Origin of the sequence: Ensifer sp. 22460 (genome assembly GCF_052044935.1) — a bacterium.
In the GTDB taxonomy this organism is placed as follows: Bacteria; Pseudomonadota; Alphaproteobacteria; order Rhizobiales; family Rhizobiaceae; genus Ensifer.
Map to the genome: position 1 here is coordinate 168352 of NZ_JBQENZ010000005.1, position 115104 is coordinate 283455.

A 115104-nucleotide genomic window follows, 5' to 3' on the forward strand; every position below is an offset into this window, starting at 1 on the left:
TGAACGGCAACGGCAACGGCAACCTGAACGGCAACGGCAACGCCAACCTGAACGGCAACGGCAACGCCAACCTGAACGGTAACGGCAACCTGAATGCCAACGGCAACCTGAATGCCAACTTCAACGAAAACAAGACCGACGTTGATGTCGACGTCGACAGCAAGACCAAAGTCGACGTGGATGTGGACATCGACCTCGACGGCTACAAGCCGTCGGACGACGACTTCAACGACATCGACCATTCCAAGATCGACGGCATGGCGAGCACGAGCTTCAAGGACATCTTGAACGACTCGCTCAACGGCAACAACAACATTGCCAATGTCTTCAGCCAGAACGCCATCATGTCGGACGACGACAAGGCTGAAAACATCCACAACAGCGGAACGCTGAACCAGAACGGCAGCGCCTGGGGTGGTATCGCCAAGTCGGGTGACGGCATCCAGTCCGGAGCAGACGGTGGCGAGGGCGGAAGCAAAGCTTATGCCGATGGTGGCGCCGGTGGTGACGGAGGTCACACGGTCGGCGGCTTTGCCGCTGGCGGTAAGGGTGAGGGCGGTGATTCCGACAACGACGGCGACGCAACTGGCGGGCACGGCCTTGGTGGTATTGCAGCCAGCGTTGGCGTCGGCGCCGATGGCACAAGCGGTGACGCGAACGGTGGTGCCGCCACAGGTGGTGCCGGTGGTCAGGGTGCTGCTGGTCTCGGCGTAGGTCTTGGCCTCGGTCTTGGCCTCGGTGTCGGCGCAGCAGGCGGCGGTGATGGTGGCGACAGCACAGCCGGCGCCGGCGGTCAGTCTGGCAACGTCCAAAGTGGGAATGGTGACGGCGGTGACGGCGGTGATGCTGGTGACGGCGGCGACGCTGGCGGCTTCATCCTGCCGATCCTGAACTTCGCTGGCGACGGCGGCGACGGCGGCGACGGCGGCGATGGCAACAGTGTTGCACTCGGCAGGACCGGCAGCGCTGACGGTGGCGAATCGGGCGATGCCGGCGACGGCGGCAATGCTTTCGGCGCAGGCCTCGGGGCTGGTGGCGGCTACGGCGCAGGCGTTGGCTACGGCGGTGACGGCGGTGCCGGCGGCGGTGCCAGCGCCAACGGTGGAGCCACGGGTGATGCCTATGGCGGTGACGGAACCGGTGGCGCGGCGGCCGGTGGCCATGGCCTCGGCGGTCTTGCTCTCACGGGCTCGTGGGCCAGTGGCGGTGAAGGCGGTGCTGCCTATGGCGGCGACGCCTGGGGCGGAGACGGTGGTGCCGGCGGCAACGGCGGCTTTGCCACGAATGGCGATGGTGGTGCAGGTGGCAATGCCGGCACTTGGGGCTCCTTCAATGGCGGCGACTCTGTGGTCGAGGGGCTCTCCCAGGCGACGGCAGATGCCGTGATCGACACCAACGCCTTCAACCAGCAGATCGTGCTCGGCGCGAACCTGCAGGGCAACACGATCGACATGACAGTCGTCGGTGGCGACTACCATGCCGACGTAATCGGTCACGACGACAACGCTTGATTGTAGTCGACGCGGCCGGTTGCGATCATTCGCAATCGGCTTCGAACAGGGCTGCGCGGGTCTCCCGCGCAGCCCGTCATGACCCGATGCGCTTAGGGGCACTACCGGCGGCAAAAAGGAGGCCCTGACCTTGTATTCCGCAAAAATCACCGAAACGATTGCCCATTTTATCGGTCTCTTCCAACTCTCGATCGAAGACGCCCGCATGCGCGAGGCACACGAGAAGTTCGACCCCGACCGAGAGGTTCACAAGGATCCGAAGGACCTTGAAACCGCGCCCGTCAAGGTGACGGCGCCCTACGACCTCGACGACTTCAATCCCGACGTTCCCTACCGGCCGCTCGATACGGACATTTATATGCCCGAGCCCTACGGATACGCTGGCTTGCCCTTCCCGGAGTACCCACCCTCTGAAGGGATGTACGGTCGTCCGGAAACCGATGGCGCCGTGCAGAACACGTCGTTCAAGTCGACCTACTTCAGTACCCCGCAAATTCAGCCGCCCGGCTCGGTCGTGGTCTACAGTCAGCAGACCGCCGAACTCTCGGACAACGACTATGTCAACATGGGCGGACACGGCCTGAAATCCGTCCTGCACATCGATAGCAGTGCGGTCATGGCCGAACTCATCGAAGGCTCGCTGCAGATTTCGCCGTTGGGCCTCGTGGATCCCGCAGGCTCTGCCGAAACCGTCGCCAGCCTGGTGACGACCACCGCTGCGACGCTCGATGCCTACTCTGCCGGCGGTGAAAGCCAGGTGGGCGGGCTGGCCGCCAGCACATTCGTCGCGAAGGCAGGAACGCTTGAAGGCGTTTATGTCAACGGCGAACTCGTGGAGACCGCACCCGTTCTCAAGGACCATTTGCCGAACCAGGACGAAACCGAGGAAACGCCGGAACCTAAACTGACGGAGGGCCCGAAGGAGGCGAGCGGTGCCGTTGCGCACGGCGAAGGCGCCGTTCCGATCTCAACCTCGGTCGAACTGGAGGCCGGCAGCAACACGCTGGTCAACGAGGTTGTCATCACAAACAATTGGCTGCAGTCGAACGTCCTCGCCGTTGCCGGCGACCATGTTCAGCTCAACGCCATCGTCCAGACCAATGCCTACTACGACAGCGATCTGGTAAGCTCCGCGCTTTGCGGCGGCAGCCTGGCGGCGGACAAGGCGACCGAAGCGCTCAACATCGCGTCATTCAAGCACGTCGCTTCCACGGGAACGACACATAACGAGTCGGGTGTTTTCCCAAAGGCATGGGCGATCACCGAGGTCAAGGGCGACCTGATGATGGTGAACTGGCTCCAGCAGTTCACGTTCATGTCCGACCACGACACCGCTATCCTGGCGGCCTCCGGCTCCAAGCTTTCGATCATCGCCGGCGACAACACGTCCGCCAATCAGGTGTCGCTGCTTGAACTGGGGTTCCGCTACGACCTGATATTTGTCGGCGGAAACGTCTTCGACGCCAACATCATCCACCAGACGAACATCCTGCTCGACAACGATTTTATCGGCGCCGTCGGCGGATTCCAGATGAGTGGCAACGGATCCGTTTCGACCGGCGGAAACCTGTTGTGGAACCATGCCAATATCGTCGAGGCCGGTGGCGCCAGCGCCGTCAATCCGATGTCGGAAGGATATCTCTCGGCCCTGCAAGACTTTGCGGAAGGCAAGGACCCTTCGTTGAAGGACTTCATGCACGACGCCGCATTTGCCGGACTGCTGGGGCTGCGTGTGCTCTATATTTCCGGCGATCTGCTCAGTCTCAACTACATTTCGCAGACCAACATCCTCGGCGACAGCGACCAGGTGACGCTGGCAATGAACGCGCTGGCGGCGCGTCCGGATGCGGATTGGACCATTTCGACCGGATCGAACGCTCTCTTGAATTATGCCGGGATCGTCGATGTCGATACCGGCAATACGATCTATGCGGGCGGTGGCATCTATTCGGATGAGGTTCTCATCCAGGCCGAATTGGTCAAGAGCGACCCCTTCCTCGGCGGGCAGGATCCGAATGCGCTCGCGAGCGAAGCGGTGGTCTTCCTCGGCGACGGCATGCTCACCGCGGACACCGGTGATCAGGCGCAGGACCACGGGTCGCCGAACCCGACATCACACACGATAGAGACGGCGAGCTGCGATCCCATGCATAGCATGGTCGCCTGATCGGGGCGCGGGGGATAGTCATGACCGACCGCATCAATCCCGTCCGGCTGGTACGAACCGACGCCGACGACAAATTTTCTCCGAATGACGACGAAGCGGGCCGGCAGCCGGAGACGCCGGATGCGGACGCTGCGCGGCAGCAGTTCCTCCGCAGACTTGACCAACAGGAATACATTCTGGATCGCGCTGTTAAGGAGATCGACGGGGTGGCGGACCAACTGCGAAGAGCGGCGGCAAACGGCGCCAATGAAAACGAGAACTGGGCCAATAAGGCAGCAGTCCCGGTTCTGGGACCGGGCGCCAGGGTCGCGAGCGTCACGCCCGCGCCCATCGACACTACCCCCCCGCCGACAAACATCGCACCCGCGACAGTGAAATCCCCGCCTGCATCAACAGCTACTGAGGCAGCCAGCGTCACATCGCGGGCCTGGCCTCCAAGAGCCGAGCCCAATTCCCGGGTCGAGACGCCTCCGAAGAACGAGACACCGGCCAAGACGGAACCCCTGTTTGCACTGCGCGATCGGATATCGGTGGAACGGCAACCGTCTCAGGGCGAGCAAAAGCCGGAGCGACGCGCTGAGCGGCCGGTTATCTGGCCGACGGCCGAGATGAAGGAGAAGAGCTCGCCGTCGGGCATGGTCGTGATCGATGGCGATCGCGGTCCCATCAAGGCCGACCAGCGGTCCCCCGGCAATGGCGGCGGCTCGTCGAGCGGCAATGGCGGAGGCGGAGGCGGAGGGGGCGTCTTCCACAAACGCCTCGGACCGGTCGATTTTTCCGCAAGCCTCAGGGCCGGCGTCAAGGCGATCCGGCAGAACCTGATGATCGTGATGATCTTCACGATCGTAACCAACATCCTCGTACTCGCCATCCCGGTGTATCTGTTCCAGATTTCGGACAGGGTGCTCACCAGCCGCTCGCTCGACACGCTGGTGATGCTGACCGCCCTGATCGTCGGTGCGGTGTTGCTGCAGGCGATTTTCGACGGCATTCGCCGCATGATCCTGATGCGGACCGCGGTTGAGGTCGCTGCCCAGCTCGGGGCTCCGATCCTCAGCGCGGCAGCCAGGGCAGCACTCCACAGCAATGGGCGGGAGTATCAGACGCTGGGCGATCTGCAGCAGCTCCGCTCCTTCCTGGTGTCAGGCACGCTGCTTTCCTTTCTCGATGCCCCGATGGCGCCGCTCTTTGTCGTTGCGGTGTTTCTGATTCACCCGCATCTCGGCGCCATCGTCATCACATCGGCATTTCTGCTTCTGATCGTCACGCTGTTGAACCAGAGAGCGACGGCCGCCGCCTTCGGCGAAGCCACCACTTTCCAGACGAAGGCGAACCTTCATCTTGATTCGATGTCCCGCAACTCGCAGATCATCAATGCGCTGGCAATGATCCCGGAAGCCGTCCACCTCTGGGGTAAGGACATGGCCGGCTCGCTGAAAGCGCAGGTTCTGGCGCAAGACCGCAACATCGCCTTTGCGTCACTCTCCAAGGCCGCGCGACTGCTCACCCAGGTGACGATGCTCGGTTGGGGCGCCAATCTTGCTCTCCACGGTCAACTGACGGGTGGCATGGTAATCTGCGCCTCGATCATTGCCGGCCGGGCGCTCGGCCCGATTGAAGGCGCGATCGAGGGGTGGAGCCAGGTTATCCAGTCGCGCGCCGCCTACGGGCGCATTGCCTCGCTCCTGCAGACGTCGCCGCTCAACTTCGAGCGGTTGAAACTGCCGCGTCCGGAAGGGCGCCTCGACGTCGAGCGGTTGCTCTTCGTCCCACAGGGCACCAAACGTGTGGTTCTCAACGGCATCACCTTTGCGCTCGAACCCGGTGACTCTCTTGCCGTGATAGGCAGTTCCGGTGCTGGCAAGACGACGCTTGGCAAGATGCTCGTTGGCTCCATTCTGCCGACCTCTGGCAACGTCCGGCTCGACCTCATGGACCTGAGGAACTGGGACCAGCGTCAGTTCGGCGAGAGCATCGGCTATCTGCCGCAGGATGTGCAGCTTTTCCCCGGAACGATCAAGGCCAACATCGCCCGCATGCGCGAGGATGCAACGGACGCGGAGATCTATGCCGCTGCCAAGCTCGCCGACGTGCACGACATGATCGCCATGCTGCCGCATGGATATGAGACCGTCGTTGCCGCTGACGGCTCGCCCCTGTCGGGTGGACAAAAGCAGCGCGTGGCGCTTGCCCGTGCCTTCTTCGGCAATCCGCGCATGGTGGTGCTGGATGAGCCGAATTCCAATCTGGACACGTCAGGCGAAGCGGCGCTGACCCGGGCGCTCGCGCATGCCAAACGCGAGAAGATCACGGTCATCACCATTACCCAGCGGCCCGCTCTTCTCAACAGCGTCGACAAGGTCCTGCTCCTGGTGAACGGCACGGTTGCCCTGTTCGGCCACCGACAGGACGTTCTCAAGGCGCTTGCTGCCCGCGGCGTGAATACTGAAGGCAACCCGATCGACCAACCCCAGCTTCCGTAGGCGATGATGACGGACATAGCCAAAGTACATGACCTGACTTGGTACGCAGAGGTGCCGCGCTCGATCTGGAGGCACACCATGATCGGCATGGTGTTGATGGTGGCTACGGTGGGCGGCTTCGGCCTGTGGGCCTTCACCGCCCCGCTGGCCGCAGCCATCATCGCGCAAGGCAGCTTCGTCGCCACCGGCCAGAACAAGGTGATCCAGCATTTCGAAGGCGGGATCATCAAGGACATCCTGGTCAGCGAGGGCGATCACGTGACTGTCGACCAACCGTTGGTGCTGCTGGACGAGACGGCGGCGCTCGCCAATGAGCGCCAGTTCTTTCTGCGGCGGGCAAGACTCGAGGCAATCGTCGCCCGCCTCAACGCGCAGACGCACGGTCTGAAAGCGATCGTTTTGCCCGAGATCCTGACCCCGCACCTTAAAAATGACCCGGAGATCGGCCCGATCGTGCTAAGCCAGCAACTCAGCTTCCAGACCTGGAGGAGCAAGCTGGAAAGCGATCTCGGTTTGCTGAGACGCAACATCGAGAGTCTGGAATTCCGGTCGCAAGGCTTCCAGGAGCAGCTGAAGTCGGTTCGGGAGCAGCGCCGGCTGCTGCAGGAGGAATATGAAGGCAAGAAGACGCTGCTTGCGAAGGACCTGATCCGCAAGACGGAGATCAAGACCATCCAGCGGGCAATCGCCGACGCTGAAGGTCAGATCGGCAGGCTGATGTCCGAAGTCTCCGAAACGGGCTCCCAAATCCTCAAGCAGGAACAGCAGGTCAACCAGACTGAACAGAGTTACCGCGAGGCGGCGCAGGACGACTTGCAGAAGGCAGAGGCTGAACTGGACACGGTGCGCGAACAGCTGCGCGGGGCCACCAATGTTCTTCGCCGTGCCACGATCAACGCACCGGTGACCGGTACAGTGATCAGGATGCACTACCACACGTCCGGCGGCGTTATCGAAAGCGGCAAACCGATCATGGAGATCCTGCCAGCTGACGTGCCGCTGATCATTGAGGCCCAGGTGCTGCGCACCGAGATCGACAACATCAAGGTCGGCGAGAAGGCAACCGTACGGTTGACGGCTCTCAACCAGCGCACGACACCAGTGCTGAACGGCCAGGTCTTCTATGTATCGGCCGATGCCCTGCCGGTGCAGACTCAGGAGGGGACGCGCGAGGTTTACGTCGCCCGCATCAGCCTACCGACAAGCGAGCTTGCAAGGGTGCATAACTTTGCCGTGACGCCGGGTATGCCGGCCGAAATCCTCATCCAGACCGCTGAACGGACCTTCTTCGACTATCTTACCAAGCCGATCCGCGACAGCATGGCCCGCGCCTTTATGGAAAACTGACCGAGGCCTTCGCGTTCTGCCTTGCCGACTGCCCGAGATTTGAAACGATCTTGGGAGGGAGGTTACATTGGTTCTCCCGCAAGGCTTCAGTTCGCGGCGAAGCAATAGAAGAGGCCTTCGCCGCCCGTACCCTTGAAGGCTTCGACGGTGCAGCCTCCCCGCGTCGTGTGTGACGAGTTCCAGGATTTGGCCTCGGCGGAATCGTTCAGGCCCGTACGGTCGCTGTGACCGACGATTGCCGCGCCGTCGGCGCCGCCCATCGTCCAGTTGCCACAGGTATCCGGCGCCGCAGTGCCATCGGCCTTCGAGCCGGTCAGGATGTCATGACGGTTGGGTGTGTCGCCACGCCCGTTGATGACCTCGCCTTTTTCATTGAGCGCGGTCTGTTTGGTGAGGTTGTTCTTGTCGCTATGGAGCGAGGCCACGTCGTCGGCGATCTTCTCGCCCTTGGCGTTGTACCATGGCCCCTTGCCGATCCGGTCATTGGCATTTTCGCCGTCGGTGGACAGATAGGCTTTCCACGTCTTGCCGGTCGAGCCGGCCGCCTTTGCCAGGGTGTCGCAATAGGCGTCAGCGCCCGTAAGCCCGCCAAGATCGCCACCCTTTCCGGGGTTCACGCTGGTGACGAAGAAACTCATGCTGGTGTCCTGGGCATGGGCCGCTCCGGAGCAGGCCAGGACGAATGCGAGAGCTGCAAGTCCGCTTTTCATTGGTCTCTCTCCCGTCAGGTTTACGAGAAGCCTATCGGTCGCGCCTGGCGGAGTAAAATCGAAATGGCGTGATGAACGAGGGGAAGTGTCCCTCTGAGACGCAGGCGCCAGGCATCGTGTTGCGCGCCGGGCGCATGGCTGGCTTGCGAAATCCCATCTACGATTTCGGCGCGGTCGCTGTATATTCAAATCATCGAAGCGATGCACCTCCTCCCGCAAAGCTTCGACAGGTAAACGACCTTCTCCTCCTCCCAAAGGTCGTTTGCGAGATCAGCGCCACTCCTCCTCCCAAGGTTGCTGATCGGTTTTCTAAGAGCCTGCCGCTCCTCCCGCGGCGGGCTCTTTTGTTTTCACCGGATGGGACGCCAGCTTGCGCACGTCGCTTTCTTCGGAAGCGGCAGCTACACCCGCTCGATCATGGATCGCGTTCTGCCGCTTGCATAGGCGCAGGGCTACGAAGCCGATAATCTGGTCTGTGCAGGCGACCGGCAGCACGGACGCCCCGACACCGATGAACATGTACAAATGCTTCCTCGACCTCGACCTCGACGTCCGGCCGGCGCAAGCGGTGGTCAAAGTCGACGATACCGGCGTCGGCATCGACGAGGGGCGCGAGGCTGGCTGCTGGACCGTCGGGCTCAGCCTGAGCGGCAAGGATGTCGAACACCGAAAAGAATGCGCTTCGGGAAAAGGCGTCGGCGGCGCTGAAGAGACACCGGCCGGATTACCTCATCGATACGGTCGCTGACCTCCTGCCAGTGCTCGAGGAAATCGAACAGCGGCTGGCGAAGGGAGAGGCCCCGGACGTGAGCGATGCTCGCGCCCTGGACGCGGCGCTCCCCGCAGCATGCCCAGAGCGAGCGCGCATGTGACACGTCCCAACTCTGCGGAACAAACCGCCGGCTAGATAGTTCAGCGTCCAGGAGGTTCCAATGTCTATCCGGCACTTGAAGTCCAGTGTGGAACAGAAATCACCGCGGTGGGCGTTCCACCATGGCGCGGGACGTCTCCGCCGGACGGAAGGTGACGGTGCACACAGCCGATCGGTCGCGGAAGGAAGCCGAACGCAGATCGTCGACGCGGGTGACGGCGGCCTGGTGGCGCCGGACCTCGAAGCCACCCCTGCACCCGATCGTAGCCGCCAACCGGCTCCTCACGATTACAGCCGTCCGGCGACGAAGATCGGCAAGCTGCTTTCCGTCGAGCCTATGCGCGATGAAGACTGTTCTGGCGGGCCGGTCTGGTTGGCTGTGCTCGGCGACAACACCAGTGAAGCCATGCGACAATTCATGGGACTGGTACTCGCCTTCATCTTCCTGTCGGCAGTCTTCTTCTGGTTTCTTACGTAGCGCGGCAACGTGTGTCGCATGACTGGAAGTCACCCTATCTCTGCAGCGCCGCCACTGTTGACGACCGACGGCCACACCCTAGATAACCCGCGACATCCCTCCTCCCAAGTCTAGTGAGCTTATCATGCACTATCGAACATTCGGCCGTAGCAGCCTTCGCATATCCGAGATCGGCTATGGCGCCTGGGGCATCGGCAAGAGCCAGTGGAAGGGAGCGAGTGATGACGAATCCGCTCGGGCCCTCAACCGGGCGGTCGATCTCGGCCTGAACTTCATCGATACCGCACTCGGCTACGGCCAGGGTCACAGCGAGAAGCTGATCGGGGCCTTGCTGCGCGAGCGGTCGGAGACGATCCATGTCGCCACCAAGATCCCGCCGAAGAACATGCAATGGCCTGCCCACGCCGGCACGCCGGCCGAGCAGACTTTTCCGGCCGATCATGTGATCGCCTGTACCGAGACGAGCCTGCGCAATCTTGGCGTCGAGACGATCGACGTGCAGCAGTTCCATGTCTGGTCGGATGAGTGGGTCGGTCGCGGCGACTGGTTGGAGGCGGTCGAGCGGCTGAAACGCGACGGCAAGATCCGTTTCTTCGGCGTCTCGATCAACGACTACGAGCCGGACAACGCACTGAGGCTGATCGAAAGCGGCGTGGTCGACAGCGTGCAGGTGATTTACAACATCTTCGAACAGGCGCCAGAGGAAAAGCTGCTGCCGGCCTGCCTCGAAAACAATGTCGGCGTCATCGTCCGCGTGGCGCTGGACGAAGGCGGCCTGACTGGCCAGATCCGGGCCGACACCGTCTTCCCCGAGGGCGATTTTCGCGAGACCTATTTCCGCGGCGAGCGCAAGCGCGAAGTCGCGGAGCGCACGCAGAAGATCGTCGAAGACCTGGAAATCGCGCCCGATGCGCTCGCCGAAACGGCGCTGCGTTTCGTGCTCAGCCATCCCGCGGTCTCAACGGCTATTCCCGGCATGCGCTCGGTTCGCAACGTCGAGCGCAACTGCGCCATCGGCGACGGCCTCGGCTTGCCGGACACTCAACGTGCAAAGCTGAGCGCCCACCAGTGGCGGCGCAACTTCTATCGGGATTGAACGGCCCGGCGGGCATTGGCTGCCTGGCTGCCGTTCAGACACTCACCCTAGAGATCATTGCCGACGGGCGCCTTCTCTTTCGGTGCCCCCGCGGGCCCGGATGTGCTATCCATATGGTTTCAGGAGTACGACGCTGCTCGCGCGATATGTTGAAGGCTTGCGAGGTTGCCGGAATGAGGCCCGGTGGCGCCGCACCGGCCGTGCTCAGCTGGAGAAAAGGCAATGTCGGAAACGGTCAACGTCCGCTACATGGTCGACAATGTCGAGGCGGCGATCGCCTGGTACACCACCCATCTCGGCTTTTCGCTGCTGTCGAGCTACGCGCCGGCCTTCGCGGATGTACAGCGAGGTGCACTGCGGCTGCTGCTCAGCGGGCCGACGAGCTCGGCGGGCAGGCCGATGGCGGATGGCGAGAAGCCGGGGCCCGGCGGCTGGAACCGCATTCACCTCATTGTCGATGACCTCAACGCCGAGGTAGAGCGGCTGCGCCGCGCCGGCGTCAGGTTTCGCAACGACATCGTCACAGGCCCCGGAGGGGCGCAGATCCTTTTGATCGACCCCTCCGGAAATGTCGTCGAACTGTTTCAGCCGGCGCGCCGGTAACTCTGGCGCCCTGGACACGTTCCTTGACGCCGCGCGTACCGTTGGAAATGCGAGAGGCGGATCTGGTCTAGGCGGCGCTGGTGTCGACCACTTCGAAATCGTGCGTGATCGTCGCGGTCTTGGCGAGCATGGCCGAGGCCGAGCAGTATTTTTCGATCGAGAGCGATATGGCGCGTTCGACTTTGTTGACCGCCAGCCCACGTCCCTTGACGATGAAATGCATGTGGATGCGGGTAAAGACGCGCGGTTCCGTCTCAGCGCGGTCCGCATCGAGTTCGACGATGCAATCCTCCACCGGCTCGCGACCCTTTTCCAGGATGTGAACGACATCGTAGGCCGAGCAGCCGCCGGTGCCGATCAGCACCAATTCCATCGGGCTCGGACCCGGCGTGCGCCCTTCCTCACCGAAGGCGCTTCCCAATACGACCTTGTGGCCGCTTCCGGACTCTCCGACGAAGGTCCGGTCTTCCACCCATTTGACGCGTGCTTTCATGTGTCTCGTCCTGTTGCAGCAATGTCCGGATCATTGACCCGCGCGGCCGATGACCTCCAGTTCACATACCGTTTCGAACGATTTTCGCAAATGCCTCGCTTCCGGTAAAATGCCAAGCCTGCGCCATGTGCGCGCGAAATAGGCGAGGATTGATCGGATGAACGAGACGACCGGAAATGCGCCCGACAGTTCCGGCGCGGTGGTGCACCCGCCGATCGCCTGGGTGCTGGCGGTGGGTGGCGGTCTCGTGCTCGACCGGCTTTACCCGTTGCCGTTCGTGCCGGAGATGGTGCCTGATGCTTTGGTTGGCGGCCTCGTGTTTCTGGCCGGTCTCGCGCTGCTCGTCTGGGCAGCGATGACCCTCGGCCGTGCAGGAACCGACATACCGGTCAACCGCCCGACGTCAACGATCGTCGAAGCGGGTCCCTACCGCTTCGCCCGCAATCCCATCTATACCGGCATGTTCCTCGGCCTGATCGGCTTTTCCATCGCCTTCGACAGCCTGTGGCTGCTGATCCTGCTGATCCCCTTCTACCTCGTCATCCGCTATGGCGTGGTGGCGCGCGAGGAGGCCTATCTCGAGCGCAAGTTCGGTGACGTCTATCGGGCCTACAAGACGCGCGTCAGGCGCTGGCTTTAGCGGCGCGGACGAAGGACGGAGAGCTTGAAACCGCCCGGAGCGCATCGGCCAGCCGCTCGACGTCGCGCGGCAGTAGACCGGCGATGTTGATGCGTCCGTTCGCCGTTCCGTAGACGCCAAAGTCCTCGCGCAGCCGGTTCATCTGGCGCTGGTCGAGTGGCAACAGCGAGAACATGCCTTTCTGGCGCCGCAGCGCCTGAAATTTATCCGGAGCGCCGCATCCGGCGAGCGCATCGGCGAGGGTGCAGCGGATTTCAGCGACGCGGCGGCGGCTCGCCTCCAGTTCGGCAAGCCACATCCCGGGGTTTTCGAAGAGGTGCGCGGCAATCGCGGCGCCGTGCTCCGGCGGCATGGAGTAGTTGGCTCGCGTGATCCGCTCCAGTGTCGCGCGAATGTTGGCGAGCGGGTCCCGGTCAGGCGCGATCACCATCGCCGCGCCGGTACGTTCGCAATAGAGACCCATGTTCTTGGAGCAGCTTGCCGCGACGAGCACCGTATCGAATTTTTGAGCGAAATGCCGCAGGCCCGCGGCGTCCTCTCCGATCCCGTCGCCGAAGCCCTGATAGGCCATGTCGATCAACGGTATCAGCCCCTTGTCTTTGCAGAGTTTGGCAAGGAGCCGCCACTGCTCCGGCGTCGGATCGATGCCGCTAGGATTGTGGCAGCAGCCGTGCAGGAGAACGACGTCTCCCTGGCGGGCCTCCCCAAGATCCGCGACGACGGCGTCGAGATCGAGGCCGGCCTCGTTCTCCTGCCAGCGGAACGCCCGCACGGCGAGGCCCGCGGCCGTCATGATCGGACGGTGGTTCACATAGCCGGGATTCGTGTTCCAGACCGTCGCGTGCGGCGAGACGAGTGCGATGAAATCCGCGAGGATCCGGAGCGCGCCAGTGCCGCCAACCGTCTGGATCGTACACTGGCGGTTGAGCGCCTCGGCGCCTTCACCGAGAAGGAGCCTGGACATCCCGTCGTTGAATACCGGGTTCCCGGACAGTGCCCTGTAGGACTTGGACGCGGCGGCGGCGGCGAGACTCGCTTCCGCATCCTGCACGGCCTGCATCACCGGTGTTTGGCCCGAAGCATCGCGATAGACGCCGACGACGAGGTCGATCTTGTCGGTGCGACGATCCTGCCGGAACGAGCTGATGAGTGCCCACAACGGATCGGGTTCGGCGATTGGCAGAGCGGCGAGCATACTGGGTTCCCTATCGTTCTTGAAACTAGTGGCGGTTTGCCAGGATCACGCCCGTGGTGATGACGAGGATGCCGATGGCGGTCGCGAAGGCGAGCGCCTCGCCAAGGATCGGAATGGCCATCAGGCTTGCGAGCGCCGGCGCGAGCGAGCCGATCGTCGCGCTCCTAGCAGCGCCGAGCCGCGAGATCGCGAAGGCGTAGCCGACGGTCGAGACGAGGCCGACACCGAGCCCCTGCACCAGAATGAAGGGCAACGCCTGGTGCCAGGAAAATTGCCCGATATGCGTGGTGACGGCGCCGGTCAGGAGCAGGGGGAGGAGGATGACGAGCGAGCCGATGGAGAGCAGCAGTCCATTACTGATCGCATCCACTCCGGTGCGGCGCAGGCCGATCGTATAGGCGCCCCAGATGAGGCTCGCCACAAGCAGCAGGCCGACGCCGCGGAGGGTTTCGGTGGTCACCGCATGCTGCTGCCCGGCGACAATGCCGATGACGCCGGCAAGGATCAGCGCGAGCGGCAGCCAGCGCTTCCTCGGCACGCCCTTTCGCTCAAGCAGAAGGACGAGCAAGGCAACGGATAGCGGCGTCGTTCCGGCAACGAGTGCGCCAACATAGGCCGCGGAGGTTGCTTTGGCACCTTCCGAGACGATGAAGAAGAACGGCACGCCGCCGAGCAAGACGAGGGCCGCATCCATTGGCCTGACCTTGCGAAGTGCGGAAAGGCGCTGGGGGATGGCCGGCAGTAAGGCGAGGATCGGGATCGCGAAACGAATGAGGGCGACGTCGGCGGTGGCAAGCGGCGAGGCCCCGATCGCCCGCATGGTCAGCGCGAAGCCCGCCCAGACCAGCACGACGATGGACAGCACGATGTAGCCGACTGTCGCCGGTGTCAGCCATCCGCTTCTCGATTGCTGAAAATCTGACGTCACGTCGGTCATGCGGGGCCTCATCGCTAGGATGGCTCACATGATATGCTTCTCGCGCAGTCGATATCTTGCTATTTCACTCGCCGTTTGCATAGAGTTTGGCAGAATCTGCCATCGGGGAGGGGCGAATGGACGAAAAGGACATGCAGATCATCTGGGCGCTGCAGAAGGACGGCCGCCTTTCCAATCAGGATCTCTCCGAGAAGGTCGCGCTGTCTCCGTCTCCGTGCCTCAGACGGCTGCGCCTGCTTGAGGAGGCGAAGATCATCAAGGGCTATACGGCGATCGTCGACGAGGAAGCCTATGGTCTGCCGATCACGGCTTTCGTCCGCATCCGGCTTGAGCGTCATTCCGAGGCTTCCGTCGCTGCCTTCGAGCGCAAGGTGAGAACGATCGACAACATCCAGGATTGTTACGTCATGACCGGCGAAGCCGACTACCTGCTGCGGGTCCTGGTGACGAGCCTCAAGGACTACGAGCAGTTCGTCCGCACGCAACTGCACAATATCGAGGGCATTGCTGCGATCGATACCAGCTTTGCCTATGGCACGGTCAAGCGCGCGACCGTCTTTCCGCGCCTGTGAGCGGCCAGCGAATGCCGCGCCTCGTCACTCCGCCCAACGTCGGAAGACAACGCTGGCATTGACGCCACCGAACCCGAAGCCGTTGGAGATGGCATAGTCGAGCGACAGCTTTCGTGCTGCGCCTGAGACAAAGTCGATACCGTCCGCAGCCGGATCCGGCGTTTCGAGATTGAGCGTCGGCGGCGCGATCTGGTCGCGCAGGGCGAGCACGGTAAAGATCGCCTCCAGACCGCCCGCTGCACCCAGCAAATGCCCGGTTGCGGATTTCGTCGCGCTGACGGCGATTTCGCCGTTGCGGCCAAAGACCGACTTGATCGCCTCGATTTCGCCCTTGTCGCCGACCGGCGTTGAGGTCGCATGAGCATTGAGATGGCGAATATCGCTTGGCCGAATGTCGGCCTGGGCGATGGCGATTTCCATCGCCCGCCGGGCGCCTGCACCATCCTCCGGGCCTGAGGTGATGTGGTGGGCATCGGCCGTGGTGCCATATCCGACGAGTTCGGCGATCGGTGTGGCGCCGCGCGCCAATGCATGCTCGAGCGCCTCGATCACGACGATGCCTGCGCCCTCCCCCATGACGAAGCCGTCACGATCGACATCGAAGGGCCGTGAAGCGCGATCGGGCGTCTCGTTGAAACCCGTCGACAGGGAACGGGCAGCGGCAAAACCGCCGAGGCTGATGGTGTTGATGCAGGCTTCCGCCCCGCCGCAGATCGCGATATCCGCCTCTTGCGCGCGGATCAGCCGGGCCGCGTCGCCGATCGCCTGGACGCCTGCGGCGCAAGCGGTCACCGGCGCGCCGATCGGCCCCTTGAAACCGTGACGGATCGAAACCTGGCCGGCGGCGAGGTTCACGAGAAACGATGGCACCGTGAAGGGCGAGAGCCGCCGTACGCCGCGCTGATCGACGGTGCGGACCGCCTCCGAGATTGCCGGGAAGCCGCCAATGCCGGACGCGATCACCGTGGCCGTGCGCTGCTGTTCGATCGCGGTCGCGGGCTTCCAACCCGCTTGCTCAATTGCCTCTTCCGCCGCGGCCAACGCCAACAGGATGAAGCGATCCATCTTGCGCTGGTCCTTCGGCGGGATGATCCGATCGGGATCGAAGCCAGCCGTTGCGTCGTCCGCAGGGGTAGGCACCGTCCCGCCGATCTTGCTGCCGAGTTCGGCGACGACCTCTTCCGGCAGACGACGAAGCCCCGAGTTTCCGGCAAGAAGCCGCGACCAGCTTGCCTCTACGCCCGCTGCCAAAGGGCTGATCGCCCCCATTCCCGTTACGACGATGCGACGCATCGGTTCTCCTGACCTGGGTTACGCAATCCGAACGGAAAGCCGCTCGTGTTGTTCCTGCCATTGCTCGCGGATCCGAGCCGCAAGGCGCGAACGGCCGCAGCACGGATGACCTCTCTCCTGTGCATGGTCCTCAGCGAGGACGCTCGATGGCGATCGCGGTCGCTTCGCCGCCGCCGATGCACAGGGCGGCGACGCCGCGCGAAAGACCCCGCCGCGCCAAGGCGTGAAGCAGGGTCACGATCAGCCGCGCGCCGGTGGCACCGATCGGATGGCCGAGCGCGCAGGCGCCACCGTTGACGTTCAGCCGGTCGCGGGCGATGCCAAGATCCTTGGCGGCGGCCATAGCCACCACGGCGAAGGCTTCGTTGATTTCGAAGAGATCAACGTCATCGACACTCCAGCCGGTCTTTTCCAGCAGCTTGCGGATCGCAGGAATAGGTGCTGTCGTGTACCAGGCGGGTTCCTGACTGTGCGTCGCATGCGCCTTGATTTCGGCGAGGATCGGCATGCCTTCGCGCTCGGCAATCGAGCGGCGGGTCAGGACGAGCGCCGCCGCACCATCCGCATTGGCCGACGCGCTAGCGGCCGTGATCGTGCCATTGGCGCGAAAGGCGGGCTTCAGGTTCGGGATCTTTTCGGGCGACACCTTCCGCGGGTGCTCGTCGGTATCGATGACCGTGTCTCCGCCCTTGGCCGCGACGGTGATCGGCGCGATCTCGTCGGCAAAGGCCCCAGTTTCGATCGCGGTGCGGGCGCGTGTCAGCGTTTCGACCGCATAGGAGTCCTGATCGGCACGGGTAAACCCATAGGCTTCGGCCGCTGCCTCGCCGAAATCGCCCATCGGTCGGCCGGGCTCATAGGCATCTTCCAACCCGTCGAGCATCATGTGGTCGAAGATCCGGTCATGCCCGGCGCGATAGCCGGCTCGTGCCTTGGGGAGCAGATAGGGCGCGTTCGACATCGACTCCATGCCGCCGGCGACCACGACATCGGTCGATCCGGCAAGAATGAGATCATGCGCCAGCATGGTCGCCTTCATGCCGGAACCGCAGACCTTGTTGATCGTGGTGGCGCCGACGGCATCGGGCAGACCCGCGCCGCGGGCTGCCTGCCGGGCCGGGGCCTGTCCCTGGCCAGCGGGAAGCACGCAGCCCATCAGCACCTCGTCCGGGCGATCGGGTGAGAGGTGTGCCCGTTCAAGTGCGGCACGGATGACGTGGGCGCCGAGCGCGCTCGCCTGGGCCGGCGCAAGATCGCCGAGGAAGCGGCCAAGCGGCGTGCGCACCGCCGATACGATGACGATGGGGTCGGATGTGCTGGACATGGTCCGGTCCTTTCCGGCTGGAGGGAAACCCTGAACGTTTCGTGGGGGATCTTTGCCTGCTACTGCAGTGGCGACGCCTGCGACGCCCCTTCGTCGGCAAGCAAGCTCTCGGCCGCCGCCTTCAGGAACCGGTTCGAGAGTTGCTCGTCATCGACTGCGCGCGAAAGCACCAGCGCACCGACCATGGTCGAGAGCGCGACGATCGATTGGTCACGCACTTCCTTGCCTGGTTCGGGTGGAACCACCCCATCGAGAATGTCGAGATGACTGTTGATGCCGGCCTCGAAAGCCTGGCGCAAAGCTGGGCTGCGGCGGGCGGCTTCCGGTGCGAGCGCGGCCAGCGCGCATCCGTCGGCCTTTTCGTGGCGATGCGCATCCGACAGGTAAAAGCGGAGCAGGGCGCGAAGCGGCTTACCGGCCGCCTTAGAGACCACCCTAGCCCAGTTCGCCACGCCGCTCTCCAGCGCCTTGGAAGAAGCCTGAGCGATGAGGTCGTCCTTGGATTCGAATTGCTTGTAGAAACCGCCTTGGGTCAGGCCGGCGCCCTTCATCAGGTCGTTCAGACCGATGCCGTCGAAGCCTCTCTCCCGAAAGAGGCGACTTGCGACGTCGATGACCGTTCGACGGTTTTCCTCCGCCTGTGCGCGGCTTACTCTCATTGTCTGCTCCCATCAGGCACATGCGACAAGGAGAATATATGTCGATCACCATCTATCCGTCAAGTATAGATGGTGATCGAAATCTTAATGGCGGGTTGAGCGGTTGCGACGAAGAGGCTCAGGCGCCCAGAGCATCCTGCTCTCAAGTGGAATCACTTGAGGCGGAAAGATGCTCTAGAATCAGAGTGCTAGAGCGTCCTTTGTGCGTTCAATTGAATGCACGGCGCTCTAGCCGAACGCCCGTCATCGCCTCGCTGATGGCCCAGAGCCGCTCGGCTGCCTCCTGATCGACGGCATAGGCCTCGACGCCAGAGACGCGCGCGGATGTCGTATGGCGCGCGATCGACCAGGGCGTGTCCGGGGGAAGCAGCGGCGCGATATCGGAGTCCAGGCAGAAGACCCCGCCCTTGCCGTCAAGCTGCGGACTGGTCGCGCACCAGACCTGAGTGGCCGCCCCTTGCTCGGGGGTTTTCAGGTCACGCGACGGGTCGAGGATCGGTTCGCCCTTATCGTCCAGCACGCCATGCGCCTCAAGGGCGCCGGCGGGGAGGTGTCGAGCGAGCCCGGTTGCGACGATGCCGCCCGGATGCAGCGAAAAGGCGCGGATGCCATCCTCCTTGCCGCGCGCGTCGAGCGCGGTGGCAAAGAGCACGTTCGCCGTCTTCGACTGGCCATAGGCCAGCCATGGATCGTAGGCGCGGCGCTCGAAATTGATGTCGTCGAACATCACCGGCGAAAATCGGTGGCCGGCCGAAGACACGGAAACGACGCGAGCGCCCCTCGCGCGCTTCAGCGCCGGCCAGAGCCGCGCGACCAGCCGGAAATGGCCGAGGTGGTTGGTGGAGAACTGCAGTTCGTTGCCGCGCGCGTCGCGTTTCAATTCTTCGACGGCCATGATGCCGGCGCTGTTGACGAGGATATGGAGTGGAAGTCCGGAGGCTAGGAAATCATCGGCGAAGGCGTCGATCGAAGCGGGATCGACAAGGTCCATTTTCCGGACTTCGATGCCTGCGGCCACCGCGTCGATGGTCTGGCGCGCGCGGTCGACATCGCGGGCCGGCACGATCACCTTGGCGCCGGCCTGCGCAAAGCTTCGTACGGTCTCGAGGCCGAGGCCGGAATAGCCGCCGGTGACGATGGCGATCTTGTCCTTGAGGTCGATGCCGCGGATAACATCTGCTGTGGTCGAGGCAGCGGTGAAGCCGGAGTTGATGGGCTGTTGCAAAGTGGACATGGTGGGGTCTCCAGTTGATGCCCCCTGGAGATATCCATCATCAACTGAATTATGAATGCTTGATAATCCGTAGTTCTTTCGTCATAGTTCAGAAATGGACCAAGATCCGCTTTCCTCCATCCTGTCGCTGATCGAAGCCCGCGCGGTTTATGCCGGCGGCTTCAGTGCCGGCGGCAATTGGGCAATCCGCTTTCCGCCGCCGGATAAGATCAAGTTCTTCGCCATTGCCCGAGGCGCCTGCCTGCTGGCTGTCGATGGCCTCGGCGATCCGTTGCAGCTTGATTGTGGCGATGTCGTGCTGCTGTCGGCGCCGGCTCCGTTCACGATCGCCAGCGCAGATGGAATTTCTCCCGTTGATGCCTATGAGCTCTATACCGAAGGCAAGCGCATGGCGTCCCTCGGGCAGGGGGACGACTTCCTGTCTATGGGTGGTCATATCGACCTCGGCACCGCAAGCAGCCGCCTGCTCATCGACAATCTGCCACCGGTCATTCACCTGCGCCGCGATGATGCTGGGGTGGACCAGTTGCAATGGCTCATCCGCGAGTTGGTGCAGGAAACCATGGCCGCAGCGCCCGGTGCAGATGCCGCGTGCTCGGGCCTTGCCCATCTGATGTTCCTGCAGATCCTCAGGGGCTATCTGTCACGGGAGCGTGGCGTCGATGTCGGCTGGCTGCGCGCCGCATGCGATCCGAAGCTGGCGCCGGCGCTCTCACTGATGCATGGCGACCCGACACGCAACTGGCATCTGCCGGAACTGGCCCGCGCCGCGGCCATGTCGCGCACTGCCTTTGCCACCTATTTCAAGGCCGTCGCCGGCATTGCTCCGCTCAGCTATCTCGCCGAATGGCGCATGCGGCTGGCGGAGCGAAAGCTGCAGGATGGTGGTCAGTCGGTGGCGATGGTCGCGCAATCCGTCGGCTACGCCTCCGAAGCCGCCTTCAGCACCGCGTTCAAGCGCATCATGGGCCGCTCGCCACGGCAGCGCGCGAACACTGGACGTCAGGTCTCGCCGGATCAGCTGTTGTCGGTCACGCTCTGACCCTTGGCCGGAGTGCCGTCAGGCATCCGGCAGGGTGAAGACGGTGCAGGGCGCTGCGATCCCGCGCAGCGTATGGTCGCCGAGCGGTAGGAGCAGCGTGGACGTCACGCTGGCGACGGCGCCTGAGATCAATACGGACCGGCCAAGCGGCCGACACAGGCCCTCCAAGCGGCTGACGAGGTTCACCGCCGCGCCGATGGCGGTAAAATCGAGCCGGTCGGCTGCGCCGATATTGCCCCAGAGAATGTCGCCGAGATGCAGCGCCACGCCGAAGGAGAGCGGCGGCAGACCCTCGGCCTGCCGTGCCGCATCGAGATGCGCCATGCCGGCGCGGGCGGCGGTCACCGCGCGCAAGGCCGCGTCGCAGGCCTCGGTCGGCGAACCGCTGACCGGAAAAATTGCCAGGACGCCGTCGCCGATGAATTTCAGCACCTCGCCGCCGAAGGCGTGGATCGCGCCGGCCACCCGATCGAACCAGGCGTCGAGGGCCGCAATCACCAAAGCGGGCTCCGTTGTTTCGGACAAACCCGTGAAATTGCGAAGATCGGCGTAGAACAATGCGGCGCGAATGGTCTCGCCGGTGCCGCGGGTCAGCTCCCCGGCTCGGACGCGGGCGGCACTGCGACGGCCGAGATAGGCTTCGAGCAGGGCAGCGAGCGCCGCCCGCTCGGCAAGCGCTGCCAAGGGCGCAGCCGCAAAGCGCGTGACCTGACGAAGCTTTGCGGTCTCGTCCAGGTCGAAAGGGCGGGTTCCAGCCCAGCCGAGCGTCGCTCGGTCCGTTCCCGAACCGGTTGATTGTTCCAACACCGGTCCAAGACCGGTCAGCCAGTCATGTCCTGCACGGCCGGAGGCCGCGCCCGCAAAGCCAAGGCTCTCGATCACGACGCCGGTCTCGGCCCGCCACAACCAGGTGCGGTGGGCGATGATCGGATGCGGCACGGCCAGAGTGAGCGCACCGCCGGCAAGCGGCAGGTCGTCGGCGACAAGCAGGCGCCCAAGCCCGGACAAGAACCGGTCCGGCTCGGGCGAGGCGCTCGCTTCATCCACGAGCCAGGCGAGGGGCGCAGACAAATCCATGGCGAAGAGGATAGCGCCGGGGCCCATTCCGGCAAGGGGCTGGCCTGCAAGGTGGCGCCAAAAGGCGCGCGGAGCTATGATCGCGGCAGCCCGGGTTCCGTGCTTCACCTCTCCTGAACCGGCGGGCAGGCCCAACAGCAAAGGGAAGACCGATGCAAGAAGCCCTCGTCGTCCGCCGCGAAACGCGTATCCAGGCGCCGCCCGCCGCGGTGTTCGCTCTCCTGACCGATCCGGAAAAGATCCTCCGCTGGATGGGAACGGAGGCCGACACCAAGGCGGAGCCCGGCGGTCTCTATCTCGTCAACGTAACCGGAGCGCGTTTCGCCCGTGGGTCTTTTCGTGAGGTGGTGCCGGTGCATCGGCTCGCCTACAGCTTCGGCTGGGAGGGCAGTGACATCGTCCCGCCCGGCTCCAGCCTGATCGAGATCGACCTGATCGAACAGCCGGATGGAACCTTGCTGCGTCTCACCCACACGGGATTGCCCAATTCCGAGCAATGCGCCGGCCATGCGGAAGGCTGGGCGCATTATCTGGAACGGTTGGGGCAAGTCGCGTCCGGGCGCGATCCCGGGCCCGATCCCTGGCTCGGCCGTGACGGCAGCAGCAGCTGACGACCTGTCCTGATTGCTTAGATCGGCAGGAGCGCATCCGGCTTCACGTCCCCGACCGACGCGTAGGTGTGCGTCTCTCTGACGCCGGGAAGCGGCAATATCACCCGTTCGAGAAAGTCCTGGAATAGCGACATTTCGCCAATCCGCGCCTTTACGAGGTAGTCGAAGCCGCCGATCACCATGTGGCATTCGAGAACCTCCGGTGCCTTTGCGATCGCCTCGGAGAACCGCTCGAAGATATGCGGCGCCGTGTGGTCGAGGCGCACCTGAATGAAGACGACGGTGCCCCGGCCGATCTTCTTCGGATCGAGGATTGCTCGCACCGCTTTCACATAACCCTCGCGGAAGAGGCGCTTGACGCGCTGGCTGGTGCCGGTCGGCGAGAGCCCCACCCGGTTCGCCAGTTCAAGCGTCGTGCGCCGGCCGTCTTCCTGCAGCAGCCTCAGCAGGTTGCAATCGATGGTGTCGAGACCTGCGATTTCCTGATTCACGCAAATTGATCCTCGATAGAGTGCATTTCGCTCAGATTTGGCGAAATCAGCATATTTAGCCACGTTCATTCGAGCAATAGCATGCGGCTTCCGCAGTCCGATAACCGTTTCTGGCCGGACCGATCTCGTCGTCATGGAGGCAAACGTGCGTGTTCTGTTGGTCGGGGAAGAGGCCGGAAGCAAGAGGTTAGCGATCCTGGCGGGCGTGGTCTTCGTTGCGATCACCACCATCCAGTTCGTCGCCGCTCGATTCAGCCTGCGCGAACATCTGACCGCCGCCGACATCGTCAGTTTGCGGTTTGCCGGCGCTGCTTTCGCCTTCCTGCCGGTGGTTTGGAAGACCGGGGCTGCAAGGTTGAAGGAGCTCGGCTGGCGGAAGGCTGGTTTGCTGGCCCTGCTGACGGGGCTACCCTATCCGCTGATCATCAATCAGGGGCTCACCCAGGCGCCGGCCGCCCATGCCGCGGCCCTCTCTCCCGCCTTTATCGTCTTCTTTTCGTTCCTGTTCTCGCGCATCGCGTTCAAGGACAGGGTTTCCGGCCAACGGGTGATCGGCATTGCCGTCATCATGGCGGGGCTCGCGCTGTTCGTCTTTCACGCAGGCATCGGTTCCGGCGACATCTTGCGCGGCGATCTTCTTTTTGCAGGTTCGGGCATCATGTTCGCGGTTTATGCGGTGCTGGTGAGGCTCTGGTCGGTCGACGCGGTCACGGCGACCATCGCCGTGGTCTTCTTTTCCTGTCTGCCGCTGCCGCTGCTGCACATCCTGGCGCCGAGCGGGCTCGGGGCCGCGTCGCTGGCAGAAATCGCAACGCAGCTGGTGATCCAGGGGTTCCTCGCCGGTGCCGCTGCCGTCGTCCTCTACACCTTCGTGGTGCGCCAGCTTGGGCCGCAGCCGGCTTCGCTGTTCATGCCGTTCATTCCGGTGACCACCGCCTTGGTCGGCATGGTGGCGCTCGGCGAAATACCGGCGCCTCTGCAATTTGCGGCAATCGCGGTCATCACGTTTGGAATGATCTTCCCGATCCTGATGCGAGCGTAGCGATCTTTTGGAAAGGATGCTCCGGGGTTGCCAGAGAACACCTACTTCTGTGCCTGCTCGGCGGGCATCGGCTTGACCGGCGCGCCGGGGAAAATCTTCTGCAGGTTTCCCGCGATCACCTGATCGCCCTCCGAAACGCCTGACGTCAGGCCGATGAGGTCGCCGCTTGTCGGGCCGAGGGTGACGAGCCGCTGCTCGACCGTGTCGCCCTTGCCGACGACATAGATGTATTTGCCGAGCTGGCTCGAGCCGAGCGCCGTTTCCGGCACCATCAGCACATTTGGTTCGTCGCGGACTTTCAGCCGCACGCGGACATATTGGCCGGGTAGCAGGGTCAGATCGGTATTGTCGATCGTCACGCGCGCGATGACCGTTCCGGTATTGCCCTCGACCGTATTGTTGATGAAGCTGAGGTCGCCGCGATAGCGCGGCTCCTCGTCGCCGGGAAGAAGCACTTCGGCCTCCACCTTGCCCTTTGCCCGAGCCTTCTGGATGTCTGCGAGTTCCGTTTCGCTCGGGTTGAACGAGACATAGATCGGCGAAAGCTGTACGAGGTTGTTGAGGGGCGTTCCGGTGGTATTGCTGACGAGCGTTCCCTCAGAAGCCTGGTTGCGGCCAAGCCGGCCGGCGAAGGGCGCTCGAATTTCGGTGTAGTCGAAGTTGATCTCGGCCGTGCGCACCGCTGCTCGCGACATCGCCAGCGCCGCCTCCGCCTGATGCACGGCGCTCTGGCGCTGGTCGAAACTGTCCTTGTCCAGATAGCCCGTGGTCGCGAGTTCGTTGCCGCGCGTGAGGTTGGACCGAAGATAGTCAAGCGATGCCTGGTCGCGCTCGACCTGGGCCTTCGCCTGATCGAGTTCTGCACGATAGTCGCGGGCGTCGATCCGGTAGAGAAGGTCGCCTTCCTTCACATCCGAACCGTCGGGAGCTGCCTGCGATTCGATGTAGCCGGTGACCTTGGCGCGAAGCGTGACGTTGCGGATCGCCTCGGTGCGCGCCGAATAGTCGAGATAGATCGGGATCGTCTTCTTGACCACCGCTGCGACCGGAACGGGCATCGCCTGCTGCGGCGGACCCACCGCCGCGCCGGCGTCGCCGCCTTTCAGCTCAAAGCCGCCGTTCTTGTAGTGATAGGCGGCAGCGAGGGCGGCGATCGCGACCGCTGCGGCAAGGACCAGTCTCGAACCACGCATGTCAGGCTCCAATTCCTATTCCGCCGCCTCCGGCTCGCGGCTCTGGCCGAACGGCTTCGAGGACGTACGCTCGCGCCATTGCTCGATGACCGCGTAGAACACCGGGACGAAGATGAGTGTGAGAATGGTTGCCGCCAACATGCCGCCGAAGACGGTGGTGCCGATCGACTGGCGGCTCGCCGCACCCGCGCCTCTGGCATACATCAGCGGCAGCACACCGAGGATGAAGGCAAAGGCCGTCATCAGGATCGGCCGCAGGCGCAGGCGCGCCGCTTCCGCTGCGGCCGCGACCACGTCGAGACCCTCCTCGCGTCGTCGTCTTGCGAACTCGACGATCAGGATGGCGTTCTTGGCGGCAAGTCCGACCAGCATCACGAAACCGATCTGCGAATAGACGTCGATCTGCAGTCCGCGCAGCCATAGCGCCGAAAGCGCCCCCAAAAGCGCGAGCGGCACCGAAAGCAGCACCATAAACGGCATCGACCAGCTTTCGTACTGGGCGGCCAGGATCAGGAAGCAGAAAACGAGCGCGAGCGCAAAGACGAGCGCGGCGATCGAGCCTGCGCGGATCTCCTGATAGGTGATGCCGGTCCACTCGAATGTGTAGTCCCGCGGCAGCGTCGTGCGGGCGACGCGCTCCATCGCCGCCACCGCCTGGCTCGAGCTGAAGCCGGGCGCTGCCGCGCCGTTGATCAGCGCCGACGGGTAATTGTTGTAGTGGGTGATGGTCTCGGGGCCGACCGTCGGCTTGAAGGTTCCGAGCGTGTTGAGCGGAACCATCTCGCCTTCGGTGTTGCGCACGTAGAGGCGGGAAAGATCCGTCGCCGACGCCCGCGCACCTTGGTCGGCCTGCAGCGTCACGCGGAAGGTGCGGCCGAAGATGTTGAAGTCGTTGACGTAGAGCGAGCCGAAATAGATCTGCAGCGTGCTGAAGATATCCGGCAGGCTCAAGCCCAGCAACTTCGCCTTGTCGCGGTCGAGGTCATAGTCGAATTGCGGGCTCGAGGTGCTGAAGGTGGTGAAGAGCTGGTAGGGATTGATCTCCGGCTGCTTGCGCGCTTCAGCGATCAGCGCCTGGGTCGCGTCGTTCAGTGCCTGGGCGCTGCGCCCGCCGAGATCCTCGACCTGGAATTCGAAGCCGCCGGTCGCGCCAAGCCCCTGGATCGACGGCGGATCGAAGGCAAGCACCAGCGCATCCGGGATCTGCAGCAGTTGCGGCATTACGGCCTCGCGCAGCGCCGACGCGCCCTGTTCGGGGGGACGTTCGTCCCATGGCTTCAAGACGGCGAACTGCACCGCGGAATTCGACTGGGCGGCGAAGGACAGGAAATTGAAGCCGACGACGGAGCCGACGAAATCGACGCCGGCGGTGCCGCGCAGGATCTCCTCCGATCGCCGCGCAACGGCCTCGGTTCTTTCAAGCGAGGCGCCGTCCGGCAGCTGGATGACGACGAAGAAATAGCCCTGGTCCTCGACCGGCAGGAAGGTCGACGGAATGCGCTGCCACAAGGCATAGGTGGACCCGATCGCGACGAGGAAAAGGGCAAACAGCGCCCAGCGCCAGCGCACGAGCCCCGCGACGCTGCGCGCATAACCGTGCGACAACGCATGGAAGCCCGAATTGAACCAGCGGAAGAGGGCGAAGCGCGGCTCGCCGCGATAGCGAAGGAACGCGGCGCTCAAGGCCGGGCTGAGCGTCAGCGAATTGAAGGCGGAAAAGGCGACGGAGATCGCAACCGTCAGGGCGAACTGGTTATAGAGGCTGCCGGCGACGCCCGGAATGAAGGCGACCGGGATGAACACGGCGAGCAGCACGGCTGTCGTGGCAATGATCGGGCCGGTCACCTCCTGCATGGCCTTTTTGGTGGCGGCAAGCGGCGGCAAGCCGGCCTCCAGCTGGCGTTCGACGTTCTCGACGACAACGATCGCGTCGTCGACCACCAGCCCGATGGCAAGCACCATGCCAAGCAGGCTCAGCATGTTGAGCGAGAAGCCGAAGAGATACATGACGACGAGCGTCGCGATCAGCGAGACCGGAATGGCGATCGTCGGAATAATGGTCGTACGCAGGTTCTGCAGGAAGATGAAGACGACGAAAACGACGAGGGCAAGCGCCTCGAGCAGGGTGAAGACCACATCCTTCATCGCCGCCGAGACGAAGCGCGTGGTGTCGTAGAACATGTGGTAGGCGATGCCGGCGGGGAAGCGCTGCGACAGCTCGTCCATTTTCGCCTGCACGCGGCTCTGCAGGTCGAGCGCGTTGGAGCCCGGCGCCTGGAAGACGGCAAGCACGACGCTCTCCTTGCCGTTGAAGGTGACCGATGACGAGTAGAGAAGGGCGCCGAGCTCGATGCGTGCGATGTCGCGCAATCTGGTTGTCGCGCCGGTCGTCTGGTCGGCCCGAAGCACGATGTCACCGAACTGCGAGGGATCGCTCAATCGCCCGAGTGCGTTGATCTGCATCTCGAAGGGCGTGCCTGCTGGCGCCGGCGACTGCCCGATCTTGCCGCCTGCGACCTGGATATTCTGCTCGGCGATGACGTTCTGGACGTCGACGGCGGTGATGCCGAGATTGGCCATGCGATCCGGATCGAGCCAGACGCGCATCGAATAGCGGCGCTCACCGAAAAGCTGCACGTCCCCGACGCCCGGCAGGCGCTTCAGCGGATCAAGGATCTGCAGGTAGGCGTAATTGCTGACCGAGGCGAAATCGACCGAATTGTCCGGCGAATCCAGGCTGACGAGCACGGTGAAATTGGGGATCTGCTTGGCGATGGTGACGCCGGTCTGGTTGACGAGCGCGGGCAGCGAGGAGGCCGCCTGCGACACGCGGTTCTGCACGTCGAGCGCCGCGACGTCGATCGGATAACCCACTTCGAAGGAAATGATGATGCGCGACGAGCCGTCGTTCGAACTCGTCGAGGTCATGTAGAGCATGCCCGGCACGCCGTTGATCTGCTGTTCGAGCGGCGTCGTCACCGTGTCGGCGACCACCTGAGCGCTGGCGCCCGGATAATTGGCGGCAACCACGATCTGCGGCGGCGTCACGTCGGGAAATTGCGAGATCGGCAGCAGGAAATAGCAGATGCCGCCGGCAAGCGTCATAATGATCGCGATGGCCGATGCGAAGATCGGCCGGTGGATGAAGAAGTCGATCATGGCAGGATCGATCCCTTGCGGGCGCCGCTTTCGGGGCGGGCGGCATAGCGGAGCATTTCGAAACCGGGCATGCGCACACTCGCCGCGCGGACCTTCCGGTCAGCGACGTTCTCCTCAGCTTTCGGCCCATCCAGCATGCGCATCGTAAGGCTCCAGCACGAGATCATGATGGGTCGGATCGACCCAAATCACGAGCGTTATCGAATCTTATAAGTCTCTGCGGTGTGCGCTCTGGCTAAAAGACGCCTGACGACCGCGCTCACCGACACTGCGCTAGAAATTTTCTGCGGTTACCGCCGTCTCCGGAAGGCCTTCGCGGCAAGCGGCTACTCCTCTGTGCCGCGCTGGCAAAAATGTTACTGGTCGGTAACAGCGTTGCATGTTATCGACCAATGACAGGGCGTCAAGGGCAACATTTTTCACGCCGACCACGCCGGGCCAATGCGATGACAACGGATTTCTGCAAGCCGTCACGTCGTTCGCCGCGCGATCGCATCGTCGAGGCTGCGCGAGACCTCTTTCGCCGGCACGGCATTCGCGGAACCGGCGTCGATGCGATCGCCGATGCCGCCGACAGCAACAAGATGACGCTCTACCGCCATTTCAATTCGAAGGATGAGCTGATCGTCGAATGCCTGCGGCGTGCGGGAATGGAGATGGACGGCTTCTGGCAAGAGCTGGAAGACGCGTACCCGGGCGACGGGCTAGGGCAGCTCAGGGCGTGGGTTCGGCGGATCGCCGACCATCTCGGTGACGACAAGTGCCAATGCGAAATGATGAGCGCCGCCGTGCAACTGACCGACGAGGATCATCCCGGGCGGTCGGTGATCCGCATGTTCAAGGATGCGCAACGCGACCGCGTCGTGGAACTCTGCCGCAGGGCCGGCGTCGCGGATGCGGAACTGCTTTGCGACACGTTGCTGCTGTTGATCGAGGGCGCGCGCGCCGCTCAGCAAAGCAGCGGTGCCGAAGGGCCGAGCGCCCGTTTTGCGGAGATCGCCGACGCGGCGATCCTGTCCTTTGCCGGCAGCGGTGACGCTTTCAAGTAGCCGTCGTTTGCCTATCGCTCGGCCGGCCAGTCTGGGTGATGGCTGTCGATCACAAACACATGGGTGTGCCGGTGACCGCTGCCGACGCGCGTGGCACCTGCAAGATGAGGGTGGCCGTCGGCAAGCTCGTGATGAACGTGCTCGATTTCGTCCGGATCCTGCGCCGGCCAGAGCCGGGCCGCCGCGACGATGGCGCCTGCAGCGATGAGGCCAAGCGCTGCAAAGGTTGGCGTGAGCCCGGCCGTCGCACCGAGCCAGCCGGCAAGCGGATAGGTGATCAGCCAGCAGGCATGCGAAAGGGCAAACTGCGCGGCAAAGAGCGCGGGCCTGTCTTCCGGTTGCGCCGAGCGGCGCAGCAGCCGGCCGGATGGTGTCTGTGCCAGCGAATAGCCGAGACCGATGGCGAGCCACAGCGGCAGCAGCGAAACGAAACTTGGGACAAGAGCGCCGATGAACAGGCCGGCGGTGAGGACCGCTGCACCCGAAAACATGGCGACGCGATCCGGTGTCCTGTCGAGCAGGCGGGGCAACAGCAGCGCCGCGATCATCGAGCCGCCGCCAAAGGCAGCGAGTGCGATGGCTGTGTCAGTCTGGGTGAGCCCGAATTTGGCCTGGACCAAGACCACCGTGTTGACGATGACCATCGATCCGGCAGCCGAGACCGCGAGGTTGAGCGCGAGCAGTCCCCTGAGCCGCGGCGTTGCCAGATAGATGCGCAAGCCCCGCGTCGTCCGGTCGTAGATGCCGCGCCGTTCCGTCGCCTTCGGACTTGGAAGCGCGACCGAGACGACGAGTGCAGCGGAGGCGAGGAAGCCAATGACCGTGCCGGCAAACAGGTTGTGGAAATTGACGACGGTGAGCAGCGCTGCGGCGAGCATCGGGCTTGCGACGCTCTCGAGGTCATAGGCAAGCCGCGAGAGCGACAGGGCGCGTGTGTATTCCCTTTCATCCGGCAGCACATCCGGAATCGTTGCCTGGAAGGTGGGGGTAAAGGCGGCCGACGCCGACTGCAGCACGAAGATCAGCACATAGACCTGCCAGATCTCGGTCACGAACGGCAGGAAGAGTGCGACGGCGGCGCGCACCAGATCGAGGCAGACGAGCATCGCGCGACGCGGAAGCCGCTCCGCAAAGGCGGCGGCGATCGGCGCCACGCCGACATAGGCGATCATCTTGATCGCGAGTGCCGTGCCCAGGACGACGCCCGCCTCGGCGCCTGCCAGATCATAGGCGAGAAGCCCGAGCGCAACGGTCGCAAGACCGGTTCCGACCAGCGCGATCACCTGCGCAAGGAACAGATGGCGGTACGTGCGGTTTGCGAGGATCTGCAGCATGATGTTTGGGCTCGCTCGTTCGGTGGCGGTTGCAGTCGGGGCGGGCGTGGTCGTTCAGAGATACTTTGTGATCGCCTTGAACTCGTCGATGGAGTGGCGCTGATCACGCGGAAGCGCACCGATCGTGTCTTCCAGGCAATGGTCCAGATGATCCTGGATCAGGGTTCGTTTCGCCTGGCTGATCGCCTTCTCCACCGCGTGGAGCTGCTGGGCGATGTCGAGGCAGGGGCGGCCGCCCTCGATCATGGCAATGACGCTCTTCAGGTGCCCTTCGGCGCGCTTTAGTCGCTTGACGATCTCGGAGTGGGTATCGTGTCTGTGTTCGCTCATGCTCGTAACCTATCCCCCTGGAGGGGATGTATCAAGGGATGCTTGCGGAGATAGCGCTGCCCCTCAGGTGCGGGTATCGCCTTGGCGCTATTCAACTCGCGCGAACGCAACGACAAGTGAAGTAGCTGTCTTCATATTGCATACAATTTGAATCCGGCAATCTTCGGAGATTTCAAGCGGAGAAGGCCACTTTGGCTGATCAATTCCCGCCGCCGCATCCACCCTTTGATCAGATGAGCCGAGAAGCGGGAGATTTCTTGCCAGCTTCGATGCGCCAGGACCTGGTGGCTTTTCACTCAAGGTTCAAAATGCCTACAATCTAAAATACGATATTGACGCAAGATTGCATACATGAGACAGTTCTTTTGTCTATACAAAACGGTGTGGAGGCCGCTTGTATTGACGGCGCGAGGAGCGCCCACAAGGAGGAGAAATTCATGTCAATGAAGAGACGTACGTTCCTGCAAGGGGCGGCCGGCGCTATCGGCTTGGCCATCGCACAGGGTGCCTTGTCGAAAATCGCCTATGCGCAGGGTGCAGCCGGCACGCTTCGGGTCGCCATCGCCAAGCCTGCCGGCAATCTGGATCCGCAAAGCCACTATGCGATCTGGGCGATCCAGGATCTGATGTTCGAACCGCTCGTGAAATACGGCAAGGGCGGCCAGATCGAACCCTGCCTGGCGACCGACTGGAAGATCGAGGACGGTGGAAAAACACTGCATCTGACGTTGCGCCAGGGCGTCACGTTTCAGGACGGCACCAAGTTCGATGCTGCCTCGTGCAAATGGAATCTCGAGCGCTGGATGGGGCTCGACCAGTTCAGCTGGATGAATTGCTCAAAACACTTCCAGTCGCTTGAGGTGGTCGACGACTACCACGTCACCCTGCATTTCAAGGAGCCGGTTCTCGCGCTGATGCAGGAGCTTTCCTACACCCGGCCGACGCGCTTTCTTTCGCCCAAATCGGTTGGCGCTGATGGCAAGTTCAAGGAGCCTGTGGGCACCGGGCCGTGGCGTCAGATCAGCGCCGACGATACGCAGAGCGTCTTCGAGCATCACGAAGGTTACTGGGGCGAGTTGCCATCCTATGAACGCCTTGAAGCCAAGGTCGTCCCCGATGCACGGTCGCGGGTTGCAGCGCTGCGTGCCGGCGAGCTTGACCTGATCGGCGGCTTCTGGATCGCGCCGCTCACTCCGGAAGAAGGCAAGCAGCTTGAGGCGGCCGGCTTCAATGTCGTCGTCGATCCGGGCAATGTCACGCTGGTGATGGCCTATAATCCGGACCGCGCCGAGGCGCTCAAGGATCCGGCGGTGCGAAGGGCCGTCAGCATCGGCATCGATCGCGCGGCGATCTCCAAGGTGCTCTACCACGGCTACGCCAAGCCCGCCGGCAATATGTTCTCCAGCGCTTTGCCCTATGCTGGAACGCAGAGTGATGCACCGGTTCGCGATGCGGCGGCCGCCTCGGCCCTGCTCGAAAAGGCCGGCTGGACGGGAAGCCCCATAAGGTCCAAGGACGGCAAGCCGCTGACGCTCGAACTGGTCGTCAGCCCGGACGCCGTGCCGGGATCGCGCGTCATTGCCGAAGTCATCCAGTCCGAGATGAAGGAGATCGGCATCGACCTGGTGATCCGTTCGGTCGACCATGCCTCCAAGCACACCGACATGCTGGAGCAGAAGTATGACCTCGGCTTCTTCCTGACCTACGGCGCGCCATACGATCCATTCGGCTCGATCGTGGGGCTGTGCCTGTCGACCTTCCACAATGACGTCGAGGGCAAGCTGGTCACCGATCCGGTTAATCTGGATCCATTGATCAACGCGGCGATGGCGGCAACGGGGGACCAGATTCAGCCGACTATCCAGAAGGTCTACGACTGGCTCAGGGACAACGACGCGATTGCGCCGCTGGTCTACGTGCCGAGCATCTGGGCGCATTCCAAGCGGGTCCACGGCTTTTCGAGCCCGGTCACCGAATACGACATGCCCTACGAAAACGTTCTGCTGGCCGAGTAAGAGGAGGGTACCTTGATCCACTTCATCAGCAAGCGGCTGAAGCATTCCCTGGTCCTTTTGTTCATGGCGTCCCTTGTTTGCTTCACCCTCGTGGTTTCGGCACCCGGTAATGTTGCAGTCTTGATTGCCGAGCTTCGCGGGGCGGTCGCAACACCGGGTTACGTCGAACAGGTTGCCGAAGAGATAGGACTGCATAAGCCATTGCTGATGCGCTACGTGGATTGGCTGGGCGATGCGGTTCGCGGAGATTTCGGCATCTCCTACAGAACGGGAACGAACGTCAGCGCGGACCTCGCGAACCGTATGTTCGTGACGGGAACGCTGATTGCGGGCTCGGCCGTGATCGCCACCCTCATCAGCCTGGCCTTGGGGTTCCTCGGTGCCTTCTGGCCCTACAAATTGCCGGATCGCGTTTCGCGCGGTCTGGCGCTCCTCGGCGCATCGACCCCGACGTTCTTCGTCGGCGCGCTGATGATCTACGCCTTCTCCGTCACCTTCCAGCTCCTGCCATCGTTCGGTTTCAATGGTCCGAAAAGCTGGATCCTGCCATGGCTCACCGTCGCCGTTCTGCCGGCTGCCGTTCTCAGTCGTGTCGTGCGGGTGGGTCTGGAAGAGGCGATGACGAGTCCCTTCGTTCTGACCGCGAAAAGCAAGGGCCTCGGCCGCACCGCCATCTTGTTCCGTGAGGCGTTGCCCAACATCACACCCCTCTTCATCAACGCGCTCGGCACCCAGGTCGGTTTGATGACCGCGACCGCCATCATCGTCGAACCGCTGTTCGCCTGGCAGGGCCTGGGAGATTATTTCCTCGCCGGCGTGCGCTTCCGCGATTTCATGGTGGTGCAGGCGTGCCTGCTCATCTTCCTCACTTTCTTCATCGTGGTGAACCTGATCGTCGATCTGGCAGTCCTGCTGACCGATCCGCGCATTCGTCGCCAATGGAGCTGACCATGAACATGCTCAATCCCATTTTTGCCCGATTGAACAAGATGCCGCGCGCGGCACTGATCACCATCGGCCTATTCGTTGCTCTCGGCACCTTCGCGCCCTGGCTTGCACCCCAGGATCCGAGCACCCAGAGCCTGCTCGATGCCGGACTTGGTCCGTCCGCCGCTCACTGGCTCGGAACCGACCACCTCGGACGCGATACCTTCAGCCGGTTGATCATCGCCGCAAACACTTCGCTCGTCAGCGTGGGCTCGGTTCTCGGCGTCGCGATGACCATCGGCATCCTGCTCGGAACGATCGCCGGCTATCATCGCGGCTGGGTCGATGACCTCTTGATGCGCGTCGTCGATGTCGGTCTCTCCATTCCGAGCCTGATCATCTCGCTCGCCGTCATCGGCATCGTCGGCCCCGGATACTGGACCATGGTGCTGGCACTGGCGCTTGCCTGGTGGCCGATGAGCGGCCGCATCAGCCGGGCGGTCGCCGTCAGCATCATGAGCAAGCCGCATATCGAGGCCTTGCGGGTGCTGGGCGCCAGCCCCTGGCGCATCTACTTCGGTCACCTTCTGCCAGGGACGATCGGTGCGGTGATGGTCTATGCGACGGCAGACGCCGGCACGGCTGCGCTCGCGGTCGCGACGCTGAGCTTCCTCGGCCTCGGCATCCAGCCGCCGACGCCGGAATGGGGGCAGATGCTCGTGGATGCGCTGCCCTATCTCGAATCCGACCCGCGCCAGGTGCTGCTGCCGGGCCTCGCCCTCACAGCCGCCGTCATCGGCTTCAACACGCTCGGGGAATCCATCGCGCTCAACCGCATTCCGAAACCGCTGACACGGCGCATGCTCGCAATCCGTCGGGCCGAGGTCGCAAGCTGGGGCAAGGAGAATTCCGATGCATGACGAACCGCTCCTTGAGGTCAGGAACCTGACGGTCAACCTGCTGACCGAGAAATCGGCAGTACGCCCGGTCGACGGCGTCAGCTATTCGGTCCGGCAAGGCGAATGTCTTGCCATCGTCGGCGAAAGCGGTAGCGGCAAGACGGTGATGAATTTCGCGCCGCTCGGGCTGATGCCAACAGGCGTGACGACGATGCTCTCCGGCTCCGTCAAGCTCGAGGGTCGCGAGCTGATCGGCCTGCCCGAGGCTGAGATCCAGAAACTGCGCGGCAAGTCCGTCGGTTTCATCTTTCAGGACCCGATGAGCGCGCTCAATCCGGTACGCCGGATCGGGCGGCAGATCGCCGAGATGGCCGAACTGCATCTCGACATGACGCCGAGGGCCGCGGAAGCGCGTGCGTTGGAACTTGTAAAACTCGTCGGCATCTCCGACCCGGTGGCACGGCTTCGGCAATATCCGCACGAGCTCTCCGGCGGCTTGCGGCAACGCATCGTCATTGCCATTGCGCTTGCCGGCGAGCCGAAGCTCCTGATTGCCGACGAGCCGACGACCGCACTCGACGTGACGGTTCAGGCGCAGATCCTGCGGCTGCTCAAGGACGTGCAGCGTCGGCTGAACATGGCGATGGTGCTGATTACCCACGACATGGGCGTGGTCGCGGGTGCAGCCGACAACATCGTCGTCATGTATGCGGCGCGCGCTGCCGAATGCGGTCCGGTGGACAAGGTGCTGGTGAGCCCGCGTCACCCCTACACGCAGGGCCTGATCAACGCGATACCGCGGCGAGAGGACCCAATCGGATCGGAGTTCCGGGGGCTTCCCGGCATTCCGCCGACGCTCGGTGCACCGATCAAAGGCTGCGCTCTTGCGCCGCGCTGCGAACTCGCCGTCCCTGCATGCAGCAACAGCCGCCCTCCGTTGGTCCGGTCGGACGACAGCGCGGTTCTCGTGGCTTGCCCTGTCGTCAATCAAGGAAAGGCTGCCGCATGACACAAGCACCTGTTCTTAAAGTTGAAAACCTGCAGACGCGCTTCAAGAGCGTTCAGCGGGGCAAATTTGTCCATGCCGTCGACGATGTCTCGATCGAACTCTATCCGGGCGAGATCGTCGGGTTGGTCGGCGAATCCGGCTGCGGCAAGTCGACCCTCGGGCGCACCATCGTCGGGCTCGAGAAGGCAAGCAGCGGCCGCGTGCTGCTCGACGGCGTCGATCTCAGCGCTCTCTCCGGGGCCGCCCTGCGCGACAGCCGCCGGGCGCTGCAATACGTCTTCCAGGATCCCTATTCGTCTCTGAACGATCGACAGACCGTGGGCGAGGCGATCGACGAAGCGCTGGTGATCGCCGGCACCCGATCGCCGGAGGAGCGGGATCGCCGCACCAAGGAGCTCCTGGATCAGGTGGGCCTCGCATCCGCGGTCAGGGACCGTCACACGCGCGAGCTCTCGGGCGGTCAGCGCCAGCGCGTGGCGATTGCCAGATCGCTTGCCGTGAACCCGCGCGTGTTGATCTGCGATGAACCGGTGAGCGCGCTCGATCTCTCGATCCGTGCACAGGTGATGAACCTCTTCCTGCGGCTGCAGAAGGATCTGGGCGTGGCATGCCTGTTCATTGCCCATGATCTTGCGCTGGTGCGGCAGGCGGCGTCGCGTGTCTACGTCATGTATCTCGGCAGGATCGTCGAGCATGGCTCGTCAAAGGAGCTTTATGACCGTCCGAGCCACCCCTATTCGCAGATGCTGCTGGCATCGGCGCCCGAGGTGGATCCGCGGATCGAGAAGCACCGCAGGGGACCGTTGATGATCGGCGAAGTTCCCAGTCCGACAAACCCGCCGTCGGGCTGCCGGTTCCGAACCCGTTGCCCTCTTGCCGTCGACGATTGCGCTAAGGCGCTGCCGCCATCCCGGGTGCTTGCGCCGGGGCATACGGCGGCCTGCACTTTCGCCGCGGACCTCCACCGCGGCAATCGAACGGCTCTCGTTCAACAGGAGATGTCGGCGCCATAGAGCCGGGAGCGGCTCGCCTCAGAGCCACCGGTCCGGACGTTGCCTGCTTCGAATCCCAAGTTCCCTCGCATCCTTTAAGCTGGGGATGCGCGCCTGCCCCGCCATCGAGCGGGGCCTTTTTTTGTTCGGATAGACGTGTGGACCGCACCGCGGTGTCGCGGACGCGATCAACATGGACGCACTAGCACTTTGATTCTAGAGGATCTTATCCGCGTTCTGTGCTTCCACTTGAAGGCGGGATGCTCTAGAGGCGGACAAGCATCTTGTCGGTGTAGCAGCGTCATGACCAAGGTTTTGCCACCGAACCGATTTTGACAATGAGCGCGGCAAGCGTCGCAACGAACAGCACGTAGGCGAGCGCCGCCTGCCAGGCCCCTGCGGGCAGACCAATCAGCAGCAGCGTGTCGTTCCCACCGGGAATGAGTAGTGCACCCAGTCCCATAAGGATGCCCGCAAGCGTTCTCTTGACTATGGTCTTCACTGTCGGCCGCTTCAGCATGAATCCATGCTTCCGAAGTCTTGCGGAAACGAGGCTGCCGCCGAACATGCAGACCGAAATCACGGCTCCCGCGACAGGTATCGAAGCGATCGCTCCGACCGATGCGGTGATTGAGAACCCGGGCGCAAGAAGCGTCAGGACCGTAGAGGTGATGCCGATCGCTCCCATCGCTATCGTCAGCCGCCGGAAGTTTGACTCGGATCTGCGTGAAACGCCGAGCCTCAGAGCCATGATCGCCAACAATGCAAGCGCGAGAAGCGCCGCCTCCAGCGGCGGGGGAGCACTTATCGGCGGCTGATCCGAAAGCAGATCAAACAAGGATTCAATGTAGAGGACCGCATAGATCCCGAGAAACGTGAATGCGAATCCGATTTCGCCATTTCCGATATGCCCAACGGACCCGAACACACAAGCGCCGTTCACATAGCTGCCGATCCCAAGCAAAATGGCTGCGAGAACGAGGTAGCCGAGTGGCGACCAGCCCTCCTGCATCATCGGTGCCGTTTCGAGGATTGCGTAGACGAGGGCCGCCCAGACGGCGCATTCGACCAGAGCGATGAAACGTGCCGGCCTCTTGTCCGATACCAACTCCTTCGTGGCGATGACGGTGCAGATCGATCCACGATTCATGGCGAAGCCGAGAACAAATCCGAGCGCCCCGATCAAGGCCATACTTACCCAGATCTCCAAGCTAGTGGCGACAGGGCCCGTGCCTGATATGTTAAGGAGAAATTCACTCATTTGGCAAACGGACTCGCGTCCTGCTCCAGTTTCGGACACATCCAGAGATTCATATTGATCGCCGTCGCTGACATTTCAGCGACCCCAACAGTGAGGTTCTCCCGCTCCGGCGGGCGCGCAATTGTGCCTCAAATCTTTTTGGGCGGACAGCACTTCGGTGGTTTCGATGCGAACGATCGCTTCGGAAGAGCGGGCGATCCCCCCGGGCGACTTCAAGCCAGACCATTGCCGTTTAGCCAGTTGCCTCCGCCCCGACCTTGGCGTCGCCCGGGCGGGCTGTGCTCTTCCTGTCTTTGGGAAAAGGTGTGCTCAAAATAGCGTTTAGACGCGGGCGAGGCGACGCACGAGACCGCGCCGGCCACGCTCCATGACCACCCCATGGTTCCAACGGAAGATGGGCTTCAGGATGAATGAGAGCGTGATCATCCAGGGCTTGGTGACCTGGACGATCCAGTCGTAGCGCACCCGGCAGCGGGGGCCTTCGCGCTCAAGCGTCCATCGGCCGATGCCGTCAAGCTCCCCTGAGGCCCTGCCTTCGATGAGCGACAGCGGCTCGACCCGCACCGTCTCCACGTTGAAGATCAGTTCATAGGGCAGGGCCGTCACCCATTCCAGCCGGCGAACCGCGCCCACGCCGTGTTCGTCTCCCTCGCGCAGCAGGGAAACCCGCTTGACCGATGACCACCATTCCGGCCAGGCCTCCGGGGTGCTCAGCTCCCGCCACACGTCTTCGACCGGAGCATCGATGGTCCATTGGGTGATGAGATGAAACTCGGTGAGAGACATCGCCGGTCCTCTTCATAGCCAGAGGACGCAGCACGCCGGCGGCGATGCCTGAGCAAAGCGCAGGGCCCGCCAGCGTACGCGATCCGGCCAAGCACTCAATAAGTCTCGATAGAAGAGACACTGCTCGGCTCGCTTGTGCAAGCTCTGCTTGATCGGCGAAAGGGGGATTTTGCGGCCCGCTGCAAATAGGTGTCTCGCAGGTCGGGTACGTTTGAGTTGATGGTGGCTGCGCACCTTGCCGAGCGGGCACTTGCGGGCCGTCGTAGCCCGCATGGTCAGTTTTTGGAGCGCTAGGCCGCGCGTGCCGCAGCCACGAGCGGCTCAAGGTCATCGACGACCTTGTCGCCGTTGTAGGCGGTCTCGTCGAGAATGCCCTCGCGCTTGGAGACGATCGTCGGCACCAGTGCCTGGCCGGCGACGTTGACCGCCGTGCGGCCCATGTCGAGGATCGGGTCGATGGCGAGCAGCAGGCCGACGCCTTCGAGCGGCAGACCGAGCGTCGAGAGCGTCAGCGTCAGCATGACGGTCGCGCCGGTGAGGCCGGCGGTGGCGGCGGAGCCGAGTACAGAGACGAAGACGATCAGCACATATTCCTGGATGCCGAGTGGCAGCCCGAAGAACTGCGCGATGAAGATCGCCGAGATGGCCGGGTAGATCGCGGCGCAGCCGTCCATTTTGGTGGTCGCGCCGAGCGGTACGGCGAAGGCGGCGTATTCGCGGGGAACGCCGAGGCTCTTTTCGGTCACCGTTTCGGTGACGGGCAGGGTGCCTACGGAAGAACGGGAGACGAAGGCGAGCTGGATCGCCGGCCAGGCGCCGGCAAAGAAGCGCGACGGCTTCAGGCCGTGGCCGATGAGCAGCGCCGGGTAGACGACGAAGAGCACGATCGCAAGGCCGATATAGACAGCCGCGGCATACCAGCCGAGTTGCGCCAGCGTTTCCCAGCCATATTGGGCGACGGCGCGGCCGAGCAGGCCGATCGTGCCGATCGGAGTCAGGCGGATGACCCACCAGAGGATCTTGCGGACGATGGCGAGCAGCGACTGGTTGAAGGCGAGGAACGGCTTGGCGGCATCACCGACCTTCAGCGCAGCGGCACCGACGGCGATCGAAACGACGAGGATCTGCAAGACGTTGAAATTGAGCGAGGTGGTAGCACCCGTGTCGGTGACCTTGGTGCTGGCTTCGAGGCCGAGCACGTTGGCGGGCACCAGGCCCTTCAGGAAATCAAGCCACGAGCCGGAGTAGGAGGGCGCCTTGGCGGCTTCCTGCGAAACGGCAGAGCCGACGCCCGGCTGAAGGATCAGTCCGAGGGCGATGCCGATGACGACGGCAATCAGCGATGTGATCGCGAACCAGAGCAGCGTCTGCCAGACGAGTTTCGCGGCATTCTGCAGCGTCGCCAGATTGGCGATCGAGGCGACGATGGCGGTGAAGACGAGCGGCGGCACGAGGGCGCGCAAAAGCTGGACGAAGATCGAACCGATCGTCTGCAGGGTTACCGTCAGCCAGTTGGCGTTGCCGCTGGCATCGACGCCCATGTTGCGGGCGACGAGGCCGAGCAGCAGGCCGATCACCATGGCCGCGAGGACTTGAAAGCCGAAGGAGGCGTAAATCGGTTTCGGGGGAGATTTGATGGTTGCTTGGGACACGTCTTCTACTCTCATTGGATGGCGGTGGCCGCATTTTTGGCAAAGGCCGCCGCAAGCGCCCAAAAAATAGTCGAGTGCCCGATTCAGGATAAGAAACCCTTTGGCTCGAAAACCACTCAGAGTAGAATAATTTCCCCGGTGCGATTGGCTGATTGTCCAGGCACCGCCCGGGTCTCGCGGAGCGACGGTATTTCGGCCGAAGCGGTATTCGCTGCGGCGATATCGCGCGTTCCAGGCTGTGGCCACAGCCGTGGAGAGTCCTCAGGATTGCTCGGCTCACCGCGCTCGCCTCGCAACAAGTCACGGCGCACCCAGCCTTTCTCTCCCAAGCTCTCAGTCCCCCGGTACACGGCGATTGATCTCGCTTTCTGCGCCTGTGTCGAAAATCTTTTCACTTGCCTCGGGCGCACGGGAAATACCCTTTCTCTATAAACATTATGGATAATGTAGCCTGTCTTTCTGGCAGCCAAGGTCGTGGGTCTGGTCGCAGACAGCCCTTCATCCGTGCCGCTGAGGCGCTTGACGCCCAAGAATTTGCAGCGAGAAGAGGAGAGGATTGAGATGACACGCAGGATCCGGCTTGGAGCATTTCTTCCCGGTGGCGGACAGCATATCGCCGCCTGGCGCCACCCCGACCAGCCGGCCGACGGGGCGACCAGTTTCGAATTTCACAAGCAACTGGCGCTGACGGCGGAACGCGGTCTGTTCGACGCCTATTTCCTGGCAGATGGGCTGGCGATCGGCTTCGGCGGGGCGCGCGAGGGCGGAAACGCCCGGGTGGCGGGCTTCGAGCCGGTGACCCTGTTTTCGGCGCTGGCGCCGCTCACCACCCATCTCGGCTTCATCGCGACCTCGTCGACGACCTATGAAGAGCCCTACACCACGGCACGCAAATTCGCTTCGCTCGATCTCATTTCCGGCGGCCGCGCCGGATGGAATGTGGTGACGACAACGGGCGATGCGACGGCGCAGAACTTCAACCGCGAGACGCAGCTTCCGCATGCCGAACGCTATCGGCGCGCGGCCGAGCATGTCGACGTGGTCACGAAGCTCTGGGACAGCTTCGAGGACGATGCGTTCATTCGCGACAAGCAAACGGGCATCTTCTACGACCCGGCGAAGCTGCACGATACCGACCATCGCGGCGAACATTTCAAGGTGCGCGGCCCGCTCAACATCTCGCGCTCTCCGCAAGGGCATCCTGTCATCGTCCAGGCGGGCCAGTCCGACGACGGTCGCGGGCTGGCGGCCGCGACGGCTGAGGTGATCTTCACTGCGCACCAGCACATTGAGACGGCGCAGGAATTTTATCGCGACATCAAGGCACGTGCGCGCGGTCTCGGCCGCAACCCGGACCACATTCTGGTCATGCCCGGGGTCTCCCCCTTCGTCGGCAGAACGGAGGCCGAAGCGCGCGAAAAGTACGATCGCCTGACCTCGCTCATCGTCGAGGAGGATGGCATCGGCCTGCTCAATGGCCTGACCGGCGGCACGCTCGATCTCCATGGCTACGATCTCGATGGGCCGCTGCCGCCGGCACCGCCAACCGAGGGCATGAAGAGCCGGCAGGCGCTGATCCGCCAGATCGCCGACGAAAACAACTTCAGCATTCGCCAGCTCTATCAATGGATTGCGTCAGCGCGCGGCCACTACACGATCGTCGGAACGGCAGAACAGATCGCCGACACCCTGCAGGAGTGGTTCGAAAACGAAGCGGCCGATGGCTTCAACATCCTGCCGCCCTGGTTTCCGACGGCGCTTGACGACTTTGTCGAGCTGGTGGTCCCGGAACTGCAGCGTCGCGGCCTTTTCCGCACGGCCTATGAGGGTCGGACGCTCCGGGAAAATCTCGGTCTGCCCATTCCCGTCAACCGCTGGGCCGACGTGCGATCGGCCGTTCAGGCAGCAGAGTGAGGTGCGATCATGTCCTACGAACACGTCAACACGTCGCTTGCAGCGAGCTTTGGTCTCGGCCGCGCTGACGGTCAGGTCTCTACAGCCGTCCCGGCCATCGTTTCCCGCTGGCGCGCCCTGCTTGGCTCGATCGTCGCACGCTATGGCGTCGTACTCGGGTTTCTCGCCTTCTGGCAACTTTCCAGCACGCTTGGCTGGGTCAATCCAGCGGTCTTTCCGCCTCTCGATGTGATCCTGTCCGCGCTGTGGGGCGGTCTTGCCAGCGGCGCGCTACTGGACGATATCGCCATCAGCCTGCAGCGATCGGGCATCGCCTTTGCGGCCGCTGTCGTAGTCGGCATCCCGCTCGGCCTGTTCATGGGCCAGGTACGGCTTGTCGAACAGGCGCTCGACCCGATCCTGCAGCTCTTTCGCCAGACCTCGGCCCTGGCGCTCTATCCGGTCTTCATCCTGCTGCTCGGCCTCGGCGAGACCTCAAAGGTTTTCGTGATCTTCTGGGCGACGCTGTTTCCGATCCTGCTTTCGACGATCGGCGGCGTCAAAGAGGTCGACAAGAAGCTGATCGAGATGGCCCGAACCTACGGTGCCGGACCGCTCACCGTGTTCCGCCGCGTGGTGCTGCCTGCCTCGGTGCCGGCGATTTTCGTAGGCCTGCGCCTCTCGGCCACCACGGCGCTTCTGCTGTTGATCGCCGCCGAGATGATCGGCGCCAACAAGGGCATCGGCTTCCAGGTCATGAACGCCCAATACAACTTTCAGATCCCGCTGATGTTCGCGGCGATCCTGTTGCTCGCCCTGCTCGGGCTCGCCGCCAACGCGCTGCTCGTTCTGCTCCAGCGCAACCTCTGCCGCTGGTCGCAACCCAACGCCTGATCGTTTCTTTGCCAGATTTCTCCTTCGAAAGGATATCGATATGACCTTCCATGCCCGCAACCTTCTTCTGTCTGCTGCAATCACCCTCGGCCTTGTCGCACCGGCGGCCGCGGCCGATGACGTGAAGCTGCGCTATCTCGCGAGCCAGGGTGGCCTGTCGGCGCACGAGCTTGCCCAGGAACTCGGATACTTCGAGGGCACCGGCATCACGATCGAGAGCGTCGGCTACGCCACGGGCGGCCCGGCCTCGCTGATCGCGCTGGCCTCGGGCGACGTCGAGATCGGCGGTGCCGCGACGTCCGCCGTCCTGAATTCGATCATCAGCGGCAACGACTTCGTCGCCGCCTATCCCTCGAACGGCATCAATGACGAGGTGCAGTCGATCTTCTACGTGCTCGAAGACAGCCCCATCAAGAGCATCAAGGACATCGCCGGCAAGAGCATTGCCGTCAACACGCTGGGCGCCCATCTCGACTATACGATCCGCGAAGCCCTGCATTCGGTCGGGTTGCCGACAGACGCCGCCAACCAGGTTGTCGTCCCCGGTCCGCAGCTGGAGCAGGTTCTGCGCTCCGGCCAGGTGGATATTTCCGCTTTCGGCTACTGGCAGACGACCTTCGAAGGGGCAGCCCGCAAGAAGGGTGGTCTGCGTGCGATCTTCGACGACACCGATGTGCTCGGCGAGATTGCCGGAGGCTTCGTCGTGCTGCGCCGGGATTTCATCAACGAACATCCGGAAGCCGCCAAGACCTTCGTCCTGCAGTCGGCCCGTGCGCTGGACTACGCGCGTGAGCATCCCGAGGAAACCAAGGAAATCCTCGCAAAGGCATTGCAAGCGCGTGGCGAAAATCCTGACATCGCCCAGTATTTCCGTGGCTACGGCGTGCGGGCGGGCGGCCTGCCCGTCGAGCGTGACCTTCAGTTCTGGATCGACGTTCTGGTGCGTGAAGGCAAGCTCAAGGAAGGCCAGCTGACGCCAAAGGACGTGCTCTTCGCCGTCGACGGCGCATCGGCCAGCAACTGAGGACCGGCCATGAGCGTTGCCCAGAACCTTCGTCGTGGAGAGGTGGCGATCCGCCATCTCTCCAAGTCCTACCGCCTGAACGGCGCGCCATTGCCCGTTCTCAGGGATATCAACCTCAACATCCGCTCAGGTGAGACGCTCGCGATCGTCGGCGCCAGCGGTTCCGGCAAGACGACCTTGCTGCGGGTTCTGGCAGGGCTCGAGGATCCGGATGCCGGAGAGGTGCTGATCGACGGCAAGCTGACGAAAGGCGTCGGCACCGACCGCGCGGTGATCTTCCAGGAGCCGAGGTTGCTGCCTTGGCTGACGGTGCTCGACAATGTCGGCTTCGGGCTGGAGACGCAGGGCCTCTCGCGCGGCGAGGCGAGGCACCGGGCACGACGCTATGTCCAGCTCGTCGGCCTGCAGCAGTTTGAAAGCGCCTATCCCCGGCAACTGTCCGGCGGCATGGCGCAGCGCGTCGGCATTGCTCGTGCGCTGGCGGTCCAGCCCGAAATCCTGCTTCTCGACGAGCCGCTCGGCGCGCTCGACGCCATGACAAAGATCAGCATGCAGCAGGAACTGGCACGGATCTGGCGGGATGAGGATGTGACGACCGTTCTCGTCACCCATGATCTCGAGGAGGCGATCTACCTCGCCGACCGTATCCTGATCCTGCCACGCGAGAAGGGTGGCGAACCAAGGCTGATCGAGATCGATCTGCCGCGACCCCGCGATCGCAGCGCGCCCGAATTTGTCCGCCACCGCGAAGAACTGCTCAATCTCTTCGGTCTGCATTGAGGCTGCGGCGGAACGGTTGCAGCGATCAGGCGTTTATCTCTCGGGCAGCATCCGACAGGAGGCGCAGCCTGCTGGGCCTCCTGCGCGGGGCCGGATGCGAAGCCGAGACAGGAGCAACGCTATGAGAGTTTCCAAGAGGATGTCATTCGCCGCAATCGTCTTTGCCTTGAGTGGGGCAGCTGGTCCGGTGCTGGCCAACGGCTTTTATACTGGTATCGATCCGCACAATCCGCCAGGCACCCAGAATAGGTTGATGTCGACGGGTCCGTATTATCTCGAGCCCGCACCTGGGCCTGTCTATGTGGAGCCGGCGCCAGGGGCGGTCTATGTCGATCCGATGCCAACAGGCAGTATCTATATGGATCCAGCGCCGGGCTACGTCTATCGCCCGCCGGCACGCACATTGGGCGACGCCCGCCAGCGCTACACGGGTGAGTATCAGAGCGGCGGCGAGGGCGACTATTATCTCGGCGTCGCGCATCCGCCACAGGTTCCTTAAGTCTGTTGCCGTGACCCCAGCGACGGTGCCCGTAGGTGACGCGTGAGATAGCGATCTCACGCGTCTGTCGGTCGGCGCGCCTGGCGAACGGGGCCGCCTATTCGGGCAGGTCCAGCAGGCGGTAGCCTTCCACGAAGTGCTGCCGCATCGTCTCGTCCCGGAACGGTTGCGATGCGGCCCATTGGCCGATCGTGAAGTTCGGATTGTTCATCAAAAACAATTGCGCTTCGGTCCGTGCCTCGTCCAGGCGACCGAGCCGCGCCAGACTGGCAGCAAGCAGGCGGCGCGATGTCGCCCGGTAGGTTTCCGGGTGGCGCAAGGTCTGGACCGCGGCCTCGTAGTCGCGAATGGCGTATTGCGCTTGCCCAAGCATCCAGTAGTACCAGCCCGGCGGATGCGGGTTGAGCCGGAGCGCTTTGTGAACGTGTTCGATCGCTTGTGCCGGTCGACCACAAAGGACGATAAGGTCGGAGCGCATCGCCCAGGCGTCGGCATGGTTCGGATCAAGCGTCAGCGCCAGGTCGAATTCGGCGTCGGATTCCTCCCAGCGGCACTCGTGACCGAGAATGATGCCCAGGACCCAGCGGTTCCCGGCGTCGTTGGGGTCGAGCGCTACCGCATTCTGCGCCTCGCTGACGGCGCGTTGCCGATAGGGAACGATCGGCTGGTCCCAGAATTCCCAGCTCAGCCAGAGGTTCAGTGCCAGGAGCCGGTGCGCCTCAGCATAGTCCGGATCGAATGCGAGCGCCCGCTCGAGAAGAAAGATCGCCTCTCTGGCTGCCCCTGCGGTCTGCAGACCGAGCGTGCGCGCCCGGACGCAATAGTCATAGGCTTTCAGGTTCGATGGGCGGTTCCGGGCCGGTGCGTCAGTTAGGCGCCCGACCAGGGCTTCGACGATCCTGCTCGTCACTTCGTCCTGAACGGCGAACATATCCTCCAGGCTGCGGTCAAACCTCTCCGCCCACAGGTGATCGCCCTGCAAGGCGTCGATCAGTTGGGCGTTGATGCGAACACGACCGGCCGCCCGTCGGGCACTGCCTTCCAGCACGTAGCGAACGCCGAGTTCGCGCGCGATGCGGCGCACATCCTCATGCCGGCCCTTGTAGGCGAAAACCGAATTGCTGGCGATGACGAACAGCCCGCCGGCCCTGGAGAGGTCGGTGATCAGGTCTTCGGTCAAGCCGTCGACGAAGACCTCCTGCTCCGGCTCGTTGCTCATATTGGTGAAGGGAAGGACGGCGATGGAGGGCTTGATGGGCAACGGCAAGGAGGCCTTGGCGCCGCTGCCTTGGCTCAAGGTCGCCGTGCTGATGCGATAGAGAGAAACCGGCTCGACTATGTTCTTGATCGCGTGGGGGCCAAGCGCGTCGAAATCGCAAAAGAGGCGCCGCCGCACCTGGTCGTAAATGTTGCCGGAGACGTAGATTTCGCCGGGACCAGCCATGGTCTGAAGCCGCGCGGCGACAATGACGCCGTCGCCGTAGAGATCGCCGCTTTCGACGACGACATCGCCGAGATTGATGCCGACGCGCAGAAGAATTCGGCGGTCGTCGGCAAGGCCCTGATTGGCTGTTGCCATGCCCTTCTGAATGTCGATCGCACAGCTGACTGCATTCACGGCACTGGCAAACTCCACCAGCACACCATCGCCCATCGTCTTGACGATGCGGCCGTTGTGCTCGCGGACAAGGGGATCGAGAATCTGCTTGCGGCGTTCTTTCAACGCCGCAAGTGTACCGCCTTCGTCCAGTTCGACGAGGCGGCTGTAACCGACGACATCGGCAGCCACGATAGCGGCGAGACGCCGTTGAGCGCGTTCTTCAGCCATATCGCGCCCTTCCGCAGAATGGGGTGCACGGAATTGTAGGACGTCCGCCGGAAATGTCTATGAGGGAATGCTTATGGGCTCGATCGTCGGCAATCGGAGCTCCAATCGCGACAATCCTGCCTGCTTCCGCCGAGGCGGGCTGCCGGCCTTAGCGCCAGCCGAGAGCGGGTGCGACGTGCTTCAGGATCGCCTCGATCACATGGGCGTTGTAGTCGACGCCGAGCTGGTTCGGAACGGTCAACAGCAGCGTGTCGGCTTCCGCTATCGCTTCGTCCTTGGCCAATTGCTCTATGAGAACATGCGGTTCGGCGGCGTAGCTGCGCCCGAAGATCGCCCGCGTCTTGTCGTCGATGAAACCGATCTTGTCCTCGTGCTGGTTTCCGCCGCCGAAGTAGACGCGGTCGCGATCATCCACTAGCGCGAAGATGCTGCGGCTGACGGATACGCGCGGCTCGCGCGTGTGACCAACCGCCTTCCACGCTTCCCGGTAGGCGCGAATCTGGTCCGCCTGCTGGACATGGAACGGCAGGCCGGTCTCATCGTCCTTCAGCGTCGAGCTCTGCAGGTTCATGCCGAGTTTCGCAGCCCAGACAGCGGTGGCGTTTGAGCTGGCGCCCCACCAGATGCGCTCCCTAAGCCCTGCGGAGTGTGGTTCGACGCGCAGCAGGCCGGGAGGATTGGGGAACATCGGCCGCGGGTTGGGCGCAGCGAAACCTTCGCCGCGCAGGACGTCGAGCAGAACCTCCGCATGCCGTCTTGCCATGTCGCTTTCTGTTTCGCCTTCGGCCGGCTGGTAGCCGAAGTGGCGCCAGCCGTCGATCACCTGTTCCGGCGAGCCGCGGCTGATGCCAAGCTGCAGGCGTCCGCCGGCGATGAGGTCGGCGGCACCCGCATCCTCGGCCATGTAGAGCGGGTTTTCGTAGCGCATGTCGATGACGGCGGTGCCGATCTCGATCCGGCTGGTCTTGGCGCCGACCGCCGCCAAGAGCGGGAACGGCGAGGCGAGCTGGCGGGCGAAGTGATGGACCCGGAAATAGGCGCCGTCAGCGCCCAGTTCCTCGGCCGCGACGGCGAGATCGATCGACTGCAGTAATGCGTCGGCCGCCGATCGCGTCTGCGACTGAGGCGAAGGTGTCCAGTGTCCGAAGGAAAGAAAACCGATCTTCTTCATGCTCGTGCCGCCCGTCGAATGAAACAGACCGCTTCATCGCATGATTCCGGTTTTGGATACAGACGGCGTTCGGTGACTTCGCCGTGAACGGCGGCGCGCTCTGATGATGTTGCGCCGCCGTCGTGGCCGGGAGTGGGGCCCGCTCACCCCAACCGCAAAAGAGGGCCCTCCGCTTTTACCGCACTTGCAGGCGCGCCTTCATGTTCGGATGAAAGCGACAATAGTAATCGAAGACGCCGGCCTTGGTGACGGTGAGCGTCGCTGTCTTTTTGGGCGGTATCACGACGTCGAAACCGTCCTTGGCCGTTGCCGTGTGCGCCATGACGTCCTTGTTCTGCCATTCGATCACGTCGCCTACGACAGCGCTGATCTCGGCGGGCGAAAAGACGAGCTTTTCGATCGTGACCCGGATGGTTTCGGCCCGCACCGGCGGTCCGGCCAGCATCAGGACCAGACCGCAAAGAGCACCAAGGCTCAGTTTCGAGATCACGGCGCAGCCTACTTCATCATGGCAGCGACATGCTCGGCATGTTGCTGGTGGCCCTGAAACAGCTTGAGGCCGGTCTCCAGCAGATCCTTGAGTTCGGCATTCTTCGCTGACGGGATCAGCAGGGTTTCGAGCGCGCCGTTGACCTGCTTGTGGTAGGCAACCTCGTTGGCGACATAGGCCTTGTCGAAGTCGGTGCCGCTCAGTTTCGCCAGCTTTTCGCGCTCTTCCGTTGCTGCCTTCGTGAGTGCGCGGCTGGTGTCGTTGTCTTCGGGCTTCACCTTGAGCTTCTTGACGAGATCGAGGGCCTGCTTGTTCACCGCCTCGTGGTCGCGCAGCATGTCGTTGGCGAAGGCGATGACATCCTTGTCCTTGGAGATTTTCAGGGCTTGCTTGGCCGCCTCGATATCGATGGCGCCGGCGGTGTAGGCAATATGGGCGATCTGCGGATCGCTGATCGTGCTCCCTGCCGCAAGGCTGGCGCCACTGATGAGGCAGGCGAGGGCGAAGGCGGAGGTCAGGCGGGCATACATTTGGGTACTCCTCTCCGGCAGAGCGTTGCCGCCGGTCTCGGTGGATGACACCCATTGGATGCGCGCCACGGACGAAGGTTCCCGAAAATTCACCCGACGAGCCCGAGCCGGCTCATGACGGCCGCCGTCAGCCTTTCGCAACGGCGACCGGCGAAGGGGAAGGCATTCATCAGCACAGGTCCGATCTTGCGGTCGATATGCTGGCGCAGGAGCTGGCGGGCGCGGTGCAGGCGGCTTCTGACCGTTTCCGGCTTGATGCCAAGCAGGGCGGCGGTTTCCTCGACGCTCATGGCCTCTATGACGCGGGCGGTAAAGACCAGGCGAAACGCTTCCGGCAGCGCGTCTGTCGCCTCTTCCACCAGACGCAGTATCTGCCGTTGGGCAAGGGCGCGTTCCGGATCCTCCGAGCTTGCCGCGTTGGGAAACGGCACGATGTGGGCACTCGCCGGCTCGGTTAACAGTGGAACCTCCCGCCGGGTGGACGATTTGCGCAGACGTCCGAGCGCCTCGTTGAGCACCACGCGATGAAGCCAGGTGGCGAGGCTGGCATCACCGCGAAACGTTTCCAAGTGTTCGAAGGCGCGAAGATAGGCCTCCTGCACCACATCCTCGGCGATGCTGTCGTTGCGGACCACGGCGCGTGCGATGCGGAAGAGCCGCTGATTGTGCCGGCGCATGATGGAGCGGAACGCCTCGGGATCATTGGCGATGGCGCGCTGGACGAGATCGTAGTCCGTCAAACGATCCGGCTCGAGCGTGACTCGTGTTGTTTGTAAGAGAACATCCTTCATCATCCACCTCCAAACCACCGTTTGATGCGGATCCGGCAAAATCGTTCCCAATCGGTTGAAGGAAAGAATACCCGCCGCTGAGGGGGACGGATACTGAAAACGAGCGCCCGCTGTTTTCGGCACCTGCCGCGTGTAGTTCCGCCGGGTGAGGGCGAAGAATTCGGGCACTTTTGCCAGCGAAAGTTGGGGGCAAAACCGCGCTTCGCGCGGAGGCACGCGTCGACGATATTTTTTTTATTGGCAAGGGAACTGTGGTTCCCGCTGGCGAGTTGGTGAAGCGGCGACCTGCGTGTGGAGGGGCGCACACCGAGGTCGCATCTTCGGACCAGGAGAGACGACTATGAAGCATCAATCGATTGAACAATTGCAAGCGCTCGCCGAAATCCGTCCCGCTCCCGTCATGACGAGAACGGAACGGCTCCAACGTTGGGCCGAACTCTTGGAAAGCAATCCCGATCGCCGGCTGGGCACGCTTTCCGGTACCGAACGTGCGACCGCTGCCGTTCGGCAAGCCATGCAGGTCAACGGTTCCCCCATGACCGTCGCATTCGAGGATCCGCAATTGCGGCTCGTGGGCCTTGCCGATGACAGCTACGGCGAAGCAAAACGGTTCTTTGAAATATCGGACCACCAACTGCACGACATCGTCTGCGATTGCAATTTCGGCAGCTCGGTACGTGCTGCCTATGCCGCCCGGCGGGTTCGCTCGGCCATCGGCCTCTGGCCGCGACTGAAGGCGCTCTTTAGCTGAGCTAGATCGGCCTCACCCCAGGGAAGCCAGGGCGCCAGCCGGAAGCTTCCCTCACCTCCCGTCTTTAATGCCGGCGACAGGACATGATCGTCGGAGGGGGTCGGTTGCGGTGAAATCGGGCAGCCAGTTATGGCAACCTTCGACCACCGGATTTGGCGCGAAACCGATCGAGTTGTCGATTGAATATGACAAAATGCTACCATAAGCTGTCCCTGTCCAATGACGGGGGCGCTCATGCGATATCTTGATGATGACGTCGTAAATCTCCGCCGTGCCGATGGCAGTCAAGGGCAGTATTACTGGGGCGACCGCTGCAACGTGCTCTCGACCGAAGGCAGTCGTATGCGTGTCGAAATCCTCGGCGCACGCGGAAAAATCGACGAAGGCTTCATCCGGGCCGAGACCAGGCTGCGCGACACGGGCTTGCTGCGGCTGTCGATGGTGGACGTGCAGCAGGGTGATGGTCTCATCCTGGAGACCCCTGAAGGCAAGGTGATTTTCATCGATGGCGGTGACAACCAGCTCTTTGCCCGTCACGCCAACGCCCGCTTCCCGAATACGAGCGACACCGATCCACTGGTGGTCGATCTGATCCTGATCACCCATGGGGATGCCGACCATTTCGAGGGGTTGGTGGAACTGCGTAAGTCGGAGGCCGACAGCCGCCCGAGCAAGCGGATCTTCATCGCGCCGAGGCGGGTTTATCACAACGGTATCGTCAAACGGCCGAGCGAAGACGGCAATCAGAAACGGCGCAAGGATACTGAGCTGCTCGGGCAAACCGTAGCGGTGGACGAGCGTGTATTCATCGTCGGCCTCGTCGACGACCAGGCGGCCGTGCCGCGCGAAGAGAGGAATCGTCCCTTCAACAAATGGGTCGACACGCTTGCCGCCTGGGAGGGGCGGGTGCAGACGGTTACCGGCAACGGCATCGAGCGTCGACGGATCGACCACCTTTCCGCCGGCGCCTTCGACTTTCTTCAGGATGAGTCGATCGCCGTCGATATTCTCGGGCCAATCGTCGAGACTGTCGGCGGCCAGCCTGCGTTGCGCTTTCTGCGGTCGCCGCCCGATGACGCCAACTTGATGCTCGGCACCGTGGCGGCGAGCGGCCAGGGCGCCTATTCGGCGTCGCACACGATCAACGGCCACTCCATCAATTTTCGGCTGCGGTTCGGCAATGTGCGGTTCATGTTCACCGGGGACATGAACCAGGAAGCAAGCCAGCGCCTGCGCGAGGCCTTGCCGTCGGCCGCCCTGCGATCGGAAATCCTCAAAGCGCCTCATCATGGCTCTGCCGATTTCGACATGGAATTTCTCAAGGAAATCGGCGCCGTCGTTTCGCTGATTTCATCGGGAGATGAGAGTGAAGCCAAGGAATACATCCACCCCCGCGCGACGCTGATGGCGGCGCTTGGGAAAGCTGCGCGCACCACGCCGGCGATCATTTTCTGCACGGAGCTGGCCGCATTCTTCAAAACGCTGGGTTACGTGCAGGATCCGGCTGACGCCAGCAAGAAAGTCTTCGCGTTCGAGCGCACGAATTTCGGGATTTCGCATGTGCGGACCGACGGCGAGCGGGTCCTCGCCTTTACCCATTCCGGCAAGAGGTTCATGAACGAGGCCTATCGCTTCAACGTATCGCCCACGGGCGATGTCGTTTTCGAAAAGAGCGTCGTCAAACGATCGGCGCCCGCGGCGCCGTAGACCGATCGTGCCTCTTTTCAAGGTGCGCTCGGATTGGGTAACTCACGTCAGGTGCGACCCGGCGCGCAACGGACTATGTTATGATGCCTGCACATCCGCTTTGATGGAGGTATCCATGGGCGTGACCTTTCCGAACGAAAGCCCCAACTACCGCGATGCGCGCAACAGGTTGTTGCAACGGGAGGCAGCACTCAGGCGCGAAATGGAAAGCGTCGCCGCGGAAATCCGTGCACTTCCGCCGGGCGGGCGTGTGCTCGAGGATTATGAGTTCGACCATATTGATGAGACGGGCTCTGCGGCCAAGGTTCGGCTCTCCGAGCTGTTTCGACCGGGCACCAACACCCTGATCCTCTATCACTACATGTTTCCGCGCCACCGCTCCGATAGGCGCGCCGGACCGCGGAGCGGCCCGATGGCAGGTTGTGCTCTGGAGGATGGGCCGTGCCCCTCCTGTACCGCCCTGCTCGACAATTGGGAGGGCGCTGTGCGGCATGTCGAAGGCTTCGGCGTCAACATCGCCGCCGTCGCGAAGGCGCCGATCGAAAGGGTTTCCGCCTTCGCTGCCGACCGCGGCTGGCGGGATTTGAAGCTGCTTTCGGCCGCCAACAACAGCTTCAAGCGCGACTATCACGGTGAGAGCGAGGATGGGCAGCAGGTGCCGATCCTGACCATATTCCACAAGGATGACGACGGGCTGATCAGTCTGAGTTGGGCTTCCGAACTGTTGTTCGAGCCAGCCGATCCCGGGCAGGATCCGCGGCATCTCGGCACTGTCGAACCGATGTGGACCCTGCTCGACCTGACACCAGGCGGTCGGCCCGACGTCAACGAACAATTCGATGCCGAAACCTATCGGGCGGAGATGGACGAACGGCAAACCTAGCCCGAGGGAGTATATCGCTGCCTTCCCGACTTGCAGCATCATCCATTCAACGCCGGTGTCGCGCGGCTCGCCGGGGGTGGAGGGATGCAGTCGCGGGAGGAGAATTTCATGACATTGGCAGCAGTAACCCGGGCGCTGAGCGCGACCTCGGTCCTGGCGATCATGGTTTGCGCAGCGCAGCCGGTTTGGGCGGCGCCGGATCTGATCGTGCTGAACGGCGACGTGCGCACGGTCGATCAGAGTACGCCCAAGGCTCAGGCCTTCGCGGTCGAGAACGGCACGTTCACTGCGATCGGCAGCAATGACGAGATCAAGGGGCTGGCCGACGCCGAAACAAAGGTGATTGACGCCGGCGGCAAGACCGTCACCCCGGGCTTCATCGACGGCCATACGCATCTCACGTCCGGCATGGACATGGTGACCGGTGTGGATCTCTCCTACATTCCGGACAAGAAGACCTGGCTCGAAAAGATCAAGGAAGCCGATGCGCGCCTGCCCAAGGGCGTCTGGCTGATGGGCGGCGGTTGGGATTACACGCTCGGCGAAGGCAAGCTGCCGACCAAGGAGGATCTCGATGCCGTGGTGCCGGATCGCGTCGTCATCCTGCGCGACATCGATTTCCATTCCTACTGGGTCAATTCCAAGGCGCTCGAAGTGGGCGGCGTGACTGCGACGTCCAAGGTCGAGGAGGGCGGCGAGGTCGTGCTCAACGACAAGGGCGAGCCGAGCGGCATTCTGCTCGAGAGCGCCGGCGACCTCGTCGAGAAACATCGGCCGGCGGTCGCCGATGCGGAACGGCGCGAGGCCCTGCTGCAGACGATGAAATTTGCTAACAGCCTCGGGATCACCGGCGTCAACGACATGTCCGATCTCGCCGCCGTGCACGACTATGCCGCGATTCTTGCCGAAAAGAAGATGCCACTTCGCGTCTGGTACGGCTTCTTCGAGGGTGACCCGAAGAAGATCGCCGCCGCCGTGAAGGATCGCGACGAGGTCGACAAGGTCGCCGCGGATTCCGGCGAGCAGGAGAAGAAGGGGCCGATGCTGAAGCTCGGTTACACCAAGTCGGTGATCGACGGCGTACTCTCGACGCGTACCGCCTACATGCATGAGGACTATTCCGACCAGCACGGCTGGAAGGGCAAGCCGTTCGAAACCAAGGAGCAGCTCGCAGCCGCGATCAAGGCCTCCAACGAAAACGGCTTCCCGACGGCGGTGCATGCGATCGGCGACGGTGGCGTCAGCCTCGTACTCGATGCCTTCGCCGAGGCGTCGGTTCCGCGACCGCAGCCGAACCGCATCGAACATATTGAGGTCGTCGAGACCAAGGACATCCAGCGCTTCAAGGAGCTGGGCGTCGTTGCCTCGATGCAGCCGAACCATGCGACCGGCACGATCGGCAAATACATCACCGAGCGGATCGGCACCGAGCGCGAGCCGCGGGCCTATGTCTGGCATTCGATGCTCGACGCCGGTGTGCCGCTGGTGTTCGGCTCGGACTGGCCGACATCGCCTTTGAGCCCGCTCACCCAGATCAACGACGCCGTCTTCCGCGAAAGCCCGTTCGGTCTCGGCGACGGACCGTGGCATCCCGAGCAGGCGGTCAGCTTCGATCAGGCGCTGCACGGTCTCACCCAGGCGGGGGCGGACATGACGCCCTGGGGCGGGCAGATAGGCTCGATCAGCGTCGGCAAATGGGCGGATTTCGTGGTGATCGACGGCACGCTGCCGGATCCGCTCGATCGTTCCATCCGGGAGCGCAAGGTTGAGGCGACCTATCTCGCCGGAAGCGAGGTCTATCGCCAGCCGTAAGTCTGGAGCGGAAGGACCCATTGCCATTGTCGATCGCCTACGGGCACCGGCAACTGCCTGTCTTCCGGTAATCTAGATCACTATCGGCCGGTGCCTGTGGCGCCGGCCGATTTGGCATGAACGGTGCCGCTTCATGCTGTGTTTTGAGGGAACCTGCCTTCCTTCCGGCAAAGCCGCATCCCCCCTTTCTGATCCGATTACAGGCTCCCCCGAAAACGAGTTTTCGGGGCCTTTCGGTGTCGATTACGGATCTTTTCACGCAGTCGCGTGCTTATGGCGTGTTGCTCCATAATATTGATTTTAAATCATAAATCGTCTCTTGTTTCGCTTCGCAACCAAAATTCAGCACTCGCAAATATAATTCCTATTGCGTGATCTGAGATCACACTATACGTTCCAAAAAATGTCGGAGGACGGACGTGGTTGCGGCATCGCCATGCTGCGGCGAGCGCTCGACTTCGTCGGGAGGAAACATGAAAAACACCACGATATCCGATGACTGTGCGGTCGATATCCGCGCCGTACGCAAAGCCTACGGGGCGGGGGAGAGCGCCTTCGTCGCGCTCGACAACGCAACCGTCTCGGTTCGAGAAAACGAGTTCTTCACGCTTCTCGGTCCATCCGGCTGCGGCAAGACGACGTTGCTGCGCATGATCGCCGGTTTCGACTATCCGACGAGCGGCGAAATCCTGCTCAATGGTTCGGATATCACCAGCCTGCCGCCATTCCAGCGGCCGGTAAACACCGTCTTCCAGAACTATGCGCTGTTTCCGCATATGACGGTGGCCGAGAACGTGGCTTTCGGCCTGGAAGCGCTCGGCAAGCCCCGCACCGAGGTCAAGGCGCGGGTGGCGGAAATGCTGCGGCTCGTGCAGTTGGAGCACCTGGCCGGGCGCCGCACAAACCAGATGTCGGGCGGCCAGCAGCAGCGTGTCGCGCTGGCAAGGGCGCTGGCGCCGCAGCCGAAGGTGCTGCTGCTCGACGAGCCGCTATCGGCGCTGGACTACAAGCTGCGCAAGGAGATGCAGTCCGAGTTGAAGCGGTTGCAGTACGAGACCGGCATCACCTTCATCTTTGTCACCCACGACCAGGAGGAGGCGCTGACCATGTCCGATCGCATCGCGGTGATGTCGGCCGGTCGCATCCTGCAGATCGGCACCCCGCGCGAGATCTACAACAGGCCGGCGGATCGCTTCGTCGCAAGCTTCATCGGCGAGACGAACTTCCTCACCGGAGCGCTTCACGGCGTCGCCAACGGTAAGGCAAAGGTTACGTTGAAATCCGGCCAATCGGTCGTCGTCAACGCTGCGTCGGACGCGCCGGCATCCGGCGACGTGACCTTCATCGTCCGGCCCGAGCACGCCAGCGTCGTCGAAGGCTCAGGTGATCTTAGGGGCATAGTCGAGAAGGTCGTTTATTTCGGCACCGATACGCATCTCCATCTGCGCCTGAGTGGTGGAGAAGCCTTTACGGTGCGGCAACAGAACGGTTCCGTTTCAGGCAGCGCTGTCGAGGCGGGCCAAGCGGTGGCCGTGGCGATTGCCGAGGGAGCAGCACAGGTCGTGAGGGCTTGAGACCCATGACCAGCGCCAACGATCTCACGACGAAACTGGAAGCCGTCGACGCGCGCAGACGCTGGCTTCTTGCCTCGCCCGCATTGCTGACGATCTTTCTCGCGGCCATCGGCCCGCTGTTCATCGTGCTCGCCTATTCGTTCCTGACGCCGGGCGATTACGGCGACGTCAAATGGCAGTTCTCACCCGACGCCTGGATCGGCGTGTTCTTCGAGCGCGACATCTTCGATGACACGTTGTCGCTCGCGACCGCTCATGTCGATATCTTCTGGCGCTCGGTGAAGCTCGCCTTGATCACGACGGTGGCAACGCTCTTCTTCGGCTTTCCGACCGCCTATTTCATGGCGACGCGCAACGAGCGAAGCCGCGATCTCTGGCAGTTCCTGATCACCATTCCGTTCTGGACCAACCTTCTGATCCGGACGCTCGCGATCCTGCAGATCATCCGCAACGAAGGCATCCTGAATACGGTTCTGATCAAGCTCGGCATGATCCAGGAACCCATCCAGATCCTCTTCACCGACACGGCCATCCTGATCGGCATGGTCTATGTCTACCTGCCGCTGATGGTGCTGCCGATCTATGCCAGCCTCGAGCGGCTCGATTTCCGCCTGGTCGAAGCGGGCTACGATCTCTACGCCACACGCTGGCGCGTGTTGCGCAAGATCATCCTGCCGCTCGCCAAGCCGGGCATCATCGCCGGCTCGATCCTCGTCTTCATCCCGGCGATCGGCGCCTTCGTTTCGCCGAGCGTTCTCGGCGGCGGCAAGAACATGATGTTCTCCAACCTGATCGAACTGCAGTTCGGCCAGGGGCGGAACTGGCCGCTCGGCTCGGCGCTTTCGATTACCGTGATGATCATCGTGATGGCGGCGCTGCTCGTCTACGTGCGCAATAACTCGGCGAAGGATGAACGCCATGCGTAAGGGCTTTTCCGTCCGCCATCAGCCCGGCTTCACGGCCATTGCAATCGCCTGCTTTGCGCTGCTCTACCTGCCGGTCGTCACCTTGGTGGTCTACGCCTTCAACAGCGCGCCTTCGGTGGCGGCCTGGGGTGGCTTCTCGCTGCACTGGTTTGAGGTCGCCCTGACGAACAGCGACGTCATCGACGCGTCGGTCCGCTCCTTCCAGATCGCGACTGTCGCGGCGACTTTGGCCACCGTCTTCGCCACCATGGCGGCGCTGGCGACGACGCGGACGCGGCGCTACCGGGGTCAGACCTTCATCTATGCCTTCATCAACCAGCCTCTGATGGTTCCGGAAATCGTCACGGCGGTTGCGTTGCTCATCATCGTCGCGCAACTGAAGGCCGTCACCGGCTATTCCGGGCTCGGCTACCTGATCGCCGCACATACGGCGTTCTGCATCCCCTTTGCCTATCTGCCGATCCGTGCCCGGCTCGAGAACATGGATCTGAGCCTCGAGCGGGCGGCGGCCGATCTCTACGCCAAGCCGCTCTACACGTTCCGCCGGGTGACGCTGCCCCTGCTCTGGCCGGGCATCCTCGGCGCCTTCATGCTCGCCTTCGTGCTCTCGCTCGACGACGTCGTCATCACCGAATTCGTGAAGTCCGGCGGCCAGGACACGCTGCCCACCTACATGCTCGGCCAGATCCGCCGCGGCATCACGCCTGAAATGAATGCGATTTCGACGGCCTTCCTGCTGCTGTCGGTCGTCATCGTCACGCTGTTTTTCGTCGTCAGCCGAAAACGCACCTGATCAAAATGGGAGGAACCAAATGATACGTGCAAACCGCATGACCCTTCTGCTTGCCGCACTCATCGCCTCGACGGGCATTGCGCATGCCGAAGGCGAACTGAACATCTACAACTGGGGCAACTACACCAGCCCGGAGATGGTCAAGAAGTTCGAGCAGGCGTTCGACGTCAAGGTCACCGTCACCGACTATGACTCGAGTGACACCGCGCTTGCCAAGGCAAGGCAGGGCGGCTCCGGCTATGACGTCGTCGTCGTCAACCAGGTCTATGTGCCGATCTGGGTGAAGGAAGGGCTCTTGATGGAGCTCGACCCAGGCCAGATGGAGAACTTCAAGAACGTTGCGCCCGAATGGGTGAATGCCGACTTCGACCCCGGCCGTAAATATACGGTTCCGTGGGCCGTCGGCACCACCGGCGTCGTGGTCAATGGTGACGCCTACAAGGGCGATGCCGACAGCTGGAGCATCGTCTTCAATCCGCCGGAAGAACTGAAGGGCAAGGTCAATGTCGTGCCGGAGCTGAACGACGTGATGGCTGCCGCCATCCAGTATGTCGGCGGCGAACAGTGCACGGCCGACAAGGCGGTGCTGAAGAAGGTCCGCGATCTGCTTGTCAATGCCAAGGCGGACTGGATCGCCATGGAATACAACACCATCGAGAAAATGGCGGCCGGCGACTTCAAGGCCACCCTTGCCTGGAACGGCGCCGGCTTCCGCGCGCGGATGAAAAACCCGGCGATCAGCTTCCACTACCCCAGGGAAGGCTACGGTGTCTGGAGTGACAACGCGGCGGTGCTGAAGGACGCCAAAAACGTCGACAACGCCAAGCTGTTCATCAACTTCGTCATGGATCCCGAGAACGCCGCGATGAACTCGGCCTTCCATGGCTATGCCAACGGCATCGCAGGCTCCGAAAAGTTCATGCCCGACACCATGAAGAACGCGCCGGAAATCGTGATCCCGGCGGAGCGCCGGGAAGGTGGGCAATTGCAGCGCCTCTGCTCGCCGGAGGCGCAGGACCTCTACAAGCGGATCTGGACCGATCTTCGCAAGTAGGCGCGCTTCAGCCTCTGATTTCAGTGCCGGCGGCCCTGTCGCCGGCGCTGCTCGCCAGCGCCGCCATCGCTCCCGCCTGACGGTTCGTCCGGTGCAGGTGCCGTGCGCTGCGTCGATCCATTCAAGAAAGGACATATCCATGACCGGCAAGACCGCGTTCAGCGAAAGATACGGCTTCCGCCGCGACCAGGTAACGCTCGCCAATTGGCGCACGGCGCCCTTCAGCCGTTGGGCGTTCCAGAACGTCGGCGAGCTGGTGCCGAGCGCCCCGGTCGTGGCCGCCTCTACCGCTCCCACGCAAGAGCTGCGTGATTTGTCGTGGCTGCTTTCGGAGACGGTGTCGCTGCCAAGTGGCGAGAAGCGGATCGGCGACTTTCTTGACGGCTCCTATGCGGACGCGCTGACGATCATGAAGGGCGGCAAATTCATCGGCGACTGGGTGGCGCCGACCATGAACTTCGGCGAGAAGCACATCGCCTTTTCCATCAGCAAGTCGATGGTCGCGATCGTTGCCGGCGTCCTTGAGGACGAGGGCCTGCTTGACCCGAACGCACCCGTTATCGACTACCTTCCGGAAACCGCGGGCTCGGCCTATGCGGATGCCACCGTCCGGCATGTGCTGGACATGACGGTCAGCCTCGATATCGAGGAAGCCTATCTCGATCCGGAAAGCGCTTTCGGGCGCTACAGGCGCGCGATGCTCTGGAACCCTGGTGGCGGCGACGAGGGGCTGTTCGAATTCCTCTGCACGCTGAAGCGGCTGCCGACACCGCATGGCGAGGTTTTCCGCTATCGCTCGCCCAACACCGACCTGCTCGGCATCCTGCTCGAGCGCGTGTCCGGCAGGCGCATCGCCGATCTGATGCGGGAAAAGCTTTGGACGCCGCTTGGCACCACCGGCGAAATCGCGATCACGGTCGATCGCGAGGGAACCAGTCGCGCTTCGGCTGGAATATCCCTGACGCCACGGGATCTTGCGCGCGTCGGCGAGATGATGCGCAACGGCGGTGTGGCGCGCGGTCGGCGCGTCGTTTCGGAAAGCTGGGTCGAAGACACGCTCACCAAGGGCAGCCATGAGGCGTGGCAACGCAGCGATTTTGCGCCGCTGTTCCCGAAGGGGCGCTACCGCAACAAATGGTATCAGACCGGCGAGGGCAGCTTCTGCGGCATCGGCATCCATGGCCAATGGCTCTTCGTTGATCCCAAAAACGAACTGGTCGTTGTCAGAATGTCGTGCCAGCCGGATCCGGTGATGGAGGCATTTGACTACGACAACATCGCGTTCATGAAGGCTTTGGGAAAGCTGCTCTGACGCGCCTCGAGCATCCGGAAGGTCTTGCGCTGATGTCGCGGAATCTCCTACCAAGATAAACTCTCTCTTTTAGCGCTGCGCTCCCAATGCAGCCCCAGGTTTCGAGCATGGCGACGAAGAAGACACCAAAAATCACCAGCATCGAAACACCGGTTCCGATGTATGAGCAGGTCTATCAGCAAATCGTGCAGGCGTTGATGGCCGGGCATTTCGAACCGGGCCAGAAGCTCACCTATCGCAAGGTTGCCGAGCAGTTCGGGACGAGCCCGATGCCGGTGCGCACCGCCTTTCAGCGGCTCCAGGCATTGAAGGGCCTCGAACTTCTGCCGAACGGCAGCGTCGAGGTGCCGCTCTTGACCGTCAAATCCTTCATCAGCCTGACGGAGGCGCGCATCGCCATCGAAGGCACGGCAACGGAACTCGCGGCAAGCCGCCTCAACGGCAACAACCTGCGCACGGTGCGCCACCACTGCAATCAGCGCACTGCAGCGGCGAAGGCGGGTGACATCGACCGCTATCTGCAGGCCAATTTCGACTTCAAGTTCTCGATCTACCGCCACTGCGGCAACGAGCACCTGATCTACATCATCGAAATGCTCTGGCTCCAGGCGGGACCGTTCCTGCGCAAGCTCGTCGAGGGTACGCCGTTTACCGCGACCGAAGTGCTGGACGTCGATTTTCACGACAAGATCGTAGCGGCCCTCGAGGCGAAAGACCCGCAGCGGGCACGCGAGGCCGTTGCCCACGATATCCGCGATGCCGCAGACTACATGCTCAAATACGCGAAGTTCCTCTCGGACGAAGACGTACGGACGGCCACATAACGGACTGGTTTCGTTCGCGCCTGCCCTAGCTTAGTGCATGAAAATGCATGATAATCGCGCTGCACTTGGATCTTTATCAAGGTAAGGGCGGACCTTGCATGGCTTTGGACTCGTTGGATGTGAGGCTGCTGCGCATCTACGTCACGATCGTGGAGGCGGGCGGCTTTGCGGCTGCGCAGGGAGAGCTCAATCTCTCGCTCTCGACGATTTCCAACCATATCTCCGCGCTGGAGAGCCGGCTCGGCCTAACGCTCTGCCAGCGCGGCCGGTCCGGCTTTCGCCTCACGGAAGAAGGGCGCGCCGTCTACGAGGAGGCCAAGCGCCTCTTCGGCTCGATCGACCAGTTCGACATCCGCATGAAGGGGTTGCAGCACCAGTTGAATGGCACGCTTTGCGTCGGCCTCATCGACAACACGCTGTCTGACCCGTCTTCCCGTCTCAACCGCGTCTTTGCCCGGATGACGGACGAGGCACCGGAAGTGGCGCTTTCGATCGTCACGCGGCCGCCGCATGAACTGCTGCGCGATGTGATAACAGGAGAGCTCCACATCGCGATCGCCAGTTTTCCGCGCACGACGTTGGGGCTGGAATATGTCGATCTCTACGAAGAGACCCAGCGCTTCTATTGCGGCGCCGAGCATCCGCTGTTTTCCCGTGACGACAGCGAGATCGAGGTGGACGATATCCGGCCCTACAATCTGATCGGCCGCTCCTATTGGAACGCCCGTGACCTGAAGATCTTTTCGATCGCCAATCCGCGCGCGACGGTCAGCGACATGGAAGCGGAGGCGCGGCTTATCCTTTCCGGTCGCTACCTCGGTTTTCTGCCCGACCATTTCGCCAGCCGTTATGTGAACGAGGGTTTGCTGCGGCCGATCCGCCCGGATCTCTTCAGTTACAAGGCGCCGTTCCAGGCGGCCTTCGACAAGACGCGTGCAAAGTCGGGTCTGATTCCGTTTTTCGTGAAGCTGCTCGTGAGCGAATTCGGCGTTTCGCAGGTTGGGAAAAGTGCGTCGCGCCTGCGTGCAGGTCGATAAGCCCTTCAATCCTGACCGGCCCAGTGCCAGCTCGCGAAAACAAAGGCAGGGCCGGTATCTCGGCTCTGCCTTTGTCAAACGATAGGTGCCTTTTGGCGAGAGGCGTCAGCTTAAGGGGAAACCCATCGCCGAAACCATTTTCAGCCAGGGTTTGCGCCAACCGCCGGATTTGTCCGCGGTATCGAGCGCATACATGGTGACCTGCGCGCCGAGCCAGCGGAACGGCTCCGGCGGGATGGCATTCGGCAGGCTGGTGGCGAAGTCCAGCCGGCTCTCCGGCGTCTTCGAACCGTCGAGGATATCGAGCGCGATGCGTGCGCCGAAGCGGGAGGCGGAGACGCCGAAGCCGGAATAGCCGCCGGCGTAGACGACCTTTTCGCCGTAATAGCGCTGGAAATGCACGGCCATGCGGGTACTGAGATCGATCGGCCCGCTCCAGGCATGGGTGAAGCGCAGGCCTTCTAGTTGCGGGAAGGTATCGAAGAAGGCGGATGCCAGAGGCTCGTACGTTTCGAGTTCCTTGTCGACCGAAGGGAAGGGGTTGCCGGCAAAGGCGTAAGCCAGGCGACCGCCGAAGATGATCCGGTTGTCCTTGGTGAGCCGCATGTAGTTCATTTGCGTGCGGGTATCGTAGACGCCCTGCCGGTGTCCCCAGCCGATCGACGCCATGCGGTCGGCTGACAGGGGCTCCGTTGCCAGCACCCGGTCGCGAACGGCGACGACCCGGTGCTTGATCTTTTTGTGGCCCGAGGCAAAGGCATTGGTGGCGAGAAGAACCTTGGGCGCGGTGACGCTGCCCGAAGGCGTCGTAGCCTTCATCCGGTCGCCAAGATCTTCAAGGCCGGTCAGTTCGGTGTTCTCGAAGATCTCAACGCCGAGGGTGAGCGCAACCCGCTTCAGCCCGAAGGCAAGCAGCGCCGGATGCACCGTGCCGCAGATGTGCTTCGACCAGACACCGGCCTTGTAGCGTGGCGAATTGATTTCGCTGCGGACGGCGCCCTGGTCGAGGAAGACGGCCTGGTGGCCATATTTGAGATGGAGTTCGTGCTCTTCGTGCAGCGCTTCGATATGGGCATCGTCGACGGCTACTGTCAGCTCTCCACCCCATTCGGCGTGACAGTCGACGGCGTGTTCCTCGAGGGTCTGCAGGAAGCCGTGCATGTTTTCCTGGCCAAGCCGCTCGAGCGCGGCGATGTCCTTGGGGAAGATGCGCACGGCATTCGAAAGTCCGTGCATGACCGACGTCGAGACGACGCCGCCCGGCCGGCCCGAAGCGCCGTTGGCGATCGAACCCTTTTCGATCAGCACGACGTCGATTTCGGGCTGGCGCTGTTTCGCCTGGATGGCTCCCCACAACCCGGTAAAGCCGCCGCCGACGACGAGCAGGTCAGCCTTCAGATGGCGCGTCAGTCGCTCTCGCGGCTCGGGCGCGTCCGGCCGGTCGAGCCAGAAGGGCGCCATCGTCACATCTGCAAGGGCTTTGCTTCTTACCTTGGTCATGGGGACGCCTCACATCACTTCGCGGCTGGTGCGGTGTAGAGGACGTAGACCTTGCGCATAGTCTCGAGCACTTCGAAACGCACCTCGACGCCGGCAGGCAGGACGTAGCTTTCACCGGCCTCGAAGGTCTCGATGGAACCGTCCGGGTTGGTGATTGCGACCTTGCCCGAGAGGATCACACTGTATTCGCTGCCATCGGGGTAGGAGAGCATTTCCGCATAGGGCGTCGACTGCCAGGTGCCGATCACGACGGCCTGGTCGGGGCTTTCGAAATGAACATCGCCGAGTTCGTCTGCAAAACCGGACAGGATCGCCTCCGGCGGGACGACGCTGCATTTCTCAAGCTCGCGCAGGCCGACACCGTTGCGCCCGAGTTTGATGACCTTCGACATGTTCACTCCAGTTCAGAAAGACGAGCGGCAAGTACATCGGCCGCCCTTCAAGGTTTCGTTGCTATATTTTCGCGCAAAGCAGCCTGGTGCCTGAGACCAATGTGTCGTCTCGACAGTCACATGCCGTCTTGCGTGCCGCCGATCTACTATGGGGCTTGCCCCATTTTTCTAGGCGCCCGGGTCAATGTCCGGAATACGCCTTAGGGCTAGGTTTGGAGGACGAGAGCCCGGCTCAGGGGCGGCGTCAGCCCTTGCGGAGCCTGGCTTTCGCTGCCGATGTCGTTGTTTTGGTTGCTCAAATGATAGTTTTGGATTTCCCGTAGTGAAAATCCGTTACTTGCGACGCACTAAACCTTCGCCTAATCTGCGCCTGGAGGAGAACAACATGAACAACGATACGATCGTCAAAGTCTGCGCGGCGACGCAGCGGGTGCCCGGTGTGGGTGATCTGGCGCTATCTCTGATGGAGGGGGTCGGCCGTTCGGATTTCCAGGATCGTCTGGCGCAGTCGCTCAAGCGACACATCGCAATCGATGCCGGTCTGATGCTCCTGTATCGGCGAAACGCAGCGCCGAAGATCCTGTTCAACGACTGGCGTACGGACAGGGGCCTGTCCGATATTCGAGCCTACCTGCAGGGCCCGTATCGGCTCGACCCGTTCTACCGGCTGGCGCTCGACAACGGCGACGATGGTCTTTATCGCCTGAGGCACATCGATCCGTCCTTCGACCGGTCGCAGTATTACCGCGACTACTACCGCCACTCGGGCCTGCACGACGAATTCAACGTCTTCATCGGAATCGATGCCGACACGAAGATCGCGATCTCGCTGGCGCGACGCCACTCCCACGCGGCCTTCAGCGGAGAAGACCAGGATTTCCTGCAGAGCGCGGCGCCGCTGCTCAGCATGGCCGTGCTCCGGCACTATCGCGACCTCAGGCCCGAGAGCCTCGGCGATGACGGCTCGCCGCTCCAGAGCGCATTGGCGCAGGCAATCCGGAACTTTGGCCGCAGCCTGCTCACCGATCGCGAATGCCAGGTCGCGCAGATGATCCTGCGCGGATATTCGGTCAAGGGGGCCGCTGAAAAGCTCGGCATCTCACCGGCGACCGTCAAGCTGCACCGCCGCAACCTCTATGCCAAGCTCGACATCAGCTCGCAAACCGCGCTGTTCTCGCTATTCATCGATGCGGTATCGTCGGCGAGCAATGCCTTCGAAGATCCGCTGGCCACATACCTGTCGCCGGGCGGCGCGCTTCTGCCACACTGATCCAGGGCGTTGAAACGGCGCAATTCCAGGAGAGATGTTTCCTGGATTTGCCCTTTCTGGTCAGGCTGTGGTGGCTCGCTGTTCCGAGCGTCGCGAGACCAGTTGCGCGGCCACCATTCCCAAAACCACGATGCCGAGGATGATCGTCGAGATCGCATTGATTTCGGGCGTCACGCCGAACTTGATTTGCGAATAGATCTTCATCGGCAGAGTCGATGCGCCCGGGCCGGTCGTGAAGCTTGAGATGACCAGATCGTCCAGCGACAGGGTGAAGGACAAGAGCCAGGCGGAAACGATCGCCGGGATCATGTTCGGTAAGGCAACGCTGACGAATGCCTTGGCCGGCGGGCAGCCGAGATCGCGGGCCGCTTCTTCCAGCGACGGGTCGAGTTCGACCAGCCGCGACTGCAGCACGACGGTCGCAAAGCAGAGCGTGAAGGTCGTGTGCGCCAGGGTGATGGTGAGCGGCCCGCGATCGATGCCGAGCGTCACGAACATCAAGAGCATCGAGACGGCCATCACCACTTCCGGCATGACCATGGGCGCCAGCAGCATGCCGTTCAACAGTGCCCGGCCGCGGAAGCGACGCAGCCGCACCATGACGACCGCCGCGAGCGTCCCGAGTATGGTTGCTGCCGCTGCCGAGACCGCAGCGACCAGGAAGCTGACTTTCGCACCCTCGACGATCGAGGGATTGTTGAGAACGGTTGCATACCATTGGGTCGAGAAGCCGCCCCAGACCGTCACGAGCTTCGAGCCGTTGAAGCTGTAGATGACGAGAACGACGATCGGCAGATAGAGGAAGGCGAGGCCGAACAGGATCGAGAGCCGATTGAACCAGCTTGGTTTCGTCATGGCCAGCTCCTCAGGTTCGTTCGCGCGACTGGCGCGATTGGAAGTAGACGATCGGCACGACCAGCAGCGCGAGCAGCACGATCGTCACGGCGGCGGCCATCGGCCAGTCGCGATTGTTGAAGAACTCGAGCCAGATGGCGCGGCCGATCATCTGCGTATCGGCGCCACCGAGCAGATCCGGGATCACGAATTCGCCGACGACCGGGATGAAGACCAGGGCACAGCCGGCCAAAACACCGGGAAGGCTCAAGGGGAAGGTGACCCGCCAGAAGGCGGAGACGCGGGAGCAGCCGAGGTCGCGCGCCGCCTCGATCAGGGTGCGGTCGGCGCTGCTCAAGGTCGAATAGATGGGCAGGACCATGAAGGGCAGGTAGGTGTAGATGATGCCGATATAGATCGCCGTCTCGGTGTTGAGGATGCGCAGCGGCTCACCGATCAGGCCAATCTTCAAGAGCAGCGCGTTCAGAAGTCCGTCGTTCCTGAGGATGCTCATCCAGGAATAGACGCGGATCAGCATCGAGCTCCAGAAGGGCACGATCACCAGGAAGACCAGAAGCGACTGCGACGAGGGCGAGCAGGAAGCGATGCCGTAGGCGAGCGGATAGGCGATAAACAACATGGCGGCCGTCGAAATCGCCGCGATCTTCAGGCTGGTGAGGTAAGCGAGAAGATAGGTGTCGTCGGTGAGGACGTAGAGGAAGTTCTCGAAGTTGAGGCGGAGGTTCAGGATCGATCCGTCCCAGGCCGTCAGCGGCTCGAAGGGCGGCATGCCGAGCCGCACTGTCGAAAGGCTGATGACGGCAACCAGCGCGAAGGGCGCCAGGAACAGGACGAGAAGCCAGGCATAGGGAATGGCGATCAGGAGGCGCTTGCCCCAGTTCGTTTTTGCGGACGGTGTCGCTGCCGTGAGCATGGGAACCTCCTATTCGGCCAGCAGCCGGCTTGCCTGCGGCGACCAGCTTGCGAACACCCGGTCGCCGACGCCAAGATCGTTCTCGGCTCCGAGATTGACCCGGCGTGCGTCGAGCGTCGCACCAGATTTCAGCCGGACGCGGTAGTGCCGCTCGACACCGGTATAGGTGAGCTGTTCAACCGTGCCTTCGAGACCACTGCCCGAAGTCGCGAGTTCCACCCGCTCGGGGCGGACCGAGACCCAGAACGGCGCATCGAGCGCGACGCGGTCGGTAAAGGCCGCATGCAGCCGGCCGCCGGCTTCGTCGCTGTCGATCTGCAGCTCGCTGCCGCTGCGATCTGCCCGGCTACCTGCAAACACGTTCGTTTCGCCAAGGAACTTGGCGACATAACGGGACTGGGGCGTTTCGTAGACTTCCGAAGGCGAGCCGACCTGCAGCACCTGCCCCTGCTTCATGATGGCGATGCGAGTGGAGACTGTCATCGCCTCGTGCTGATCGTGGGTGACGATGATGAAGGTGAGGCCGAGCTCCCGTTGCAGGCGCACGAGTTCGAGCTGCGTTTCGGTGCGCAGGTTCTTGTCGAGCGCCCCGAGCGGCTCGTCGAGCAGCAGAACCTTCGGCCGCTTGACCAGCGCACGGGCGAGCGCCACGCGCTGGCGCTGGCCGCCCGAAAGCTGCGCCGGCTTGCGGTCGAGCAGCGCCGAAAGCTGCAGCTTCTCCGCAACCTCGTCGATACGCTTCCTGATCTCGCTCTTGTCGAGACCATCCTGTTGCAATCCGAATGCGACGTTCCGGCCGACCGTCAGATGCGGGAACAGCGCATAGGACTGGAACATCATGTTGGTCGGTCGCCGGTGCGCCGGAACGTCGGTGACATCGGCCCCTTCCAGTTTGATGGCGCCGGATGTCGGCGTCTCGAAGCCGGCGATCATCCGGAGCAGCGTCGACTTTCCGCAACCCGAGGGGCCAAGAAGCGAGAAGAACTCGCCCTTCTCGATGCCCAGATTGATGTTGTTGACAGCGGTGACGACGCCATAGGACTTCGCCAGGTTCTCGATCGAAATATAGGATTGCACGGTGTTCTGGTCCTGCTATTGACGGATCGCTTACTGGCCGGCCCTGAATGCCGACCAGACGCGGGTGCGTTCGCGCGTCTGGCGCGGTGGCAGCGACTTGTCGACGAAGAGCTTCGAACGGACCTCGGCAGGAGGATAGATGTTCGGGTTGTCGCGGATCCCGGCATCGACTTCGGCGGTCGCCGCGGTATTGGCGTTGGCGTAGAAGACGTGGTTGCTGATGGCCGCGACCGTCTTGGGCTCGAGGATATAGTCGATGAAGGCCAGCGCCTGCTCCGGATCCGGCGCATCGGCCGGCATCGCCATCGTGTCGAAGGAGATGATCGTTCCTTCCTTCGGGATCGAATAGTCGACCTTGACGCCGGTCTCGGCTTCTTCGGCGCGGGCAGCGGCAATGCCGGCATCGCCGCTCCACATCAGCGCCAGGCAGAGCTGGCCCGACGCCATGTCGGCGACAAGCTGCCCGCTCTGCATGTGGCGGATATAGGGGCGAAGCTTGAGCAGCAGCTCCTTCGCCTTGTCGAGGTCGTCTTGCTTGGTGGAGTAAGGATCGAGGCCGAGATAGTTGAGCGCGATCGGGATGACCTCGTTCGGCGCATCGACGATGCCGATGCCGCAATCCTGGAATTTCTGGGCGACCTCCGGCTTGAAGAACATGTCGAGGCTGTTGACCGGCGCGTCCGGCAGACGCTCAGCCACGAGCTTGGCGTTGTAGGCGACGCCTGTCGTCAGCCACATGTAGGGCACCAGATATTTGTTCTCCGGGTCATGCTCGGCGACGAGCTTCAGCAGGTCCTTGTCGAGATTGCCGTAGTTTTTGAGCGCTGTGACATCGATCGGCTTAAGTGCGCCGGATTGGATGAGGCGTTCACCGACCGTGGCGCTTGGAAAGGCGACATCGAAGCCGCTGCCGCCGGCGAGCAGTCGGGTTTCGAGCACTTCGAGCGAATCGTAGAAGTCCACGCGCGTTTCGGTACCGGTGCGGGCCTGGAAGTTCGAGACCGTGTCTTCGGCGAAGTAGTCGGAGAAGTTGTAGATGAAGAGTTTGTCCTGCGCCTGGGCAGTCGTTGAGACCGAGATAGCGGCGAGCGATGCCGCAAACATGGAGCGCAGTGCGGTGCGGGTCAAGTTTTGCATAGTTCCTCCCAAGGACATCGTATTTTTGTTTTCGCCAAAGTGATTGGCGGGTCCTGCGAGGGCAACACTCCCTTTGGCTAGGTGCGGCGAGCCAGGTGTCGACGTAAATGGCAATCGACGCCTGCCTTCGCTGCGTCAAACATGTTGGTTTGATCGCGATCGAAGTAACATTCGATCAATGGGCATTTCTCGGCCTGCAGCGCCTGATAGGGTTCCGGCGAAATCAAAAGGGAGAGCTTCGATGGATGAGAAATTCAATCAGCCGCTGGGCGGCAACGACATGCCCCGCTTCGGTGGGCCGGGCACGATGATGCGCCTTCCCACCGCGACGTCGGCTGAAGGCCTCGATGCCTGCTTTGTCGGGATCCCGATGGATATCGGCGCATCCAACCGTTCCGGCACGCGTTACGGGCCGCGGCAGATCCGTGCCGAATCCGTGATGATCCGCCCCTACAACATGGCGACGGGGGCAGCACCCTTCGAAAGCCTGCAGGTGGCCGATATCGGCGACATCGCCATCAACACCTTCAACCTGCCGGCCAACATGGAGATCATCACCCGCAACATCGGCGAGATCCTCAAGCATGATTGCATCCCGCTGACGCTTGGCGGCGATCACACGATCAGCTACCCGATCCTGAAGGCGATTGCCGAAAAGCACGCGCCGGTCGCCCTCATCCATGTCGACGCGCACGCGGATATCAACGACACGATGTTCGGCGAAAAGATCGCGCACGGCACGCCGTTCCGGCGCGCCTACGAGGATGGTTGTCTCAATCCCAATCTTGTGTTCCAGATCGGTCTGCGCGGCACCGGCTATGCGTCCGATGACTTCGACTGGTCGCGCGACAAGGGCTTCACCGTCGTCCCAGCCGAGGAATGCTGGCACAAGTCACTCGTGCCGCTGATCGACGGCATCCGTGCGAAGATCGGCAACCACAAGACCTATCTGACCTTTGATATCGACAGCCTCGACCCGGCCTATGCTCCGGGCACCGGCACGCCCGAGATCGGGGGGCTGACCGTCATCCAGGCGATCGAAATCATCCGCGGCTGCCGCGGTCTCAATCTCGTCGGCGCCGATCTCGTCGAGGTCAGCCCGCCTTTCGATACGACGGGAACGACGGCGATCACGGCGGCGAATCTGCTTTACGAAATGCTCTGCGTGCTGCCGGGCGTGAAGTACAAGCGGTAGGCCGCCGAAGAGATCGGAAATCAATTATCAGGAGGCCGCGGGCGGCCTCCTTCCCGATCCATGTTTGCGAAAGTATCTAGCTCTTTGCCGGCCGCAGGCGGCTCCAGATCGGCGCGACGACGTTGCCCATGACGACGATGGTTGCGGCGCCGACGGCGATGGCAAGCAGGGCCTGGAGCGCCGAGGTCGTGAACCAGCCGACGACCGCCGGGGCGACCGTCAGCGTGTGGGCAACGCTTTCGGAGACATCGTGGATGAAATGTTCCGGCCCGGCCTGGCCCAGTTGCGCCATGCCATGCACGAGGATGCTGCCGCCGACCCAGAGCATGGCCGCGGTGCCGATCGCGGCAAGAACTTTCAGGAATGCGGGCATGCCGAGAACGAGGCCGCGGCCGAGAACGCGCAGGGCGGACAGCGGGTTCTTCGCCAGCGCGACGCCGGCGTCGTCGGCTTTGACGATCAGGGCGACGACCCCATAGACGGCGAGCGTGATCAGGATGCCGACGCCGGCGAGTACAGTGCCCTGCATGTAGATGCCGGCATCGGCGACGGTCGACAAGGTCAGCGCCATGATCTCGGCCGAGAGAATGAAGTCGGTGCGGATCGCGCCGGCAACCTTCTCGTTTTCAAGCGCCACCGGATCGCTCTTTTCGCCGAGCACCGCTTCCTCGTGCGCGTGGGCCGCATGCGGAAAAATTGCGCCGTAAAGCTTCTCGGCGCCCTCGTAGCAGAGATAGATGCCGCCGAGCATCAGCAGCGGCGTGATCGCCCAGGGCGCGAAATAGCCGAGCAGCAGTGCGCCGGGCAGCAGGAATAGCAACTTGTTCTTCAGCGAACCAAGGGCGATCCGCGCAATGATCGGCAGTTCCCGTTCAGGCGTCAGCCCCACCACGTATCGCGGCGTCACCGCGGCGTCGTCGATCACGACGCCGGCCGCCTTGGCGCTGGCCTTCGCGGTCTGGGCCGCCACGTCGTCCAGCGAAGCGGCCGCCATCTTGGCGATGGCTGCGATGTCGTCGAGGAGGGCGATGAGACCTGTGGCCATAAGTAGCTAACCCCTTGAGAAGAATCCGAGAAACGCGGCTCCAGAAGCGCCAGTAACCACCATAGCGTGTCGAGTCAACGACAGCCGGGTGACATTGAAAGGTCGTCGGCCTCTCGCGGCGAGCTCAATGTTGGTTATCAAATCGTGAACGTGCGAGCGCATTCTTTCGTTGACGAGTGTCTCATTTCGATTTACGACTGACGAAATACAAAATTCGTCAGTCGTAAATCGAAAGGCAAACGATGCCGGTGAGCAATGATAACGTCGTGGATCAGACGCGCCAGGACAACATCACGCGGATCCTCGACGCAGCGGAGCGGTTGTTCCGGCATTTCGGCTACAGCAAGACCAATGTCGCCGACATCGCAAAGGAACTCGGCATGTCGCCGGCGAACATCTACCGCTTCTTCGCCTCGAAGACGGAGATCCATCAGGCGATCTGCGGCCGCATGCTGGCGGCCAGCTACCAGATGGCCCGGGAGATCTGCGCCTTGCCATTGAGTGCGAGCGAGCGGCTGCGCCGTTACGTACACGCGCAGCATCAGATGACCGTCGAGCTCATGCTCGACGATACCAAGGTGCATGAAATGGTGGTCGTTGCCATCGAACGCGAGTGGCACGTCATCGACAAGCATATCGACAGGCTCGACGCGCTTCTCGCCGACGTCATTCGCGAAGGCATCGCCGCCGGCGAGTTCCCGGAACAGGACGCCGATGCGGCGTCGCGCTGTTTCGGTGCGGCGACCGTCACGCTCTGTCATCCGCAAATGGTTGCGCAGTGTCTCAGCAAGACAAACCGCGCGGCACCGGAAGAGCTGGTCGAATTCGCGATCAAGGGACTGAAGGTCTAGAGCATCCCGCTCTCAAGTGGAAACACTCGAAGCGGAAAGATGCTCTAGAATCAAAGTGCTAGAGCGTCCTTTGCGCGTTCATCTGAACGCACGGCGCTCTAGCCGGACTGCTTCCGGCGCCAATGCGGCGTCGGCCTATTTTTCAGGAGTGCGACTATGTTTATGCCGATTGAATTTCGCCGCCGTATTTCATTCATTGCCACCGTTGCGCTGATTTCGACCCTCTCGGCGGCGCTTGCCGGCTGCTCGGAAGAAAAGTCCGAAACTGCTGAAGTCGTGCGCCCGGTCAAGGTCGTCGAGATCGCCCAGGCCGACAATGTACGCCAGCTCAGCTATTCCGGCGCCGTGCGGGCACGGACCGAGATGAATCTCGGCTTCCGCGTCAGTGGCAAGATCGTCGAGCGCGTCGTCAATGTCGGTGACCGCGTCAAGGTTGGCGATCTTCTCGCCCGCATCGACCCGACCGACTACGAGCTCGCGGTGCGCAGCGCGTCCGCCAATCTGGATGCGGCCGAGCGTCAGGTCGAAACGGTCGAGCTGGTGCGCGACCGCGCCAAGCAGCTGCTTGCCAGGAAATTCGCCTCGCAGGCCCAGTTCGACCAGGCGGTGCTGGGTTACAACCAGGCTGTCGCCACGCGCGATGCAGCGAAGTCGGCACTGTCACAGGCGAAAAACCAGGTGGTCTATACCAGCCTCGTCGCCGACCGGCCGGGCATCGTGACCTCGATCAACGCCGATGTCGGCCAGGTCGTCGGTTCTGGCACGCCGGTCGCCACCGTTGCCGTCGAAGGCGAAAAGGAAGTCCAGGTCGCAGTACCCGAAACGGAAATCAGCAATTTCAAGGCTGGCTTGCCGGTGAAGGTCGGGATCTGGTCCGATGCGGGCCTGTCGCTCGATGGCACGGTGCGCGAGGTTGCCGGCAGCGCCGACCAGCAATCGCGCACCTTCTCGGTGCGTGTCAGTCTGCCAAACGACCAACGCGTCCTGCTCGGCATGACCGCGACCATCGAAGCTTCTGCCGGCAATGGCGTGTCGTTCGTCTCGGTACCCTTGAGCGCGCTGGCTGAGAAGGATGGCTATCCGATCGTCTGGGTCGTCGACCGCGGTACGGAAACCGTCCGCAGCCGCCCGGTCACGCTTGCAGACTTCACCACCAATGGTGTGCGGGTCACCGAAGGCCTCAAAGTCGGCGATCTCGTTGTTGCCGCCGGAACGCAGTTCATGACGGACGATCTCAAGGTGACGATCTCCAACGATACGACGCACCAGGCTGCTGCCGCAGCCGAAACCGTCGTGCGCTGACGTCACCAAGATAGCGGAACCGAGCCGATGATGACCTCCTCTTCCGAAGAAAAGCGGCCTTTCAACCTTTCGCGCTGGGCGATCGCGCATCCGAGCATGGCGCGGTTCCTGTTCGGCCTCATTATTGTCGCCGGCGCCTTCGGCCTGATGCGCATGGGGCAGAAGGAGGATCCGGACTTCACTTTCCGCGTCATGGTGGTGCAAGCCTTCTGGCCTGGCGCCTCGATCGAGGAAATGCAGGACCAGGTCGTCAACAAGATCGAGCGCAAGTTACAGGAAACGCCGCACCTCGACTTCGTGCGCTCCTACACCCGCGCCGGCAGTGCGATCATCACGCTGCAGGTCGAGGGCGATACCAATGCCGAGCAGGTGGCGGACGCATTCTACCAGGTGCGCAAGAAGGTCGGCGACATCTCCAACGAACTGCCCGAAAGCTTGCTCGGCCCCTATTTCAACGATGAGTTCGGCGACACCTTCATCACGCTCAATTCACTAAGCGGCGAGGGCTACAGCTATCCGGAGCTGAAGAAATTCGCGATCCAGGCGCGCGATATGCTGCTGACGACGCCGGGCGTCGAGAAGGCTGTGATCATCGGCGACCAGCCGGAGAAGATCTATATCGACGTCTCCTCGAAGGTGCTGGCCGAACGCGGCCTGACGCTCAACGATCTGCGCAGCACCATTGCGGGCCAGAACAATATCGATCCTGCAGGCTCCGTCGACACCGGCACGCGCTCGGTGCGCATCTCGGTCGAAGGCGGCCTGGACAAGGTCGAGGACCTGAAGAACCTCCGGCTTCGTGCCGGCGGCCAGGTCACGCGCCTCGGCGATATCGCCACGGTGACCTCGGGGCTCGAGGATCCCTATTCGCGCAAATTCCGCTTCAACGGCCAGGACAGCGTCCAGATCGGCGTCGTCATGGCCAAGGGCTTCAAGGTGACGGATGTCGGCAAGGCGGTCGAAGAGACCTATCAGCGCTTCGAGACGTCGCTGCCCTATGGGGTCAGTGTCGACCAGGTCTCCAACCAGCCTGAGGTCGTCAAGGAAGCAGTCGGCGAGTTCATGAAGGCGCTCGGCGAAGCGCTGGCGATCGTGCTCATCGTATCGTTCCTGTCGATCGGCTGGCGCTCGGGCCTGGTGATCGCGATCACCATCCCGCTGGTGCTCGCCGCGACCTTCGCCATCATGTACGAGCTTGGCATCGATCTGCAGCGCATCTCGCTCGGCGCCCTCATCATTGCGCTCGGCCTCCTGGTCGACGACGCCATGATCGTCGTCGAGATGATGGAAAGAAAACTGGAGGAGGGACTGGTCAAGGTCGAAGCCGCGAGCTTCGCCTATACCTCCACCGCCTTCCCGATGCTGACCGGCACGCTGATCACCACCGCCGGCTTCATTCCTGTTGGCTTTGCCGCCTCGACCGCCGGCGAATATGTACGTTCGCTGTTTTATGTGGTCGGCATCGCGCTGGTCGTCTCCTGGTTCGTTGCGGTCTATTTCACGCCCTGGCTCGGCAACATGCTCTTGAAGCAGCGCAGCCACGCCGGAAACCATCACGACGTCTTCGACACGCGCTTCTATCGTCATCTGCATTCGACCGTTGCCTGGGCGGTGCGCCATCGCATCATCGTGCTTTCGACCACGCTCGCCATCTTCTTCGTCAGCCTCTGGGCCTTCCAGTTCATTCCGAAGAACTTCTTCCCGCAGTCGTCGCGGCCGGAAATCCTGGTCGATCTGTGGCTGCCCGAGGGCACGAGCATTAAGGAGGTCGAAAAGCAGGCCAAGGCGCTTGAAGCCCGGATGATGGATGATGAGGACAAGCGCTTCATCGCCACCTATATCGGCGAGGGAGCCCCGCGCTTCTTCCTGCCGCTCGACCAGCAACTGCGTAATCCGAACTTCGCCCAGCTTCTTATCATGGCCAAGGACGAACCGGCGCGCGAGCGGCTGATTGCCAAGATGCGTGCGATCCTTGCCGCCGACTTCCCGTCGATCCGTTCCAAGGTCGACCGCCTGTTCCTGGGGCCGCCGACCGGCTGGCCGGTACAGATGCGCGTCATGGGTCCGGACCGCGAAGAGGTCAGGCGCATTGCCGACCGGGTAACGGCGAAGTTCCACGAGAACCCACTTCTGGGCGCCGTTCACGACGATTGGCTGGAGCCGGTAGCGGGCATGAAGCTGGTCATCGACCAGGATCGCGCCCGCGCGCTTGGCGTCACATCCCAGCGCATCCGCCAGATGCTGCAGGCGAGCGTCACCGGCGCGCCGCTCGACAACTTCCGCGACGGCGAGGAGACGGTGGCGATCGTCGCCCGCGAGCCGGCCGAAAGCCGCAAATTGCTGAGCTCGGTCGATTCCATCTACATCCCGACCGATTTCGGCGGCTTCGTGCCGCTCTCGCAGGTCGCCAAGGTCGTACCGGTACTCGAGCAGGGCATCGAATGGCGCCGTGACCGCCTGCCGACGATCACCGTGCGGGGAACCTTGCCGGACGGCGTGCAGCCGAACGACGTGGCGATGAAGATGTTCGGTGAGATGCAACCGCTGCGCGACAGCCTGCCTGCCGGCTATTCGATCGCCATTCAGGGTGGGGCCGAAGATTCAGCCGAAAGCCAGGCCTCGATCGCCGCCAAGGCGCCAATCATGCTCGGCGTCATCGTCGTGCTGTTGATGATCCAGCTCCAGCATTTCGGCAAGGCGATGCTGGTTCTCGCCACCGGACCGCTCGGCATCATCGGTGCGGCGGCGGCCCTGCTCATCAGCGGTGCCCCTTTCGGCTTCGTCGCGATCCTCGGCGTCATCGCTTTGCTCGGCATCATCATGCGCAACTCGATCATCCTGGTCGACCAGATCGACCAGGACATTGCCGCCGGCATGGATCGCGCCGAGGCGATCATCGGATCTGCCGTCCGACGCTTCCGCCCGATCACGTTGACGGCGCTGACGGCGGTGCTGGCACTGATCCCGATCTCCCGCGGGGTCTTCTGGGGACCGCTTGCCTACGCCATGATGGGCGGCATCCTGGTCGCGACGGTGCTGACCATTCTGGTATTGCCCGCTGGCTACGCGCTCTTCTTCGGCCGGGAGCCAAAGAAGAGCACCGCGGAACCGGAGAAGGCGGACGAGGTCAATGCGGATGCCGAGGTCGAGGAGTCGATCGTCTATCCCCCGGCCGTGGCGGCGGAATAACGCCACGGCACTCTCAAACAAACCGCTAGAGTCATTTGGGGTTAGGCCGTGACATACATGGCCTGGCCCTGAGCCAGATATTGGAACAGCTCATAGCTCATCCAGATGTAGCCGCGACGTCCGTTCCACTCGCAGCCCCAGTCCTGTCCGAAGCTGTTTTGGATGAGGATCGCCTGCTGCTCGTCGTCGTAGCCGATAATCAGCATGCAATGGCCGACATTCGGGACCTTGTTGAGGGGGCCGGTCATCGGGCCGGGGCCTTCGTATTTCATGAAGCCTTCGTTGAGCGACGTGCCGTAACATAGCGCACCGCCGGCGGCGATGACCGCCTTGATCGCGTCGAGATCGCTGGTTTCGACGATGGCCCAGCCGGGAATCTGGAAGCTGCCATCGGTGGCGGCGTTGGGATCGTAGCTCGACCAGAGCTCGGGGCAGTTCGGATAATAGGGGGCCGTCTGCCAGTTCGGCGTTCCGCTCTGCTTGAGCAGGTTGAGGTAGGATGCAAGCCGCGATCCCGCACAGCCCTTTTGCCCGTAGCTCTTCATGACTTCGATATAAATGTGGGCTGGGCTTGCCTGCAGCGCCGTGCTCGATGGGGACTGGCTCGCCGCTGCGGCCGCCGTGTAGGTGGCGAGCCCATAGGTCGAAGCCCATGCGGCGCAGCTCCCGGGACTGCCGACATGGCGTGGCGTCCCCTGCGCCTTCGGGGGCGGGAGGTATTGCGGGTCGACGGTCGCCGCGGTCGGCAGCGCCGCGGGCACCTGCGGCCGGATGAGTGGGCCATCCTCTCGGATGGTGGGATCATAGCCGAGATCGAGAATTGCTTCATGCACCGACATGTAGGCCTCCTGTCAGCAGCTCCAGCTGCGTAGGTTGAAGGAATGATGTCACTGGGCAGGTTCCGGCAGTCCGCCGGTATTTCGAGGCGTGCTCAGGCTAAACCACGCTCCGGCCAAGGATCGCAGTTCGCCATGTTTCGAATTGATACACGCAGGGGTAGAGTATATCATGATCGTGCACGTTAGGTATCCTGAGTTTTAATGGGGTAACTCCGGAAGTTCTCCAGTTTCGCGGGCAGCATCTCGGCGGCAAGGGCGTCAGTCTTCATGTGCCGTGAACCGGTCTGGGTGCTGCTTTTCACGCTGGTATTTCTTGGGACGCCGCTGAGCCTTTCGCCGATCCTGGGCTGCGCCGTGATTCTCTTTGCGATGCTGAGCCAGGTTGTTTTGCGATCAAAATCGGGCGGCTGAACCGATCCCCGAGGCTCGATTTCCGCAATTGGTATTGCAATGAGAAATACCACTCACCCTCTTTTCCCGAAACTTTAGGCAGGGCGAATTAGCCCGATTGACAGCGCCTCTTTGGCAGACTTATCGTTAAGTCAAATTACTTGACTTAATAGATCGATCAACGAAACCTGAGGGGGAATTCGTCATGACGGCAGTCGAGGAAATGCGGCTTTTGGGCACTGCGCCGGGAGCTGGGAGGAGGCGGGCGACAGCGGCGCGATGGCGCCTGGGAGCGGTCGCCGCAGCGCTGATGATGCTCGCGGCCGCCGAGGCCCGGGCCGAAGCGGTGCTCACCATGCACATCGAGGAACAAACGAGCTGGGTGCAGAATTTCAACCCGTTCGACCTTGGTGGCCGTCGCCAGAGCACGATGGATTTCGTCTACGAACCGCTGGTGATCTTCAACGATTACGACGGCGGAAAACCGGTCTTTCGGCTGGCGACCGCTTACAAGTTTGCCGACGACCTGAAGTCGATCACCTACACGCTGCGAGACGGCGTCAAATGGTCGGACGGCAAGCCGCTGACCTCGGCGGACATGAAATTCACGCTCGAGATGATGCTGGAGAACCCGGCTGTCGACACGGTCGGCGTTGGCGAAACGGTTGCCTCGGTGGAAGCACTATCGCCGACCGAAGTGAAGATCAATCTCAAGGACGTCGACACGCATTTCCCGGAATCGCTTGCCGATTTTCCCGTCGTGCCCGAGCACATCTGGAAAGACGTGAAGGACCCGCTCGCCTTCAAAAACGAGACGCCGGTCGGTTCCGGCCCGATGACCGAGATCCGCCGCTTTACGCCGCAGGTCTATGAGCAGTGCCGCAATCCCAACTACTGGGACGCCGCGACGCTGAAGGTCGATTGCCTCAAGCTGCCGCAGATCTCCGGCAACGACCAGATGCTGGCGCTTTTGCCGGAAGGCGCGATCGACTGGTTCGGCTCGTTCCTGCCGCAGATTGACAAGACCTATGTCGGCCTCGACGCCGAGCACAACGGCTACTGGCAGCCGCCGGCCGAAACCGTCGCCTTCCAGATGAACTTCAAGTCGTCGAACCCCGGCAATGCCGAGGCCTTCAACGACATGACCTTCCGGCGCGCCTTCAGCCTCGCGATGGATCGCACCGCGATGGTCGATATCGCCGGCTTTGGCTATCCCGTCGTCAACACCCTTGCGAGCGGCCTGCCGCCGCGCTTCGACAGTTGGCGCAACAAGGCAGCCGAGGGCGCGCAGGACGAGTGGCTCGCCTATGACATCGACAAGGCCAACAAGCTGCTCGACGATGCCGGCTACAAAAAGGACGGCGACGGCTTCCGCACCACGCCGAGCGGCAAGCCGATCGCTTTCCCGATCATCGTTCCGAACGGTTGGACCGACTGGATCGACGCGGTGCAGATCGCGACCGAAGGCCTGCGCAAGATCGGCATCAATGCGTCCGTTGCCACGCCCGAATACGAGCAGTGGCAGAAGCAGATCCTTGACGGCAGCTTCGAAGCGGTGATGAATTCACGCGCCGACGGGCCGACGCCCTTCCGCGGCTACTTCCAGTCGCTGTCGACCGGCTTCGGCGGGCGCATCACCAGCGCGCCGTCGCGCTATTCCAACCCCGAGCTCGACAAGGTGTTCGATGAATACCGCCGCGCCGCGACGGACGAGGAGCGCAAGAAGCTGTTCGACCAGGTGCAGGTGATCGTTGCCGACAACCTGCCTGTCGTTCCCGTCTTCAACGGCCCGACCTGGTACCAATTCTCGACCAAGCGCTTTACCGGCTGGGTCACCAAGGACGAACCTGTCATGAACCCGGAGGACCACGACAACAACCGGATGCGGCTGGTGCACCTGCTCCGCCTCAAGCCTGTGCAATAAGCAACGACGGGCTCCAACGATGCGACTTTCCCGTCGACGGCTTGCCGTCTATTGCGTGGCGTTCCTATTCGCGATCGTCATGAATTTCGCGGTTCCCCGGCTGATGCCGGGGAGCCCCGTCGACAGCATGATCGCCCGACTCGGACCGCGGGCAACGCCCGCGGCCATCGAGGCGATCAAGGCGCGCTTCGGCGCGATCGAACGGCCGATCTGGCAGCAATTCGTCGACTATGTCGTCGGGCTCGCCCATTTCGATCTCGGTGTCTCCGTCAAATATTACCCGCAGACGGTGCTCGAGGTTCTCGGCCGTTCGGCCGGCTGGACCGCATTCCTGGTCGTTACCGCCATCGTCTTTTCGCTCTCGATCGGCGTGCTCTTAGGCGCCATTGCCGCCTGGCGTCGCGGGGGTCGTTTCGACAGTTTCGTTTCGCCTTTCTCGGTCGTGCTGATCGCCGTGCCGCCGGTGATCATCGCGCTCGCGACGTTGTTCACCTTTGGCGTCACGCTGCGGCTGCTGCCGGTCGGCTACGCCTATGATCCGAGCCTTGATCCCGGGCTGAACTTTACCTTCTTCTGCAGCGTCTTCCTGCATGCGATCTTGCCAGTGCTGACGCTCTCGCCCTATCTCATCGGCGAGTTCCAGACGACGATGCGCTCCAGCATGATCTCGGTGTTGGGCGAGGACTACGTCACGATGGGACGGGCCAAGGGACTTTCGGAAACGGCCGTGATGTTCGGCTATGCGGCGCGCAATGCCATGCTGCCGGTTTTGACCAACCTCGCGCTGATGCTGGGGGCGGTCTTCGGCGGTTCGATCGTCACCGAGATCGTCTTCAACTATCCCGGCCTCGGCCTGACGCTTTATACCGCGAGCGTCGCCCGCGATTATCCGGTCATCCAGGGACAGTTGCTCTTGATGACGATCGCCACGCTCGGGGCCAATCTCCTGGTCGATATCATCTATGGCGTGGTCGATCCGCGCATAAGGGAGGGCAGGGCATGAATGCGGGCGTCTCCTTGTTCCGGCGGCAGAAGAAAGCCGTTGCCGGACTTGTCATCATTCTCACGCTTTGCCTGATGGCGCTGTTTGCGCCGGTGCTGGCGCCCGGCGACCCGAGCGAACGCGTCGGCCGCTCGCACCAGCCGCCGACGGTCGAGCACTATTTCGGCACGACGAAGATGGGGCGCGACGTCTTTTCGCAATTTGTCTGGGGCGCTCGGCCGTCGCTTGCCGTCGGCTTTGCCACCGGCCTTGCCATTACCGCGCTCGGCACCATCGTCGGCCTCGTTGCTGGCTATTTCGGCGGGCGCACCGACGCGACGCTCGACCTCGCGACCAATGCCGTGCTGGTCATCCCCAACATCCCGTTGCTGATCCTGCTGGCGTCCTTTGCCGGCACGGTCGGGCCGCTTGCGATCATGGCGATCATCGCGCTCACCTCCTGGCCCTGGGGCGCGCGCATGACCCGGTCGCAGACCATGGCGCTTCGGCAGCGCGAATTCGTAGTGGCGGCGCGTATGGTCGGCGAGCCGCATTGGCGAGTGATCTTCGTGGAAATCCTGCCCAATCTGGTGCCGCTGATCGGCATCAACGTTGTCGGCAGCATCATCTACGCGATCGTCGCCCAGACGACGCTCGAATATCTCGGCTTCGGCGATCCGCTGCGGGTGACCTGGGGCACCATGCTCTACAACGCCCAGAATTCCTCGGCGATCATCGTCGGCGCCTGGTGGGACATCGCCGTACCGGCCGCAGGCATTGCCCTTGTCGGTCTCGGTCTCGCGCTCATCAACTTCACCTTCGACGAGATCGCCAATCCGCAACTTCGCTCCGGTCCGGCCTTGAGCCGCTGGCTGCGTCTCACGCGGATGCGCCGCCGCGAACTGGAGGCTGCCCGATGAGCGACGCACTGCTTGAAATCCGTAACCTCAATGTCGATTACCTGCTCGATGACGGTGCTTTCCGCGCCGTCAATGAGGTCTCTTTCGAGGTCAGGCGCGGCGAGCTCTTCGGCCTTGCCGGCGAGTCCGGCTGCGGCAAGAGCACGATCGCCTACGCGATCACCCGGTTGTCGAAAGCCCCGGCCTGGGTCGCCGGCGGCGAAATCCTGCTCGATGGGCAAGACCTTCTCAAGATGCCGGAATCCGCCTTGCAGAATGTCCGCTGGCGGCGGATCGGCATGGTGTTCCAAAGCGCGATGAATTCGCTGAACCCGCTGATGCGGGTCGAGGCGCAATTCTTCGACGTGCTGCGCAAGCACACCGGCGCGACGCGGCCACAGGCGCGGACGCGGGCGGAAGAAATGTTCCGGCTCGTCGGCATTCCGGCGGGTCGTCTCGACGACTATCCGCACCAGTTCAGCGGCGGCATGCGCCAGCGCATCGTCATCGCGATCTGCCTGGCGCTGAAGCCGGAGCTCATCATCATGGACGAGCCGACGACGGCGCTCGATGTGGTGGTGCAGCGGGAAATCCTGGAGCAACTCGTCGATCTGCAGCGCAGCCTTGGCTTCTCCGTGTTGTTCATCACCCACGACCTGCATCTGATGGCGCAACTCTGCCACCGGATCGGTGTTATGCTGAAGGGGCAACTGGTCGAGGTCGGCGACACCCAACAGATCAGCCGTGCGGCGATCCACGACTACACGCGCAAACTCTGGGGCGCGATCCCGCAGCTGCCGCGTTCCGCCCGCAGCTTGGGGGTCGTCGAATGAACGTAATGCCGGTATCGAGCACAATCCTTGACCATCAGACCGACATCGTCCGTCTGAAGGATATCAGGCGCAGCTTCGGCGCGGTCGAAGCGCTCAGAGGGATTTCTCTGGCGCTTAGGCCCGGGCGTGCGCTGGCACTGGTCGGCGAGTCCGGTTGCGGCAAGACGACCTGCGCCCGCATCGTCGCGCGGCTCGATGCGCCGAGTAGCGGGGCCCTGCAGTTTCGCGGCGCCGACGTGACCGAGCCGGGTGACCGCGCCGCCGAGAAGCTGCGCCGCCGCGCGATCCAGATGGTTTTTCAGGACCCCTTCGCGTCACTCAATCCGGTGTTCTCCGTCTTCCATCACCTCGCGCGGCCGCTGCTTTTGCATGGCCATGCCAAGAACGCCGGCGAAGCGAAGGCCGCGGTCGCGCGGCTGCTAGCCGACGTCGGCCTTGATCCAAACATCACGGCGCGGAAGTTTCCTCATGAGCTCTCCGGTGGCCAGCGCCAGCGCGTCAACATCGCCCGGGCACTTGCTGTTGCGCCGGACGTGCTGGTCGCCGACGAGCCGACGTCGATGCTCGACGTTTCGATCAGGCTCGATATCCTCGAGCTGCTCGCGCGGATCAAGCGTGAACGGAACCTCGCCATGCTCTACATCACCCACGATATCGCCACCGCTGCGCACATCGCCGAGGAGGTGGTTGTGATGTTTGCCGGCCAGATGGTCGAGTGGGGCGAGACCAATGCCGTCATCGGTAGTCCCCGCCATCCCTATACCCAGCTTCTGTTGTCAGCCGTGCCTGATCCGGATCGCCCGTTCGTGCCGGGGCAGAGCGCCCGCTTCCTTGCCCATGCCGAAGAGGTGCGGCGCCTCAGCCGTCCGGCATCGGACACGGTAGAGGAGGTCGCCGAAAACCATTTCGTCCGCGCCCTTGGCCAAGCTCCGGCGTGAGCTATGTGAACCGAGGACAGCCCCCGAGAACTCCGCCGGCCTTCGGCCGGCTGCAAAGATCAACATTTCATGGAGCCGTTTGATGACGTTTGCCGCCAAATCTGAATTCCTGCTGGAAACCCTCTGGGTGCCGGTCGGGACAGCCGACAGGTCCGTCTATGCACTGACCTTGACCAACAACTCGGATCGAGTGCTCAAGGGTTTTCGGCTCGGCGTTTCCGGCCCGGCTCGTATCGACCCTGCGGCCGAGATCGAGGGTGGCAAGCTGCTCGTCCGCCTATCCAACTATGCCGAGTTCGCAGCGCCGGAAGACCTCGAAGTGCCGCCGGGCGCAATCTGGACGCTGAAGGCACATGGAATGAGCTATGAGCCGCGTCACTGGACCGATGGTGCCAACGCCGCCTTCCTGGTGCTCTCCGACGGCACGATGGCGCCGGTGGCGGTGCTTGCCTCGCGGGCGCACGGAGACAATGCCGAGCTGAAGCGTGGTGCTGCCGTCTATCCGGTGCCGAAGGTGGCGCCGGTCCCGGTCTCGATTGTACCGTGGCCGCAAGCCGTTTCCGTTTCCGGGCAACTGGTGGCGCCTCCGGGGCTCGACCTCAAACCCGAGGGCGAGGAAGCTCACAGCGCTGCAAGGGCGTTTGCCGATCTCACCGCAAGCCTGTTCCCGGTCGAGGGCATCGTTCGCCCGGCGTCGGAGGGCGGTTATCCGGTATCGCTGGCGAAGACTGGTGACCTCGGCCCGGAAGCCTATGCCATCCGCTTCTCTCCCGCTGGCGTCGCCGTTTCCGGTAGCACGGCGACCGGCATCCTCTATGGCCTGATCACGCTTGGGCAGATCCTGCGCGGCGCGCGGCTGTATCCGGGCACCTTCGTGTTTCCGACCGGCGGTGAGATCAAGGACGAGCCGGCGCTCGGATGGCGCGGCACCCACCTCGATGTCGCCCGGCAATTCTACAGCACCGCCGAGGTTGAGCGCTTCCTGCAGCTGATGGCGTGGAACAAGCTCAACCGTTTCCACTGGCACCTGACTGACGACGAGGCTTGGCGCGTCGAGATCGACGCCTATCCGGCGCTGACGGAAATCGGGGCCTGGCGCGGCCACGGCCGCAAGATCCCGCCGCTGCTCGGCTCCGGACCGCAGCCGACCGGCGGTTACTATACTAAGGCCGCGATCCGCCAGATCGTGGCGCTGGCGGCAAGCCTCGGCATCGAGGTGATGCCGGAGATCGACATTCCCGGCCATTCCTTTGCGATGCTGCAGGCGATCCCGGAACTGCGTGACCCCGAGGAGCAGGGCAGCTATTTTTCGGTCCAGGGCTTTCCGGACAATTGCCTCAATCCGGCACGAGAAGAAACCTACCGGGTGCTCGAGATCATCTTCGACGAACTGATCGAACTGTTCCCGATGCGGGCCATTCATGTCGGCGCCGACGAGGTACCGCTCGGCGCCTGGTCGGGCTCGCCCGAGGCGCTCACACGGCTTCGGGCGCTTGCCGGAGACGAGGTTGCCGAAACCCATGCCAAGCGGCTGAATGTCGTCACCAACACCCACGGCGCCGACGAGATCGACGGATCGGGTGCTGCGGTACTGCAGGGCGAATTCCTGGCGCGCGTGCAGGCGTTTCTCGCGAGCCGCGATTGCGTCACCGGCGGCTGGCAGGAGGCGGCGCACGGCAACGTCATCGATAAGAAAAAGTCGCTGCTTTTCGGCTGGCGCACGGTCGAGGCGTCGGCAGCACTCGCCGAAGAAGGCTACGACATCGTCGTCTGCCCCGGTCAGGTCTACTATCTCGACATGGCCAACAGCCCGGCCTGGTCGGAGCCTGGCGCCAGCTGGGCCGGCTGGTCGGATCCGGAAAGGCTCTACACCTTTGATCCGGTCGAGGGCTGGACGGACGCGCAGAAGAAGCACCTACTCGGCGTGCAATGCTGCATCTGGTCCGAGCCGATGACCGACCGCGCCGTCTTCGACCGCCTCGTCTTCCCGCGGCTTTCGGCGCTGGCGGAAACCGGCTGGACGCGGCCGGAGCGCAAGTCCTTCAAGCGTTTCGCGGCGCTCGTCGGGCTGATGCCGGTGCTCTACGGCTTCTATGCCGCGGAGTAGGGGGCGAATGAGTTTCCAGTTTTCGTCTGGGCTTGGCCAGTCGATGGATTGGATAGGTAAACGGCGGCGAAAGCCGCCGTTTGTCGTTTGGAGAGTGCCGGACGCGCGTGCTTGCGGTCAGCCGTGTGCGATTTGGATTTTCGTGCTTGTGCGCCAATGTGTGCCACGCAAAAGTGCATCGATGCCGTGACGACACCCGGTGTCGATGTTGTTGTCCCCTATCCTGAGGCCAAAGTACCAATGCGAAGACTTCCTGGATTGTCAGCGATGAAGGCCTTCGAAGTGGTTGGGCAAACCCGCAGCTTCACGCGCGCGGCCGAACGCCTCAATCTGACGCAGAGCGCCGTCAGCCGGCAGGTCCGCAACCTTGAGGACGAACTTGGCGAGGATTTGCTCATCCGGCGCCACCATCATCTGGAACTGACGCCGGCCGGCGCCGAGTTGCTGGCGACCATTCAGGAGGCGTTTCACAGCATCGAAGTGTCGCTGCGCAGTATCACCGAGAAGAGCAACCAGAACAGACTGAGGGTCAACGTGCCGCCGACCTTTGCCAAGCGCTGGCTGCTGCCACGCCTTGCCCGGTTGCGCGAGGCATTGCCGGATGTGGACATCAGTATCAGCACCGAGGCTTCCGATACGCTTGCCGAGCGCGGGCTTCTCGATTGCGCCATCCGCTTCGGTGATGGCGAGTGGCCGATGCTCGATGCCAGCATTCTGATGACGGAAAGGCATGTCGTCGTCTGCGCACCGTCGCTTCTGGAGGGGGCGGAGGTCGACGGCCCATCCGATCTTCAGCGCTTCGCCTTCCTGCATGTGCTCGCCTCGCCCGATCGGCGCTACCTCACCTGGCGTCACTGGCTGGACGCGGCAGGCTTCCAGGACGTCGATACCCGCGGCGGGTTGGAATTCGACCTGCTCGACCTCGCGATCGAAGCGGCGTGCGCCGGGCTCGGCGTGACCGTTGCGGATCGCTCGATGGTTCGCGGCCAGTTGCAATCGGGACAATTGGTGCAGCTCTTTGACGTCGAGGTGGAGGGCCACGAATCCTACTGGTTCGTGACGCGACCTCAGTCCGGAAGCAATTCGAAGGTGGAAGCGTTCCGCCTATGGCTCCTGTCGGAGGTCGCAGCCGACCGTGCTGCCTGAGCCAAGCATTCCATTTTGGAATGCTCTCACGGAAAATTACTCGCTTGTGCCCTGGTCTGCATCGTCGCATCAATTTTCCTGACGGTTGCGGCCAGGGAGAGAGGTCGGATCGTCGCTCGTGATGCTCTCTCCCAACCATTCCGAGATGCCATGAGCCCCTATCGTAACTTTTCCGGCGGCCGCTTCATCGAGAGCGCATCCGCGGCCCTAATCGACGTCCGCAATCCGGCAACCGGTGAGGTTTTCGCGTCGGTACCGGCGGCAACAGACGAAGAGGCGACAGCTGCGGTCGAAGCCGCGGTGAAGGCGCAACGCGCCTGGGGCGCCTTGCCTGCCATTCAGCGTGGAGACGCCTTGCGCCGGCTTGCGGCTGTGTTGGAGAGCCGGGCCGAGCGCATCGGCGCTGCGCTGGCACTGGAGTCCGGCAAGAGCCTCGCTGACGCGACCGGCGAAGTGATCTACGGCGCCGAACTGATGCGCTACCACGCCGAGTGGGCCCGCCGCATCGAAGGAGAGGTGATCGAGAGCGACAATCCCGGCGAAACGCTGATCCTGAAGCGCACGCCGATCGGTGTCGCCGCCTGTCTGATCCCGTTCAACTATCCGATCTACACGCTGGTCAGGAAGATCGCACCGGCGCTCATTGCCGGAAATGCGGTTGTCGTGCGGCCGAGCAACAATACGCCGACCTCGGCCTTTGCGGTGGCCGAAGCCATTGTCGAGGCTGGTCTGCCCGATGGCCTCGTCAATATCCTCACGATGTCGCACGATGTTGCGCGTACGCTCTGCACCCATCCCGGCATCGGCATGATCACACTGACCGGCAGCGTCTCGGCCGGCCGCATCGTGCTCGAATACTGCAAGCAAAACATCGCCAAGCCGTCGCTCGAACTGGGCGGCAAGACGCCTGTGATCGTCGAGCCGGATGCGGATCTTGATGCCGTTGCCGAGATGATCATCGCTGCCAAGACCGCCCATTGCGGCCAGGTCTGCACCAGCGCCGAACGGCTTTATGTCCATGAAAGTGTCCACGACCGGCTGCTCGCCAAACTGCGCGAAGGCTTTGCCGCCCGCACATTCGGCAACCGCGCCGAGGACGCGAGCCGTATGGGGCCGCTTGCCAACGCTGCCGCGCAGAAGCGCGTTCACGGGATGGTGGAGCAGGCGCGGGCGGAAGGTGGGACCGTTGAAGTCGGTGGCTATCTGCCGGAAGGCCCGGGCTACTTCTATCCGCCGACGCTGATTTCCGGCTGCGCCCAGGAGATGGAGATCGTGCGCGAGGAGGTCTTTGGTCCGGTGCTTGCCGTGCTGCGTTACGCGACGTTCGAGGAAGCGCTTGCCATGGCGAGCGACCATCAGTTCGGGTTGAGCTCGGTGCTCTTCACTGAGAACTACCGCACCGTTATGCGGGCCAGCGACGCGATCGAGGCCGGCGAACTCTATGTCAACCGCTTTCCGGCCGATCCCTATCAGGGCTTCCATGCCGGCTGGAAACGTTCCGGCCTCGGTGGCGACGACGGCAAGCACGGCATGATGGAATTCACCCAGACGCGCCTCGTCGTCCTGAAACACTAGACCATGAGAAACTGAGCATTCCCGGCCAAAGCCGGAACTGCTCCGACGCCAATATCAATACCGGGCCGATAGCAGAGCTCCCGCCGTCGGCCGGGGGAGGAGACTACCTGTGAGCTTGATTGCCGAAACCGAAATCGCCGCACCAACCGTGTCGGCCCGCAGCCGCTATCTTCAGTTAGCGCTGATCGTGATCGCCGCCGGTGCGATCTACCCGATCCTCTACCTGCGCCAGTCCTATCAGACGACGATGCTGGACGTGCTGAAGCTTAGCAACACCGAGCTTGGCGTCCTCTACTCCATCCTCGGAACCAGCTTCCTGCTTGGCTACCTGCCCAGCGGCTGGCTCGCCGACCGTGTCCAGCCGCGCGTCCTGATCCTCCTGTCAATGGTCGGTACGGGGCTTCTGGGTCTCTGGTATGCGACGCTGCCTGGCTACTCCGCCCTTCTCGTCATCTATTGCGGCTTCGGCGTCACGACCGGGTTGACGTTCTGGGCGGCGACGCTGAAGCAGGTGAACCTGATTGCCGGTGCCGACGAACAGGGACGCTTCTTCGGTATTCTCGACGGCGGCCGTGGCCTGGTCGAGGCACTCCTTGCAAGCGTCGCCATCGCGCTGTTCGTGTTCACGACGGAAACGCGCGGCGCCGGGCTTGCCACCGGTTTCCGCGACGTCGTGCTTCTCTACGCCATTTTCTGCATCGTCGTCGGCATTGCCTATTTCGCCGTGTCGCAGCCGATCGCTGCGAACAGGTCATCAAAGAGGCGCGAAGGCAACCTTCTCGTCGACATCAAGACACTGTTGCGCATCCCCGAGGTCTGGCTCGTCGCCGCCATCATCTTCTGCGGCTACCACGTCTTCCTCGCCACCTACAGCTTCTCGGCCTATCTGCAGGAAGGCGGGTTCGGCATCTCGGCCGCCATGGCCGGCCTGATCGTGACGATCAAGCTGTGGCTGCGTCCGGTCGGCGGCATCGGTGGTGGACTGCTCGGCGACCGTTACGGCAAATGCGGCATGCTGCTCCTGAGCTTCGTCGTCGCAGCGGCAAGCCTCGTGGCAATGATCACGTTGCCGGGCATCGGCTCCACCATGCCCTTCGTCGGGCTGGTGCTGCTCGTCGGCCTGATCACCTATACGATCCGAGGGCTCTACTGGGCGATCCTGGACGATTGCCATGTGCCGGCAAACATCACGGGTCTCGCCATCGGCATCATCTCGCTGGTCGGCTACGCGCCGGACACCTATCTGCCGCTCGTCAACGGTTACCTGTCGGACCGCAATCCGGGCATTACCGGCTACCAGCTCTATTTCGGCTACATCGCCGCCATCTGCGTTCTCGGAGCCATCGCCACTCTGGTGCTGATGGCTCGCCTCAAGAAAAAGGGATGACACCCATGAAGATCGCGTCTCTCGGGACCTATGCCGTCGCCGTCCCGCCACCGCATGTGGGCGGCATGTACTGGATCTTCGTTCGCCTCACGACTGCCTGCGGCATCGAGGGCATCGGCGAGATCTATGCGACGTCGTTCCATCCAAGCGCCTTGACGCCGCTGATCGAGGATGTCTTCGAACGGCATCTGCTCGGCCATGATCCGCACCAGATCGAGCGCTTCTGGCGCTCGGCCTATTCCAGTGGCTTCACCCAGCGCCCCGACCCGACGATGATGGGCATAGTCTCGGGCCTGGAGATCGCCTGCTGGGACATCATTGGCAAGGCGGCAGGCCGTCCGGTCGCCGATTTCTTGGGCGGTACGGTGCACGAGAAGCTTCGGGCCTACACCTATCTCTACCCGAAGAATGCGGCCGGCGAGTTCGATTTCAACGATCCGGACCTCGCGGCCGAATGCGCCGTCGAGATGGTCGAGATGGGCTTCACCGCGGTGAAGTTCGATCCCGCCGGTCCCTACACCAACTATTCCGGCCACCAGCTTTCGCTCGGCGTCATGGATCGCTGCGAAGAGTTCTGCCGCAAGATCCGCGACGCGGTCGGCAGCAGCGCCGACCTGCTCTTCGGCACCCACGGCCAGATGGTTCCGTCCTCCGCCATCCGCCTTGCCAAGCGCCTGGAGAAGTACGATCCGCTCTGGTTCGAAGAGCCGGTGCCGCCGGGACAGGAAGCGGCCATGGCCGAGGTCGCGCGCGCAACCTCGATTCCGGTTTCGACCGGCGAGCGCCTGACGACGAAATACGAGTTCCAGCGTGTGCTCGAGCTCAAGGCCGCATCGATCCTGCAGATGAACGTCGCACGTGTCGGCGGCTTGCTCGAGGCGAAGAAGATCGCCGGCATGGCCGAGGCCTATTACGCCCAGATCGCGCCGCATCTCTACAACGGCCCGGTCGGGGCTGCCGCCAGCATCCAGCTTTCGGCCGCCACGCCGAACTTCCTCATCCACGAGGCGATCCTCGACTTCTCCGGCTTCCACGCCGACGTGCTGAAGACCAAGCTTACCGTCGAGGACGGCTACCTCATCCCGTCGCGCGAGCCCGGCCTCGGCATCGAGCTCAACATGGATGTGGTTGAAAAGCACACGCCCTATACCGGTGAGCGCCTGCACCTGCAGATGGACGGTCGGCCGGCGGACGTGAAGGCCTTTGCGCCCGCGCGCGGGTGAACACGGATATCAGGGACACGAGATGATCTACGATTACATCATCGTCGGCGCCGGGTCGGCGGGCTGCATCCTTGCGAGCCGGCTCAGCGAGAACGGTCGCCACAAGGTGCTTTTGATCGAGGCCGGCGGCAACGACAATTCCTTCTGGTTCAAGATCCCGGTCGGCTACGCCCGCAGTTACTATAACCCTCAGGTGAACTGGATGTATTCGAGCGAGCCGGAAGCCGAGCTTCAGGATCGCAGCATCTACGTGCCGCGCGGCAAGGTCCAGGGCGGCTCCGGATCGATCAACGCGATGATCTACGTGCGCGGCGCGCGCGACGATTTCGACGACTGGAAAGCCGCCGGCAATGCGGGCTGGGGCTATGACGACGTGCTTCCCTATTTCCGCCGGCTCGAAACCCATGCGCGCGGATCGTCCGAATGGCATGGCGGCGAAGGCCCGATCCACATCACCCCGATGCGCGGCATGACGCATCCGATCACCGACGCCTTTCTCGAGAGCTGCGGATCGTTGCAACTGCCACTGAACGATGATTTCAACGGAGCCTCGCTCGAAGGCGCCGGCGTCTACGACGTCAACACCAACAATGGCCGCCGCTCGCATTCGAGCGCCGAGTATTTGCGCCCAGCGCTCAAGCGGCCCAACCTGACGATCGAGCGCTACGCCCAGGCCGAGCGGCTGGTCTTTGCGGATGACGGGCGCGTAACCGGGGTCGATGTCGTCCAGAACGGGGCCCGCCGGCGCTTTACCGCGGGGCGCGAAGTCATCCTGGCGGCCGGCGCCGTCGGCAGCCCGCAACTGCTGCAGGTTTCGGGTATCGGGGACGGCAAGGCGCTGTCTTCGCTCGGGGTCAAGACGCAGCGGCATTTGCCGGCCGTGGGGCAGAACCTCCAGGATCATCTCTGCGCCAGCTTCTACTATCGGGCCACTATCCCGACGCTCAACGACGAGTTCGGCAGCCTGTTCGGCCAGATGCGGCTCGGTCTGCAATATCTGCTCACAGGCAAGGGGCCGTTCTCGATGAGCGTCAATCAGGCCGGTGGCTTCTTCCGCGGCAGACCTGACGAAGAGCGGCCGAATATCCAGCTTTACTTCAATCCCCTGTCTTATCGGATCCCGAATGATCCGAAGGCTGGGCTGAAACCGGAGCCCTATCCGGGCTACCTGATCTGTTTCAACTCCTGCCGGCCGACCAGCCGCGGCAGCATCCAGATCGCATCCCGCGACCCCGCGCAAAAGCCGCTGATCCGGCCGAACTACCTGACGACCGACCGCGACATCGACGAAGTGCTGCAGGGAAGCCGGCTGGTGCGGCGGATCGCATCCGCCACGGCGCTCTCCTCGCTAACCGCGGAAGAAATCTCGCCAGCGCCGCGCGTTCAGAGCGACGATGAGCTGATGGGTTATTTTCGCGAAAACTCAGGCTCGATCTACCACCTCTGCGGCACCTGCGCGATGGGGCCGGACCAGGCGAGCTCCGTCGTCGACAGCAGCCTGCGGGTCCATGGCGTTCCGGCTCTGCGCGTCGTCGACGCCTCCATCTTCCCGAACATTACGGCTGGCAACATCAACGCTCCGACGATGATGGTTGCGGAAAAGGGCGCGGCTCTCATCCTGGCGGATGCCGCCTGACGAGAGCCGTATGGTTCCCCCCGTTGCCTGCGGGGGGAGCCCGCCCCAGGACAGCCCCCCGCGTTCAAGCGTTGCCATCGGTCCGGTGTGAATTGCCATCGCCGACCGGGCATGGCTATACTCCTCGGACTTCATAGCTGCCCACAATCAGTGCTTGCCTGACCAAAAGATTGTTGCTGGCGCGTTTAGCGCGATGGCGGGCGTCCGCTTCGCGGTCGCCGGCAAGGCACTGCGAGCAACGCCTGCGAGGGAGAGACGCATGCTGAGATTTCGCTTGAAGAGTCTGCCCGTCACCTTGTTTCTTGCGCTGAGTCTGGCTCCGCCAGAGGGCCGAGCCGCCTCGCCGGAACCGGTCAAGGCCGAGCATGGCATGGTGGTGACTGCCCAGCACCTGGCCTCGGATGTAGGTGTCGCCGTCTTGAAGAGCGGTGGCAACGCCGTCGACGCAGCCGTTGCCGTCGGCTACGCACTCGCCGTCACCTATCCGACCGCCGGCAATATCGGCGGTGGCGGGTTCATGACCATCCGCTTCAAGGACGGCAGGACGACCTTCCTCGATTTCCGCGAGCGGGCGCCGCAGGCGGCAACCAAGACCATGTATCTCGACGGGAAGGGAGATGTCATCAAAGGGTTGAGCACCGATGGTTATCTCGCCGTCGGTGTGCCGGGGCCTGTCATGGGTTTCGAGGTCGCGCGGAGCCGCTATGGCACGAAGCCGCTTGCCGAACTGATCGCGCCGGCGATCGCGCTAGCCAAGGATGGCTTCGTGCTGGAGGAGGGCGATGTCAGTACCTTCGAGGGCAGGGCCGAAAGGCTGGCGAAAGATCCGGCGGCGGCCGCAATCTTCCTCAATGACGGTAAGCCCTTCGTGATCGGCGAGAAGCTGGTTCAGACGGACCTTGCCGCATCGCTTTCGAGCATTGCCGAAAGAGGCCCGGACGCCTTCTACAAGGGCGCGATCGCCGATCAGATCGTCAAGGCGAGCTCGGAGAAGGGCGGCGTGCTCGCCAAGGCGGACTTCGAGCGCTATGCGGTGCGCGAACTGGAGCCGGTCAAGTGCAACTATCGCGGCTATGACATCGTCTCCTCGCCGCCGCCGTCTTCCGGTGGCGTGATCATCTGTGAAATCCTCAACGTGCTCGAAGGTTATCCGCTTTCCTACATGGGCTATGGCGCCGCGGACACGGTTCACGCGATGATCGAGGCGATGCGCCATGCCTATGTCGACCGCAACACGTCGCTCGGCGATCCTGATTTCGTCGAAAACCCGGTCGCCAAGCTCACCGACAAGGCCTATGCGAAGGAAATCCGCGCCAAGATCGATCCGTTCCGCGCCGGCGTCTCCGCTACGCTGATCCCGAAGGGCTTCGGCGAAAGCAAGGAGACGACCCACTATTCGATCATCGACGACGAGGGCAACGCGGTCGCCGTTACCTATACGTTGAACGGCTCCTTCGGCGCCGGCGTGGTGGCGCCTGGAACCGGTATCCTGCTCAACAACGAGATGGACGATTTCACCTCGAAGCCGGGCGTGCCCAATCTCTATGGGCTGATCCAGGGCGAGGCCAATGCGATCGCGCCCGGCAAGACGCCGCTGTCGTCGATGAGCCCGACGATCATCTCCAAGGACGGCAAGCCCTTCATGGTGATCGGCAGCCCCGGTGGCGCCCGCATCATTACGATTACGCTCGAGGCGATCCTCAACGTCATCGATCACGGCATGAACATCCAGGAAGCCGTCGATGCGCCGCGCATCCATCACCAGTGGCTGCCGGACAAGGTGTTCATGGAGCCCTATGCGCTCTCGCCCGACACCCGCAAGCTGCTGTCGGCGATGGGCCATAACGTTCAGATCGACGAAAGCTGGACGATCTGGGGGCAGGCGACCGGCATCCTCGTCGGCGGCGAGAGCCTCTCCGACATCGAGGCCGGCGGCGGCGCCCGCTACAATGGCGCCGTCGACAGCCGCATCGGCGCAGGTGCTGCGCGCGGTTACTAGAGCAATTCCAGGAAAAGTGCGAAACGGTTTTCCGTCCGGAATTGCGTAATTTCAAAGACTTAGATCACTTCAGTGTTTCGATGAGTGAAATGATCTAGGGCCCGAGATAGCGGGTGGCCAGTCGGTGCTTTGACACCCTTTGAAAGCAGCGGATCGCCGGTTCGCTGCGCGCTTTCGCATGTGCGATCACCGGGTGCTCGCGCGAAAAAGATTTGAAAGCGTTTTCGGTTGAATTTATTATGGTTTCCAGAGCGTGCCCCGCACGCGGTCGTACGCTTTGGTCAAACTTCATTCGTGGAGGTTGTCATGGCACTGATGGAAGGAAAGAAAGCGCAGGACTGGATCAATCTGGTTCTCGCCGTCTGCCTGTTCATCTCCCCGTGGATCATGGGCTTCGTTGTCGAGAGCGTTCCGGCTTGGAACGCTTGGGCCGCCGGCGTCGTGCTCGGCGTTCTGGCGATCGCAACACTTGCCATGTTTGCGGAATGGGAGGAATGGGCAAGCCTCGTTGTCGGGCTCTGGCTGATCGCTTCCCCCTGGCTGCTCGGCTTCTCGACCAGCGCCAATCCCATGTGGACGCATGTCGTCCTCGGGGCACTGGTGACTGCGCTCGCGATCTGGTCGGTCTGGGACGAACGGCAGCACCCGCATGCGCATGCATGATGACGAGCAGTGAAGGTCGCGGCCCGGCGCCGCAGCTCCGGGCCGCGAACAGCCGGCGGAATGTCGGTGCAATCTCGAGTTTGCAGCTTCACCCGGATTGAGAGCAAATCCTGAAAACGTATAGAACGATCCTCTTTCAGATTTGCGTGATTTCAAAAGCTAGATCCCTACGAACGTGTCCGAGCGAGCCTCGACGATGCACCGCGCATTCAAGCCAGCCCTATGGTGCCGCCGGTGAAAAAACTGTGGCCCCGATCTCTCAAACAGCGGCTGATCGCCCAGCTTCTCGTTCTCCAGTTGGCGATACTGCTGGCTTTCGGACTTTCTTCGTAAGCCTCCTGGTCCTTGCCGACGAAGGTGGCGTGTTGGTCAGCCCAGCGCCGGGCGAGGCGGCATTTGATGCGATTCAGAGAGGTCCGGATGGCAAGCTCGTGCTGGCAAAGACCGAGGAAATGGGGGACGTCCATGCCAGGCATCCGGATTTTTGGTTCATCGCGCGCAACGACCATGGAGAGGTCGTTCAGGTGGGTGACATCCCAGCGATCTACCGGGGCATGAGCGAGAATCTCGGCAGGATGACCTATTCGGACATTCGCGATGCCGGTGATCCATCGCCCTATCTAGCCGTTCTCCGGCGCCGGTCGAATGCGGACGGAGACTTCACGGTGTTTGGGCAAGGCGAGTTGATGAGCCAGTCAGCCCTTATCCTGCAGTTTTCGCGCTTTTTCCTCGCGCCGATGCTGGTCTTGCTGGCCCTGGTGACGGTCGCCGGCGTGCCATGTATCGTCAATCGGGCGAGCCGGGACATTTCACCGCTGGCGATCGATGAAGACTACGAGTTTTCATATGAGCCGGCGGTGCAGCGCTCGCTCGTTCAGGCGGGCTCGCCTTCTCTCAGGCGTGCCGTCATCAACCTGGTAAGGGGAGCGATTGTCGTTCGGGTCGAGCGTAACGGCGTGATCGAGATCTGCGACGATGGTCCCGGCGTTCCCGAGGCAGAGCGCGAGCGAATATTCGAGCCATTTTACCGGCTGAAGCCGCGGCATCGAGGCGCGGGCCACGGTCTCAATCTCGTGCTGCAGATTACGCGAAGGCATGGTGCGCAAATGACCGTTCTGAATTCGCCAGGCGGCGGCGCATGCTTCCGCATGGACTTCGGTAGCGAGGCCGCCGAATAGGCTTTGCCTTCCCATAAGCCGCAGAACTCCCCGCAGGCAAAAGCTGATTGCCCATGACATTGGCGTTCACGGAACGACCGCGCACCGCCCGGTGCGCGCGTGCCGGTGCACAATTGGATAATACCAATATCATACCAACTAGCAACTGTCTCTGAATGCTGACGCAACTTGTGTGCGCTATCTGTAAGAAATGTAATATGAATTATTCCGAATCTGGTCGCAGTCGCGGTCCGTTTTGACATCGCGCACTAGACAGGTGGTCATGTTTTGGTATTGCTAATGCTGGCCGCATATAGATTGGGCCAGATCGGAAGTGATTACGGAACGCTTATCGGCCCGAGGGCGAGCAAGCCTGTGGGCAACCGGAAAACTGGGAGATATCAAATGAAGCCGAGTTCCATTCTTGCCCTTTTGACGGGCTCGATCGTGTTTGCGTCGGATGTTCCGCATCGGACGAAGGCGGGCGGCGCGAGACGCCGACTCCTGGCAGTGTTGACAGCAACAGCGTGTCTTATCTCGGTCGCTCCAGCCGTGGCCTTCGATCAGACCAGCGCTGGCCGTATCAAGCAGCTGGTGGACACTGGCATGCAGTATTACTGGTCGGGAGGCGACGTCAAAAAAGCAGAAGCCGAAGTCTTCAAGGGCATTACCTTGCACGGCAAGTACGATGTCGTGGAAGCGGCCTTCAAGGAAGCGTCGACGTTAGCACCAGAGCGGCTGGATTTTCAGTATGCCGTCGCCTCAACGCAGATCATCCAGAAGAAGCTCGACGAGGCGCAGACGACGTTCCAGGGTATCCTTGACAAGGAGCCGACCGCATTTGACGCTCAAAGCTGGTTGGAAGCGATTGCCCGCATCCGTGGCGATGAGACCGGCGCGGCACTCGCCCATCAAGCGCTCGCAGGGCTCGATCGCGAACGCGCGGAGGAGTATCGCAAGCGCTTTGTTCGCGCAGAACAGATCATGGCCGAAAAGCCCAACTTCGATGTCCCAACGGTGCCCGGCAAGGTCGTGGTCGTCGCCTTGGGCTACGCGCTGGCGGATGACGGCACGGCGCAGCAGACTTTGCTCGACCGCCTCGACGTGACGTTGAAGGCTGCAGAGGCGAACCCGACAGCACTGGTGATGGTGAGTGGCGGCGTGCCGAAGAATGGCGTTACTGAAGGCGACGTGATGTCCAAGTGGCTGGTCGACAAGGGTGTCAGCCGCGATCGCATCATCATTGAAGACAAGTCGAAAGACACGATCGGCAATGTGATCAATGCTGCCAATCTGTTGGTGCGGCATCAGGCCGACACTGTGATCCTGGTGACCAGCTCAAGCCACATGCGCCGAGCTCGCACAGTAATGGAAGACGCATTGAAACAGCGCGACCTGCTGACGGCAGTGGTGCCGCTGAATGCGCTGGACGCACCATCCCAGGATGAGGCGGCAAAGGTCGGGTCTGACGAGAGGTTGGTAATTTACCGCGATCTGATGCGTGTTTCGGGCGTATGGGCGTATCCGGGGCTTCAGCAGTAGCCACTGACGCATCTCAAGAATCATCGAAACCCGCGCGCCCAGTTCCGCCATTATGGGCGCGCGAGCTATTGACCAATGCATCGGCGACCTTCACGCCGCAACGTTTGCAGACGCTTCCCGTTCCCCTTGGTGATCGAAAATTTCTCTATGGCCTTATGCCACAGCGCCGATGTTCGGTCGTCGAAACAGTATTTGTTCGCCACAATCTCCGACATTAAGCTTCCCATCGCCCCTGCTTTGTCCTAGAAGGCACCCCGTAATCCGGTCGCAGCCTACCCGGTCAAAACAAGGACACCTATCATGAAGACGATTGTCATCTGCTCCGGCGGATTAGACTCGGTATCGCTTGCCCACAAGGTCGCAGCCGAGCAGGAGCTTATAGGCCTGCTCTCCTTCGACTATGGACAACGACACCGCAAGGAACTGGACTTTGCCGCCGCCTGTGCGAGACGGCTTGGCGTTCCACATCAGATCATCGACATTCGCGCCATCGGCGCCCACCTCACCGGATCGGCGCTGACGGACGATGTCGACGTGCCCGACGGCCACTATGCCGAGGAAACCATGAAGGCGACGGTGGTTCCGAACCGCAACGCCATCATGCTCGCGATTGCCTTCGGGCTTGCGGCGGCGCAGAAGGCGGACGCGGTTGCGGTCGCCGTGCATGGCGGCGATCATTTCATCTATCCCGATTGCCGTCCCGGTTTCATCGATGCGTTTCAGGCGATGCAGAACCAGGCGCTCGACGACTATGCCAACGTTGCACTCTACGCGCCCTATGTGACCGTATCGAAGGCGGATATCGTCACCGACGGCGCAAGCCATGCGACACCCTTCGAAGAGACCTGGTCCTGCTACAAGGGTGGCGCACGCCATTGCGGCCGCTGCGGCACCTGCGTCGAGCGGCGCGAGGCCTTTCATCTTGCCGGTGTTGCGGACCCGACCGATTATGAGGATCCGGATTTCTGGGTGGCGGCGACGTCTGCTTTTTCAGCCGAGGAGGTGAAGTGATGTTCCGGATCACCAAGGAGTTCCATTTCTCCGCCTCGCACCAGTTGAAGAGCCTGCCGGCGGACCACCAGTGCGCCCGGCTGCACGGGCATAACTACGTCGTTGAAGTCGAGCTTGCCGGTGCGGAACTCAACGAACACGGCTTCGTGCGCGACTATCACGAGCTGGCGCCACTGAAGCGCTACATTGACGAGAGCTTCGACCATCGTCACCTCAATGACGTCCTCGGCCATGACCAGGTGACGGCCGAATGTCTGGCAAAGCATTTCTACGATTGGTGCAAGGTGAGGCTCCCTGAAACCTCGGCCGTGCGCGTCAGCGAGACGCCGAAGACCTGGGCGGAATACCGGCCATGACCGGGCCTGGCGAAACGCGCATCCGGGTCAGCGAAGTCTTCGGGCCGACGATCCAGGGTGAGGGCATCCTGATCGGTCTGCCGACCGTGTTCGTTCGCACGGGCGGCTGCGATTATCGCTGCAGCTGGTGCGATACGCTACATGCAGTCGACAGCGAATACCGCGACCAATGGCTGCCGATGACGGTGGAGGAGATCTGGAGCGAAGTCAGCCGGCTATCCGGCGGCAAGCCGCTCACGGTCTCGCTATCCGGCGGCAATCCGGCGATCCAGCCGCTCGGGCCTCTGATCGCGCGTGGGCGAGAGGAAGGCTACCGGTTTGCCCTGGAGACGCAGGGCAGTATCGCCAAGGACTGGTTCGCCGATCTCGACGTGCTGGTCTTGAGCCCGAAGCCGCCGTCGAGCGGCATGGAGACCGACTGGAACACCTTCGACGACTGTCTTCGTATGGCGGCAGGCCGGCCCGAGGTGGCGCTGAAGATCGTCGTCTTCGACGAGCGCGATTATGCCTATGCCCGCGATGCGGCGGCCCGTTATCCGCATCTGCCGCTCTACCTGCAGCCCGGAAACCACACGCCGCCACCGCCGGATGACGACGATGCCACTGTTGATATCGACGGCATCATCGACCGCATGCTCTGGCTTGTCGGCAAGGTGACGGAGGACCGCTGGTTCGAGGCTCGGGTACTGCCGCAACTGCATGTTCTGCTCTGGGGCAACAGACGCGGGGTATAGTGGTCGCACCCTTGGTGTCCCGCAAATCCTCCGGGCTTGGTCGGATAGCGGCGGGCGGCTATGGTCCAAGCAATGAGACCGGGTGAGGGACGTTCATGCAACTGAAGACGAAACGTGTCTACGAGCCGAAGGCGGATGGCGACGGCATGCGCATCCTCGTCGATCGCCTGTGGCCGCGTGGACTGACCAAGGCGGACGCGGCGGTCGACCTGTGGCTCAAGGAGATCGCGCCGACAACGGAACTGCGTCGCTGGTTTCACGGGGATCAAGGCACCTGGGGAGAGTTTCGCGAGCGCTACATTGGCGAGCTCGACAACAATCCGGCGGCAGTTGACGTGTTGCGGCAGCGCATTGCTGAAGGCGCCGTGACCTTGCTTTACAGCGTGAAGGATGAGGCCCGCAATCATGCGCAGATACTCAGGGACTACATCCTGGCACACCGATAGACGAAGCGTCGGGTTCACGTCATGTCGTTGTGGTGGATGCCTCGAATGCGCTGCCGAAGCGCGCAGTGATCGGATGCCAATCGTCCGGGAAGGGTAATCCGAAGACGTCGGTGAGGGCACTTTCGATTGCAGGCGCATCGAGTTCGTGGCGTGTGACGGTGCCATTCTCGGATCGTCAGCCGGTTTGCGAACAGGATCGTGCGCGCCTGCTCGGAGGTCAGGGTCACCAACAGGTTCTGGCGGAAAAGCGACTGCGGATGGGTGGATGCCGCGATGTTCGCGATCCGATAGGCGTCCTCTCCGCAAATCCTCGGCGATCCCTCATAGACCGGCACCCAATCGCGACCAAGTTCCGCTTCCAGCAAATAGCCATCGAGCGTCCGGCTGAGGCGGAACGGCTCATGCGGCGTCGGCTGCGCTGTGGTCCTGTCGAAACGGAGCGGCGCGGTCGGCACGCAACTGCCAAAGCCGACATCGACGAGATAGCCGCCACCGTCCACGAAGACGCGGAGCACCATGTGCGACCAAGCCGGCGGCGGCGCCTCGGGTTCGCGCATCCACAGGACGCGGGCCATCAAGGGCTCCACCCGATAGCCGAACGCGCCGAGTACACGCTGCAAAAGGCTGTTCTGTTCGAAGCAATAGCCGCCACGCCTGCGGTCGATGAGCTTGGCGTCGACCGTCTCAGGCGACAGATCGATCCGTCGTCCGAGCAGCACGTCGATGGCTTCGAAATGGCATGACCTGCGATGATCGCGCCAAGGGTTGCCAAATCCGGCGAGAGCGGCCCGACATGACCGATGCGGGCGAAATAGCCGTCAAGATTGACGGAAAACAAGGCGTTCCGCATGTCCTACAGGCTCCGGTAGATGATGGCGTCGCGAAGATCGACCGGGAAGCGTCCGTTCATGCCCTCAAAGGCGGTGTTGGTGAGCGCGACGACGGTGAGACCGCGGGCCGGGTCGATGGACCACTTGTGCCCGTAGGCGCCGTCCCATTGCAGCGTGCCGGGCGATTGCGGCGTGCCGGCCATTTCGGACTCGACAAGGACCGAACCGCCGAAACCGAACTCCCATCCGGGGCCGGCGGCCAATCCGCCGGTCCTTGCCTGAATGTCGAACATCGAGCGGGTGGTAGGGGCGTCGAGCACCGCGGACTGCCCGGTCCTGAGGCTTTCGAGAAGGCGAATTACATCCCCGGCCGTGCCTGCCATGCCGGTCCCACCAGAGTGAAAGGCCCGTGCGTTGAAGATTCGGCCGGGCGAGAGGCGCATGGGATTGCCGAAGAAGGGAACCGCGTCGTCGCCAACGAGCCGCCGCGGCCGTGGCGACGCGTCGCCATAATGGGCCACGAGCCTGCGTGGATCGGCCACGGAGAAGGCGGTGTCGTTCATCGCCATCGGGCCGGTCACGAGTGCAGCGATCGCCTCCGGCAGCGTTGATCCCGACGCCTGCTCGATAACCGCGCTGAGCACGTCGAGGCTCATCGAATAGCCCCAGCCGTGTCCGGGCGGATAGGACAGCGGGATGTCGGTGAGCTTGGCGATGAGGGCGGGGAAATCATCGTCGGTGTCATCGAGGCCGCTGCTGATGGCGTGCCGATGGTAGGGGCCGTCGCCTTGCTCCATGAACACGTAGCTCAAGCCGGCGCTGTGCGTCAGGAGTTGGCGGACGGTGATCCGAGGCTCGGTGCCGTCCGGTAGCCGCGGCCTGAACGCGGGCAGCCATTCTGACACGGTATCGTCGAGACCGATGGTGCCGCTTTGCACCAGATTGAGAGCGGCGACCGTGATGATCGGCTTTGCGACCGAGGAGAGCAAGAAGATGCTGTCCTCGGTCATTGGCCGGTCGGCTTCGCGGTCCGCGAGCCCGGCGGCCCGTTTGTAGGCGGGCTCACCGTCGACGAGGATCTCGACGACCTTCCGACGATACGCTGTTCATCCAGAGCCTCAGCAATCACCCGGTCGAGTTCGGCCTTCAGCCGCTTCCGCCGCTCCGATCTTCCTTGCCGTGCCGCGGTTGTATCCATGATTGCCTCTGCGTCTCCAAACTGCGGCCCGATCGGCGCTTCAGGGCGAAAGACGGGCTCCCGGACAAAGGCAATCCCATTCGCACCGAAAGTCGATTGTCTGTCCACGTATGGGAGGCATACGCGCCTGCACGAAGTAGCAGTCGTCGTCCGGCGCTAGAAACGGTGCGACAGCATCAGATGGAGTCGGGTTGATGAACACAAACGATCTTGGATTCGCAGGAAAGGTTGCTTTGGTCGCAGGCGCCAGCAAGGGTATCGGCGCGGCCACTGCCCGCGCCTTTGCGCAGGCCGGCGCATCCGTTGTCCTTCTTTCCCGTTCGCAGACGGCGGTCGAGGCGTTGGCGATTTCCATCCGCGAGGCGGGCGGGGACGCACTGGCGATCGCCACGGATGTCGGCGACGAGATTGCCATGAAGCAGGCGCTTGCAAGCGTGGTGCAACACTATGGCCGGCTCGACGCCGCCTTCAATAATGCGACGGATGGAACCATGCCGGCGCCGCTTGCCAATCTCGATATCGAAGGTTTCGATCGTGGCATTCGCACCAATGTTCGTGGCACCTTTCTCGGCATGCGTTATCAGATCGAAGCGATGGCGCGTGGCGGCGGCGGTGCGATCGTCAACATGGCCTCCGTCGCCGGCATCAACGGCACCTCCGGGCTTTCCGCCTATGTGAGTGCAAAGGCAGGGATCATCGGGCTGACCAAGGCCGCGGCGCTCGATTACGCCGACCAGGGAATCCGGATCAATGTCGTCGCGCCCGGGCCGATCCTCACCCACCATCTCGAAGCTGCAGGCGCGGAAATCCAGCGGCACGCAGCACTTTCGACGCCGATGCGTCGGCTTGGTAGCGTCGAGGAGGTGGCCGCAAGCGTCCTCTGGCTCTGTTCCGATGAGGCGAGCTACATTACCGGCGTGGTTCTGCCGATCGATGGGGGCATGACGGCGGGCACGAAAGTGCCTATGAATTACCGCCGAGGCGAACCGCCTCGACCAGCTGAACCCTGAGGTGCCTGTGGACTGGGAAGAACTCCATCTTGTTCAGCTGCTGGCATGCCACGGCTCGCTGAGCGCGGCGGCGCGGGCTCTGGGCACGACCCAGCCGACACTCAGCCGCCGCCTCGATGTGTTCGAGCAAAAGGCACAGCAAAAGTTGTTCGAACGACAGCCAGGCGGCCTTGTGCCGACGGCGGCGTGCCTGTCCATTCTGTCGGCGCTTGAGCAGATGGAGGCGAATGCGCTGGCGGTCGAGCGACGCCTGGCGGCACAGGACGACGCGCTGGCGGGCACCATCACCGTGACCAGCCTCGACTGGCTCGGAGATTATCTGCTCGCTCCGATGCTCACGAGATTTGCCGCTGCCCATCCCGGCGTCGCCATTCATCTGTTGAACGACGCTCGGCGCTTCAACCTGTCCCGGCGGGATGCCGATATCGCCTTCCGTTTCGGCGGCTTCGACCAGAGCGATACCGTCGAGCGCAAGGTTTCCGATATCCGCTACGGCCTGTTTGCAACGCAGGCCTACCTCGATCGTTTAGGCCATCCGAACGCGACGGGGCACGGTCACGCCATCGTCGAACTGGCCGAGGTGCCGGTGCGGGTGTCGCTCTCGACCTGGCTGAAAGATCGTTTGCCGGATGCGAGGGTAATCTTGCGCGCGAACTCGATCCGCTCGCAACTGAGTGCGGTCGAAACCGGCGCGGCGCTCGCGACGCTTCCGCATTTCCTGGCGGTCGGTCGGGACGGCCTTGTACCCGTGGACCTCGGCATTGCTGCACCGATCCTGCCGCTGAAGCTCGGTGTTCACCCGGAGATACGTGATCTGCCGCGTGTGCGAAAACTCATAGACTTCGCCGTCCTAGAGTTCGCCGCGCTGCGGTCGAAACTCAACCCACACAGCTGAACCGTGCGCAACGCCGGGCGACCGCGGCGCGAAGTGCCTTCGGCGCGCCGCAACGAAAACGCGAAAATTTCTTCGCCGTCGATGTCGGGCCGGGAAACCGCCGCACGTCTTAATCTCGACAGCGGTGCCCAGCCGCACTGACAACAAGGAGATTGAGAATGTTGCGTACCGCTTTGATCGCTGGCGTTCTGCTGATGTCCGGCACCGCATTTGCCGAGGCTGAGACCGTCGAAGTCAACGGCATGAAGATGTATTACGAGGTCTCGGGCGAGGGAGAGCCGCTGGTCGTGCTGCACGGCGCCTATATGAACATTCCGTCGATGGGCGCGATCATTCCGAAGCTGGCCGAGACCCACAAGGTCTATGCGATCGAGCTCCAGGGTCATGGTCGCACCACCGATATCGATCGCCCGATCACCTATCCGAACCTCGCGGACGACGTCGCCGCCTTCATGGATGCCGTCGATCTCAAGAAGGCCGATGTCTTCGGCTACTCGATGGGTGCGGCTGCCGGCCTGCAGCTGGCGATCCGTCATCCGGAGAAGGTGAACAAGCTTGCGGCCGCGTCCGTCGGCTACGATGCCGAGGGCTGGCAGCCGGAATTCAAAGCATTCATCCCGCAGATGACCGTCGAGATGTTCGTCGGCATGCCCTTTGCCGAAGACTACCGCAAGCTCGCCGCCAATCCGGATGGCTTTCCAGATTTGGTCAAGAAGCTTATCCAGCTCGAAAAAGAACCGATGGCCTGGGAGGCGGACGTCAAGGCGCTGAAGGCGCCGGTTCTTGTCATCGCCGGCGATGCCGATGTGGCGACGTTGGAGCACACGCTGGCATTGTTCCGCCTGCTCGGCGGCGGCGCGATGGGCGACATGGGCAAGCCTCTGGCTGCCTCGCGCCTCGCCATCCTGCCGGCAACGTCGCACACCGCAGTCATCAACCAGACGGACCTGCTCTACGCTTTCATCGAACCCTTCCTGAAGGGTGAGACGCCGAAGGGCATGTTCCAGTAGGATTCGACCGGCGCCATCTCCAGAGGGATGGCGCCAGCGCAACAACACTCGTGGCCGCCTAGATCACTTCATTGTTTCATCCGGACGGAAAACCGTTTCGCACTTTTCCTGGAATTGCTCTAACGCAGACGCCTTCCGTCTGCGTCGAACACCAAAACGGCGGCCGGATCGAAGCGGGCGGCGATGCTGTCGCCGGATTTGAGACCGCGGCCGTTCTTCGTTTCGATGATGATCAATTCGCCGTCGCCATGGCGGGCATAGGCGAAGGTCTCGCCGCCGAGGTGTTCCAGCATGTCGATCGTCAGATCGAGGCTTGCCGAGCCGCTGTCGCCGAAATGTTCGGGCCGGATGCCTATGGTCACGGAGCTCCCAGGCGTAGCCTCCTTGATGGCCACTGGAATAGTCGCGTTGCCGAAGTCGGGCAGACGTACCTGCGTTCCGCCAGCGTCGACGATCCCCTTCAAGAAGTTCATTTTCGGTGAGCCGATGAAGCCGGCGACGAAGAGATTGGCGGGATCGTCGTAAAGGTCGAGCGGCGAGCCGACCTGTTCGACCACGCCGCCGCGCATGACGACGATCTTGTCGGCAAGTGTCATTGCCTCGACCTGGTCATGGGTGACGTAGATGATCGTGGTCGCGAGCTTCTTGTGCAGCCTGGCGATCTCGATGCGCATGTGGACGCGCAGTTCGGCATCGAGATTGGAGAGCGGCTCGTCGAAGAGGAAAATCTTCGGGTGCCGCACGATTGCCCGACCAATCGCCACCCGCTGGCGCTGGCCGCCGGAAAGCTGTTTCGGCTTGCGATCGAGCAGCGGACCCAGCTCCAGGATGTTCGCAGCCTCACCGACCCGTTGTTCGATCTCGGCCTTCGGCACGCCGGCAAAACGCAGCGCGAAGCCCATGTTTTCCCGCACAGTCATATGCGGGTAGAGCGCATAGGACTGGAACACCATCGCGATGCCGCGCTTTGACGGATCGACATCGTTCATCCGCTCGCCGTCGATCGTGAGATCACCGGATGTGATCTCTTCGAGACCGGCGATCATCCGAAGCAGGGTCGACTTGCCGCAGCCGGACGGACCGACGAAGACGACGAACTCGCCGGTCTTGATGTCGAGGTCGACCCCCTTGATGACCTCGAAGTTGCCGTAGGACTTTCTAACGTCGCTGAGTTGGAGTTCGCTCATGCAGCCGCTGCCTCGCTTGCCACTGCCGAAAGTTCCAGTCTTACGGATCCAAGCCGTGTCGAGGTTACCGCGACGGCGATGCCGCCAGTAGCCCCCGTCGTCTCCAGCCAGAAGCCCGTCGAACCACCCTGGAAGACCAGGCGCTCAGGCCCAAGCAATCGGGCAGGGCCGGTGACGGTGACGTCGACCGCATCGTTGAGGAACGGCAGGACGTTGCCAGCCTGGTCGAGCGCGCGCACGATCACGCGAACACTGTCACGCCCTTCGGTCCGCAGTGTGGTGTTGTCTGCCACGACCTCGAGCGTTGTCGGTACCGGATCGGCGACCATGCGGAGGCTGGCAACGGCCTTGCCGTCGATGAAGCCGGTGAACGCGGCGTCTTCCCACTTCATGCCCCAGACGCCGAGTTCGTCCTTGGTGAAGTGGCGGTGGTCGATGACCACAGGCGGATGCGGCAGATGCGGGAAATTTTCGCGGTCCGGACCAACGCGCTTCACCAGCGAGCCGTATTTCAGCTCGACCTCGTCGCAATTGGTGAGCACGATCAAAGGCAGCACGCCGCCGATATTGCGCTCACCGCGCGCCCAGAAAGTGACCGGCTTCATCACCACTTCCTCCGACGGCTCGCATTGGCTGGCGTAGACATAGGCTGCAAACTTCGGCTGGCGGAACATGTCCATGACGCCGTGATAGCAGATCCGGTCGCCGGAGCCGAAATCCTTGTGGGTGTTGTAGTCGAACATGCACCAGCCGATGGCGCCGGAGATGCTGGGGTCACCATGCGCGGCGTTCAGCACCTCCAGGTGCCGGCGCACATGCTCGGCCTGTCGCTGCTCCTGATCGTAAATCTTCGTCGGGTACATGTGGCCGCCGAATTCGGTGATGAGGTAGGGCACCTTGCGATTGAGCCCGGTGCACTCCTGCTGTGGGCGCAGCGCCGTGCGCGGGCGGTTTGCCCCCGGCAGTTCCTCGTTGCCGAGGATGAAGTCGTTCATCGTGTAGACGTCTTCGAGGAACTCGCTGTCGGTGATGTAGCGCACGCCGCCGGTTTGCCGCGTCAGGTCGAGTTCACGCGCCAGCCGGTTGGTCTCGACGTAGAAATCGTGGGAATCCTGCGACTCGTTGATGCGCACGCCCCAGATGATGATCGACGGGTGGTTCCAGTCGCGCTCGATCATGCGGCGGACGTTTTGGATCGCCTCCTGCTTCCAGGCCTCACCGCCGATATGCTGCCAGCCGGGGATTTCCTCGAAGACGAGCAGGCCGATGCGGTCGCAATGGTCGAGAAACCATTTGGATTGCGGATAGTGCGAGGTGCGGACAAGGTTGCAATGTAGCGTGTTCTTCAGGATCTCGGCGTCGCGCTCCTGGGCCGTCCGGCCCATGGCATAGCCGACATAGGGGAAGGCCTGGTGGCGGTTGAGACCACGGATCTTCAGCGGCCGGCCGTTGAGCTTGAAACCTTTCGTGGTGAATTCCGCGGTGCGGAAACCGAAGCGCGACGAGAGCCGGTCGCTGCCGCGATCGCTGCGCAGTTGCACCTCCGCCTCGTAGAGGACGGGACTGTCGATATCCCAGAGCGAAAGTCCCTTGAGGCCGGTGATGTCAAGTGTGACGCTCTCGCCGCGGGTCTCGCCGATGGCTTCCGCCAGCACCTTGCCGTCCTTGTCCTTGAGCAGTGCCGTGACAGTTCCGGTGAGCGTCAAGCTTTGCGGATTGGCGAGATCGCAACGGACAGAGACGGACTTGGCGTCGCTGAGGACATCGCGGGTCTCGATCTTGATGTTGGCGACCGAAACCGCGTCGGTGACCTTCAGCCAGACGTCGCGATAGATGCCGGCATAGGTCAGATAATCGATGCGGCCGCCGAAGGGCGGGATCTCCGGGTTCTCGCTGCCGTCGATCTTGACAGTGATCAGGTTATCGCCCTCCCGCAGCCTGTCGGTCAGGCGCGCTTCGAAGGGCGTATAGCCGTCCTTGTGGGCAACGATCTCTTCGCCGTTGAGATAGACGACGGCATCGGCCATCGCAGCGTCGAAGACGAGCGAGACCTCGCGGCCATGGAACTCCCGACGCCAGGCGAGCGGCTTTTGATAGGTGAAAGCGCGCTGATAGGAGGCCTCGTCGAAGTAATTGAACGGCAGTTCCACCGCATTGTGCGGCAGGCTCACGGGCCTGCCCGCCTGCAGGCGGCCGGCTTCAGTGGCGGCGAAGCCTTCGGAGAAGACCCAGGAATCGTTGAAAGAGGTAACAGAACGCATCATCATTCCTATTTGACTGAGCCCAGCATTCCCTGGACGAATTGGCGTTGCATGAAGAAGAAGACCGCGAGGGTGGGAAGCGTTGCGAGGATGGTGCCGACCATGACGACGCCGTAATCGGGGTAGTAGGCGGAGGCGAGCGAGGAGACGACGAGTGTGATTGTCTTCGTCTCGTTCGACTGCAGCACGATTAGCGGCCAGAGATAGTTGTTCCAGGCCGTCATGAAGACGATGATGAAGGCGGCCGCATAGGTCGAGCGCATCACCGGCACGTAGATGTAGAGAAAGATCTGCCATTCCTTCAGCCCGTCGACCTTGGCTGCATCGCGCAGCTCCGAAGGGAACGCCTTGGTGCACTGGCGGAAGTAAAAGACGATGAAGGCCGAGCCGATCGACGGCAAGACGACCGCGAGGTGGGTGTTGATCAGCCCCGCCTTGCCCATCATGATGAAGAGCGGGATCATCAGCGCCGCAAACGGGATCATCATCGTCAACAATAACGCGCTGTAGATGCGGTCGCGGCTGCGCGAGCGGAACATCTCGAAGCCATAGCCGGCAAGCGACGAGACGGCGAGCGTCAACGCTGTCGCCAGAATGGCGATCTTGGCCGAATTCCAGAAGACCAGCGGTGCATTCACCTGGGTGAAGAAAGTGGCGATGTTGGTGGCAAGCGCGCTGCCCGGCATCATCCTGCCCTTGATGATGTCGATCGACGAATTGGTGGCGCCGAGCAGCATCCAGACGAAGGGAAAGATCGAGAGAAAGGCCATCAGCCCGACGAAGCCGTAGGTGACGATGGTGCCGACGATGCGTGTGGTTCCATTGTTCATCGGTCGCGCTCCCGTGCCGCGAAGAATTGCAGGCAGGCGAGCAGGGCGACGAGCACCACGATCACATAGGAGACCGTCGCCGCGTAGCCGAAATTCGGCATGAAGCGGAAGGTCAGGTTGTAGATATAGAGCGACAGGGTCAGCGTGGCGTTGGACGGTCCGCCTTTGCCTTCGGTGAGGTTATAGACCTCGTCGAAGAGCTGGATCGTGCCGATCGTCGAGATGATCGTGGTGAACAGGATGACGGGCTTCAACAGCGGGATAGTGATGTGGGTGAAACGCGCCCAGGCAGGCACCCCGTCGATCCGCGCGACCTCATAGATCGACTTGTCGATGTTCTGCATCGCCGCGAGATAGAAGATCATGTTGTAGCCGGTCCAGCGCCAGGTGATGGCGAGGATGACGAGCACCTTCGCCCAGAAGGGATGGGTCAGCCACGGGATCGGCGAGGCGATGATGCCGATCGCCTCAAGCGTCGAGTTGACGACGCCATCGAGCGCGAACATGCCCTTGAACAGCACCGAATAGGCGACGAGCGAGGTGACGCAGGGCAGGAAGATGGCGGTGCGGAAGAACCCTCGCCCGACGAGCCTCGGATTGTTGAGCAATGACGCCAGGATTAGCGCCAGCAAGATCATGATCGGCACCTGCACGACGAAATAGGTCAGCGTGTTGGTGAGCGCCTTGATGAAGACCGGGTCGTTCCAGAGACGGACGATGTTGGCGAAGCCGGCGAATTTCAGCATCATGCCGCGGCCGGACTGGAACGACATCCAGAGCGACCAGACGATCGGATAGATCATGAAAAGGGCGATCAGCCCGAGCGCCGGCGCGACGAAGAGCCAGCCATTGACGTTGTAATATCGGCCGATGCCGCCGCGACGCGCGAGAGCCATCATCATCCCCATGGATAGCAGGAGCCGTTGGCCGCGGCGCAATCGCCGCGGCCTACAGCGCCGCGCGTCTTCAAGACGCGCCAAGAACGCTGTAACACTTTGAATTGCTGCATAATTTTTCCCTCAAATCGACTTCGACTTGAGGAATTATGCAGTTGTGGTGCAGACAATCGCCGTAGCGATTACTGGACCTGTGCGCTGACCTCGGCGTCGATCGCCTTCAGCACATCGTCGACCGGTGTTCCCTGCTGCAGCGCCGGCAATTGCGCGGTGACGGCGGTGTCCGCCTCGTTGGTGAAGACGCCGTAGTTGACCGAGGGAACCTTCGCGAGCCAGTCGGAGAAGTTCTGCCAGACCTTTTCACCGCCGAAGAAGGCATCGGCCTCGCCATAGGCGGCTCCGCCGCGGGCGGCGAGCAGCGAACCGACGGCGCCGCGGTCTTGCAGGATCGTCTGGTAGAAATCGACGTCCTTGGCGTAGACCGCGTTCAGGAAGTCGACCGCCTCGGCTTTCTCGGCCGAACTTTCGAGCACGTACCAGCTCGATCCGCCGAGGTTCGAGGCGTGCGTCGCGCCGTCGATCGAAAGGGCCGGGATCGGTGCTACGCCCCACTTGCCCGCTTGGTCCGGCTGCGCCTTGACGGTACCGGTGATCCAGACGCCGGTGATGACGGTGGCGACGTCACCGGACGTGAAGGTTCCGACCCAATCGGCCCAGCCGGCGGCGGGTTTGTAGATGTTGGAAGACATGATCTTGCCGACCGTCTCCAACGCTCCCTTCAGCGCGGCGTTGCCGGTGATGTTCGCCTTGCCTTCCTTGTCGAAGTACCATTGCCCGGCCGATTGCATGATGATGCGCACGAGGCCGGCGTCGGTCGGGTCGAGACCCATCATCTTCTTGCCGGTCTTGGCTTCGACCTGCTGGCCGATCTCGATGAAACGGTCCCAGGTGATGCCCTGCATGTCCTCCGGCTTGAAGCCTGCCTGCTCCAGATAGTCCTTGCGATAATAGAGGCCGGTGACGCCGGAATCGAAGGGCATGCCGTAGACCTGGCCATCCAGCGTCATCAGCTCGACCTTATAGGGAGCAAAGCCGGAGTAATCGACAGTGCCGGACAGCGGCGCAAAGGCGCCGGGGAAGGACTGCAGATACTTCTGTGCGCCATAATCCTCGATCAGCACGATATCGGGCAGGGCATCCGCCGTGCCGGACGAAAGGCCGGTCTGCAGCTTCTGCTCGACGTCGGCCTTGGCGAAATCGACGATGTTGAAGGTGACGTCCGGATGCGTCTTGGTATAGCGCGCGCCGGCCTCCTTCATGATCGCGACGTTGAAGTTCGGATCCCAGCACCAGACGGTGATTTCCTTGGCTTGCGCCGCAGTCACCGCCAAGAGGCTGGCGCCGGCGAGCGCGATGGCGCTAAAGCGCGGCAGATAGATACGCATGTCCATTGTTTTCCTCCCTCGAATTTCGTTCCCCGAGACGTTCCTCCTGGTCTCGGCGCGGAGTATTTCGCAAAATTCTGAAGAAGGCAATATTTCAGTAAATTTTTACCACCGTGTTTTTTACCGGCTGTATTACGGGCCAGCAACGGAGCCCGTCGTGGCCGTGCTGCCGCGCCAGACCATCTCTGTTCCGAGGATCACCTTTTTGGCGACGTCGCGTCCGGTCAGGCGCTCGATCAATAGGTCGACGGCCGTCTCGCCGATCATTTCGGCCGGGATCTTGACCGTCGAAAGCGGCGGGCCGAGAAACTGCGCGACCGGGATGTCGTTGAAGCTTGCCACGGCGACATCGTCAGGGATTCGAAGGCCCATCTCGTGAATGGCCCGGTAGGCGCCGATCGCCATGTTGTCGTTGCAGGTGACCAGGATCTTGGGCGGGTTGGGTTTCGACAGCATCGCCTTGGCGAGCGTATAGCCGCTGTCCGGCGTCAGCTTCTCGACCATACAGAGTTCCGGATCGTAGAGGCCGGCCTTCGTCATCCAGTGGATGAACGCGCGGCAGCGGCGCTCCGAATGGATGTCGTCCTTGTCGCGGAAGGCGTCGATCCAGCCGAGAAAGCCGATTCGGCGGTAACCCATGCCGTATATGCCTTGAAGCAGGCGGTTCATGGCCACGGACACGTCGCTCATCACGCTGTCGTCGACATCGTCGTCGGGGGCGAAATCGGCAAAGACCAGGTGGCGGCTGTGCCGCCGCAGCCAGTGAACCTCTTCGCCGTAATGGTGGCCGACGGCAACGACGCCGTTGGCGCCCTGCAGGATCGCCGCCTCCGGCAGGTTGCCGTTGTGGAAGACCTTGACCACCTCGATCTTCAGCGCCTGGCAGCGGTTTTCGATGCCGAGCCTGACGCCGACATAATAAGGATCGATCAGTTCCTGGGCGGGCTGGAGGAAATGCACCAGCGCGAATTTCAGGCCCTGCATCGGTCCCGCGCCGCGCCCGCGGTTGCGGGGCGTCGCATAGTTCAGCGCCTCGGCCGTTTCGATGATCGCCTGCCGCTTCTTGGTGGAGATCGAAAGCGTTGGATCGTAATTCAGCACCCGTGAGACGGTCGCCGAAGAGACCCCGACAGCCGAAGCGATTTCCTTGATTGTTACCATGTCCAACGTCCTGCCCGCCGCCGCAACCCAGGCTTCGGGCGCGGCGCAATCTTTATTTAGTAAAATTTTGCTCGGGTTTTTTCAATCTCTGGGCGTTGTATTTCGTTCGTCGAGCGTGACGCAACCGCGCTTGAGATCACGCAGCGCGGCCGGTTGCCAGTGCCTGCGCCTGAAGCTCTTCGGAAAGGAACGCCCACAGTGCTGAGACCGGGCGGGATGACAGGCCCTGGTGATCGGCCGCGAAAAGCCCGAGTTCGATCACCGGGGCGGGCGGCAGGCCCTCTTCGGTCCCGAGGACCCGCATCGTGTTGGCGCGGATATTGAGATCCAGCAGAACGGCGATGCCGAGCCCCGCCTCGATCATCGACTGGATCGAGGAGAGGCTGGCGCTCGTCAGCACCGTGCGCCAAGGCCGACCCCCGCCCTTTAGCGCTTCAATCATCTTGTGGCGCCAGGTGCAGACCCCGTCGAAGGTGACGAGCGGCAAAGGCCCTTCCTCCGGGAGCACAAAGCCGCGCGCCGCGACCCAGCGCAGCGGCAGCCGCCAGGTGAGGATCGGCTCACCACGGATCAGGGCCGGATCGCCGATCGCGACATCGAGCTGACCCTGCGACAGCTTCTCCGACAACACGGTGCTTTCGGTGACCGTCAGTTCGAGCGCCACGTTCGGATGACATTCGGCGAAGCGCTGCAGTGCCCTTGGCAGCGAGCCGACGGCGATGTCCTCGATCATGCCGAAGCGGATCGGGCCCTGGAGCGCCTGCCCGGNCCGGGCTCCTTCGCTCAGCCCCAGCATCTTCTGGGCATAGGGAA

Annotated in this window: 103 protein-coding genes and 1 pseudogene (2 of these 104 cut by a window edge); 62 read left to right on the forward strand and 42 right to left on the reverse strand. The window is 62.6% G+C overall.

The genetic code is table 11. The features are described from left to right. From ACTJKM_RS08265 to ACTJKM_RS08280, 4 genes are all read left to right on the forward strand, one after another. On the forward strand, positions 1-1511 hold the 3' portion of the coding sequence (locus tag ACTJKM_RS08265; RefSeq protein ID WP_058330012.1) for a hypothetical protein. 250 nt of this gene lie to the left of the window's left edge; 1511 of the gene's 1761 nt are visible here — the last part of the coding sequence; its start codon lies off the left edge, out of view; the stop codon is at positions 1509-1511. 130 nt (positions 1512-1641) lie between these two features. Beyond that, the gene (locus tag ACTJKM_RS08270; RefSeq protein ID WP_245296306.1) at positions 1642-3678 is read left to right on the forward strand and encodes a type I secretion protein; all 2037 of its coding nucleotides are present in this window, start codon (positions 1642-1644) and stop codon (positions 3676-3678) included. A gap of 20 nt (positions 3679-3698) precedes the next feature. Further along, positions 3699-6161, forward strand: coding sequence for a type I secretion system permease/ATPase (locus tag ACTJKM_RS08275; protein ID WP_440660189.1), 2463 nt, complete (start codon positions 3699-3701; stop codon positions 6159-6161). Between the two features lie 6 nt (positions 6162-6167). Beyond that, a complete protein-coding gene (locus ACTJKM_RS08280) occupies positions 6168-7508 on the forward strand; it encodes an HlyD family type I secretion periplasmic adaptor subunit (RefSeq protein WP_058330140.1) in 1341 nt (446 codons plus the stop codon). Between the two features lie 86 nt (positions 7509-7594). On the opposite strand, the gene ACTJKM_RS08285 is transcribed toward ACTJKM_RS08280, so the two are convergent. Both ACTJKM_RS08285 and ACTJKM_RS08290 read right to left on the reverse strand, forming a co-directional pair. Further along, complete coding sequence (locus ACTJKM_RS08285) at positions 7595-8218, reverse strand: hypothetical protein (protein WP_440660191.1); 624 nt, start codon at positions 8216-8218, stop codon at positions 7595-7597. Positions 8219-8527: 309 nt separating this feature from the next. After that, positions 8528-8737, reverse strand: a complete 210-nt coding sequence (locus ACTJKM_RS08290; protein WP_058330009.1) for a hypothetical protein — start codon at positions 8735-8737, stop codon at positions 8528-8530. On the opposite strand from ACTJKM_RS08290, the gene ACTJKM_RS08295 reads away from it, so the two are divergent. The 4 genes from ACTJKM_RS08295 (at position 8730) to ACTJKM_RS08310 (ending at position 11266) form a co-directional block, all read left to right on the forward strand. Beyond that, on the forward strand, positions 8730-8966 hold the full coding sequence (locus tag ACTJKM_RS08295; protein WP_156437204.1) for a hypothetical protein: 237 nt from the start codon (positions 8730-8732) through the stop codon (positions 8964-8966). The two genes, ACTJKM_RS08290 and ACTJKM_RS08295, sit on opposite strands and share 8 nt — an antisense overlap. Before the next feature lie 184 nt (positions 8967-9150). Next, complete coding sequence (locus tag ACTJKM_RS08300) at positions 9151-9567, forward strand: hypothetical protein (protein ID WP_156437202.1); 417 nt, start codon at positions 9151-9153, stop codon at positions 9565-9567. A gap of 124 nt (positions 9568-9691) precedes the next feature. Beyond that, positions 9692-10663, forward strand: coding sequence for an aldo/keto reductase (locus tag ACTJKM_RS08305; RefSeq protein ID WP_058330006.1), 972 nt, complete (start codon positions 9692-9694; stop codon positions 10661-10663). Between the two features lie 222 nt (positions 10664-10885). After that, a complete protein-coding gene (locus ACTJKM_RS08310) occupies positions 10886-11266 on the forward strand; it encodes a VOC family protein (protein ID WP_058330005.1) in 381 nt (126 codons plus the stop codon). Positions 11267-11333: 67 nt separating this feature from the next. Here the strand turns inward: ACTJKM_RS08310 and ACTJKM_RS08315 are convergent, their stop codons facing one another. After that, the gene (locus ACTJKM_RS08315; protein WP_058330004.1) at positions 11334-11759 is read right to left on the reverse strand and encodes an OsmC family protein; all 426 of its coding nucleotides are present in this window, start codon (positions 11757-11759) and stop codon (positions 11334-11336) included. 157 nt (positions 11760-11916) lie between these two features. On the opposite strand from ACTJKM_RS08315, the gene ACTJKM_RS08320 reads away from it, so the two are divergent. After that, complete coding sequence (locus ACTJKM_RS08320; RefSeq protein ID WP_058330003.1) at positions 11917-12399, forward strand: methyltransferase family protein; 483 nt, start codon at positions 11917-11919, stop codon at positions 12397-12399. On the opposite strand, the gene ACTJKM_RS08325 is transcribed toward ACTJKM_RS08320, so the two are convergent. Next, positions 12383-13594, reverse strand: a complete 1212-nt coding sequence (locus ACTJKM_RS08325; RefSeq protein ID WP_113512091.1) for an amino acid aminotransferase — start codon at positions 13592-13594, stop codon at positions 12383-12385. The two genes, ACTJKM_RS08320 and ACTJKM_RS08325, sit on opposite strands and share 17 nt — an antisense overlap. Positions 13595-13619: 25 nt before the next feature. After that, on the reverse strand, positions 13620-14531 hold the full coding sequence (locus ACTJKM_RS08330; RefSeq protein ID WP_058330001.1) for a DMT family transporter: 912 nt from the start codon (positions 14529-14531) through the stop codon (positions 13620-13622). 116 nt (positions 14532-14647) lie between these two features. Here ACTJKM_RS08330 and ACTJKM_RS08335 point away from each other — a divergent pair, with 116 nt between their 5' ends. Further along, on the forward strand, positions 14648-15103 hold the full coding sequence (locus ACTJKM_RS08335) for an Lrp/AsnC family transcriptional regulator (RefSeq protein WP_057255347.1): 456 nt from the start codon (positions 14648-14650) through the stop codon (positions 15101-15103). Positions 15104-15127: 24 nt separating this feature from the next. On the opposite strand, the gene fabF is transcribed toward ACTJKM_RS08335, so the two are convergent. The 4 genes from fabF to ACTJKM_RS08355 form a co-directional block, all read right to left on the reverse strand. Beyond that, the gene (gene fabF, locus ACTJKM_RS08340) at positions 15128-16396 is read right to left on the reverse strand and encodes a beta-ketoacyl-ACP synthase II (protein ID WP_058330000.1); all 1269 of its coding nucleotides are present in this window, start codon (positions 16394-16396) and stop codon (positions 15128-15130) included. Between the two features lie 130 nt (positions 16397-16526). Next, positions 16527-17720: an acetyl-CoA C-acyltransferase gene (locus ACTJKM_RS08345; protein ID WP_058329999.1), complete on the reverse strand. Its 1194-nt coding sequence runs from the start codon at positions 17718-17720 to the stop codon at positions 16527-16529. 59 nt (positions 17721-17779) lie between these two features. Next, entirely contained in the window at positions 17780-18379 is a 600-nt protein-coding gene (locus tag ACTJKM_RS08350; protein WP_058329998.1) for a TetR/AcrR family transcriptional regulator, read from the reverse strand. A 208-nt stretch (positions 18380-18587) separates the two neighbouring features. Further along, entirely contained in the window at positions 18588-19613 is a 1026-nt protein-coding gene (locus ACTJKM_RS08355; protein ID WP_058329997.1) for an oxidoreductase, read from the reverse strand. A 94-nt stretch (positions 19614-19707) separates the two neighbouring features. On the opposite strand from ACTJKM_RS08355, the gene ACTJKM_RS08360 reads away from it, so the two are divergent. Then, positions 19708-20655 (forward strand): AraC family transcriptional regulator, encoded by a 948-nt coding sequence (locus ACTJKM_RS08360; RefSeq protein ID WP_058329996.1) that lies wholly within the window; start codon positions 19708-19710, stop codon positions 20653-20655. A gap of 18 nt (positions 20656-20673) precedes the next feature. Here ACTJKM_RS08360 and ACTJKM_RS08365 read toward each other — a convergent pair whose 3' ends face one another. Continuing rightward, positions 20674-21732: an adenylate/guanylate cyclase domain-containing protein gene (locus ACTJKM_RS08365; RefSeq protein ID WP_058330139.1), complete on the reverse strand. Its 1059-nt coding sequence runs from the start codon at positions 21730-21732 to the stop codon at positions 20674-20676. Positions 21733-21884: 152 nt separating this feature from the next. On the opposite strand from ACTJKM_RS08365, the gene ACTJKM_RS08370 reads away from it, so the two are divergent. Next, positions 21885-22343 carry an SRPBCC family protein gene (locus ACTJKM_RS08370; protein WP_057255354.1) on the forward strand — a complete coding sequence of 153 codons (459 nt, stop codon included), beginning with the start codon at positions 21885-21887 and terminating at the stop codon, positions 22341-22343. 17 nt (positions 22344-22360) lie between these two features. Here ACTJKM_RS08370 and ACTJKM_RS08375 read toward each other — a convergent pair whose 3' ends face one another. After that, positions 22361-22822, reverse strand: coding sequence for an Lrp/AsnC family transcriptional regulator (locus ACTJKM_RS08375; protein WP_245296312.1), 462 nt, complete (start codon positions 22820-22822; stop codon positions 22361-22363). A 157-nt stretch (positions 22823-22979) separates the two neighbouring features. On the opposite strand from ACTJKM_RS08375, the gene ACTJKM_RS08380 reads away from it, so the two are divergent. After that, complete coding sequence (locus ACTJKM_RS08380; protein WP_245296305.1) at positions 22980-23876, forward strand: DMT family transporter; 897 nt, start codon at positions 22980-22982, stop codon at positions 23874-23876. 41 nt (positions 23877-23917) lie between these two features. Here ACTJKM_RS08380 and ACTJKM_RS08385 read toward each other — a convergent pair whose 3' ends face one another. Genes ACTJKM_RS08385 through ACTJKM_RS08395 form a run of 3 tightly spaced genes read right to left on the reverse strand, consistent with a single transcriptional unit; the run spans position 23918 to position 28371 of the window. Beyond that, a complete protein-coding gene (locus ACTJKM_RS08385) occupies positions 23918-25069 on the reverse strand; it encodes an efflux RND transporter periplasmic adaptor subunit (protein ID WP_058329993.1) in 1152 nt (383 codons plus the stop codon). A 15-nt stretch (positions 25070-25084) separates the two neighbouring features. Continuing rightward, complete coding sequence (locus ACTJKM_RS08390; RefSeq protein WP_058329992.1) at positions 25085-28228, reverse strand: efflux RND transporter permease subunit; 3144 nt, start codon at positions 28226-28228, stop codon at positions 25085-25087. Continuing rightward, positions 28225-28371, reverse strand: coding sequence for a hypothetical protein (locus tag ACTJKM_RS08395; RefSeq protein ID WP_156437200.1), 147 nt, complete (start codon positions 28369-28371; stop codon positions 28225-28227). The genes ACTJKM_RS08390 and ACTJKM_RS08395 overlap by 4 nt, the downstream gene beginning before the upstream one ends. A gap of 303 nt (positions 28372-28674) precedes the next feature. On the opposite strand from ACTJKM_RS08395, the gene ACTJKM_RS08400 reads away from it, so the two are divergent. Next, the gene (locus ACTJKM_RS08400) at positions 28675-29277 is read left to right on the forward strand and encodes a TetR/AcrR family transcriptional regulator (protein WP_058329991.1); all 603 of its coding nucleotides are present in this window, start codon (positions 28675-28677) and stop codon (positions 29275-29277) included. Positions 29278-29288: 11 nt separating this feature from the next. On the opposite strand, the gene ACTJKM_RS08405 is transcribed toward ACTJKM_RS08400, so the two are convergent. Together ACTJKM_RS08405 and ACTJKM_RS08410 are read right to left on the reverse strand one after the other, a co-directional pair. Continuing rightward, a complete protein-coding gene (locus tag ACTJKM_RS08405) occupies positions 29289-30611 on the reverse strand; it encodes an MFS transporter (protein WP_058329990.1) in 1323 nt (440 codons plus the stop codon). Positions 30612-30665: 54 nt separating this feature from the next. Then, positions 30666-30941, reverse strand: coding sequence for a metal-sensing transcriptional repressor (locus ACTJKM_RS08410; RefSeq protein WP_057255361.1), 276 nt, complete (start codon positions 30939-30941; stop codon positions 30666-30668). Positions 30942-31378: 437 nt separating this feature from the next. Between ACTJKM_RS08410 and ACTJKM_RS08415 the strand changes: the two genes are divergently transcribed. The 5 genes from ACTJKM_RS08415 to ACTJKM_RS08435 are packed head-to-tail and all read left to right on the forward strand — an operon-like array spanning position 31379 to position 36804. Beyond that, on the forward strand, positions 31379-32956 hold the full coding sequence (locus tag ACTJKM_RS08415; protein WP_058329989.1) for a nickel ABC transporter substrate-binding protein: 1578 nt from the start codon (positions 31379-31381) through the stop codon (positions 32954-32956). A gap of 12 nt (positions 32957-32968) precedes the next feature. After that, positions 32969-33904, forward strand: a complete 936-nt coding sequence (locus tag ACTJKM_RS08420) for an ABC transporter permease (RefSeq protein WP_057255363.1) — start codon at positions 32969-32971, stop codon at positions 33902-33904. After that, positions 33895-34803, forward strand: a complete 909-nt coding sequence (locus tag ACTJKM_RS08425) for an ABC transporter permease (RefSeq protein WP_057255364.1) — start codon at positions 33895-33897, stop codon at positions 34801-34803. Before ACTJKM_RS08420 ends, ACTJKM_RS08425 begins: the two co-directional genes overlap by 10 nt. Further along, a complete protein-coding gene (locus tag ACTJKM_RS08430; RefSeq protein WP_113512089.1) occupies positions 34796-35791 on the forward strand; it encodes an ABC transporter ATP-binding protein in 996 nt (331 codons plus the stop codon). Before ACTJKM_RS08425 ends, ACTJKM_RS08430 begins: the two co-directional genes overlap by 8 nt. After that, on the forward strand, positions 35788-36804 hold the full coding sequence (locus ACTJKM_RS08435) for an ABC transporter ATP-binding protein (RefSeq protein WP_113512087.1): 1017 nt from the start codon (positions 35788-35790) through the stop codon (positions 36802-36804). The genes ACTJKM_RS08430 and ACTJKM_RS08435 overlap by 4 nt, the downstream gene beginning before the upstream one ends. A gap of 280 nt (positions 36805-37084) precedes the next feature. On the opposite strand, the gene ACTJKM_RS08440 is transcribed toward ACTJKM_RS08435, so the two are convergent. The 3 genes from ACTJKM_RS08440 to ACTJKM_RS08450 form a co-directional block, all read right to left on the reverse strand. Continuing rightward, complete coding sequence (locus ACTJKM_RS08440) at positions 37085-38083, reverse strand: YeeE/YedE thiosulfate transporter family protein (protein ID WP_440635925.1); 999 nt, start codon at positions 38081-38083, stop codon at positions 37085-37087. Positions 38084-38365: 282 nt separating this feature from the next. Beyond that, positions 38366-38830: an SRPBCC family protein gene (locus ACTJKM_RS08445; protein WP_113512086.1), complete on the reverse strand. Its 465-nt coding sequence runs from the start codon at positions 38828-38830 to the stop codon at positions 38366-38368. Positions 38831-39120: 290 nt separating this feature from the next. Further along, positions 39121-40482, reverse strand: a complete 1362-nt coding sequence (locus ACTJKM_RS08450; RefSeq protein ID WP_162764643.1) for a dicarboxylate/amino acid:cation symporter — start codon at positions 40480-40482, stop codon at positions 39121-39123. Positions 40483-41043: 561 nt separating this feature from the next. Here ACTJKM_RS08450 and ACTJKM_RS08455 point away from each other — a divergent pair. The 5 genes from ACTJKM_RS08455 to ACTJKM_RS08475 all read left to right on the forward strand — a co-directional run bounded on the left by ACTJKM_RS08455 (position 41044) and on the right by ACTJKM_RS08475 (position 45572). Next, positions 41044-42396 (forward strand): LLM class flavin-dependent oxidoreductase, encoded by a 1353-nt coding sequence (locus ACTJKM_RS08455; protein WP_057255370.1) that lies wholly within the window; start codon positions 41044-41046, stop codon positions 42394-42396. 9 nt (positions 42397-42405) lie between these two features. Beyond that, on the forward strand, positions 42406-43269 hold the full coding sequence (locus ACTJKM_RS08460) for an ABC transporter permease (RefSeq protein WP_058329982.1): 864 nt from the start codon (positions 42406-42408) through the stop codon (positions 43267-43269). 40 nt (positions 43270-43309) lie between these two features. Further along, positions 43310-44293: an ABC transporter substrate-binding protein gene (locus ACTJKM_RS08465; RefSeq protein ID WP_058329981.1), complete on the forward strand. Its 984-nt coding sequence runs from the start codon at positions 43310-43312 to the stop codon at positions 44291-44293. Between the two features lie 9 nt (positions 44294-44302). Beyond that, positions 44303-45073 carry an ABC transporter ATP-binding protein gene (locus ACTJKM_RS08470; protein WP_057255373.1) on the forward strand — a complete coding sequence of 257 codons (771 nt, stop codon included), beginning with the start codon at positions 44303-44305 and terminating at the stop codon, positions 45071-45073. A gap of 121 nt (positions 45074-45194) precedes the next feature. After that, positions 45195-45572, forward strand: coding sequence for a hypothetical protein (locus tag ACTJKM_RS08475; protein WP_057255374.1), 378 nt, complete (start codon positions 45195-45197; stop codon positions 45570-45572). 97 nt (positions 45573-45669) lie between these two features. Here the strand turns inward: ACTJKM_RS08475 and ACTJKM_RS08480 are convergent, their stop codons facing one another. The 5 genes from ACTJKM_RS08480 to ACTJKM_RS08500 form a co-directional block, all read right to left on the reverse strand. Further along, the gene (locus tag ACTJKM_RS08480) at positions 45670-47400 is read right to left on the reverse strand and encodes an adenylate/guanylate cyclase domain-containing protein (protein WP_058329980.1); all 1731 of its coding nucleotides are present in this window, start codon (positions 47398-47400) and stop codon (positions 45670-45672) included. A 148-nt stretch (positions 47401-47548) separates the two neighbouring features. Further along, complete coding sequence (locus ACTJKM_RS08485; protein ID WP_058329979.1) at positions 47549-48571, reverse strand: LLM class flavin-dependent oxidoreductase; 1023 nt, start codon at positions 48569-48571, stop codon at positions 47549-47551. Between the two features lie 175 nt (positions 48572-48746). After that, positions 48747-49016, reverse strand: coding sequence for a cupredoxin domain-containing protein (locus ACTJKM_RS08490; RefSeq protein ID WP_058330138.1), 270 nt, complete (start codon positions 49014-49016; stop codon positions 48747-48749). A 53-nt stretch (positions 49017-49069) separates the two neighbouring features. Beyond that, positions 49070-49591: a DUF4142 domain-containing protein gene (locus ACTJKM_RS08495; RefSeq protein ID WP_058329978.1), complete on the reverse strand. Its 522-nt coding sequence runs from the start codon at positions 49589-49591 to the stop codon at positions 49070-49072. Positions 49592-49680: 89 nt separating this feature from the next. After that, the gene (locus tag ACTJKM_RS08500; protein WP_058329977.1) at positions 49681-50382 is read right to left on the reverse strand and encodes an RNA polymerase sigma factor; all 702 of its coding nucleotides are present in this window, start codon (positions 50380-50382) and stop codon (positions 49681-49683) included. Positions 50383-50722: 340 nt separating this feature from the next. Here ACTJKM_RS08500 and ACTJKM_RS08505 point away from each other — a divergent pair, with 340 nt between their 5' ends. The 11 genes from ACTJKM_RS08505 to ACTJKM_RS08555 all read left to right on the forward strand — a co-directional run bounded on the left by ACTJKM_RS08505 (position 50723) and on the right by ACTJKM_RS08555 (position 63055). Further along, on the forward strand, positions 50723-51133 hold the full coding sequence (locus ACTJKM_RS08505) for a hypothetical protein (protein WP_057255380.1): 411 nt from the start codon (positions 50723-50725) through the stop codon (positions 51131-51133). Between the two features lie 234 nt (positions 51134-51367). Then, entirely contained in the window at positions 51368-52840 is a 1473-nt protein-coding gene (locus ACTJKM_RS08510) for a ComEC/Rec2 family competence protein (RefSeq protein ID WP_156437196.1), read from the forward strand. 115 nt (positions 52841-52955) lie between these two features. Further along, positions 52956-53723, forward strand: coding sequence for a DUF899 family protein (locus tag ACTJKM_RS08515; RefSeq protein WP_058329975.1), 768 nt, complete (start codon positions 52956-52958; stop codon positions 53721-53723). 108 nt (positions 53724-53831) lie between these two features. Beyond that, a complete protein-coding gene (locus ACTJKM_RS08520) occupies positions 53832-55535 on the forward strand; it encodes an amidohydrolase (RefSeq protein ID WP_058329974.1) in 1704 nt (567 codons plus the stop codon). 473 nt (positions 55536-56008) lie between these two features. Further along, positions 56009-57109, forward strand: a complete 1101-nt coding sequence (locus ACTJKM_RS08525; protein WP_058329973.1) for an ABC transporter ATP-binding protein — start codon at positions 56009-56011, stop codon at positions 57107-57109. A gap of 5 nt (positions 57110-57114) precedes the next feature. Further along, positions 57115-58035 (forward strand): ABC transporter permease, encoded by a 921-nt coding sequence (locus tag ACTJKM_RS08530; RefSeq protein ID WP_440635941.1) that lies wholly within the window; start codon positions 57115-57117, stop codon positions 58033-58035. After that, complete coding sequence (locus ACTJKM_RS08535; RefSeq protein ID WP_058330137.1) at positions 58028-58828, forward strand: ABC transporter permease; 801 nt, start codon at positions 58028-58030, stop codon at positions 58826-58828. Before ACTJKM_RS08530 ends, ACTJKM_RS08535 begins: the two co-directional genes overlap by 8 nt. Positions 58829-58847: 19 nt before the next feature. After that, a complete protein-coding gene (locus ACTJKM_RS08540; protein WP_058329971.1) occupies positions 58848-59882 on the forward strand; it encodes an extracellular solute-binding protein in 1035 nt (344 codons plus the stop codon). Positions 59883-60021: 139 nt separating this feature from the next. Further along, the gene (locus tag ACTJKM_RS08545) at positions 60022-61194 is read left to right on the forward strand and encodes a serine hydrolase domain-containing protein (RefSeq protein ID WP_058329970.1); all 1173 of its coding nucleotides are present in this window, start codon (positions 60022-60024) and stop codon (positions 61192-61194) included. A 107-nt stretch (positions 61195-61301) separates the two neighbouring features. Next, positions 61302-62018, forward strand: coding sequence for a GntR family transcriptional regulator (locus ACTJKM_RS08550; RefSeq protein WP_113512201.1), 717 nt, complete (start codon positions 61302-61304; stop codon positions 62016-62018). Positions 62019-62116: 98 nt separating this feature from the next. Further along, positions 62117-63055, forward strand: coding sequence for a LysR family transcriptional regulator (locus ACTJKM_RS08555; protein ID WP_058330135.1), 939 nt, complete (start codon positions 62117-62119; stop codon positions 63053-63055). Between the two features lie 105 nt (positions 63056-63160). On the opposite strand, the gene ACTJKM_RS08560 is transcribed toward ACTJKM_RS08555, so the two are convergent. Next, positions 63161-64555, reverse strand: coding sequence for an FAD-dependent oxidoreductase (locus ACTJKM_RS08560; RefSeq protein WP_113512078.1), 1395 nt, complete (start codon positions 64553-64555; stop codon positions 63161-63163). A 14-nt stretch (positions 64556-64569) separates the two neighbouring features. Further along, entirely contained in the window at positions 64570-64947 is a 378-nt protein-coding gene (locus ACTJKM_RS08565; protein ID WP_058329968.1) for a cupin domain-containing protein, read from the reverse strand. A 385-nt stretch (positions 64948-65332) separates the two neighbouring features. On the opposite strand from ACTJKM_RS08565, the gene ACTJKM_RS08570 reads away from it, so the two are divergent. Further along, positions 65333-66217, forward strand: a complete 885-nt coding sequence (locus ACTJKM_RS08570; RefSeq protein ID WP_058329967.1) for a helix-turn-helix transcriptional regulator — start codon at positions 65333-65335, stop codon at positions 66215-66217. A 60-nt stretch (positions 66218-66277) separates the two neighbouring features. On the opposite strand, the gene ACTJKM_RS08575 is transcribed toward ACTJKM_RS08570, so the two are convergent. The 4 genes from ACTJKM_RS08575 to ACTJKM_RS08590 are packed head-to-tail and all read right to left on the reverse strand — an operon-like array spanning position 66278 to position 70199. Continuing rightward, on the reverse strand, positions 66278-67072 hold the full coding sequence (locus ACTJKM_RS08575; protein WP_058329966.1) for an ABC transporter permease: 795 nt from the start codon (positions 67070-67072) through the stop codon (positions 66278-66280). A 10-nt stretch (positions 67073-67082) separates the two neighbouring features. Continuing rightward, a complete protein-coding gene (locus tag ACTJKM_RS08580; protein WP_058329965.1) occupies positions 67083-67985 on the reverse strand; it encodes an ABC transporter permease subunit in 903 nt (300 codons plus the stop codon). Between the two features lie 9 nt (positions 67986-67994). Then, positions 67995-69062, reverse strand: coding sequence for an ABC transporter ATP-binding protein (locus tag ACTJKM_RS08585; protein ID WP_058329964.1), 1068 nt, complete (start codon positions 69060-69062; stop codon positions 67995-67997). Between the two features lie 30 nt (positions 69063-69092). After that, positions 69093-70199, reverse strand: coding sequence for an extracellular solute-binding protein (locus ACTJKM_RS08590; protein ID WP_058329963.1), 1107 nt, complete (start codon positions 70197-70199; stop codon positions 69093-69095). A gap of 241 nt (positions 70200-70440) precedes the next feature. On the opposite strand from ACTJKM_RS08590, the gene speB reads away from it, so the two are divergent. After that, a complete protein-coding gene (gene speB / locus ACTJKM_RS08595; RefSeq protein WP_058329962.1) occupies positions 70441-71394 on the forward strand; it encodes an agmatinase in 954 nt (317 codons plus the stop codon). Positions 71395-71470: 76 nt separating this feature from the next. On the opposite strand, the gene ACTJKM_RS08600 is transcribed toward speB, so the two are convergent. Then, complete coding sequence (locus ACTJKM_RS08600) at positions 71471-72439, reverse strand: DUF808 domain-containing protein (protein WP_058329961.1); 969 nt, start codon at positions 72437-72439, stop codon at positions 71471-71473. Between the two features lie 242 nt (positions 72440-72681). Between ACTJKM_RS08600 and ACTJKM_RS08605 the strand changes: the two genes are divergently transcribed. The 3 genes from ACTJKM_RS08605 to ACTJKM_RS08615 all read left to right on the forward strand — a co-directional run bounded on the left by ACTJKM_RS08605 (position 72682) and on the right by ACTJKM_RS08615 (position 77781). Further along, on the forward strand, positions 72682-73290 hold the full coding sequence (locus tag ACTJKM_RS08605) for a TetR family transcriptional regulator (protein ID WP_058329960.1): 609 nt from the start codon (positions 72682-72684) through the stop codon (positions 73288-73290). Positions 73291-73446: 156 nt separating this feature from the next. Then, positions 73447-74592, forward strand: coding sequence for an efflux RND transporter periplasmic adaptor subunit (locus tag ACTJKM_RS08610; protein ID WP_058329959.1), 1146 nt, complete (start codon positions 73447-73449; stop codon positions 74590-74592). Between the two features lie 30 nt (positions 74593-74622). Continuing rightward, positions 74623-77781, forward strand: coding sequence for an efflux RND transporter permease subunit (locus ACTJKM_RS08615; protein WP_440660202.1), 3159 nt, complete (start codon positions 74623-74625; stop codon positions 77779-77781). 41 nt (positions 77782-77822) lie between these two features. On the opposite strand, the gene ACTJKM_RS08620 is transcribed toward ACTJKM_RS08615, so the two are convergent. Both ACTJKM_RS08620 and ACTJKM_RS08625 read right to left on the reverse strand, forming a co-directional pair. Next, the gene (locus ACTJKM_RS08620) at positions 77823-78620 is read right to left on the reverse strand and encodes a C1 family peptidase (RefSeq protein ID WP_058329958.1); all 798 of its coding nucleotides are present in this window, start codon (positions 78618-78620) and stop codon (positions 77823-77825) included. A 182-nt stretch (positions 78621-78802) separates the two neighbouring features. Next, the gene (locus ACTJKM_RS08625; protein ID WP_156437194.1) at positions 78803-79084 is read right to left on the reverse strand and encodes a hypothetical protein; all 282 of its coding nucleotides are present in this window, start codon (positions 79082-79084) and stop codon (positions 78803-78805) included. Between the two features lie 236 nt (positions 79085-79320). Here ACTJKM_RS08625 and ACTJKM_RS08630 point away from each other — a divergent pair, with 236 nt between their 5' ends. The 19 genes from ACTJKM_RS08630 to ACTJKM_RS08720 all read left to right on the forward strand — a co-directional run bounded on the left by ACTJKM_RS08630 (position 79321) and on the right by ACTJKM_RS08720 (position 101568). Continuing rightward, positions 79321-80934, forward strand: a complete 1614-nt coding sequence (locus ACTJKM_RS08630; RefSeq protein WP_082663775.1) for an ABC transporter substrate-binding protein — start codon at positions 79321-79323, stop codon at positions 80932-80934. A gap of 19 nt (positions 80935-80953) precedes the next feature. Next, complete coding sequence (locus ACTJKM_RS08635; RefSeq protein WP_058329957.1) at positions 80954-81937, forward strand: ABC transporter permease; 984 nt, start codon at positions 80954-80956, stop codon at positions 81935-81937. Then, positions 81934-82836 carry an ABC transporter permease gene (locus ACTJKM_RS08640; protein ID WP_058329956.1) on the forward strand — a complete coding sequence of 301 codons (903 nt, stop codon included), beginning with the start codon at positions 81934-81936 and terminating at the stop codon, positions 82834-82836. Before ACTJKM_RS08635 ends, ACTJKM_RS08640 begins: the two co-directional genes overlap by 4 nt. Next, the gene (locus ACTJKM_RS08645; RefSeq protein WP_058329955.1) at positions 82833-83648 is read left to right on the forward strand and encodes an ABC transporter ATP-binding protein; all 816 of its coding nucleotides are present in this window, start codon (positions 82833-82835) and stop codon (positions 83646-83648) included. The genes ACTJKM_RS08640 and ACTJKM_RS08645 overlap by 4 nt, the downstream gene beginning before the upstream one ends. Next, positions 83645-84586, forward strand: coding sequence for an ABC transporter ATP-binding protein (locus tag ACTJKM_RS08650; protein ID WP_058329954.1), 942 nt, complete (start codon positions 83645-83647; stop codon positions 84584-84586). The genes ACTJKM_RS08645 and ACTJKM_RS08650 overlap by 4 nt, the downstream gene beginning before the upstream one ends. Before the next feature lie 82 nt (positions 84587-84668). Next, the gene (locus tag ACTJKM_RS08655; protein WP_058329953.1) at positions 84669-86693 is read left to right on the forward strand and encodes a beta-N-acetylhexosaminidase; all 2025 of its coding nucleotides are present in this window, start codon (positions 84669-84671) and stop codon (positions 86691-86693) included. Between the two features lie 267 nt (positions 86694-86960). Continuing rightward, positions 86961-87839, forward strand: a complete 879-nt coding sequence (locus tag ACTJKM_RS08660) for a LysR substrate-binding domain-containing protein (protein WP_082663774.1) — start codon at positions 86961-86963, stop codon at positions 87837-87839. 150 nt (positions 87840-87989) lie between these two features. Next, positions 87990-89414 (forward strand): aldehyde dehydrogenase, encoded by a 1425-nt coding sequence (gene aldA / locus ACTJKM_RS08665; RefSeq protein WP_113511942.1) that lies wholly within the window; start codon positions 87990-87992, stop codon positions 89412-89414. Between the two features lie 109 nt (positions 89415-89523). Next, positions 89524-90801 carry an MFS transporter gene (locus tag ACTJKM_RS08670; protein WP_197423549.1) on the forward strand — a complete coding sequence of 426 codons (1278 nt, stop codon included), beginning with the start codon at positions 89524-89526 and terminating at the stop codon, positions 90799-90801. A gap of 5 nt (positions 90802-90806) precedes the next feature. Beyond that, positions 90807-92024, forward strand: coding sequence for a mandelate racemase/muconate lactonizing enzyme family protein (locus ACTJKM_RS08675; RefSeq protein WP_058329950.1), 1218 nt, complete (start codon positions 90807-90809; stop codon positions 92022-92024). A gap of 22 nt (positions 92025-92046) precedes the next feature. Continuing rightward, positions 92047-93660, forward strand: coding sequence for a GMC family oxidoreductase (locus ACTJKM_RS08680; RefSeq protein ID WP_058330131.1), 1614 nt, complete (start codon positions 92047-92049; stop codon positions 93658-93660). Positions 93661-93919: 259 nt separating this feature from the next. Further along, on the forward strand, positions 93920-95659 hold the full coding sequence (gene ggt / locus ACTJKM_RS08685; RefSeq protein ID WP_058330130.1) for a gamma-glutamyltransferase: 1740 nt from the start codon (positions 93920-93922) through the stop codon (positions 95657-95659). A 306-nt stretch (positions 95660-95965) separates the two neighbouring features. Continuing rightward, entirely contained in the window at positions 95966-96322 is a 357-nt protein-coding gene (locus tag ACTJKM_RS08690; RefSeq protein ID WP_057255411.1) for an SPW repeat protein, read from the forward strand. A gap of 362 nt (positions 96323-96684) precedes the next feature. After that, on the forward strand, positions 96685-97500 hold the full coding sequence (locus ACTJKM_RS08695; RefSeq protein WP_156437192.1) for a sensor histidine kinase: 816 nt from the start codon (positions 96685-96687) through the stop codon (positions 97498-97500). Between the two features lie 384 nt (positions 97501-97884). Beyond that, positions 97885-99021 (forward strand): YdcF family protein, encoded by a 1137-nt coding sequence (locus tag ACTJKM_RS08700; RefSeq protein ID WP_082640897.1) that lies wholly within the window; start codon positions 97885-97887, stop codon positions 99019-99021. Positions 99022-99321: 300 nt separating this feature from the next. Continuing rightward, on the forward strand, positions 99322-100032 hold the full coding sequence (gene queC, locus ACTJKM_RS08705) for a 7-cyano-7-deazaguanine synthase QueC (RefSeq protein ID WP_058329948.1): 711 nt from the start codon (positions 99322-99324) through the stop codon (positions 100030-100032). Next, a complete protein-coding gene (gene queD / locus ACTJKM_RS08710) occupies positions 100032-100388 on the forward strand; it encodes a 6-carboxytetrahydropterin synthase QueD (RefSeq protein ID WP_058329947.1) in 357 nt (118 codons plus the stop codon). The genes queC and queD overlap by 1 nt, the downstream gene beginning before the upstream one ends. Beyond that, complete coding sequence (gene queE / locus ACTJKM_RS08715) at positions 100385-101122, forward strand: 7-carboxy-7-deazaguanine synthase QueE (RefSeq protein ID WP_058329946.1); 738 nt, start codon at positions 100385-100387, stop codon at positions 101120-101122. Before queD ends, queE begins: the two co-directional genes overlap by 4 nt. A gap of 95 nt (positions 101123-101217) precedes the next feature. Then, positions 101218-101568, forward strand: coding sequence for a DUF488 domain-containing protein (locus ACTJKM_RS08720; RefSeq protein WP_058329945.1), 351 nt, complete (start codon positions 101218-101220; stop codon positions 101566-101568). A gap of 14 nt (positions 101569-101582) precedes the next feature. Here the strand turns inward: ACTJKM_RS08720 and ACTJKM_RS08725 are convergent. Continuing rightward, positions 101583-102311: pseudogene (locus tag ACTJKM_RS08725) on the reverse strand (arylamine N-acetyltransferase family protein); the annotation flags it as partial. Positions 102312-102421: 110 nt separating this feature from the next. After that, on the reverse strand, positions 102422-103477 hold the full coding sequence (locus ACTJKM_RS08730; RefSeq protein ID WP_440635984.1) for a serine hydrolase domain-containing protein: 1056 nt from the start codon (positions 103475-103477) through the stop codon (positions 102422-102424). Positions 103478-103790: 313 nt separating this feature from the next. Here ACTJKM_RS08730 and ACTJKM_RS08735 point away from each other — a divergent pair, with 313 nt between their 5' ends. The 3 genes from ACTJKM_RS08735 to ACTJKM_RS08745 all read left to right on the forward strand — a co-directional run bounded on the left by ACTJKM_RS08735 (position 103791) and on the right by ACTJKM_RS08745 (position 106511). Beyond that, positions 103791-104606: an SDR family NAD(P)-dependent oxidoreductase gene (locus ACTJKM_RS08735; RefSeq protein WP_058329944.1), complete on the forward strand. Its 816-nt coding sequence runs from the start codon at positions 103791-103793 to the stop codon at positions 104604-104606. A 7-nt stretch (positions 104607-104613) separates the two neighbouring features. Next, positions 104614-105501 (forward strand): LysR family transcriptional regulator, encoded by an 888-nt coding sequence (locus tag ACTJKM_RS08740; protein ID WP_058329943.1) that lies wholly within the window; start codon positions 104614-104616, stop codon positions 105499-105501. 158 nt (positions 105502-105659) lie between these two features. Continuing rightward, positions 105660-106511 (forward strand): alpha/beta fold hydrolase, encoded by an 852-nt coding sequence (locus ACTJKM_RS08745; RefSeq protein WP_113511950.1) that lies wholly within the window; start codon positions 105660-105662, stop codon positions 106509-106511. A 119-nt stretch (positions 106512-106630) separates the two neighbouring features. Here the strand turns inward: ACTJKM_RS08745 and ACTJKM_RS08750 are convergent, their stop codons facing one another. From ACTJKM_RS08750 to ACTJKM_RS08780, 7 genes are all read right to left on the reverse strand, one after another. Then, positions 106631-107698 (reverse strand): ABC transporter ATP-binding protein, encoded by a 1068-nt coding sequence (locus ACTJKM_RS08750; RefSeq protein ID WP_058324432.1) that lies wholly within the window; start codon positions 107696-107698, stop codon positions 106631-106633. Continuing rightward, positions 107695-109959, reverse strand: a complete 2265-nt coding sequence (locus ACTJKM_RS08755; RefSeq protein WP_440660196.1) for a glycoside hydrolase family 2 protein — start codon at positions 109957-109959, stop codon at positions 107695-107697. Before ACTJKM_RS08755 ends, ACTJKM_RS08750 begins: the two co-directional genes overlap by 4 nt. An 8-nt stretch (positions 109960-109967) precedes the next feature. Further along, positions 109968-110789, reverse strand: a complete 822-nt coding sequence (locus ACTJKM_RS08760) for a carbohydrate ABC transporter permease (protein WP_058329942.1) — start codon at positions 110787-110789, stop codon at positions 109968-109970. Next, on the reverse strand, positions 110786-111685 hold the full coding sequence (locus tag ACTJKM_RS08765) for a carbohydrate ABC transporter permease (RefSeq protein WP_058330128.1): 900 nt from the start codon (positions 111683-111685) through the stop codon (positions 110786-110788). The genes ACTJKM_RS08760 and ACTJKM_RS08765 overlap by 4 nt, the downstream gene beginning before the upstream one ends. Positions 111686-111867: 182 nt before the next feature. Further along, complete coding sequence (locus ACTJKM_RS08770; RefSeq protein WP_058329941.1) at positions 111868-113136, reverse strand: ABC transporter substrate-binding protein; 1269 nt, start codon at positions 113134-113136, stop codon at positions 111868-111870. 126 nt (positions 113137-113262) lie between these two features. Then, positions 113263-114291, reverse strand: coding sequence for a LacI family DNA-binding transcriptional regulator (locus tag ACTJKM_RS08775; protein ID WP_058324429.1), 1029 nt, complete (start codon positions 114289-114291; stop codon positions 113263-113265). Between the two features lie 136 nt (positions 114292-114427). Beyond that, on the reverse strand, positions 114428-115104 hold the 3' portion of the coding sequence (locus ACTJKM_RS08780; RefSeq protein WP_440660198.1) for a LysR family transcriptional regulator. 400 nt of this gene lie beyond the right edge of the window; only the last 677 of its 1077 coding nucleotides appear in the window; its start codon lies beyond the right edge, outside the window — the gene reads right to left on this strand; its stop codon occupies positions 114428-114430.

Coding starts and splice junctions, on each gene's coding strand:
- ACTJKM_RS08275 (WP_440660189.1), top strand. CDS start 3,699: ATGACCGACCGCATCAATCCCGTCCGGCTGGTACGAACCGACGCCGAC.
- ACTJKM_RS08280 (WP_058330140.1), top strand. CDS start 6,168: ATGACGGACATAGCCAAAGTACATGACCTGACTTGGTACGCAGAGGTG.
- ACTJKM_RS08285 (WP_440660191.1), bottom strand. CDS start 8,218: ATGAAAAGCGGACTTGCAGCTCTCGCATTCGTCCTGGCCTGCTCCGGA.
- ACTJKM_RS08295 (WP_156437204.1), top strand. CDS start 8,730: ATGAACATGTACAAATGCTTCCTCGACCTCGACCTCGACGTCCGGCCG.
- ACTJKM_RS08290 (WP_058330009.1), bottom strand. CDS start 8,737: ATGTTCATCGGTGTCGGGGCGTCCGTGCTGCCGGTCGCCTGCACAGAC.
- ACTJKM_RS08300 (WP_156437202.1), top strand. CDS start 9,151: ATGTCTATCCGGCACTTGAAGTCCAGTGTGGAACAGAAATCACCGCGG.
- ACTJKM_RS08305 (WP_058330006.1), top strand. CDS start 9,692: ATGCACTATCGAACATTCGGCCGTAGCAGCCTTCGCATATCCGAGATC.
- ACTJKM_RS08310 (WP_058330005.1), top strand. CDS start 10,886: ATGTCGGAAACGGTCAACGTCCGCTACATGGTCGACAATGTCGAGGCG.
- ACTJKM_RS08315 (WP_058330004.1), bottom strand. CDS start 11,759: ATGAAAGCACGCGTCAAATGGGTGGAAGACCGGACCTTCGTCGGAGAG.
- ACTJKM_RS08320 (WP_058330003.1), top strand. CDS start 11,917: ATGAACGAGACGACCGGAAATGCGCCCGACAGTTCCGGCGCGGTGGTG.
- ACTJKM_RS08325 (WP_113512091.1), bottom strand. CDS start 13,594: ATGCTCGCCGCTCTGCCAATCGCCGAACCCGATCCGTTGTGGGCACTC.
- ACTJKM_RS08330 (WP_058330001.1), bottom strand. CDS start 14,531: ATGACCGACGTGACGTCAGATTTTCAGCAATCGAGAAGCGGATGGCTG.
- ACTJKM_RS08335 (WP_057255347.1), top strand. CDS start 14,648: ATGGACGAAAAGGACATGCAGATCATCTGGGCGCTGCAGAAGGACGGC.
- fabF (WP_058330000.1), bottom strand. CDS start 16,396: ATGCGTCGCATCGTCGTAACGGGAATGGGGGCGATCAGCCCTTTGGCA.
- ACTJKM_RS08345 (WP_058329999.1), bottom strand. CDS start 17,720: ATGTCCAGCACATCCGACCCCATCGTCATCGTATCGGCGGTGCGCACG.
- ACTJKM_RS08350 (WP_058329998.1), bottom strand. CDS start 18,379: ATGAGAGTAAGCCGCGCACAGGCGGAGGAAAACCGTCGAACGGTCATC.
- ACTJKM_RS08355 (WP_058329997.1), bottom strand. CDS start 19,613: ATGTCCACTTTGCAACAGCCCATCAACTCCGGCTTCACCGCTGCCTCG.
- ACTJKM_RS08360 (WP_058329996.1), top strand. CDS start 19,708: ATGGACCAAGATCCGCTTTCCTCCATCCTGTCGCTGATCGAAGCCCGC.
- ACTJKM_RS08365 (WP_058330139.1), bottom strand. CDS start 21,732: ATGGATTTGTCTGCGCCCCTCGCCTGGCTCGTGGATGAAGCGAGCGCC.
- ACTJKM_RS08370 (WP_057255354.1), top strand. CDS start 21,885: ATGCAAGAAGCCCTCGTCGTCCGCCGCGAAACGCGTATCCAGGCGCCG.
- ACTJKM_RS08385 (WP_058329993.1), bottom strand. CDS start 25,069: ATGCGTGGTTCGAGACTGGTCCTTGCCGCAGCGGTCGCGATCGCCGCC.
- ACTJKM_RS08390 (WP_058329992.1), bottom strand. CDS start 28,228: ATGATCGACTTCTTCATCCACCGGCCGATCTTCGCATCGGCCATCGCG.
- ACTJKM_RS08395 (WP_156437200.1), bottom strand. CDS start 28,371: ATGCGCATGCTGGATGGGCCGAAAGCTGAGGAGAACGTCGCTGACCGG.
- ACTJKM_RS08400 (WP_058329991.1), top strand. CDS start 28,675: ATGACAACGGATTTCTGCAAGCCGTCACGTCGTTCGCCGCGCGATCGC.
- ACTJKM_RS08405 (WP_058329990.1), bottom strand. CDS start 30,611: ATGCTGCAGATCCTCGCAAACCGCACGTACCGCCATCTGTTCCTTGCG.
- ACTJKM_RS08410 (WP_057255361.1), bottom strand. CDS start 30,941: ATGAGCGAACACAGACACGATACCCACTCCGAGATCGTCAAGCGACTA.
- ACTJKM_RS08415 (WP_058329989.1), top strand. CDS start 31,379: ATGTCAATGAAGAGACGTACGTTCCTGCAAGGGGCGGCCGGCGCTATC.
- ACTJKM_RS08425 (WP_057255364.1), top strand. CDS start 33,895: ATGGAGCTGACCATGAACATGCTCAATCCCATTTTTGCCCGATTGAAC.
- ACTJKM_RS08430 (WP_113512089.1), top strand. CDS start 34,796: ATGCATGACGAACCGCTCCTTGAGGTCAGGAACCTGACGGTCAACCTG.
- ACTJKM_RS08435 (WP_113512087.1), top strand. CDS start 35,788: ATGACACAAGCACCTGTTCTTAAAGTTGAAAACCTGCAGACGCGCTTC.
- ACTJKM_RS08445 (WP_113512086.1), bottom strand. CDS start 38,830: ATGTCTCTCACCGAGTTTCATCTCATCACCCAATGGACCATCGATGCT.
- ACTJKM_RS08455 (WP_057255370.1), top strand. CDS start 41,044: ATGACACGCAGGATCCGGCTTGGAGCATTTCTTCCCGGTGGCGGACAG.
- ACTJKM_RS08460 (WP_058329982.1), top strand. CDS start 42,406: ATGTCCTACGAACACGTCAACACGTCGCTTGCAGCGAGCTTTGGTCTC.
- ACTJKM_RS08465 (WP_058329981.1), top strand. CDS start 43,310: ATGACCTTCCATGCCCGCAACCTTCTTCTGTCTGCTGCAATCACCCTC.
- ACTJKM_RS08470 (WP_057255373.1), top strand. CDS start 44,303: ATGAGCGTTGCCCAGAACCTTCGTCGTGGAGAGGTGGCGATCCGCCAT.
- ACTJKM_RS08475 (WP_057255374.1), top strand. CDS start 45,195: ATGAGAGTTTCCAAGAGGATGTCATTCGCCGCAATCGTCTTTGCCTTG.
- ACTJKM_RS08480 (WP_058329980.1), bottom strand. CDS start 47,400: ATGGCTGAAGAACGCGCTCAACGGCGTCTCGCCGCTATCGTGGCTGCC.
- ACTJKM_RS08485 (WP_058329979.1), bottom strand. CDS start 48,571: ATGAAGAAGATCGGTTTTCTTTCCTTCGGACACTGGACACCTTCGCCT.
- ACTJKM_RS08490 (WP_058330138.1), bottom strand. CDS start 49,016: ATGCTGGCCGGACCGCCGGTGCGGGCCGAAACCATCCGGGTCACGATC.
- ACTJKM_RS08495 (WP_058329978.1), bottom strand. CDS start 49,591: ATGTATGCCCGCCTGACCTCCGCCTTCGCCCTCGCCTGCCTCATCAGT.
- ACTJKM_RS08500 (WP_058329977.1), bottom strand. CDS start 50,382: ATGAAGGATGTTCTCTTACAAACAACACGAGTCACGCTCGAGCCGGAT.
- ACTJKM_RS08505 (WP_057255380.1), top strand. CDS start 50,723: ATGAAGCATCAATCGATTGAACAATTGCAAGCGCTCGCCGAAATCCGT.
- ACTJKM_RS08510 (WP_156437196.1), top strand. CDS start 51,368: ATGCGATATCTTGATGATGACGTCGTAAATCTCCGCCGTGCCGATGGC.
- ACTJKM_RS08515 (WP_058329975.1), top strand. CDS start 52,956: ATGGGCGTGACCTTTCCGAACGAAAGCCCCAACTACCGCGATGCGCGC.
- ACTJKM_RS08520 (WP_058329974.1), top strand. CDS start 53,832: ATGACATTGGCAGCAGTAACCCGGGCGCTGAGCGCGACCTCGGTCCTG.
- ACTJKM_RS08525 (WP_058329973.1), top strand. CDS start 56,009: ATGAAAAACACCACGATATCCGATGACTGTGCGGTCGATATCCGCGCC.
- ACTJKM_RS08530 (WP_440635941.1), top strand. CDS start 57,115: ATGACCAGCGCCAACGATCTCACGACGAAACTGGAAGCCGTCGACGCG.
- ACTJKM_RS08535 (WP_058330137.1), top strand. CDS start 58,028: ATGCGTAAGGGCTTTTCCGTCCGCCATCAGCCCGGCTTCACGGCCATT.
- ACTJKM_RS08540 (WP_058329971.1), top strand. CDS start 58,848: ATGATACGTGCAAACCGCATGACCCTTCTGCTTGCCGCACTCATCGCC.
- ACTJKM_RS08545 (WP_058329970.1), top strand. CDS start 60,022: ATGACCGGCAAGACCGCGTTCAGCGAAAGATACGGCTTCCGCCGCGAC.
- ACTJKM_RS08550 (WP_113512201.1), top strand. CDS start 61,302: ATGGCGACGAAGAAGACACCAAAAATCACCAGCATCGAAACACCGGTT.
- ACTJKM_RS08555 (WP_058330135.1), top strand. CDS start 62,117: ATGGCTTTGGACTCGTTGGATGTGAGGCTGCTGCGCATCTACGTCACG.
- ACTJKM_RS08560 (WP_113512078.1), bottom strand. CDS start 64,555: ATGACCAAGGTAAGAAGCAAAGCCCTTGCAGATGTGACGATGGCGCCC.
- ACTJKM_RS08565 (WP_058329968.1), bottom strand. CDS start 64,947: ATGTCGAAGGTCATCAAACTCGGGCGCAACGGTGTCGGCCTGCGCGAG.
- ACTJKM_RS08570 (WP_058329967.1), top strand. CDS start 65,333: ATGAACAACGATACGATCGTCAAAGTCTGCGCGGCGACGCAGCGGGTG.
- ACTJKM_RS08575 (WP_058329966.1), bottom strand. CDS start 67,072: ATGACGAAACCAAGCTGGTTCAATCGGCTCTCGATCCTGTTCGGCCTC.
- ACTJKM_RS08580 (WP_058329965.1), bottom strand. CDS start 67,985: ATGCTCACGGCAGCGACACCGTCCGCAAAAACGAACTGGGGCAAGCGC.
- ACTJKM_RS08590 (WP_058329963.1), bottom strand. CDS start 70,199: ATGCAAAACTTGACCCGCACCGCACTGCGCTCCATGTTTGCGGCATCG.
- speB (WP_058329962.1), top strand. CDS start 70,441: ATGGATGAGAAATTCAATCAGCCGCTGGGCGGCAACGACATGCCCCGC.
- ACTJKM_RS08600 (WP_058329961.1), bottom strand. CDS start 72,439: ATGGCCACAGGTCTCATCGCCCTCCTCGACGACATCGCAGCCATCGCC.
- ACTJKM_RS08605 (WP_058329960.1), top strand. CDS start 72,682: ATGCCGGTGAGCAATGATAACGTCGTGGATCAGACGCGCCAGGACAAC.
- ACTJKM_RS08610 (WP_058329959.1), top strand. CDS start 73,447: ATGTTTATGCCGATTGAATTTCGCCGCCGTATTTCATTCATTGCCACC.
- ACTJKM_RS08615 (WP_440660202.1), top strand. CDS start 74,623: ATGACCTCCTCTTCCGAAGAAAAGCGGCCTTTCAACCTTTCGCGCTGG.
- ACTJKM_RS08620 (WP_058329958.1), bottom strand. CDS start 78,620: ATGTCGGTGCATGAAGCAATTCTCGATCTCGGCTATGATCCCACCATC.
- ACTJKM_RS08630 (WP_082663775.1), top strand. CDS start 79,321: ATGATGCTCGCGGCCGCCGAGGCCCGGGCCGAAGCGGTGCTCACCATG.
- ACTJKM_RS08635 (WP_058329957.1), top strand. CDS start 80,954: ATGCGACTTTCCCGTCGACGGCTTGCCGTCTATTGCGTGGCGTTCCTA.
- ACTJKM_RS08640 (WP_058329956.1), top strand. CDS start 81,934: ATGAATGCGGGCGTCTCCTTGTTCCGGCGGCAGAAGAAAGCCGTTGCC.
- ACTJKM_RS08645 (WP_058329955.1), top strand. CDS start 82,833: ATGAGCGACGCACTGCTTGAAATCCGTAACCTCAATGTCGATTACCTG.
- ACTJKM_RS08650 (WP_058329954.1), top strand. CDS start 83,645: ATGAACGTAATGCCGGTATCGAGCACAATCCTTGACCATCAGACCGAC.
- ACTJKM_RS08655 (WP_058329953.1), top strand. CDS start 84,669: ATGACGTTTGCCGCCAAATCTGAATTCCTGCTGGAAACCCTCTGGGTG.
- ACTJKM_RS08660 (WP_082663774.1), top strand. CDS start 86,961: ATGAAGGCCTTCGAAGTGGTTGGGCAAACCCGCAGCTTCACGCGCGCG.
- aldA (WP_113511942.1), top strand. CDS start 87,990: ATGAGCCCCTATCGTAACTTTTCCGGCGGCCGCTTCATCGAGAGCGCA.
- ACTJKM_RS08675 (WP_058329950.1), top strand. CDS start 90,807: ATGAAGATCGCGTCTCTCGGGACCTATGCCGTCGCCGTCCCGCCACCG.
- ACTJKM_RS08680 (WP_058330131.1), top strand. CDS start 92,047: ATGATCTACGATTACATCATCGTCGGCGCCGGGTCGGCGGGCTGCATC.
- ggt (WP_058330130.1), top strand. CDS start 93,920: ATGCTGAGATTTCGCTTGAAGAGTCTGCCCGTCACCTTGTTTCTTGCG.
- ACTJKM_RS08690 (WP_057255411.1), top strand. CDS start 95,966: ATGGCACTGATGGAAGGAAAGAAAGCGCAGGACTGGATCAATCTGGTT.
- ACTJKM_RS08700 (WP_082640897.1), top strand. CDS start 97,885: ATGAAGCCGAGTTCCATTCTTGCCCTTTTGACGGGCTCGATCGTGTTT.
- queC (WP_058329948.1), top strand. CDS start 99,322: ATGAAGACGATTGTCATCTGCTCCGGCGGATTAGACTCGGTATCGCTT.
- queD (WP_058329947.1), top strand. CDS start 100,032: ATGTTCCGGATCACCAAGGAGTTCCATTTCTCCGCCTCGCACCAGTTG.
- queE (WP_058329946.1), top strand. CDS start 100,385: ATGACCGGGCCTGGCGAAACGCGCATCCGGGTCAGCGAAGTCTTCGGG.
- ACTJKM_RS08720 (WP_058329945.1), top strand. CDS start 101,218: ATGCAACTGAAGACGAAACGTGTCTACGAGCCGAAGGCGGATGGCGAC.
- ACTJKM_RS08735 (WP_058329944.1), top strand. CDS start 103,791: ATGAACACAAACGATCTTGGATTCGCAGGAAAGGTTGCTTTGGTCGCA.
- ACTJKM_RS08745 (WP_113511950.1), top strand. CDS start 105,660: ATGTTGCGTACCGCTTTGATCGCTGGCGTTCTGCTGATGTCCGGCACC.
- ACTJKM_RS08750 (WP_058324432.1), bottom strand. CDS start 107,698: ATGAGCGAACTCCAACTCAGCGACGTTAGAAAGTCCTACGGCAACTTC.
- ACTJKM_RS08755 (WP_440660196.1), bottom strand. CDS start 109,959: ATGCGTTCTGTTACCTCTTTCAACGATTCCTGGGTCTTCTCCGAAGGC.
- ACTJKM_RS08760 (WP_058329942.1), bottom strand. CDS start 110,789: ATGAACAATGGAACCACACGCATCGTCGGCACCATCGTCACCTACGGC.
- ACTJKM_RS08765 (WP_058330128.1), bottom strand. CDS start 111,685: ATGGCTCTCGCGCGTCGCGGCGGCATCGGCCGATATTACAACGTCAAT.
- ACTJKM_RS08770 (WP_058329941.1), bottom strand. CDS start 113,136: ATGGACATGCGTATCTATCTGCCGCGCTTTAGCGCCATCGCGCTCGCC.
- ACTJKM_RS08775 (WP_058324429.1), bottom strand. CDS start 114,291: ATGGTAACAATCAAGGAAATCGCTTCGGCTGTCGGGGTCTCTTCGGCG.